At 67.3% G+C, this 111,762-nt stretch carries 109 protein-coding genes, 1 pseudogene and 1 riboswitch (1 of these 111 only partly in view); of the genes and pseudogenes, 36 read left to right on the forward strand and 74 right to left on the reverse strand.

The window, feature by feature from the left end; all coding sequences use genetic code 11:
- Positions 1–449: 449 nt before the first annotated feature.
- The 5 genes from AC3G88_RS15555 to thiC form a co-directional block, all read right to left on the reverse strand.
- Positions 450–1,580 (reverse strand): thiamine phosphate synthase, encoded by a 1,131-nt coding sequence (locus AC3G88_RS15555; RefSeq protein WP_488893474.1) that lies wholly within the window; start codon positions 1,578–1,580, stop codon positions 450–452.
- Positions 1,577–2,425 (reverse strand): thiazole synthase, encoded by an 849-nt coding sequence (locus tag AC3G88_RS15560; protein ID WP_153949888.1) that lies wholly within the window; start codon positions 2,423–2,425, stop codon positions 1,577–1,579. The genes AC3G88_RS15555 and AC3G88_RS15560 overlap by 4 nt, the downstream gene beginning before the upstream one ends.
- An 11-nt stretch (positions 2,426–2,436) precedes the next feature.
- Positions 2,437–2,634, reverse strand: coding sequence for a sulfur carrier protein ThiS (thiS, locus tag AC3G88_RS15565; protein ID WP_092602951.1), 198 nt, complete (start codon positions 2,632–2,634; stop codon positions 2,437–2,439).
- 12 nt (positions 2,635–2,646) lie between these two features.
- Positions 2,647–3,855, reverse strand: a complete 1,209-nt coding sequence (locus AC3G88_RS15570) for an FAD-dependent oxidoreductase (protein ID WP_488771482.1) — start codon at positions 3,853–3,855, stop codon at positions 2,647–2,649.
- A 163-nt stretch (positions 3,856–4,018) separates the two neighbouring features.
- Positions 4,019–5,896: a phosphomethylpyrimidine synthase ThiC gene (gene thiC, locus AC3G88_RS15575; RefSeq protein ID WP_488893475.1), complete on the reverse strand. Its 1,878-nt coding sequence runs from the start codon at positions 5,894–5,896 to the stop codon at positions 4,019–4,021.
- A gap of 126 nt (positions 5,897–6,022) precedes the next feature.
- A riboswitch (TPP riboswitch) is annotated at positions 6,023–6,125 on the reverse strand.
- A 174-nt stretch (positions 6,126–6,299) separates the two neighbouring features.
- Between thiC and AC3G88_RS15580 the strand changes: the two genes are divergently transcribed.
- Complete coding sequence (locus AC3G88_RS15580; protein ID WP_488893476.1) at positions 6,300–7,994, forward strand: acyl-CoA dehydrogenase family protein; 1,695 nt, start codon at positions 6,300–6,302, stop codon at positions 7,992–7,994.
- A gap of 177 nt (positions 7,995–8,171) precedes the next feature.
- On the forward strand, positions 8,172–9,713 hold the full coding sequence (locus tag AC3G88_RS15585) for a methyl-accepting chemotaxis protein (protein ID WP_488771484.1): 1,542 nt from the start codon (positions 8,172–8,174) through the stop codon (positions 9,711–9,713).
- A 64-nt stretch (positions 9,714–9,777) separates the two neighbouring features.
- Here AC3G88_RS15585 and AC3G88_RS15590 read toward each other — a convergent pair whose 3' ends face one another.
- Entirely contained in the window at positions 9,778–11,460 is a 1,683-nt protein-coding gene (locus AC3G88_RS15590; protein ID WP_488893477.1) for a GMC family oxidoreductase, read from the reverse strand.
- A gap of 236 nt (positions 11,461–11,696) precedes the next feature.
- On the opposite strand from AC3G88_RS15590, the gene AC3G88_RS15595 reads away from it, so the two are divergent.
- Positions 11,697–13,100, forward strand: coding sequence for a coniferyl aldehyde dehydrogenase (locus tag AC3G88_RS15595; RefSeq protein WP_488893478.1), 1,404 nt, complete (start codon positions 11,697–11,699; stop codon positions 13,098–13,100).
- A gap of 9 nt (positions 13,101–13,109) precedes the next feature.
- Here the strand turns inward: AC3G88_RS15595 and kdoO are convergent, their stop codons facing one another.
- Both kdoO and metK read right to left on the reverse strand, forming a co-directional pair.
- Positions 13,110–13,997 (reverse strand): Kdo hydroxylase KdoO, encoded by an 888-nt coding sequence (gene kdoO, locus AC3G88_RS15600; protein WP_400391743.1) that lies wholly within the window; start codon positions 13,995–13,997, stop codon positions 13,110–13,112.
- 137 nt (positions 13,998–14,134) lie between these two features.
- Positions 14,135–15,298, reverse strand: coding sequence for a methionine adenosyltransferase (gene metK, locus AC3G88_RS15605; RefSeq protein ID WP_092602939.1), 1,164 nt, complete (start codon positions 15,296–15,298; stop codon positions 14,135–14,137).
- A 285-nt stretch (positions 15,299–15,583) separates the two neighbouring features.
- Between metK and AC3G88_RS15610 the strand changes: the two genes are divergently transcribed.
- The 4 genes from AC3G88_RS15610 (at position 15,584) to AC3G88_RS15625 (ending at position 19,135) form a co-directional block, all read left to right on the forward strand.
- Positions 15,584–16,477, forward strand: a complete 894-nt coding sequence (locus AC3G88_RS15610; RefSeq protein WP_488893479.1) for a lysophospholipid acyltransferase family protein — start codon at positions 15,584–15,586, stop codon at positions 16,475–16,477.
- Positions 16,474–17,367 carry a lipid A biosynthesis lauroyl acyltransferase gene (locus tag AC3G88_RS15615; protein WP_488893480.1) on the forward strand — a complete coding sequence of 298 codons (894 nt, stop codon included), beginning with the start codon at positions 16,474–16,476 and terminating at the stop codon, positions 17,365–17,367. The genes AC3G88_RS15610 and AC3G88_RS15615 overlap by 4 nt, the downstream gene beginning before the upstream one ends.
- A gap of 14 nt (positions 17,368–17,381) precedes the next feature.
- Positions 17,382–18,248, forward strand: a complete 867-nt coding sequence (gene dapF, locus AC3G88_RS15620; RefSeq protein WP_488771489.1) for a diaminopimelate epimerase — start codon at positions 17,382–17,384, stop codon at positions 18,246–18,248.
- A gap of 77 nt (positions 18,249–18,325) precedes the next feature.
- The gene (locus tag AC3G88_RS15625; RefSeq protein ID WP_488771490.1) at positions 18,326–19,135 is read left to right on the forward strand and encodes a polyphosphate kinase 2 family protein; all 810 of its coding nucleotides are present in this window, start codon (positions 18,326–18,328) and stop codon (positions 19,133–19,135) included.
- Positions 19,136–19,197: 62 nt separating this feature from the next.
- Here the strand turns inward: AC3G88_RS15625 and AC3G88_RS15630 are convergent, their stop codons facing one another.
- Both AC3G88_RS15630 and pyrE read right to left on the reverse strand, forming a co-directional pair.
- Positions 19,198–20,529 carry a DUF3734 domain-containing protein gene (locus AC3G88_RS15630; protein WP_488893481.1) on the reverse strand — a complete coding sequence of 444 codons (1,332 nt, stop codon included), beginning with the start codon at positions 20,527–20,529 and terminating at the stop codon, positions 19,198–19,200.
- A 58-nt stretch (positions 20,530–20,587) separates the two neighbouring features.
- Positions 20,588–21,265, reverse strand: coding sequence for an orotate phosphoribosyltransferase (gene pyrE, locus AC3G88_RS15635; protein ID WP_066730642.1), 678 nt, complete (start codon positions 21,263–21,265; stop codon positions 20,588–20,590).
- Positions 21,266–21,295: 30 nt separating this feature from the next.
- Here pyrE and AC3G88_RS15640 point away from each other — a divergent pair, with 30 nt between their 5' ends.
- Positions 21,296–22,072, forward strand: coding sequence for an exodeoxyribonuclease III (locus tag AC3G88_RS15640; RefSeq protein WP_488893482.1), 777 nt, complete (start codon positions 21,296–21,298; stop codon positions 22,070–22,072).
- Positions 22,073–22,118: 46 nt separating this feature from the next.
- Here AC3G88_RS15640 and AC3G88_RS15645 read toward each other — a convergent pair.
- A pseudogene (locus tag AC3G88_RS15645) lies at positions 22,119–22,283 on the reverse strand (type II TA system antitoxin MqsA family protein); the annotation flags it as partial.
- Positions 22,284–22,435: 152 nt separating this feature from the next.
- Here AC3G88_RS15645 and argC point away from each other — a divergent pair.
- Positions 22,436–23,383, forward strand: coding sequence for an N-acetyl-gamma-glutamyl-phosphate reductase (argC, locus tag AC3G88_RS15650; protein ID WP_488771494.1), 948 nt, complete (start codon positions 22,436–22,438; stop codon positions 23,381–23,383).
- A 104-nt stretch (positions 23,384–23,487) separates the two neighbouring features.
- On the opposite strand, the gene AC3G88_RS15655 is transcribed toward argC, so the two are convergent.
- Positions 23,488–23,952 (reverse strand): excinuclease ATPase, encoded by a 465-nt coding sequence (locus tag AC3G88_RS15655; RefSeq protein ID WP_487523334.1) that lies wholly within the window; start codon positions 23,950–23,952, stop codon positions 23,488–23,490.
- Positions 23,953–24,062: 110 nt separating this feature from the next.
- Positions 24,063–24,998, reverse strand: coding sequence for a M48 family metallopeptidase (locus AC3G88_RS15660; protein ID WP_488893676.1), 936 nt, complete (start codon positions 24,996–24,998; stop codon positions 24,063–24,065).
- Between the two features lie 117 nt (positions 24,999–25,115).
- Between AC3G88_RS15660 and AC3G88_RS15665 the strand changes: the two genes are divergently transcribed.
- Positions 25,116–26,396: a muropeptide transporter gene (locus AC3G88_RS15665; protein WP_153949905.1), complete on the forward strand. Its 1,281-nt coding sequence runs from the start codon at positions 25,116–25,118 to the stop codon at positions 26,394–26,396.
- Positions 26,397–26,447: 51 nt separating this feature from the next.
- Here AC3G88_RS15665 and AC3G88_RS15670 read toward each other — a convergent pair whose 3' ends face one another.
- The 6 genes from AC3G88_RS15670 to argB all read right to left on the reverse strand — a co-directional run bounded on the left by AC3G88_RS15670 (position 26,448) and on the right by argB (position 32,139).
- Positions 26,448–27,266 carry an acyl-CoA thioesterase gene (locus AC3G88_RS15670; RefSeq protein ID WP_488893483.1) on the reverse strand — a complete coding sequence of 273 codons (819 nt, stop codon included), beginning with the start codon at positions 27,264–27,266 and terminating at the stop codon, positions 26,448–26,450.
- Positions 27,267–27,398: 132 nt separating this feature from the next.
- The gene (gene metW / locus AC3G88_RS15675) at positions 27,399–28,007 is read right to left on the reverse strand and encodes a methionine biosynthesis protein MetW (RefSeq protein ID WP_488893484.1); all 609 of its coding nucleotides are present in this window, start codon (positions 28,005–28,007) and stop codon (positions 27,399–27,401) included.
- Entirely contained in the window at positions 28,004–29,176 is a 1,173-nt protein-coding gene (metX, locus tag AC3G88_RS15680) for a homoserine O-succinyltransferase MetX (RefSeq protein ID WP_400392877.1), read from the reverse strand. The genes metW and metX overlap by 4 nt, the downstream gene beginning before the upstream one ends.
- 286 nt (positions 29,177–29,462) lie before the next feature.
- Positions 29,463–30,119, reverse strand: coding sequence for a nucleoid occlusion factor SlmA (gene slmA / locus AC3G88_RS15685; protein ID WP_153949909.1), 657 nt, complete (start codon positions 30,117–30,119; stop codon positions 29,463–29,465).
- Complete coding sequence (locus tag AC3G88_RS15690; protein ID WP_488771501.1) at positions 30,116–31,150, reverse strand: pyrimidine 5'-nucleotidase; 1,035 nt, start codon at positions 31,148–31,150, stop codon at positions 30,116–30,118. Before AC3G88_RS15690 ends, slmA begins: the two co-directional genes overlap by 4 nt.
- A 71-nt stretch (positions 31,151–31,221) precedes the next feature.
- Positions 31,222–32,139 (reverse strand): acetylglutamate kinase, encoded by a 918-nt coding sequence (argB, locus tag AC3G88_RS15695; RefSeq protein ID WP_066735077.1) that lies wholly within the window; start codon positions 32,137–32,139, stop codon positions 31,222–31,224.
- Between the two features lie 157 nt (positions 32,140–32,296).
- Here argB and AC3G88_RS15700 point away from each other — a divergent pair, with 157 nt between their 5' ends.
- Positions 32,297–32,518, forward strand: a complete 222-nt coding sequence (locus AC3G88_RS15700; RefSeq protein ID WP_400392873.1) for a cysteine-rich CWC family protein — start codon at positions 32,297–32,299, stop codon at positions 32,516–32,518.
- Positions 32,519–32,581: 63 nt separating this feature from the next.
- Positions 32,582–33,523: a LysR family transcriptional regulator gene (locus AC3G88_RS15705; RefSeq protein ID WP_153949911.1), complete on the forward strand. Its 942-nt coding sequence runs from the start codon at positions 32,582–32,584 to the stop codon at positions 33,521–33,523.
- Between the two features lie 57 nt (positions 33,524–33,580).
- Here AC3G88_RS15705 and AC3G88_RS15710 read toward each other — a convergent pair whose 3' ends face one another.
- Positions 33,581–34,078, reverse strand: coding sequence for a copper chaperone PCu(A)C (locus AC3G88_RS15710; RefSeq protein WP_400392871.1), 498 nt, complete (start codon positions 34,076–34,078; stop codon positions 33,581–33,583).
- A 192-nt stretch (positions 34,079–34,270) separates the two neighbouring features.
- Between AC3G88_RS15710 and AC3G88_RS15715 the strand changes: the two genes are divergently transcribed.
- Together AC3G88_RS15715 and AC3G88_RS15720 are read left to right on the forward strand one after the other, a co-directional pair.
- Positions 34,271–35,644, forward strand: a complete 1,374-nt coding sequence (locus AC3G88_RS15715) for an ATP-binding protein (RefSeq protein ID WP_488893485.1) — start codon at positions 34,271–34,273, stop codon at positions 35,642–35,644.
- Complete coding sequence (locus tag AC3G88_RS15720) at positions 35,644–36,258, forward strand: response regulator transcription factor (protein ID WP_092602904.1); 615 nt, start codon at positions 35,644–35,646, stop codon at positions 36,256–36,258. Before AC3G88_RS15715 ends, AC3G88_RS15720 begins: the two co-directional genes overlap by 1 nt.
- Before the next feature lie 37 nt (positions 36,259–36,295).
- On the opposite strand, the gene AC3G88_RS15725 is transcribed toward AC3G88_RS15720, so the two are convergent.
- Positions 36,296–36,622: a hypothetical protein gene (locus tag AC3G88_RS15725; protein ID WP_488771508.1), complete on the reverse strand. Its 327-nt coding sequence runs from the start codon at positions 36,620–36,622 to the stop codon at positions 36,296–36,298.
- Between the two features lie 303 nt (positions 36,623–36,925).
- Between AC3G88_RS15725 and AC3G88_RS15730 the strand changes: the two genes are divergently transcribed.
- Positions 36,926–37,483, forward strand: coding sequence for a YcnI family copper-binding membrane protein (locus tag AC3G88_RS15730; protein WP_488893486.1), 558 nt, complete (start codon positions 36,926–36,928; stop codon positions 37,481–37,483).
- Between the two features lie 88 nt (positions 37,484–37,571).
- Here AC3G88_RS15730 and hslU read toward each other — a convergent pair whose 3' ends face one another.
- From hslU to AC3G88_RS15750, 4 genes are all read right to left on the reverse strand, one after another.
- Positions 37,572–38,903 (reverse strand): ATP-dependent protease ATPase subunit HslU, encoded by a 1,332-nt coding sequence (hslU, locus tag AC3G88_RS15735; RefSeq protein ID WP_153949916.1) that lies wholly within the window; start codon positions 38,901–38,903, stop codon positions 37,572–37,574.
- 19 nt (positions 38,904–38,922) lie between these two features.
- The gene (gene hslV, locus AC3G88_RS15740; RefSeq protein ID WP_092602898.1) at positions 38,923–39,459 is read right to left on the reverse strand and encodes an ATP-dependent protease subunit HslV; all 537 of its coding nucleotides are present in this window, start codon (positions 39,457–39,459) and stop codon (positions 38,923–38,925) included.
- A gap of 250 nt (positions 39,460–39,709) precedes the next feature.
- Positions 39,710–40,696, reverse strand: a complete 987-nt coding sequence (locus AC3G88_RS15745) for a tripartite tricarboxylate transporter substrate-binding protein (protein ID WP_488771513.1) — start codon at positions 40,694–40,696, stop codon at positions 39,710–39,712.
- A 240-nt stretch (positions 40,697–40,936) separates the two neighbouring features.
- A complete protein-coding gene (locus AC3G88_RS15750) occupies positions 40,937–41,848 on the reverse strand; it encodes an alpha/beta fold hydrolase (protein ID WP_488893487.1) in 912 nt (303 codons plus the stop codon).
- Positions 41,849–42,044: 196 nt separating this feature from the next.
- Between AC3G88_RS15750 and AC3G88_RS15755 the strand changes: the two genes are divergently transcribed.
- From AC3G88_RS15755 to AC3G88_RS15780, 6 genes are all read left to right on the forward strand, one after another.
- Positions 42,045–42,578 (forward strand): Fur family transcriptional regulator, encoded by a 534-nt coding sequence (locus tag AC3G88_RS15755; RefSeq protein ID WP_488893488.1) that lies wholly within the window; start codon positions 42,045–42,047, stop codon positions 42,576–42,578.
- 56 nt (positions 42,579–42,634) lie between these two features.
- Positions 42,635–43,750: a CobW family GTP-binding protein gene (locus tag AC3G88_RS15760; protein ID WP_488893489.1), complete on the forward strand. Its 1,116-nt coding sequence runs from the start codon at positions 42,635–42,637 to the stop codon at positions 43,748–43,750.
- 354 nt (positions 43,751–44,104) lie between these two features.
- Positions 44,105–44,791 carry an RNA polymerase-binding protein DksA gene (gene dksA, locus AC3G88_RS15765; protein WP_228771094.1) on the forward strand — a complete coding sequence of 229 codons (687 nt, stop codon included), beginning with the start codon at positions 44,105–44,107 and terminating at the stop codon, positions 44,789–44,791.
- Positions 44,792–45,008: 217 nt separating this feature from the next.
- Positions 45,009–46,199, forward strand: a complete 1,191-nt coding sequence (locus AC3G88_RS15770; RefSeq protein WP_488893490.1) for a GTP-binding protein — start codon at positions 45,009–45,011, stop codon at positions 46,197–46,199.
- Positions 46,189–46,617 (forward strand): hypothetical protein, encoded by a 429-nt coding sequence (locus AC3G88_RS15775; RefSeq protein ID WP_488893491.1) that lies wholly within the window; start codon positions 46,189–46,191, stop codon positions 46,615–46,617. The genes AC3G88_RS15770 and AC3G88_RS15775 overlap by 11 nt, the downstream gene beginning before the upstream one ends.
- Positions 46,618–46,725: 108 nt before the next feature.
- The gene (locus AC3G88_RS15780) at positions 46,726–48,909 is read left to right on the forward strand and encodes a TonB-dependent receptor (RefSeq protein WP_488893492.1); all 2,184 of its coding nucleotides are present in this window, start codon (positions 46,726–46,728) and stop codon (positions 48,907–48,909) included.
- Between the two features lie 561 nt (positions 48,910–49,470).
- Here AC3G88_RS15780 and AC3G88_RS15785 read toward each other — a convergent pair.
- The 24 genes from AC3G88_RS15785 to AC3G88_RS15900 form a co-directional block, all read right to left on the reverse strand.
- Positions 49,471–50,022 carry a GNAT family N-acetyltransferase gene (locus AC3G88_RS15785; RefSeq protein ID WP_488893493.1) on the reverse strand — a complete coding sequence of 184 codons (552 nt, stop codon included), beginning with the start codon at positions 50,020–50,022 and terminating at the stop codon, positions 49,471–49,473.
- A gap of 2 nt (positions 50,023–50,024) precedes the next feature.
- Positions 50,025–50,969, reverse strand: coding sequence for an MBL fold metallo-hydrolase (locus tag AC3G88_RS15790; RefSeq protein WP_488893494.1), 945 nt, complete (start codon positions 50,967–50,969; stop codon positions 50,025–50,027).
- The gene (locus AC3G88_RS15795) at positions 50,966–51,217 is read right to left on the reverse strand and encodes a DUF1289 domain-containing protein (protein ID WP_153946126.1); all 252 of its coding nucleotides are present in this window, start codon (positions 51,215–51,217) and stop codon (positions 50,966–50,968) included. The genes AC3G88_RS15790 and AC3G88_RS15795 overlap by 4 nt, the downstream gene beginning before the upstream one ends.
- A complete protein-coding gene (locus AC3G88_RS15800; protein ID WP_488771526.1) occupies positions 51,214–51,717 on the reverse strand; it encodes a YbaK/EbsC family protein in 504 nt (167 codons plus the stop codon). The genes AC3G88_RS15795 and AC3G88_RS15800 overlap by 4 nt, the downstream gene beginning before the upstream one ends.
- A gap of 18 nt (positions 51,718–51,735) precedes the next feature.
- The gene (locus AC3G88_RS15805) at positions 51,736–52,668 is read right to left on the reverse strand and encodes a hydroxymethylglutaryl-CoA lyase (protein ID WP_488893495.1); all 933 of its coding nucleotides are present in this window, start codon (positions 52,666–52,668) and stop codon (positions 51,736–51,738) included.
- 65 nt (positions 52,669–52,733) lie between these two features.
- The gene (locus AC3G88_RS15810) at positions 52,734–53,675 is read right to left on the reverse strand and encodes a 2-hydroxyacid dehydrogenase (RefSeq protein ID WP_488893496.1); all 942 of its coding nucleotides are present in this window, start codon (positions 53,673–53,675) and stop codon (positions 52,734–52,736) included.
- Positions 53,676–53,988: 313 nt separating this feature from the next.
- Positions 53,989–56,040, reverse strand: a complete 2,052-nt coding sequence (locus tag AC3G88_RS15815) for an acetyl/propionyl/methylcrotonyl-CoA carboxylase subunit alpha (protein ID WP_488893497.1) — start codon at positions 56,038–56,040, stop codon at positions 53,989–53,991.
- A 66-nt stretch (positions 56,041–56,106) separates the two neighbouring features.
- Entirely contained in the window at positions 56,107–57,147 is a 1,041-nt protein-coding gene (bioB, locus tag AC3G88_RS15820; protein ID WP_488893498.1) for a biotin synthase BioB, read from the reverse strand.
- Between the two features lie 37 nt (positions 57,148–57,184).
- Positions 57,185–57,934, reverse strand: coding sequence for a dethiobiotin synthase (bioD, locus tag AC3G88_RS15825; protein ID WP_488771529.1), 750 nt, complete (start codon positions 57,932–57,934; stop codon positions 57,185–57,187).
- The gene (gene bioF / locus AC3G88_RS15830; RefSeq protein ID WP_488893499.1) at positions 57,931–59,151 is read right to left on the reverse strand and encodes an 8-amino-7-oxononanoate synthase; all 1,221 of its coding nucleotides are present in this window, start codon (positions 59,149–59,151) and stop codon (positions 57,931–57,933) included. The genes bioD and bioF overlap by 4 nt, the downstream gene beginning before the upstream one ends.
- A complete protein-coding gene (gene bioA / locus AC3G88_RS15835; RefSeq protein ID WP_488893677.1) occupies positions 59,141–60,511 on the reverse strand; it encodes an adenosylmethionine--8-amino-7-oxononanoate transaminase in 1,371 nt (456 codons plus the stop codon). The genes bioF and bioA overlap by 11 nt, the downstream gene beginning before the upstream one ends.
- Positions 60,512–60,976: 465 nt before the next feature.
- Positions 60,977–61,765: an enoyl-CoA hydratase/isomerase family protein gene (locus AC3G88_RS15840; RefSeq protein ID WP_488893500.1), complete on the reverse strand. Its 789-nt coding sequence runs from the start codon at positions 61,763–61,765 to the stop codon at positions 60,977–60,979.
- Between the two features lie 23 nt (positions 61,766–61,788).
- Positions 61,789–62,715 (reverse strand): dienelactone hydrolase family protein, encoded by a 927-nt coding sequence (locus AC3G88_RS15845; protein ID WP_488893501.1) that lies wholly within the window; start codon positions 62,713–62,715, stop codon positions 61,789–61,791.
- 45 nt (positions 62,716–62,760) lie between these two features.
- Positions 62,761–64,368 carry a carboxyl transferase domain-containing protein gene (locus tag AC3G88_RS15850; RefSeq protein ID WP_400392452.1) on the reverse strand — a complete coding sequence of 536 codons (1,608 nt, stop codon included), beginning with the start codon at positions 64,366–64,368 and terminating at the stop codon, positions 62,761–62,763.
- 70 nt (positions 64,369–64,438) lie between these two features.
- Entirely contained in the window at positions 64,439–64,873 is a 435-nt protein-coding gene (locus AC3G88_RS15855) for a YchJ family protein (RefSeq protein ID WP_488893502.1), read from the reverse strand.
- A complete protein-coding gene (locus AC3G88_RS15860; protein WP_488893503.1) occupies positions 64,870–65,556 on the reverse strand; it encodes an HAD family hydrolase in 687 nt (228 codons plus the stop codon). The genes AC3G88_RS15855 and AC3G88_RS15860 overlap by 4 nt, the downstream gene beginning before the upstream one ends.
- On the reverse strand, positions 65,553–66,212 hold the full coding sequence (locus AC3G88_RS15865; protein ID WP_488893504.1) for a 2-hydroxychromene-2-carboxylate isomerase: 660 nt from the start codon (positions 66,210–66,212) through the stop codon (positions 65,553–65,555). Before AC3G88_RS15865 ends, AC3G88_RS15860 begins: the two co-directional genes overlap by 4 nt.
- Before the next feature lie 51 nt (positions 66,213–66,263).
- Positions 66,264–67,394 carry an acyl-CoA dehydrogenase family protein gene (locus tag AC3G88_RS15870; protein WP_488771534.1) on the reverse strand — a complete coding sequence of 377 codons (1,131 nt, stop codon included), beginning with the start codon at positions 67,392–67,394 and terminating at the stop codon, positions 66,264–66,266.
- A 12-nt stretch (positions 67,395–67,406) separates the two neighbouring features.
- On the reverse strand, positions 67,407–68,087 hold the full coding sequence (locus AC3G88_RS15875; RefSeq protein ID WP_488893505.1) for an SDR family oxidoreductase: 681 nt from the start codon (positions 68,085–68,087) through the stop codon (positions 67,407–67,409).
- A gap of 43 nt (positions 68,088–68,130) precedes the next feature.
- Entirely contained in the window at positions 68,131–69,321 is a 1,191-nt protein-coding gene (locus AC3G88_RS15880) for an acetyl-CoA C-acetyltransferase (RefSeq protein WP_488893506.1), read from the reverse strand.
- A gap of 42 nt (positions 69,322–69,363) precedes the next feature.
- On the reverse strand, positions 69,364–70,035 hold the full coding sequence (gene can / locus AC3G88_RS15885; protein WP_092600310.1) for a carbonate dehydratase: 672 nt from the start codon (positions 70,033–70,035) through the stop codon (positions 69,364–69,366).
- Positions 70,032–71,843 (reverse strand): bifunctional isocitrate dehydrogenase kinase/phosphatase, encoded by a 1,812-nt coding sequence (gene aceK, locus AC3G88_RS15890; protein WP_488893507.1) that lies wholly within the window; start codon positions 71,841–71,843, stop codon positions 70,032–70,034. The genes can and aceK overlap by 4 nt, the downstream gene beginning before the upstream one ends.
- Before the next feature lie 125 nt (positions 71,844–71,968).
- The gene (locus AC3G88_RS15895) at positions 71,969–73,150 is read right to left on the reverse strand and encodes an isovaleryl-CoA dehydrogenase (protein ID WP_153946144.1); all 1,182 of its coding nucleotides are present in this window, start codon (positions 73,148–73,150) and stop codon (positions 71,969–71,971) included.
- Between the two features lie 167 nt (positions 73,151–73,317).
- Positions 73,318–73,743 (reverse strand): MerR family transcriptional regulator, encoded by a 426-nt coding sequence (locus AC3G88_RS15900; protein WP_153946445.1) that lies wholly within the window; start codon positions 73,741–73,743, stop codon positions 73,318–73,320.
- Positions 73,744–73,919: 176 nt separating this feature from the next.
- On the opposite strand from AC3G88_RS15900, the gene AC3G88_RS15905 reads away from it, so the two are divergent.
- Complete coding sequence (locus tag AC3G88_RS15905) at positions 73,920–74,996, forward strand: MBL fold metallo-hydrolase (protein WP_488893508.1); 1,077 nt, start codon at positions 73,920–73,922, stop codon at positions 74,994–74,996.
- Here the strand turns inward: AC3G88_RS15905 and AC3G88_RS15910 are convergent.
- From AC3G88_RS15910 to argS, 5 genes are all read right to left on the reverse strand, one after another.
- Positions 74,993–75,820 carry a helical backbone metal receptor gene (locus AC3G88_RS15910; RefSeq protein ID WP_488893678.1) on the reverse strand — a complete coding sequence of 276 codons (828 nt, stop codon included), beginning with the start codon at positions 75,818–75,820 and terminating at the stop codon, positions 74,993–74,995. The two genes, AC3G88_RS15905 and AC3G88_RS15910, sit on opposite strands and share 4 nt — an antisense overlap.
- A complete protein-coding gene (locus tag AC3G88_RS15915; protein WP_488893509.1) occupies positions 75,820–76,617 on the reverse strand; it encodes an SDR family oxidoreductase in 798 nt (265 codons plus the stop codon). The genes AC3G88_RS15910 and AC3G88_RS15915 overlap by 1 nt, the downstream gene beginning before the upstream one ends.
- A 131-nt stretch (positions 76,618–76,748) precedes the next feature.
- A complete protein-coding gene (locus AC3G88_RS15920) occupies positions 76,749–77,387 on the reverse strand; it encodes a thiol:disulfide interchange protein DsbA/DsbL (RefSeq protein WP_488771539.1) in 639 nt (212 codons plus the stop codon).
- A 114-nt stretch (positions 77,388–77,501) separates the two neighbouring features.
- The gene (locus AC3G88_RS15925; RefSeq protein WP_488893510.1) at positions 77,502–78,239 is read right to left on the reverse strand and encodes an SPOR domain-containing protein; all 738 of its coding nucleotides are present in this window, start codon (positions 78,237–78,239) and stop codon (positions 77,502–77,504) included.
- Between the two features lie 54 nt (positions 78,240–78,293).
- Positions 78,294–80,114, reverse strand: coding sequence for an arginine--tRNA ligase (argS, locus tag AC3G88_RS15930; protein WP_488893511.1), 1,821 nt, complete (start codon positions 80,112–80,114; stop codon positions 78,294–78,296).
- A gap of 186 nt (positions 80,115–80,300) precedes the next feature.
- Between argS and AC3G88_RS15935 the strand changes: the two genes are divergently transcribed.
- Positions 80,301–80,621, forward strand: a complete 321-nt coding sequence (locus AC3G88_RS15935) for a DUF1840 domain-containing protein (protein ID WP_153946150.1) — start codon at positions 80,301–80,303, stop codon at positions 80,619–80,621.
- A 322-nt stretch (positions 80,622–80,943) separates the two neighbouring features.
- Here the strand turns inward: AC3G88_RS15935 and AC3G88_RS15940 are convergent, their stop codons facing one another.
- Positions 80,944–81,363, reverse strand: coding sequence for a hypothetical protein (locus AC3G88_RS15940; protein WP_488771542.1), 420 nt, complete (start codon positions 81,361–81,363; stop codon positions 80,944–80,946).
- A gap of 72 nt (positions 81,364–81,435) precedes the next feature.
- The gene (locus AC3G88_RS15945) at positions 81,436–81,600 is read right to left on the reverse strand and encodes a DUF1328 domain-containing protein (protein ID WP_153946447.1); all 165 of its coding nucleotides are present in this window, start codon (positions 81,598–81,600) and stop codon (positions 81,436–81,438) included.
- 281 nt (positions 81,601–81,881) lie between these two features.
- Between AC3G88_RS15945 and AC3G88_RS15950 the strand changes: the two genes are divergently transcribed.
- Positions 81,882–83,273, forward strand: coding sequence for a sensor histidine kinase (locus AC3G88_RS15950; protein WP_488893512.1), 1,392 nt, complete (start codon positions 81,882–81,884; stop codon positions 83,271–83,273).
- Between the two features lie 72 nt (positions 83,274–83,345).
- Here AC3G88_RS15950 and AC3G88_RS15955 read toward each other — a convergent pair whose 3' ends face one another.
- The 5 genes from AC3G88_RS15955 to AC3G88_RS15975 form a co-directional block, all read right to left on the reverse strand.
- Positions 83,346–83,753, reverse strand: coding sequence for a response regulator (locus AC3G88_RS15955; protein ID WP_488893513.1), 408 nt, complete (start codon positions 83,751–83,753; stop codon positions 83,346–83,348).
- Between the two features lie 70 nt (positions 83,754–83,823).
- Positions 83,824–84,456 carry a response regulator gene (locus tag AC3G88_RS15960; RefSeq protein ID WP_061956399.1) on the reverse strand — a complete coding sequence of 211 codons (633 nt, stop codon included), beginning with the start codon at positions 84,454–84,456 and terminating at the stop codon, positions 83,824–83,826.
- Between the two features lie 310 nt (positions 84,457–84,766).
- Positions 84,767–85,156 (reverse strand): hypothetical protein, encoded by a 390-nt coding sequence (locus AC3G88_RS15965; RefSeq protein WP_488771544.1) that lies wholly within the window; start codon positions 85,154–85,156, stop codon positions 84,767–84,769.
- Positions 85,157–85,484: 328 nt separating this feature from the next.
- Positions 85,485–88,232 carry a methionine synthase gene (metH, locus tag AC3G88_RS15970; RefSeq protein ID WP_488893514.1) on the reverse strand — a complete coding sequence of 916 codons (2,748 nt, stop codon included), beginning with the start codon at positions 88,230–88,232 and terminating at the stop codon, positions 85,485–85,487.
- Between the two features lie 37 nt (positions 88,233–88,269).
- Positions 88,270–89,334, reverse strand: coding sequence for a homocysteine S-methyltransferase family protein (locus AC3G88_RS15975; protein WP_153946156.1), 1,065 nt, complete (start codon positions 89,332–89,334; stop codon positions 88,270–88,272).
- Between the two features lie 240 nt (positions 89,335–89,574).
- Between AC3G88_RS15975 and AC3G88_RS15980 the strand changes: the two genes are divergently transcribed.
- Positions 89,575–89,967, forward strand: coding sequence for a rhodanese-like domain-containing protein (locus tag AC3G88_RS15980; RefSeq protein WP_488771547.1), 393 nt, complete (start codon positions 89,575–89,577; stop codon positions 89,965–89,967).
- Positions 89,968–90,049: 82 nt separating this feature from the next.
- Here AC3G88_RS15980 and AC3G88_RS15985 read toward each other — a convergent pair whose 3' ends face one another.
- From AC3G88_RS15985 to AC3G88_RS16000, 4 genes are all read right to left on the reverse strand, one after another.
- Entirely contained in the window at positions 90,050–90,307 is a 258-nt protein-coding gene (locus AC3G88_RS15985; RefSeq protein WP_061956410.1) for a BTH_I0359 family protein, read from the reverse strand.
- A gap of 214 nt (positions 90,308–90,521) precedes the next feature.
- Complete coding sequence (pcaD, locus tag AC3G88_RS15990; RefSeq protein WP_488771548.1) at positions 90,522–91,352, reverse strand: 3-oxoadipate enol-lactonase; 831 nt, start codon at positions 91,350–91,352, stop codon at positions 90,522–90,524.
- Positions 91,353–91,398: 46 nt separating this feature from the next.
- Positions 91,399–92,406, reverse strand: coding sequence for a DUF3108 domain-containing protein (locus AC3G88_RS15995; protein WP_488893515.1), 1,008 nt, complete (start codon positions 92,404–92,406; stop codon positions 91,399–91,401).
- Positions 92,407–92,431: 25 nt separating this feature from the next.
- Positions 92,432–93,304 (reverse strand): IclR family transcriptional regulator, encoded by an 873-nt coding sequence (locus AC3G88_RS16000; protein ID WP_488893679.1) that lies wholly within the window; start codon positions 93,302–93,304, stop codon positions 92,432–92,434.
- Between the two features lie 114 nt (positions 93,305–93,418).
- Between AC3G88_RS16000 and AC3G88_RS16005 the strand changes: the two genes are divergently transcribed.
- The 6 genes from AC3G88_RS16005 (at position 93,419) to rfaE2 (ending at position 99,156) form a co-directional block, all read left to right on the forward strand.
- Entirely contained in the window at positions 93,419–94,399 is a 981-nt protein-coding gene (locus tag AC3G88_RS16005; RefSeq protein ID WP_488771550.1) for a fumarylacetoacetate hydrolase family protein, read from the forward strand.
- A 165-nt stretch (positions 94,400–94,564) separates the two neighbouring features.
- Positions 94,565–95,389 carry an enoyl-CoA hydratase/isomerase family protein gene (locus tag AC3G88_RS16010; protein WP_153946161.1) on the forward strand — a complete coding sequence of 275 codons (825 nt, stop codon included), beginning with the start codon at positions 94,565–94,567 and terminating at the stop codon, positions 95,387–95,389.
- A gap of 51 nt (positions 95,390–95,440) precedes the next feature.
- On the forward strand, positions 95,441–96,349 hold the full coding sequence (locus AC3G88_RS16015; protein WP_488893516.1) for a PhaM family polyhydroxyalkanoate granule multifunctional regulatory protein: 909 nt from the start codon (positions 95,441–95,443) through the stop codon (positions 96,347–96,349).
- 62 nt (positions 96,350–96,411) lie between these two features.
- Positions 96,412–97,590: a patatin-like phospholipase family protein gene (locus tag AC3G88_RS16020; protein ID WP_488771852.1), complete on the forward strand. Its 1,179-nt coding sequence runs from the start codon at positions 96,412–96,414 to the stop codon at positions 97,588–97,590.
- Positions 97,591–97,722: 132 nt separating this feature from the next.
- On the forward strand, positions 97,723–98,568 hold the full coding sequence (locus tag AC3G88_RS16025) for a ferritin family protein (protein ID WP_153946162.1): 846 nt from the start codon (positions 97,723–97,725) through the stop codon (positions 98,566–98,568).
- Between the two features lie 93 nt (positions 98,569–98,661).
- A complete protein-coding gene (gene rfaE2, locus AC3G88_RS16030) occupies positions 98,662–99,156 on the forward strand; it encodes a D-glycero-beta-D-manno-heptose 1-phosphate adenylyltransferase (RefSeq protein ID WP_488893517.1) in 495 nt (164 codons plus the stop codon).
- A 48-nt stretch (positions 99,157–99,204) separates the two neighbouring features.
- Here rfaE2 and AC3G88_RS16035 read toward each other — a convergent pair whose 3' ends face one another.
- The 3 genes from AC3G88_RS16035 to AC3G88_RS16045 form a co-directional block, all read right to left on the reverse strand.
- Positions 99,205–99,996, reverse strand: a complete 792-nt coding sequence (locus tag AC3G88_RS16035) for an SPOR domain-containing protein (protein WP_488893518.1) — start codon at positions 99,994–99,996, stop codon at positions 99,205–99,207.
- A gap of 62 nt (positions 99,997–100,058) precedes the next feature.
- Complete coding sequence (locus AC3G88_RS16040) at positions 100,059–100,886, reverse strand: type III pantothenate kinase (protein ID WP_488893519.1); 828 nt, start codon at positions 100,884–100,886, stop codon at positions 100,059–100,061.
- Positions 100,883–101,761 carry a biotin--[acetyl-CoA-carboxylase] ligase gene (locus AC3G88_RS16045; RefSeq protein WP_488893680.1) on the reverse strand — a complete coding sequence of 293 codons (879 nt, stop codon included), beginning with the start codon at positions 101,759–101,761 and terminating at the stop codon, positions 100,883–100,885. The genes AC3G88_RS16040 and AC3G88_RS16045 overlap by 4 nt, the downstream gene beginning before the upstream one ends.
- A gap of 153 nt (positions 101,762–101,914) precedes the next feature.
- Here AC3G88_RS16045 and AC3G88_RS16050 point away from each other — a divergent pair, with 153 nt between their 5' ends.
- Genes AC3G88_RS16050 through AC3G88_RS16070 form a run of 5 tightly spaced genes read left to right on the forward strand, consistent with a single transcriptional unit; the run spans position 101,915 to position 106,938 of the window.
- Complete coding sequence (locus tag AC3G88_RS16050) at positions 101,915–103,045, forward strand: MlaE family ABC transporter permease (RefSeq protein ID WP_488771555.1); 1,131 nt, start codon at positions 101,915–101,917, stop codon at positions 103,043–103,045.
- Positions 103,042–103,902, forward strand: coding sequence for an ABC transporter ATP-binding protein (locus AC3G88_RS16055; protein ID WP_488893520.1), 861 nt, complete (start codon positions 103,042–103,044; stop codon positions 103,900–103,902). The genes AC3G88_RS16050 and AC3G88_RS16055 overlap by 4 nt, the downstream gene beginning before the upstream one ends.
- Entirely contained in the window at positions 103,902–104,843 is a 942-nt protein-coding gene (locus AC3G88_RS16060; protein WP_488893521.1) for an MlaD family protein, read from the forward strand. Before AC3G88_RS16055 ends, AC3G88_RS16060 begins: the two co-directional genes overlap by 1 nt.
- Before the next feature lie 44 nt (positions 104,844–104,887).
- The gene (locus tag AC3G88_RS16065) at positions 104,888–105,604 is read left to right on the forward strand and encodes an ABC-type transport auxiliary lipoprotein family protein (RefSeq protein WP_488893522.1); all 717 of its coding nucleotides are present in this window, start codon (positions 104,888–104,890) and stop codon (positions 105,602–105,604) included.
- 50 nt (positions 105,605–105,654) lie between these two features.
- A complete protein-coding gene (locus AC3G88_RS16070; protein ID WP_488893523.1) occupies positions 105,655–106,938 on the forward strand; it encodes a VanZ family protein in 1,284 nt (427 codons plus the stop codon).
- Positions 106,939–106,969: 31 nt separating this feature from the next.
- Here AC3G88_RS16070 and pcp read toward each other — a convergent pair whose 3' ends face one another.
- The 6 genes in view from pcp to pxpB are tightly spaced (at most 51 nt apart) and all read right to left on the reverse strand, a layout consistent with a single transcriptional unit that may run on beyond the window.
- Entirely contained in the window at positions 106,970–107,632 is a 663-nt protein-coding gene (gene pcp, locus AC3G88_RS16075; RefSeq protein WP_488893524.1) for a pyroglutamyl-peptidase I, read from the reverse strand.
- Between the two features lie 10 nt (positions 107,633–107,642).
- Positions 107,643–108,593: a DUF979 domain-containing protein gene (locus AC3G88_RS16080; protein ID WP_400394402.1), complete on the reverse strand. Its 951-nt coding sequence runs from the start codon at positions 108,591–108,593 to the stop codon at positions 107,643–107,645.
- A 3-nt stretch (positions 108,594–108,596) separates the two neighbouring features.
- Entirely contained in the window at positions 108,597–109,337 is a 741-nt protein-coding gene (locus AC3G88_RS16085) for a DUF969 domain-containing protein (protein WP_153946172.1), read from the reverse strand.
- Positions 109,338–109,388: 51 nt separating this feature from the next.
- Positions 109,389–110,129: a 5-oxoprolinase subunit PxpA gene (gene pxpA, locus AC3G88_RS16090; protein ID WP_092600375.1), complete on the reverse strand. Its 741-nt coding sequence runs from the start codon at positions 110,127–110,129 to the stop codon at positions 109,389–109,391.
- A gap of 34 nt (positions 110,130–110,163) precedes the next feature.
- On the reverse strand, positions 110,164–111,183 hold the full coding sequence (locus AC3G88_RS16095) for a 5-oxoprolinase subunit C family protein (RefSeq protein WP_400394404.1): 1,020 nt from the start codon (positions 111,181–111,183) through the stop codon (positions 110,164–110,166).
- Positions 111,180–111,762, reverse strand: the 3' portion of a protein-coding gene (gene pxpB, locus AC3G88_RS16100) for a 5-oxoprolinase subunit PxpB (protein ID WP_153946174.1). It continues 68 nt past the right edge of the window; only the last 583 of its 651 coding nucleotides appear in the window; the start codon falls outside the window, past its right edge — the gene reads right to left on this strand; it ends in the stop codon at positions 111,180–111,182. The genes AC3G88_RS16095 and pxpB overlap by 4 nt, the downstream gene beginning before the upstream one ends.

The raw sequence follows: 111,762 nt of genomic DNA on the forward strand, positions 1-111,762 counted from the left end.
TGCTTGCACCGGAGGGCGCCGCTCCCCTCTCCCGCCTGCGGGAGAGGGGTTGGGGGAGAGGGCTAGCGTGTCCGCACTTGCCGAGCCGGGTTAGCACCCCATGCGCCTGCCCTCTCCCCCGCCCCTCTCCCGCGCGCGGGAGAGGGGAGCAAACCGTCGCGGCAGCGCAGGGGTGACGGATTTGCCTTGCTTTCAGGGCGCTTGAAGATGGCGGCCCTTGCTTGCACCGGAGGGCGCCGCTCCCCTCTCCCGCCTGCGGGAGAGGGGTTGGGGGAGAGGGCTAGCGTGTCCGCACTTGCCGAGCCGGGTTAGCACCCCATGCGCCTGCCCTCTCGCCCGCCCCTCTCCCGCGCGCGGGAGAGGGGAGCACACCGAAGGGGTATCAAGCGCCGGCGGTTCGCTCCCTCAAAGCGGCTTGGGGGGCGGGTAAACCGTTCAACCAGCGACCATCAGGCAAACAAGGCATTAAGCCCCGCCACCGCCGCCGGCACATCGCTGGCTTCCGTGATCGCCCGCACCACGGCGGCGCTGCCCACGCCGACGTCGAGCACTTCGCGCATATTGCCGGCGTTCACCCCGCCGATGCCCACCAGCGACGGCATCACCGGCTTCATCAGCGTCACATACGACTGGAAGCGGCCCATGCCTTGCGGCTGGGTCGGCATGACCTTGGTCGTGGTCGGGAAAATCGCGCCCAGCGCCAGGTAGCTGGGCCGGATCGCCGCCACGCGCAGCATCTCGGCGTAGCCGTGCGTCGACACGCCCAGGCGCAGGCCCGAGGCGCGGATGGCATCGAGATCCGCCTCGTCCAGGTCTTCCTGGCCCAGGTGGATGCCATAGATGCCGCTGTCGCCGCCGCAGGCCGCGTGATGGTCGACCGCCACGCGCCAGTGGTCATTGATGAACAGGCGCGATGTCGAACCCTTGGCGGCGTTGGCCGCCCGCACCACTTCGGCCTTCACCTCGGCGGCGTCGGCCGACTTGAAGCGCAGCTGCACGGTTGGCACCTGCAGCGGCACGAGCTGCTCGATCCAGGCGGCGGTCGGCATGACCGCATACAGGCCCAGATCGGGCGGGCACGGCGCGAAGGCCGGCGCCGGCTGGTCGGGCGAGACCAGCGCGGCATGGCGCACGCGCGGGAAGCGCCCGAAATCGGCGGGCCACGCGGTGCTGCCCGGCTCCCAGGCGCGGGCGATGCACAGCGCGTCGTGCGCGGGAAAATGCAGCGACAGCGCCGCCGCCAGCACCGCCACGAAGCCCGGCGAGTGCGCGGTGTCATCGTCGGCGTGCGAATCGAACACCCAGGTACCCATCCACGAGCGCACCGTGTCGATCCAGCGGCCGCCTTCGCGCTCCGACACGATCAGCACGGCATTGGCCGCCGCCACACGGTCGATGAGGTCGGCGGCAGCCTCGCCGTCCGCCAGCACCACGTCGTGACGGCCCAGCGTGGCCGGGGCATTGGCCAGCGGCCATACCTGCCACGGCGATTCGTCGCGACCGAACATCGCGGCAAAGCGCCGCATCACGTCTTCAAACAGTGCGGCATCGATGGCCGCGGCAACCCCCTGGCGCGTCATGCGCGATCCTCCGCGCCTTCGGCGTGCCAGAACGGCATGCCGACCACCGGCGTGCTGGCCTGCGCCACCTCGCGCTCGGGCATCGGCCCGGCCAGGTAGGCGGTGCGGCCGGCTTCCACGGCCAGCGCAAACGCGCGCGCCATGTTCACCGGGTACGCGGCCTGCGCCACGGCGGTGTTCAGCAGCACGCCGTCGTAGCCCCACTCCAGCACCTGCGCCGCGTGCGACGGCAGGCCCAGGCCGGCATCGACGATCAGCGGCGTGTCGGGCAGGCGGTCGCGCAGCGTGCGCATGGCGTGTGGATTCACGGCGCCCCGGCCGGTGCCGATCGGGGCCGCCCAGGGCATCAGCGCCTGGCAGCCCACGTCGAGCAGGCGGCGGCACAGCACGAGGTCCTCGGTGCAGTACGGCAGCACCTTGAAGCCTTCCTTGATCAGCGTCTCGGCAACGGCCGGCAGGTTCAGCGTGTCGGGCTGCAGCGTGTAGTCGTCGCCGATCAGTTCCAGCTTGATCCAGTCGGTCTCGAAGACCTCGCGCGCCATCATCGCCGTGGTGATGACTTCCTGCGCGGTAAAGCAGCCGGCGGTGTTGGGCAGCACGGGCACGCCCAGCGAGCGCAGCATCTGCCAGAAGGTGTCGCCGCCCAGCGTCTGGCCGTCGCCACTGCCCACGGCGGTCTGGCGGCGCAGGGCCACGGTGATCATGGCCGGGCGCGAGGCTTCCACCGCGGCCTGCAGCGTGGCCGGCGACGGATAGCGCGCGGTGCCCAGCAGCAGGCGCGAATCGAAGGATTCGCCGTACAGCACGAACGGGTCGCGCAGGGTTTCAGCAGGTTCGAATGTCATGGAGGGTCCCTTTAGCCGCCCGTTACCGGTTGCACGAGGTCGATCTGGTCGCCCGCATTGAGCGATGTGGCCGCATGCGCGGCGCGCGGCACGAACTGGCCGTTCACCGCAGCGGCGAACGGCGGCGCGATGGCTGCCGCCGTCACGGCGTCGGCCAGCGTGGCGGCGTCCGGCACGTCGAGCGGTTGGCCATTGAGCAGGATTTGCATGATGGTTATCGGTTAATGCAGCGTGCCGCCGCCGGGGTTGACGACCACGCTCGGCGCGGGGCAGACCACCTCGCGCACCTGCTGGATCATGCCGGGCCAGCGCAGCGCGGACGGCACGGCATAGGCGGCGGGGTCGTCGTTGAGCAGGGCACGTACCACATGGCAGGCCGCTTCCGTCACGGCCGGCGCGATCAGCCAGCCATGGCGATACAGTCCGTTGATGCGCACCACGCGCGCACGCTGGTCCACGCGGATGGACGGCAGGTGGTCGGGGCGCGTCGGGCGGCGCTGCACGTTCAGTTCCAGCACCCGCGCCTCGCCAAAGGCGGGATGCAGCGAGTGCGCGGCCGACAGCAGTTCCAGCGCGGAGCGCACGCTCATCGGCGAATCGTCCTCGCTTTCGATTTCGGTGGCGCCGATCACGTACAGGTCGTTCGGCTTCGGTGCGATGTAGATCGGGTAGCGCGGATGCAGCAGGCGCACCGGCCGGTGCAGCTTCACGTCGGGCGCATGCACGCGCACCACTTCGCCGCGCAGGCCACGCAGGCCCGGCACGGGGTTGCCCTGCGCGTCCTGGTCCATCCAGGCGCCCCGGGCGCCCAGGCCGCGGCAATCGAGCACCACGTCGGCCTTGATGCCCAGCGATGGCAGCGATTCGGCGTCGATCTCGCCGGCCTCCCACACGCAATGCAGCCCTTCGTCGATGGCACAGTGGAGCAGGGCCCGCAGCGCGCCACGATTGTCGAGCTGGCCTTCGCCCTGCAGCAGCAGGCCTTGCGCGAAGCGCCCGGCCAGCTCGGGTTCCACATCGGCCACGCCCTTGCCGTCCAGCGCCCGCAGGCGCGCCTGCACCAGTTCCGGCGGGGCGACGGCGCGCATGCGGCTGGTGAACAGCGACACCTCGCTGCGGTCCCGCGCATGCCAGACCACCAGCGTGCCGTCCTCCTGGAAGAACACGGGCTCGGGCAATTCCTGGATCCAGGTGCGCCAGAGGTCGACGCTGGCAATGCCGAGGTCGACAATGCGCCGTTCGGCGATGGCCGATTCGGCCAGCGGCGCCAGCATGGCCGCGGCCACGTGCGCGGCCGAGCCGCTGCCGTCGGGGCCGCCACGCTCCACCAGCGCCACACGGGCGCCGGCACGCACCAGCAGCCAGGCGGAAATCCGCCCGGCCAGGCCGGCGCCGAGAATGGCGACATCGAAGGACTGTACTGCTGTCATGGGCTTGTATGCCGGCGGCATTGGCCAGGTAAGTGGCGCCGACCGGCCTCCGGTTGGGTGAATACCGCCGCGCTGCGTGGGGGCGCCGCGCGCGGAACTCTCAGGTGCTACGGTACTGCCGGGCGGCGCCGCGTGGGCGGCCGCCCGTCCTGCAAGACAACGCTTACGAGTAGATCTTCGAGCCCGACTTCACGAACTCGATCGACTTCTCTTCCATTCCCTTCTGGGCAGCCGGCAGCGATGCCGCGTAGTCGCGCACTTCCTGCGTGATCTTCATCGAGCAGAACTTCGGCCCGCACATCGAGCAGAAGTGGGCGATCTTGGCGCCTTCGGCCGGCAGCGTGGCGTCGTGGAACGACCGTGCGCGCTCCGGATCGAGGCCCAGGTTGAACTGGTCTTCCCAGCGGAACTCGAAACGTGCCTTGGACAGCGCATTATCGCGCAGCTGCGCGCCGGGCCAGCCCTTGGCCAGGTCCGCGGCATGGGCGGCGATCTTGTACGTGATGATGCCTTCGCGCACGTCTTCCTTGTCCGGCAGGCCCAGGTGCTCCTTCGGCGTGACGTAGCACAGCATGGCCGTGCCCATCCAGCCGATGTTGGCGGCGCCAATGCCGCTGGTGATGTGGTCGTAGCCCGGCGCGATGTCGGTCACCAGCGGTCCCAGCGTGTAGAACGGGGCTTCGTAGCAGTGCTTCAGTTCCTCGTCCATATTGGCCTGGATGCGCTGCAGCGGCACGTGGCCCGGGCCTTCGATCATCACCTGCACGTCGTGCTCCCACGCCTTGGCGGTCAGTTCGCCCAGCGTGCGCAGTTCACCGAACTGGGCGTCGTCGTTCGAATCGGCGATGCATCCCGGACGCAGGCCGTCGCCGAGGCTGAACGACACGTCGTACGCCTTCATGATTTCGCAGATCTCGTCGAAGTGCGTGTACAGGAAGTTTTCCTTGTGGTGCGCCAGGCACCACTTGGCCATGATCGAGCCGCCGCGCGACACGATGCCGGTCACGCGGTCGGCCGTCAGCGGCACGTAGCGCAGCAGCACGCCGGCGTGGATCGTGAAGTAGTCCACGCCCTGTTCGGCCTGCTCGATCAGCGTGTCGCGGAACATTTCCCAGGTCAGGTCCTCGGCGATGCCGCCGGTCTTGTCCAGCGCCTGGTAGATCGGCACCGTGCCGATGGGCACCGGCGAGTTGCGCAGGATCCATTCGCGCGTTTCGTGGATGTACTTGCCCGTGGACAGGTCCATGATGGTGTCGGCGCCCCAGCGGATCGACCACACCATCTTTTCCACTTCCTCGGCCAGCGACGACGTCACCGCCGAATTGCCCAGGTTGCCGTTGATCTTCACGCGGAAGTTGCGGCCGATAGCCATCGGCTCCAGTTCCGTGTGGTTGATGTTGGCCGGGATGATCGCACGGCCAGCAGCCACTTCACGGCGCACGAATTCCGGCGTCATGTCTTCCGGACGCAGCGGCAGCGCAGCCCCCAGCGCGTTGCCGGGATGCTGGCGCAGCAGCGCCTTGTATTCGGGCTTGTCGTACAGCGCCTGCAGGTTCAGCGATTCGCGCAGCGCCACGTATTCCATCTCGGGCGTGATGATGCCCTTGCGCGCATAGTGCATCTGCGACACGTTGGCACCGGCCTTGGCGCGGCGCGGGTTAGTCAGCGGTGCAAAGCGCAGGTGGGCCGTGGCGGGGTCGTTGGCGCGCGCCAGGCCATATTCCGACGACAGGCCGGACAGCACTTCGGTATCGTTGCGCTCTTCGATCCACTTGGCGCGCACGGGCGGCAGGCCGGCCTTCAGGTCGATATGCACGTCGGGGTCGCTGTACGGGCCCGACGTGTCGTAGACGGGAATTGGCGGATTTGCCATCTCGCCCTTTTCGGTGCGGGTGGCGGTCTGCAGGATCGTGCGCAGCGGCACGCGGATATCGGGGCGGCTGCCCGTCAGGTAGGTCTTGGTCGATGCCGGATAGGCAAATTTCTGGTCGAGATCGCTTTCCAGCGACTCAAACGATGCAGCGGGGGCAGTACGGGCCATGGGTGTCGTCCTCTCTCTTGCGGGGATATGGACGAAACCAGGAGCCCTGTGAGCCGGCCTGCGCGGCATGGCCGGCGGCGGCGTCCCGGTGCGGCAAAGGCGGCTTTCCCGCGGGACAAGAGGCAAATCGGTTTTTGTGAAACTTCCCACGCCGGTACTAGCCGGATCGGGTTCGAAGGGACTCTCTCAGCGCGCCCGGCCCATCCGGACGGCACCCCTGTTTCATCCAACGGGGTGAATTTAAGCACAAGCCCCGGCCCCGCGCCACCCGAAATTCGGTTCCAGCTGTCGTGCTTCACGGTATCGGAATCATGGTGCCTTGCAGCATTGCGAACGGGCGAGTTGCCGTACCATGGCCGCAGCCCGCCGAAGTGCCGACAAGCATTGCCGCCCAGGAGATGCCATGACCGCCACACCCGCCGCCGACGTCGATCACGCCCGCATCGCAGATACCCACAGCGTGTTCAACCAGGTGCCCGACCTTGCCCACTACAACCTGTTCGACACCGACCCCGGCCTGCGTGCCGCGCTGGACCGGCTAGGCGGGACGTGGCATGCCGACGCGCTGTCCGGCTACGGCGCCCGGCTTGGCGACCCCGAAGTGCAGGCATGGGCCGCCGAGGCCAACCGCCTGACCCCCACGCTGCACACCCACAGCCGCACCGGCGAACGGATCGACCAGGTGCAGTTCCACCCCGCCTGGCATCACCTGCTGGCCCTGCTGCGCAGCCAGCAACTGCAGGCGCTGCCTTTCGCGCAACCGCGCGAAGGCGCCTGGGTGGCACGCACGGCCGGCTATTTCCTGCAGGCCCAGGTGGAATCGGGCTCGCTCTGCCCCACCACGATGACATTTGCCAGCATCCCGGTGCTCAGCAAGGAACCGGCGCTCTATCGGGATCTGCAGGCCCGGCTGTTCTCGACCGGGCACGATCCGCGCGACCTGCCCTGGCGCGACAAGACCGCCGTGATGATCGGCATGGGCATGACCGAAAAACAGGGCGGCTCGGACGTCCGCGCCAATACCACCGTGGCCATGCCGGTGCGCGGCGAAGGCCGTGGCGCCGAGTACGCGCTGACCGGCCACAAGTGGTTTTTCTCGGCGCCGATGTGCGATGCCCACCTGGTGGTGGCGCGCATGGGGGCGGCCGACGGTCCGCTGTCGTGCTTCTTCGTGCCGCGCTTCCGGGACGACGGCAGCAAGAATCCGATCCTGATCCAGCGGCTCAAGGACAAGCTCGGGAACAAGTCCAATGCCAGCAGCGAGGTGGAATTCCGGGGCGCCACCGGCATCCTGATCGGCCCGGAAGGCCGCGGCATCCCCACCATCATCGAGATGGCCACCAACACCCGGCTCGACTGCGTGATCGGCAGCGCCGCGCTGCTGCGTGCGGCGCTGGTGCAGGCGCTGCATCACGCGCGACACCGTATGGCGTTCGGCCGGCTGCTGGCCGACCAGCCGCTGATGCGCAACGTGCTGGCCGATCTGGCGCTGGAATCCGAGGCCGCCACGCAGATCATGATGGCGCTGGCCCACGCGTTCGAGCATGCCGGTCAGGACCCGCTGGCCGCCGCGTGGAAGCGCGTGATGACGCCGGCCGCCAAGTTCTGGATCTGCAAACGTGCGTTGGAAGCCACCGGCGAGGCGATGGAGGTCTGGGGCGGCAATGGCTATGTCGAAGAAGGCCCGATGGCCCGGCTGTACCGCGAGGCGCCGGTCAATTCGATCTGGGAAGGTTCGGGCAACATCATGTGCCTGGACGTGCTGCGTGCGCTGCAGCGCAATCCCGACGATGGTGTCCGCATCCTGCACGACCTGGCGCGCCTGTCGAACGGCCACGCTCTTGTGCGCGCGGAGCTTGCATCACTTCAGGCAATGCTTCACGGTCCGGCGGAGGCGCTCGAAGCCAGTGCCCGGCGGTTTGCGCAGGGCCTCGTGCTGACCGCGCAGGCCGCGCTGATGATCGCCCACGCGCATCGGGAATCGGCCGAACAGTTCGTGGCCAGCCGCCTGGGCCGCCAGCATGGCCGCGTGTTCGGCACGCTGGATGCCGATATCGCCACTTTGGCCCGTATTTCCAATCGCGCCTGGCCCGCCTGACACTTATAGTGTGCGGACATCGCACATTGCATGCTGCACGGCAGTATCCCCACCTTCAGGGGATATGGCACCTGCCGTAAACGTTGTGGCGACGGGCCCCGGCCCGCCTGCGAAACCTTCCAAGTCGTCGTCACAACGGACGGTCCACGCCAAGTAACGTGGCCGCCAAGCCACCCCATGAATATCAGCAAACGTCTGCTTCTTACGCTGTCCCTTGCATTGCTCGCGCTACTCTTCGTTGGCCTGGGCGGCATCTGGCAACTGTCCAGGGCCGAGGACCGGTTCGAGTACTTCAACGACAACACGCTGACGAGCGTGCGCGATCTCAACAATGTCAGCGGCGCGTTGGCCAATATCCGCGTCTCGCTTTACCGGCATGCCATGACCACCGATGCCGGCGCCAAGACCGAAGCCGAGGGCATGCTCGACAGGTCCAACAAGCGTTTCGACGATCTGCTGGCCAAGTACGAGCGCGAGGACATCTCGGACGAGACCGACCGCAAGTTGCTGGAAGCCGATCGCGCGGCCATCAAGGCCTATCGCGAGACCCTGGGCGCGTTCCTGGAAAAATCCCGCGGCAATGATTTCGACGCCACGCGGGAAATGATCACGTCGGGTCCGGTGCACCTTGCATCGACCGCCGTGCGCAAGGCCCTGGACGAGCATCTGGACTACAACACCAGGCTCGGCGAAGAGGCAGTGGCCTTCAACAAGGCCCAGTACCACACGTCGGTGCGCGTGTTCGTGATCGTCATCGTGGTCGCCGTGGCACTGACCGCGTTCCTGGCCTTCGGCCTGTACCGGCGCATCCGCACCAGCCTCGATGAAATTCAGGGCACACTCGCGCACGTCAGCAACACGCTCGACCTCGACCACCGCGCCCCGGTGGACCGCCTCGACGAGATCGGCCTGACGGCCCAGTCGTTCAACGCGCTGATCGAGCGTGTGGCGGGCACGCTGCGCGAAGTGCGCCGTTCCACCGATTCGGTGAGCGTGGCCGCCGCGCAGATCGCCGCCGGCAACGTCGACCTGTCGTCGCGCACCGAAGAGCAGGCCGCGTCGCTGGAAGAAACGGCGTCGAGCATGGAACAGCTCACCGCCACCGTGCGCCAGAACGCCGAAAACGCCCGCCAGGCATCGTCGCTGGCGTCAAGCGCCGCGCTGGTGGCCGACGAAGGCAACCAGTCGGTACAGCAGATGGTGGGCACCATGGGCGCCATCAGCAGCAGCTCCGAGCGTATCGCCGAGATCACCAACCTGATCGAGGGCATCGCCTTCCAGACCAACATCCTGGCGCTGAACGCCGCCGTGGAAGCGGCGCGTGCCGGCGAACAGGGCCGCGGCTTTGCCGTGGTGGCCGGCGAGGTGCGCAGCCTGGCGCAGCGCTCGTCGAGCGCCGCCAAGGAAATCAAGGAACTGATCGAGGCATCGGTCGATACGGTACGGACGGGTTCCGGCCAGGCCGAGGAAGTCGGCAAGACCATGACCGACATCCGCCAGGCCGTGAAGCGCGTGTCCGACATCATCGCCGAGATCTCGGCCGCGTCGCAGGAACAGAGCGCCGGCATCGAGCAGGTGGGCCACGCCGTGGGCCAGATGGATCAGGTCACGCAGCAGAACGCCGCGCTGGTGGAAGAAGCCGCCGCCGCCGCGCAATCGCTGGACGAGCAAGCCGGCCGCCTGCGCGACATGGTGGGCCAGTTCCAGATGCGCGGGTAAGGCCGGCATCTGTGTTGTGCCGTTCTCCGCTCCCCCACTGGTGGGAGAGCGGAGAACCTACATCTCAGTCCGCTACGGCCGCCTCGCGGAACCGCAGCGTCACATGGGGGGCGAAGCGGATCAGGTCGTGGGCGCGCTCGCCGATCATGATGGCCGGCGCGTTGGTATTGCCGCCCACCAGCGTCGGCATGATCGACGCATCGACCACGCGCAGCCCCTCCACGCCTCGCACCCGCAATTGCGGGTCCACCACGGCCAGGGCGTCCATGCCCATGCGGCAGGTGCCCACCGGGTGGTAGATCGTGTCCGCGTGCCGGCGGATCAGCGCGCGCACCGCCTCGTCGTCGCTGCCATCGAGCCGCAAGGCCTCCGAATACAGTTCGCGGCCGCCGAAAACCGCCAGCGGCGCCTGCATGAAGATGCGCCGCACGATGCGCAGGCCTTCCAGCATCGTTGCCATGTCTTGCGGATCCGTCAGGTAACGGGGGTCGATGCGCGGCGCCTGCCGCATGTCGGCCGATGCCAGCCTGACCTCGCCCCGGCTGCGCGGACGCAGCACGCAGACATGGCAGGAATAGCCATGACCCAGGTTGACACGCCGCATGTGGTCGTCGGCCATGCCGACCACGAAGTGCAGTTGCAGGTCGGGCTCGGCCAGGTCCGGACGGCTGCGCACGAACGCGCCGGCTTCGGCAAAATTCGATGTCATCATGCCGGTCCGCTCGCGCCGATAGCGCAGGAATTCGGCCACCAGGCGCCTGGCCCCGCCCAGCGAGATGCCGAACAGGTCGCGCGCCGGCACGCGCTTGTGCAGGATGATGTCCAGATGATCCTGAAGGTTGCCGCCGACGCCGGGCAGATCATGCAACACGTCGATACCGTGCTCGCGCAGATGGGCGGCCGGCCCTACGCCTGACGCCATCAGCAGCTGCGGCGACCCGAACGCTCCGGCCGACACGATCACCTCGCGGCGCGCGCGCAGCACGATTTCCTGGCCGTCGCGCCACGCCAGCACGCCCACGGCGCGCCGTTTATCGAACAGGATACGCAGCACCTGCGTGCCGGTCATTACATGCAGATGGCTGCGCCCGCCGTTGCAGTGGCGGTCGCGGACATTGCCGCCGTGCAGGTAAGCGCGCGCAGCGTTCCACCGTTCGCCGTTGTGCTGCGTGACCTGGTACCAGCCCACGCCCTCCTGCTCCTCGCCGTTGAAATCGTCGTTGCGCACGATGCCCGCATGCTGCGCGGCATCGATGAAATGCTGGCCGAACGGATTGGGCGAGCGCAGGTCGCTGACATGCAGCGGGCCGGTGCCGCCGTGCAGCGGATCGTCGTCATGGCCGGCCACGCGTTCATTGCATTCGGCGCGGCGGAAGTACGGCAGCACATCGTCCCACGACCAGCCGTCGCAGCCCGCCGCGGCCCATCCGTCGTAGTCGGCGGGCCGGCCACGCATATAGATCATGGCGTTGATCGAAGACGACCCGCCTAGCCCGCGCCCGCGTGGCTGATAGCCACACCGCCCGTCCAGACCAGGCTGGGGCGCGGTCAGGTAGCCGTAGTTGCGCGCGCCGGCGCGCGGCAGCATGGCCGCGCAGCCGGCAGGTGTGCGTACCAGCACATGATGGTCGTGGGCGCCGGTTTCGAGCAGCGCGATGGTGTCATTGCCGCTGTCGGCCAGCCGTCCAGCCAGCGCACAGCCTGCCGAGCCCGCACCCACGACGAGATAGTCAAAGGTCGTTTCCATCTGTCTCCCCGCGTGTCCGGCGCCGGTCCAGTCTCCCCGCGGACGCCCGCCGCGAAAGTCCAGTGTAGGCGTTGCCGCCGGCGTGGTGAAGCGGGGCGGCCCCGGAATCCGGGCGGCCAGCGCGCGGTGCCGCACGCCCCGCGTTTGGGAGCCGTCCTCCATTGATATAACCGACGCTCTGCCTTATGGTGCGCGATGGCCCACGCAAAACAGATCGCGCCTCAAGGAGACCGCCGATGAGAGAAGTGCCCGCCATGTCCACGGTGTTCAACGCCATGCATGCCGCGTCGCGCCACGACCAATCGCCGGCGTGGCCGGTCCGGGCCGACCGGCTGCGGCGCCTCAAGGCGCTGGTGCGCGACAACCACGACGCCATCGCGGCCGCGATCAACGCCGATTTCACGAACCGCCCGCGCCAGGAAACCGCGCTGCTGGAAGTATTCCCGAGCATTTCGGGCATCGATGACGCACTGCGGCATGGCAAGCGGTGGATGCGCGTGCGCCGGGTAAAGACCGGGCTCTGGTTCAAGCCGGGCAAGTCGCGCCTGATGCCGCAGCCGCTGGGCGTGGTCGGCATCGTGGTGCCCTGGAACTACCCGCTGTACCTGGCCATCGGGCCGCTGACCGGCGCGCTGGCGGCCGGCAACCGCGCGATGGTCAAGCTGTCCGAATTCACGCCGAAGTTTTCCGACCTGTTCGCGCGGCTGGTGCAGGCCACGTTCGCGCCGGACGAGGTGGCGGTCATCAACGGCGACGCCGAGGTGGCCGCCGCTTTCAGCGCGCTGCCGTTCGACCACCTGCTGTTCACCGGCTCCACCAGTGTCGGCCATCACGTGATGAAGGCCGCCGCCGCGAACCTGACGCCAGTGACGCTGGAACTGGGCGGCAAGTCGCCGGCCATCATCGGCCCCGGCGCCGATTTCGAGCGCGCCGTGGAGCGCATCCTGGTGGGCAAGCTGCTCAATGCGGGGCAGACCTGCATTGCGCCGGACTATGTGCTGGTGCCGGCCGATCAGCGCGACCGGCTGGTCGACACCGCACGGCGCGTGGTGAGCCGGCTCTATCCCGACATCGCGCGCAACCCGGACTACACGAGCATCATCAGCCCGCGCCATTTCGACCGGCTGGTATCGTTGATCGACGCCGCCCAGTCGGCCGGCGCCCGCGTGGTGCCGCTGACCGATGCCGGCCCCAACGCCGCCGTCCGGCAGCTGCCGCCCGTGCTGCTGACCGACGTTCCGGACGACGTGCGCGCGATGCAGGAAGAGATTTTCGGGCCCGTGCTGCCCGTGGTGACCTACCGCAACCTCGACGACGCGATCGGCTTCGTCAATGCGCGCCCCCGGCCGCTGGCGCTGTACGTGTTCGACAAGGGCGGCGACGTGGTGGATCGGGTGATGCGCCAGACCGTGGCCGGCGGCGTGACCGTCAACGACACCCTGTTCCATATCGCCCAGGACGATCTGCCCTTCGGCGGCGTGGGGCCCAGCGGGATGGGCGACTATCACGGCGCGGCCGGCTTCGAGACGTTCTCGAAACTCAAGCCCGTGTTCTATCAGGCCGGCCTGAACGGGGCCGGGCTGCTCAAGCCGCCCTATGGCAAGCGGTTCGCGTCGATGCTGAAGATGCTGATGCGCTAGCTGGCGAACTCAGGCAGCCAGCATCGGCTTGCCCAGCATGCGCGACAGCACGGCCTCGGGCGAATGGGTCCGGTCGCCGATGGCGGCCGGGTCCAGGTAGATCGTCTGTTCCATCATCGCCTTGCCGCGCATGGCGGCATGCAGCAGCTGGTCGCTGAACACGATCCAGGTGGCGCCCGGCGGGAAATGGAATTCCTGCTGCGGCACCGACTTCTGGTAGTCCAGGTCGGCCTTGGCCAGGTCGTGCAATTGCAGCATGCGGTGATCGTATTCGCTGCGCTCGCGCTTGGTGATGTGCAGCGTCTTCATCAGCCAGGCTTGGCCCGGCCACATGCCGTGCGTCTTTGGCACGAATCGCGCAGCAAAATCGCCAAATGGCTCGCCCACCCGCCACACACGCGGCGCTTCGGGGTCGATGTTGTGGAACACGCGCAGCAGGCGCTTGCCCAGCATCGGGTTCGACGGGAACGAATCCACGTGCAGCCGCGTATCGTCCTTGCGCCAGCTGACCGGGCGGCCGGCGATTTCGCTCGGACGCAGCGACGTGCCCGCACGCGTCATGTGCCCCTCGTACTCGGGAAACAGCGTGCGGATCAGCGTCTCGCTCGACGTGGCATAGCGATGGATCAGATTGTAGAGATCGGTCAGGTCCTGCTCGGTGCCGGCCGCCCCACGCACGGCGCGGTCGTTGGCGCGCAGGTTGATGTTCTTCGACTTGCCGTCAGAATAGCGCGGGTCCAGGAACCGTTCCTCGCCCGGCTGCAAGCGGAACGCCAGGTTCGGAAAGTACAGCACGGCGCCCTGCTCCAGTTCGCGGCGCAGCGTGGCGCGCGTCTCGGGCGTTACCTCGGGCGACCAGTCGGTATAGGGCTGGGTGCGGATCAGGTCCAGGGACATGGCAATTCCGATAATTTCAGGTTGACCGGATTCTACCTCCATGCGGGCGCCGCCCCAGGTGCCGCCCGCGCAACAAAAAACCCCGCGGGTCCGTGAGGACCGGCGGGGTCTTGCAGCCGTGAAGGCGCCTTGGGCGCTTACAGGCCGGCGGCGGCGCGCAGCACGGCGGCCTTGTCGGTGGCTTCCCACGAGAATTCCGGCTCCTCGCGGCCAAAGTGGCCGTAGGCGGCGGTCTTTTCGTAGATCGGGCGCAGCAGGTCCAGCATCGCCACGATGCCCTTCGGGCGCAGGTCGAAGTGTTCCTGCACCAGCTGGGCGATCTTCTCGTCGGAGATCTTGCCGGTGCCTTCCGTGTAGACGGTCACGTTGATCGGACGCGCCACGCCGATGGCGTAGCTGACCTGCACCTGGCACTGGCGCGCCAGGCCGGCGGCCACCACGTTCTTGGCCACGTAGCGGGCGGCGTAGGCAGCCGAGCGGTCCACCTTCGACGGGTCCTTGCCCGAGAACGCGCCACCACCGTGCGGCGAAGCACCGCCGTAGGTATCGACGATGATCTTGCGGCCGGTCAGGCCGCAGTCGCCCTGCGGACCACCGATCACGAAACGGCCGGTCGGGTTCACCAGGTACTTCGTTTCCTTGAGCATGTCGGCCGGCAGCACGGGCTTGATGATCTCCTCGATCACCGCCTCGCGGATCTGTGCCTGCGAAATGTCCGGCGAATGCTGGGTCGACAGCACCACGGTGTCCACGCTGTGCGGACGGCCGTCCACGTAGCGCACGGTCACCTGCGACTTCGCATCGGGGCGCAGCCAGGGCAGGCGGCCATCGCGGCGCAGTTGCGACTGGCGCTCCACCAGGCGGTGCGAGTAGTAGATCGGGAACGGCATCAGTTCCGGCGTCTCGTCGCAGGCGTAGCCGAACATCAGGCCCTGGTCGCCGGCGCCCTGGTTCAGGTAGTCGTCCGACGCGCGGTCCACGCCCTGGGCGATGTCCGGCGACTGCTTGTCATAGGCAACCAGCACGGCACAACCCTTGTAGTCGATGCCGTAGTCGGTGTTGTCGTAGCCAATGCGCTTGATGGTGTCGCGTGCGACCTGAATGTAGTCGACGTTGGCGGTCGTGGTGATTTCGCCAGCCAGCACCACCAGACCGGTGTTGCAAAGGGTTTCCGCGGCCACGCGGGCGTACTTGTCCTGGGCAAGGATGGCGTCCAGGACGGCGTCCGAAATCTGGTCAGCGACTTTGTCGGGATGGCCTTCGGAGACGGATTCCGAAGTAAAGAGGAAATCGTTCGACACGATCTAGTTTCTCCAGGTTGGCTTTTCGGCTATTGCGTGCCACCTTCGGAAACGATGCGGCGACGCTTTAGCGGTATTTAGGCTGCTCCGGTAGAGCGGCATCGCCCCGCAAGTTGTCAGTTAACTCGGCGATGGCAGGTATTATACCGCCCTGCCGCTTCCGTTGCAGGCCGCTAATTCTTCAAATAACGGCAGGAAACGGGCGTATCTCAGAAATCCCTGACTGCTTTTGCGGTTATTACGCTTTACTTTCGGCTTTACCGGCTTCGTCTCGCCCGCACCGACATGACCTTTCTGTTCTGGCTCATCTCCCGCCTGCCACTGCGCGTGCTGCACGCCGCCGGCGGTGCATTGGGGCTGCTCGTGGCGCGTCTGCCCGGCCGCTATGGGCGGCGTCTGGCCGAGAATTTTCGCCATGCCTACCCGCAGGCCACCGACGCCATGATTGCTGAGTCGGCGCGCCACACGGGGCGCCTGATCATGGAGATGCCGTACTTCTGGAGCCGCAAGGCGATCACCGTACGCACGGACGATTTCGCTACGTTATGGTCGGAAACGGCCCGGCTCGGCGCGGCCGGCAACGGCGTGATCGTGCTGACCCCTCACCTGGGCTGCTTCGAGGTATTGCCGCAGGCCTACGCCCGGCAACAGCGCGTGACCTGCCTGTTCAAGCCGCCCCACCAGCCCTGGCTGCGCGATTTCGTCGAGCACATGCGCACCCGCCCCAACATGGCCATGGCGCCTGCCACGCCGCGCGGGGTGCGTATGCTGGTCAAGGCACTCAAGCGCGGCGAGACCATCGGCATCCTGCCCGACCAGGTTCCAAGCGGCGGAGAGGGCACCTGGGCGCCGTTCTATGGCAAGCCCGCCTATTCGATGACACTGGTGCATCGGCTGCAGCAACTGACGGGGGCACCGATCGTGATGGTCTTTGCCGAACGCCTGCCGCGCGGCGCCGGCTACCGCGGGCACCTGCGCGTCCTGTGCGGCGGCGGCATGCTGCCGGAAGACCCGGCCGCAGCGTCGGCTGTCATCAATGCAACGATCGAAGAGTTGATCCACATCGACCCGACGCAATATTTGTGGGGATATAACCGCTACAAACATCCGGCCGGGGCCGGGCTGCCACCGGATATGGCCCCCGCCATGCCGGCGGTCACCAACAACGAGAATCAATGAGCCGCATCCTTACCTGGCTCGGCATCGGCTTGCTGACGGTGCTGGGCAAACTCCCCTACGCCTTTGTGGCGCGCTTTGGCGAGGCCCTGGGCAGCATCCTCTATCTTGTGCCAAACCCGCGCCGCGAGGTGGTGCGCGCCAACCTGCGCCTGTGCTTTCCGGAGCGGTCCGACGCCGAGATCGAGGCCATGGCGCGCGAGACCTATCGGAAGGTGTTCCGCAGCTTTGCCGAAGGCGGCATCTTCTGGACCTGCGGCGAAGCCAAGATGCGCCGCCTGGTGCAGATCAAGGACCATGGCAACCTGCCGGCGCTGGACGGCACGCCGCATATCCTGGTGACGCTGCACCTGTCGGGCCTGGAAGCGGGTGCCATCCGCCTGACCATGCACCTGCGCGACACCGTGGGCCGCTCTGGCGCGTCGCTGTACACCGTGCAGAAGAACAGGCTGTTCGACGATTTCCTGAAGGTGGCGCGCGGCCGTTTTGGCGCCAACATGATCTCGCGCAACGACAGCGTGCGTAACATTCTGCGGGTTTTGAAGAAGGGCGAGGCACTGCAGCTGATTTCCGACATGGATTTCGGCGAGCGCGACTCGGAATTCGTGCCGTTCTTCGGCGTGCAGGCGCTGACGCTGACGTCGGTGTCGCGCCTGGCGCGGCTTGCCGGCGCCCGCGTGGTGCCGATCTACACCGAGCAGTTGCCCGACTACCAGGGCTACGTGCTGCACCTGCTGCCGCCGTGGGAGGATTACCCCGGAGAAAGTGTCACGGACGACACCCGGCGCATGAACGCGTTCTTCGAAGAGGCGATCCGTCCGCGCATCGCCGACTATTACTGGGTGCACAAACGCTTCAAGCACCGGCCGCCCGGCGAACCGGACATCTACTGATTACAATCGGCACCATGAAACTCCAGTTCACCAAGATGCACGGCGCCGGCAACGATTTCATCGTGCTGGACGGCATTCACCAGAAGCTCGACCTGACCGACGCGCAATGGCGCGCCCTGGCCAGCCGCCATTTCGGCATCGGCGCCGACCAGATCCTGATCGTCGAGAAATCGGCACGCGATGACGTCGACTTCCGCTATCGCATCTTCAATGCGGACGGCGGCGAGGTGGAGCACTGCGGCAACGGCGCCCGCTGCTTCGTGCGCTTTGTCACCGACAAGGGCATGACCGACAAGCGGTCCGTGCGCGTGGAAGTCATGAACGGTGTCATCACCCTGACGCTGCAGGACGACGGCCAGGTCACGGTGGACATGGGCGCGCCCGAATTGACGCCGGCCCGCGTGCCCTTCATCGCCGACGGCCTGCCCACGCGCACCGAGGGCGACGACACGCTGTACGGCCTGGAAGTCAACGGCCGCACCGAGTGGATTTCGGCCGTATCGATGGGCAACCCGCACGCGGTGCAGGTGGTGGACGATGTCGAGCAGTTTCCGGTGCTGCAGGACGGCCCCGTGATCGAGCATCACAAGTCGTTCCCGAACCGCGTCAATGCCGGCTTCATGGCCATCGCCGATCGCCACACGATCCACCTGCGCGTCTTCGAGCGTGGCGCGGGCGAGACCCTGGCCTGCGGCACCGGCGCCTGCGCCGCCGTGGTGGCCGGCATTCGCCGTGGCCTGCTCGATTCGCCTGTCAAGGTGCATACGCACGGCGGCGACCTCAGCATTGCCTGGCAGGGTGTGGGTCAGCCGGTGCAGATGACCGGTCCGGCGACGACCGTGTTCGAAGGGTCTATTGACCTGGCGACGCTCCCTGCCTGACCATAAGGGCTCGCCCCCGCGCCTGGCGGGGGCCGTGTGGAACGCGGGACGACACCGGTCCCGCCACCGGAGAGCCCATGAGCCTGGACGATTTCCGCATCACCACGGGCAAGCAGTTCAAACTTGCCGCCTTCGACGCCGCCAGCAAGCCGCTGTCCACCGGCAACAAGACTTCCGATAACGCCCATCTGGCCGAACTGAGCGGCCAGCTCGATGCCGTGCAGGACATCTTCTACGCCGAGCACAAGCACAAGCTGCTGATCGTGCTGCAGGGCATGGACACCAGCGGCAAGGACGGCACTGTCCGATCGGTCTTCCGCAGCTTCGATCCGCTGGGCGTGCGCGTCGCCAGCTTCAAGGCGCCCACCCCCGAGGAACTGGCGCGCGACTACCTGTGGCGCGTGCATGCCCAGGTGCCGCGCAAGGGCGAAATCGTGATCTTCAACCGCAGCCACTACGAAGACGTGCTTATTACGCGCGTGCACGGCTGGATCGACGAAGCCGAATGCAAACGGCGCTACCGGCAGATCCGCGAATTCGAACAGATGCTGGTGGAGACGGGCACGACCATCGTCAAGTGCTTCCTGCATATATCCAAGGGCGAGCAGAAGCAGCGGCTCGAGGAACGGATCGCCGATCCGCAGAAGCACTGGAAGTTCGACATGCAGGACCTGGCCGAACGCAAGTTCTGGAAGGAATACCAGCAGGCCTACGAAGACGCCATCGCGGCCACGGCGGCGCCCGAGGCGCCCTGGTATATCGTGCCGGCCGACTCGAAGAGCCATCGCAACCTGATGGTGGCGGAGATCCTGCGGGCCACCTTCGACAAGCTGCGGCCCGATTACCCGCCTCCCAAGCCGGAGCTGGCCAAGGTCGTGGTCGAGTAAGCGGAAGGGCCCGCGTCATTGCGGCCCCGCCGTCAGCCGCGGTCAGCCCCCGTCAGCCGCCATCAGCCGTCCCCGTTGCCGCGATGCACGTCGTGCGTGACGAACGGGCGTTCGGGTCCGGGCATGGCCAGCCAGTGCGGATGCTTGAGCGTGTCACGGATATCGTCGAGCCCACTGGACCAGTGCTCGTGCATCGTCAAAACGCCAAACTGGTAATCCTTGGCGCTGCCTTCGAAGCTCTTGTCGCGATAGATCAGCTGGATCACGTTGCGGCGCGCGTCGCAGGCGTGCTCGGCGGCACGCTTGTACCACGCGTCTTGGCGCTTTGATGGCGGCACCAGCGCCATCAGTTCGCTCAGCATGCGGCGATAGTTCTGCTGTTCGCGCATGGCGTCGGTGATGGCGCGCGTGCGGCTCGAATACTGGATGTCCTTCTGGCGCTCGGCCACGTCCAGCAGGTTATGCGGCAGCTTGCCGCGCGCGCTCCACAGGTCCACCTGGAAGATCAGTGCGTCGCGCCGTGGCTGGGCCGTCAGCACTTCCTGCAGCGGGGTGTTCGATACCAGCCCGCCATCCCAGTAATACTCGCCATCGATTTCGATGGCCGGAAAGCCGGGCGGCAGCGCGCCCGATGCCATGAAATGCTCCGCGCGCAGCGTCATGCGAGTGTTGTCGAAGTACGCGAAATTGCCGGTGCGCACATTGACCGCCCCCACCGACACGCGCATTTCCTTCGGCCTGTTGATCCGGTCGAAGTCGACAAACCGCTCCAACGTGGCCTTGAGTGGCGCAGTGTCGTAATAGCTGGCGCTGCCCGGATCGTCGAAGCGCGACCAGAGATCGGCGATATTGCGCGGCGAGAAAAAGCCGCGCTGGCCTTCCAGCAGTGCGCGCGTGGCGTTGATCCCGTCGAACCAGATGCGCATGGGCTCCGGCCACATCGGCGCGGCCTCCGTCAGCAGGTCCAGCGGCAGGCCGGGCAGCCACGGCTGGGCGCAGATGTATTCCCAGAACGCCCGCAGTTGCGCGACCCGCGTTTCGGGCGGGTTGCCGGCGATGACCGCTGCGTTCAGGGCGCCAATCGAAATCCCGGCGATCCAGTTCGGATGAATGCCGCCTTCGGCCAGCCCCTGGTAGACGCCGGCCTGGTAGGAACCAAGCGCCCCGCCCCCCTGCAGCACCAGCGCGCGGATGGCGTAGGCTTCATGGGCCGGGCCCGCGTGCGGCGGCGCGTCCGGCGCGCAATGTTCGCGCGGCAGCGCCTTGCGGCGGTTTGCGGGCCGTTTGGCCTTGGACGGTGTGGCGGCATCGGCCGCCGAATCCTGGGGCGGCGCGCCCTGTTCGCCAATCTCGCGCTGGATCGCTTCCTGGTTCTGCCGCCGCTTTTCCGCCACGCCCCTGCTCCCCTGAAAATGAAAACGGCCCCAGGCGGGGCCGTGTGCAACACAACTGTCAGACGCCGTACTTCTGACGATAGGCAGCAACCGCGTCGCGAGAGTTCCCGAGCGCCGGATCCTGCGAGGCATCCAGATAGGCCAGCAAGTCCTTCAGCGACGCGATGGCGATCACCGGCACGCCGTATTCGCGCTGCACGTCCTGCACGGCCGAATGGGTGCCGATGTTGTCGGCGGTGCCGCTCTTTTCCATGCGGTCCAGCGCGATCAGCACGGCGGCCGGCTCGGCGCCGGCGGCGCGGATCATCTGCATCGACTCGCGCACCGAGGTACCGGCGGAGATCACGTCATCGACGATCACCACCTTGCCCTGCAGCTTGGCGCCCACCAGCGTGCCGCCTTCGCCATGGTCCTTGGCTTCCTTGCGGTTGTACGCAAACCCGACATCGCGGCCCATGCCGGCCAGCGCGACGGCCGTCGCCGACGCCAGCGTGATGCCCTTGTAGGCTGGCCCGAACAGCACGTCGAACTGCAGACCCGAGTTGATCAGGGTCTTCGCGTAGAATTGCGCCACCTGGCCCAGCATCGCACCCTGGTTGAACAGGCCTGCGTTGAAGAAATACGGCGACTTGCGGCCAGCCTTGGTCACGAACTCGCCAAAAGACAGCACGCCTGCATCCAGTGCAAAGCGGATAAAGGTCTGGCTCAGGTCGGCCGGCGTCGTCTGCTGCGTCATCTTTTCTCTCTGAATTCAAAATTTCCCGAGATGTTACGGATTATCAGCGCCAACCTCAACGGCATCCGTTCGGCCCACAAGAAGGGCTTCTTCGAGTGGATGGGCAAGCAGAACGCCGACATGGTCTGCGTCCAGGAACTCAAGGCGCAGCAAGCCGACATGACCGAGGCGTTTCTGGCGCCACACGGCTATCACGGTTTTTTCCACTACGCCGAAAAGAAGGGCTATAGCGGCGTGGGCCTGTACACACGCCACCAGCCCGAACGCGTGGTCACGGGGTTCGGCTGTGCCGAATTCGACGCCGAGGGGCGTTACGTGGAAGTGCAGTATCCGCACCTTGCTGTCATTTCGGTCTATGTGCCGTCCGGATCGAGCGGCGAAGAGCGCCAGGCGGCCAAGTTCCGCTTCATGGAAGCGTTCCTGCCCCACCTGCTGCAACTGAAGGCCACCGGCCGCGAAATCGTCCTGTGCGGTGACGTGAACATCGCCCACAAGGAAATCGACATCAAGAACTGGAAGGGCAACCTCAAGAACTCCGGTTTCCTGCCCGAGGAACGCGCGTGGATCGGCGCCCTGTTCGACACCCACGGCTACGTCGACGTGTTCCGCCAGCTCGACCGGCGCCCCGAGCAGTACACCTGGTGGAGCAACCGCGGCCAGGCCTACGCCAAGAACGTCGGGTGGCGCATCGATTACCACCTGACCACCGCCAGGATTGCCGCCACGGCCAAAGCCTGCGCCATCTACAAGGACGAGAAGTTCAGCGACCACGCGCCGCTGTCGATCGACTACGACTTTCCGTTGTGATGGGGCGCCCTGGCGCCAAGGCTGGGGCGGCTGACAGTTTCCGATCTCAGATGGATCGGATTTCGTCGAGCAGGTTCGGGTGGCGGTCGAGCAGTTTCAGAAGCTTGACCAGGGCCAGCGGCGGCTTGGTGCGGCCGGTCTCGTAACGCGAAAACGCGTTCACACCGCCGCCGAAGATTTCGCCGGCCTCCTTCTGGTCCAGATGCAGCTTCTAGTTGGTTATTTTTCACCAGCCCGGAACGCTGCCCCGCCAACACGCCTCTTTTGGCGTAAACCCTGCGTCCGGCAGTCAATCTCGCTACAATGCAGGTTCTCCGCCCCCAAGGACAGGAGACTCTTCGCATTTTTCATAGTGAGTCCGCCATGGTTTTCAAAGTGTTCGTCGATGGTCAGGAAGGCACCACCGGTCTCCGGTTGCTTGACTATCTCTCGGGTCGCTCCGATGTGGAGCTGTTGCGCATTGCCGATGACAAGCGCAAGGACCCGCAGGAGCGAGCACGCTTCCTGAATGCCTCGGACGTCTCTTTCCTGTGCCTGCCCGATGTGGCTTCGCGCGAAGCCGTGTCGCTGGTCACCAATCCGAACACGTGCGTGATCGACGCCAGCACGGCGTTCCGCACCACCGACAGCTGGGCCTATGGCCTGCCCGAACTGACCCGGGGCCAGCGCGAGAAGATTCGCGCCAGCAACCGCATCGCCGTGCCGGGCTGCCACGCCAGCGCCTTCGTGCTGGCCGTGCGTCCGCTGGTGGAAGCGGGGCTGATGCCGGCCGATTACCCGATCTCGGCGTTCTCGCTGACCGGCTACAGCGGCGGTGGCAAGTCGATGATTGCCGAGTTCGAAGCCGGCGGTAACCCGAAGCTGAACAGCCCGCGTCCGTACGCGCTGGGACTGGCGCACAAGCACCTGCCGGAAATGCGCGTGCAGGCCGGCCTGGCCCAGGCGCCGATTTTCAACCCGATCGTCGGCAACTTCCTGAAGGGCCTGTCGGTGACGGTGCCGGTGTATCCGTCGCTGCTGCGCACGCAGGCCAATGCCGAAGCCATCCTCGACATCTACCGCAAGCACTACGAGGGCGAGCAGTTTGTCCGCGTGCATCCGTACAACAGCGACGACAACCTGGACCACGGTTTCTTCGACGTCCAGGCCAGCAACGACACCAACCGGGTGGACCTGTTCGTGTTCGGTAACGAAGAGCGCCTGAACCTGGTGGCCCGTCTGGACAACCTGGGCAAGGGTGCGGCGGGCGCGGCGGTACAGTGCATGAACGTGCGAATCGGCGCGGACGAAGCCAGCGGCCTGAAGGCCTGAAGGCTTGAAGGCTTGAAGGCCGCACGCGAGCGCGTGAGGCACAAAAAAACCGGCTCCGTGGAGCCGGTTTTTTCATGGGGCGCCTGGCTGGCGGCAGGCTTGGATCAGCCCCCCACCTTGACCAGCGTGGCCTTGAGCGCGACGCCGATATAGGCCGCGCCCTTGGCGCACACATAAGTTTTGTCGCTCGACGTCTCGTCGTCCTTCCAGTTGCTGCGGATCTCCATCAAGGCGTTGTTGCCCGTGCTGCTGGCCCGTTGCTGCAATTCCTGCAGCGCCTCGACGAACACGGTCTGGCACAGTTCGGCATCGGTCGGCACAGGCGTGTCCTGCACCCGGCTCACAGGCCGGCGCACGCGCTTCACCGTCTTGAACAACACCGGATTCTGTGCGCCGTCGAGCCTGTTGAAGCCCCACGACATCTGGATGCCCGGGTCGATCCGGGTCGCCGCCGTGGGCGACTTCAAGGCGGCATCGATTGGCATGTTCATGAGTTGGTCGGCCGCGCTGGCGGCGCCCGATGCCAGTAAGGCGGTTGCGACGAGGGCACTGCGCAATGTCTTGTTCATGGGGCCTCTCCCTGGTTGAGTCGATCCTCGGCATCGGCGGCGCCACGCGCCTCGAACGCCACCCGGATGATGCTACCCGATCCGCCGCTGCACGAATCAGATTGAAGTGTTTACTTTTTTAGTGGCCGCCGCTGGTCTTCGTCGCCAGCGTCCACCGGCGCGCCGGCCAGGCCAGCCATGTTGGCCTGATGCGGCGCCAGCTTGTCCATCGGCATGTTCATGGTCTTCGCGTAGATCGGCAGCACCTCTTGCATGTGCGCCTCCAGCACCGCGATGCGGCTGCGGCCCGACGGATGGGTCGACGAGAATTCGTCGCCCGCCTGCAGGAACTTGCCCATCTTCTGCCACAGCGTGATGGCCGCGCGCGGGTCGTAGCCGGCGCGGGCGGCGATGTCCATGCCGATCAGGTCGGCCTCGGTCTCTTCCAGCCGCGAGAACCGCAGCGACAACATCTTGGCGTTGGACCCGATGTCCATGTTGCCCAGGTTGCCGAAGCCGGTCAGCTGCGACACCACGTTGGCCCCCAGATTCGAGATTTCAGCCTGCGCCGCGCGCTGGCGCGCGTGCTCTTCCAGCGCATGGGCAATCTCGTGGCCCATCACCACGGCCACTTCGTCGTCGGTCAGCTTCAGTTCGTCGAGCAGCCCCGTATAGACGGCCATCTTGCCGCCGGGCATGCAGAAGGCATTGATCTGCCTGGCGCGGATGACGTTGATTTCCCACGGCCAGCGGCCTGCGCGCGGGTTCCAGAGCACGGTCTGCGGCAGCAGCCGGATGCCGATCTCGCGCAGGCGCTGCACCTCCGGATCGGCGTCGTCCAGCAGCGTATGTTTGGCGATGGCTTCCTGCTTGACCTGTTCATACTCGCGGGCGGCCTGCTGGTCGATGACTTCCATCGGCACGATCTCGCGCACCTTCGAATAGCGCCGCTCCACGCGCACGCCATCGTCGGGGGCTGCCACCAGCGCCACCTCCTGGGCCACCACGGGCAGCGCCGGTGCCAGCGCCACGGCGGCCAGGATGACGCGCAGGCAGGACTGACGCATGGTCTCGGGCATGATGGGATTCACGGCGGGGCTCGATGCGAAATAAGTCGTGACGGGTTCGGGGGCAGCGCGAACGGGTGATGCAATAATACACGCCAGCCTTGGCGCCACCCCATCATGAATTTCCAGACCTATCTCGACATCTTCCGCAACCGCCGCATCGGCGCCATGCTGACGCTCGGCTTTGCCTCCGGCCTGCCGCTGGCACTGACTTCGGGCACGCTGCAGGCCTGGATGACCGTGGAAGGGCTCGACATCAAGACGATCGGCTTCTTCTCGCTGGTGGGCCAGGCCTATATCTTCAAGTTCCTGTGGGCCCCGCTGATGGACCGCTACACGCCGCCGATGCTGGGACGGCGGCGCGGCTGGCTGCTGGTGACCCAGCTGGCGCTGGTGGGCAGCATCGCGGCGATGGCCTTCTGCCCGCCGCACCAGGCGCTGTGGGCGCTGGCGGCACTGGCCACGCTGGTGGCCTTCCTGTCCGCGTCCCAGGACATCGTGTTCGATGCCTACAGTACCGACGTGCTGCGGCCCGCCGAACGCGGGGCGGGCGCGGCAGTCAAGGTGCTGGGCTATCGGCTGGCCATGCTGGTGTCGGGCGGCCTGGCGCTCTACCTGGCCGACCGCGTGCTGGGCTGGTCGAACATGTACCTGCTGATGGCCGCGCTGATGAGCGTGGGCCTGCTTACGCTGATGTGGGCGCCCGAACCGGACACCCCGGCGCGCGCGCCCAGATCGCTGGAAGAGGCGGTACTCGGCCCGCTGCGCGACTTCTTCGGCCGCCAGGGCGCCTGGTGGCTGCTGCTGCTGATCGTGCTGTACAAGCTCGGCGATGCTTTCGCGGGCAGCCTGTCGACCACCTTCCTGATCCGGGGGCTGGGCTTCGACCCCGGCGAGGTCGGCATCGTCAACAAGACGCTGGGCCTGGCGGCCACGATCATCGGCGCGCTGTTCGGCGGATCGCTGATGGTGCGGCTGGGGCTGTATCGGTCGCTGATGCTGTTCGGCGTGCTGCAGGGGGTGTCGAACCTGGGCTACTGGGTCCTGGCGGTGACGCCGCCGCACCTGTGGACCATGGCCGCGACCATCGCGGTGGAGAACATCTGCGGCGGCATGGGCACCGCGGCCTTCGTGGCGCTGCTGATGACGCTGTGCAACCGCTCGTTCTCGGCCACGCAGTACGCGCTGCTGTCGGCGCTGGCGTCGATCGGCCGCGTCTACGTGGGCCCGACCTCGGGCTACATGGTCGAGGCGTGGGGCTGGGCGCCGTTCTACCTCGGTACCGTCATCGCGGCCGTGCCCGGCGTGGCGCTGCTCTGGGGCATGCGCAACACCGTCCACCGCTACGAAGCCCAGGCGCGCGAGCCGGCAGAGGCGGCGGCGGCCCGGCCCGCATAGTTCAAGGCGCCGGGCCCGTCCGGCCATGGCGCACAGGGGCAGGCCCCGGACTTACTCCTTGTAGTAGACGATCTGGTGCGAGGTGGCGAGCAACGCGCCATCGGGGCTCCAGATCTCGGCGGTCTGGTCGAAGAAGCCCTGCCGGAACACGCGCGCCTGGGCGCTGCCCAGCACGTGGCGGTCGCCCAGCGCGGCCAGCGTGGCCGCATCGGCGTGGAAATACGTGGTCAGCGATACCGTGCCGGCCGGTACAAAGCCCGCGCGCTTGAGGAAGATGCGCGGATAGAACGCGTCGCACCAGGCCGCCACGGAAGCATAGTCGGGCGTGCGCGCCGGTTCGTCGCGGATCCAGAATTGCGTCAGGCTGTCGGGATTCTCCGTGCCCGGCGCGGCCGCGGGCTTGGCGCCCCGCACCGCGCGCATGTCATAGCTGTTAATCCATTTCACGGGTGCGAAGCCACCCATTTTCGGCAATGTCTGGGCGGCGGGCACGTCCGGCATCGCCGCTTCGCCACAATTCCATGTTTCGCGGCGCACCGCGAACACGGCGCTGCCGGTGGTGGTGACTTCGCCGTTCTGCAGCACTTCCAGATGCCAGTGCTGGGTCGACCGGTTGGTCCGCGCCGGGCGGGCGACGATCTCGAACGCCCCTTCCGCGATCGGGCCGGCAAAATTGACGGTCAGCGCGCTGGGGTCGCCCAGCCGCTCGGGATGGATCAGCGCCGCCTGCAGCATCGCTGCCGCCGTGGCGCCGCCGAACGGCCCGATCATGTTCCAGTAGGCCTGGCTGGTATGTCCCCGGAAGCGGTGTTCGCCGGCCGGTTCCAGTTGCAGGGCGTGATCGAGCGGATGCAGGGGCGATTGCGTCATGGCGGTGGATGCAGAAAAAAAGTACGGTCGTTCGGTAACGACGTACGGTATGCCCGCCGGAAGCTTGCGTCAAGCTAGGGACGCTTCAATTCCGCCCTGCAGCGCGCTGGGCGGAATCGGGGAAGGCCCATGTCAGGTGGCCGCCACCCGGTACACCGCCAGGCTGCCGCGCCAGTTGACGCCCCAGTTCACGGTCACGCCTTCGTGCATCACCACGCGGTCCAGCACGCGCAGGCCCACCTTGGGCGCCAGTTCCTCGAAATCGCGGATCGTCAGCACGCGCACGTTCGGCGTGTTGTACCACTGGTACGGCAGGGCCTCCGACACCGGCATGCGGCCCTGGAACACCGACAGCCGGTGCGGCCAGTAGCCGAAGTTCGGGAACGACACGATGCACTCGCGGCCCACGCGCAGCGTGTCGCGCAGCACCTGCGCCGTGTTGTGGATGGTCTGCAGCGTCTGCGACAGGATCACCGTGTCGAAGCTCTTGTCCTCGAACAGCGCCAGGCCGCCCTCCAGGTTCTGCTGGATCACGTTGACACCCTTCTGGGCGCAGGCCAGCACCTCTTCGTCACGGATCTCGATGCCGTAGGCCTTCACGTCCAGCTCGTCCTGCAGCACGCGCAGCAGGCTGCCATCGCCGCAGCCGGCGTCGAGCACGGTGGAGTTCGGCTCCACCCAGCGGGCAATCGCGCGAAAGTCGGGGCGCAGCGCGAGGATATTGGGATTGGCGGCGTTCATGCACCGATCTCCTCGGCAATGCGTTCGTAGTAGGCGCGCATCAGGTTGTGATAGCGCGGATCTTCCAGCAGGAAGGCGTCGTGGCCATGCGGCGCGTCGATCTCGGCGTACGACACCTGCCGCTTGTTGTCGAGCAGCGCCTTGACGATCTCGCGGCTGCGGTTCGGCGCGAAACGCCAGTCCGTGCTGAAGCTGACCACCAGGAACTTGGAGTGCGTCTGGGCCATGGTCTTGGTCAGGTCGCCCTGGAAGGCCAGCGCCGGGTCGAAATAGTCCAGCGCGCGCGTGATCAGCAGGTAGGTATTCGCGTCGAAGTACTCGGCGAACTTGTCGCCCTGGTAGCGCAGGTAGCTTTCCACCTGGAATTCGACGTCGAACGAGAACTGGATGTCCTCGGCCTTCAGCGTCCGGCCGAATTTCTCGGCCATGTCCTCGTCGGACAGGTACGTGATATGGCCGATCATGCGCGCCACGCGCAGCCCGCGCTTGGGCTTCACGTTGTGCGCGTAGTAGTTGCCGCCGTGGAAATCGGGGTCGGACAGGATGGCGCTGCGCGCCACCTCGTTGAACGCGATGTTCTGCGCCGACAGCTTCGGCGTGGAGGCCACCACGATGCAGTGGCGCAGGCGGTCCGGGTACATCAGGCTCCAGGCCAGCGCCTGCATGCCCCCCAGGCTGCCGCCCATCACCGCCGCGAACTGATCGATGCCGAAGTGGTCGGCCACGCGCGCCTGCGCGTTGACCCAGTCCTCGACCGTCACCACCGGGAACAGCGCGCCGTAGGGGGCGCCGGTGGCCGGGTTGGCGCTCATCGGCCCCGTCGAGCCGAAGCACGACCCGAGGTTGTTCACGCCGATGACGAAGAAGCGGTTGGTATCGAGCGGCTTGCCGGGGCCCACCATGTTGTCCCACCAGCCGATATCGCGCGGGTTGTCGGCGGCGATGCCGGCCACGTGGTGCGAGGCGTTCAGGGCGTGGCACACCAGCACGGCATTGCTGCGCGAGGCGTTGAGCGTGCCGTAGGTCTCGACCATCAGGTCATAGCCGGCGATCTGGCTGCCGTTGCGCAGCTTCAGCGGTTCGGCGAAATGCAGGCGCTGGGGCGTGACGACGCCGACGGAATCGGTCGGCACATCGAGCACACCAGCGGGAGGAGCGACATCGGTCATGGAGCAGGCCCGCGTCAAGTCAGCAGGCGAAAAAAAACCCGACCGGCCAATGCGTAGGGTTCGCAGCCAAGTCGGGCTTTTCGCGGGATTCCGCGTGTCGGTGCTGGAGCGTGGATGATCCATCCGCGAGGCACCGACCCAACCTCTTTAGCCGCATTTATATTGGCAACCGGAGCATTTTCCCCGGGTGCCGCGCGCCCGCAAGCCAGTCATCAAATCGGCGCGACCCGCACATTATAGTGCAAAGCGCCGGCCGCACGCATGACCGCTTGCCGGCGCGCGGCATTTACCCCAGCAGCACGCGCAGCTGCGCGTCGATGTTGTCGCTCGGCAGCTTGCGGAACCCGCTGCGGGCGTAGCGGTGCCAGTGGCCCTGCACCGTGGCGGTAATCAGCGCCACGCGCCCCGGAATATCGGCGTCGGCCGGAAACGCGGCCTGCGTGACTGCCACCTTCAGGCACTGGCGCAGCGATGCCTCGATGCGGTCCACCATCTGGTTGATGCGTTCCTGCAGGCGCTCGTGCTCGCCCACCAGAGCCTCGCCGGTCAGCACGCGCGTCATGCCCGGGTTCTTTTCGGCAAACGTCAGCAGCATGCGCACGATGGCCTGCACTTGGCGCAGGCCGTGTTCTTCCTGCGTGGTGATCTGGTTGATCAGGCCGAACACCGTCTGCTCGATAAAGCCGATCAGGCCTTCGAACATCTGCGCCTTGCTGGCGAAGTGGCGATACAGGGCCGCCTCGGACACCGACAGCCTGGCGGCCAGCGCGGCCGTCGTGATCTTTTCCCCGCGCGGGTGCTCGAGCATGCCGGCCAGCGTCTGCAGGATCTGGATGCGGCGTTCGCCCGGGCGTGGTCGCTTGCGCGCCGGGGTCTCCGGCTCGATAGCCGATGGGGCGACTGGCATGAGAGCCTCTGCCTCGCGAGCGATGGTTTGCGTCATGACCCGATTCTCCGCTTTTGTCGTAGGAGTTGATGCATCAATTGTACTTTTATGTCCACATATCCCGGGCGATTCACCACGCGGGCACGCATTCTGGGGGCGTGATCGGCCTGCATCTGTGGCGCCGTTGCCGCAGTCCGGGCACTTGACTCGCCGTCCAGGCCGGCCGACGGGTCCTGGCTCTCGGCCGCGACCAGCGTCACCGAACGCTCCTGGGCCGTGTGGCCCACATGCTGGCGATCCTCGGCCGACAGCATCGAGCGCGTGGCGGCATCGCGCGCGGCGCCAGCCTGGGCCGGCACCCCATGGGGCCGCGACGGCGCCAGCGTGCGCAGGAAGCCGGTGACCCACGCCGTGCGGATGCCCATGGCCGCATAGTGCTTCAGGTGCGACACGGTGTCCTCCACCAGCACCACGCGGCGCGGCGCCACGCCAATCTGCGTCAGCAGCCGGCGCAGCATGCGCCGGTCGGGCTTGGGCCGCAGATGGCCATGCACCCACATGTCCTCGATCGCCACCACGCGCTCGAAGCAGCGGTCGATCCCGGCCACCGCCATCACCGCCATCGCGTAGTCGCGCGGCGCGTTGGTCACCAGGATCTTGCGGCCCGGCAACCGGCGCAGCGCGGCCACCAGCCCGCGGCGCACGCGCACCATGTCCGCCAGTTCGGGGAAGTCATGCGCGGCACGCAGGAAATCCGCCGGGTCCACCTGGTGATGGCGGATCATGCCGAGCAGGGTGGCGCCGTAACGCTGCCAGTAGTCCACGCGCACGCGGCTGGCCGTGGCCTCGTCGCTGCCCAGTACCCGTGCCACGTAGGCGGTCATCAACCGGTTGATGGCCGGAAAGATCGCATGCGAGGCATCGTGCAGCGTGTTGTCGAGGTCGAACAGCCACACCGTATCGCCGGAGGCATTTCCTGCCGGGTCGCGCAGCAGATGCCGGCGCGGACGGTGGACGGAAGCCTGTCCGGACGTAAGACGGCGTGCGCGATCCCTGCCGCGACGCTGGGTGGGCTGACGGATAAACACGCCTGGATTGTGAACCTGAATGGAGAGGAAGACCGGGAACCCGCACCGGGCGGGCTCCCTGACGGACGCGCTCAGTGCGAGCGGATCATCGTGCCGAAGGCCTGTTCGGTCAGGATTTCCAGCAGCAGCGAATGTTCGATGCGGCCGTCGATGATGTGGACCGAATGCACGCCGCTCTTGGCGGCATCCAGCGCCGACGAGATCTTCGGCAGCATGCCGCCCGAAATCGTGCCGTCGGCGAACAGTTCCTCGATCTCGCGCGCCGACAGGTCGGTCAGCAGGTTGCCCTTCTTGTCCATCACGCCCGGGATGTTCGTCATCATGACGAGCTTCTCGGCCTTCAGGATCTCGGCCATCTTGCCAGCCACCACGTCGGCGTTGATGTTGTACGCCTGGCCATCGTCGGAAAAGCCGATCGGCGAGATCACCGGGATGAACGCGTCGTCCTGCAGCGCCTTGACCACGGCCGGGTTGATCGCCTCGATATCGCCAACGTAGCCGATATCGATGAAGGTGCCCGGGTTCTCGCGGTCGGGCATCTGCAGGCGCTTGGCGCGGATCAGGCCGCCGTCCTTGCCGGTCAGGCCCACGGCCTGGCCACCGTACTGGTTGATCAGCATGACGATGTCCTGCTGCACTTCGCCGCCGAGCACCCATTCCACCACTTCCATGGTTTCCTCGTCGGTGACGCGCATGCCCTGGATGAATGTGCCGACCTTGCCGACCTTCTTCAGCGCCTCGTCGATCTGCGGACCGCCGCCGTGCACCACCACCGGGTTCATGCCCACGAGCTTCAGCAGGATCACGTCGCGCGCAAAGCCGTGCTTGAGCTTTTCCTCGGTCATCGCATTGCCGCCGTACTTGACCACAATGGTCTTGCCGTGGAACTTGCGGATGTAGGGGAGCGCCTCGGCAAGGATTTCGGCCTTGAGAGAGGGGGCGATGGCCGCTACCGACGTGGTGGCAGGCCCAGGATTGTCAGCGTTCATGGCTTCGGACATTCCGTGTGATCTGGAGCAGGTATCATGACGAACCGTCCGCCTGACAAGGCGGTACGGGGCGGGCCGGCATTGCGGGCAGGCGCCGATTCTACAAGAAACCGGCGGCGGCATTGCAATCGCGGCAATGCAACAAGGATACAACGCCATGACCGACCCCTCGACGATACAGACCGGCCGGCTGCGCCCCGTGGAACATTGCAGCGCCTGCGGGGCGGCCTTCGTCTGCGGGTATGCCGCGGGGCTGCCGGAATGCTGGTGCGCCAGCCTGCCGCTGCTGCCGGCGCGCCAGATCGTGCCGGGCCGGCATTGCCTGTGTCCCGACTGCCTGAAACGTCGTCAGGCCGAGACACCGCCCGCTTCATCATGAAAATTTTCGCTCCTGCGTTCGGCGAATGACAAAACGGACGCGGTCCGGTTTAACATTCGCGACATGAATAGCCTACGCGGAATCGATCTCAACCTGCTGGTGGTGCTGGAAGCACTGCTGGCCGAACGCCATATCTCGCGCGCCGCGCTGCGGCTGCAGCTGAGCCAGCCGGCCGTGAGCCATTCGCTGGCGCGGCTGCGGCAGTTGCTGGACGACCCGCTGCTGGTGCGAGGCCAGGGCGGACTGGTGTTGACGCCGCGCGCCCACGAGCTGACCGGCCCGCTGGCCGAGGCGCTGGCGCAGGTGCGCATCCTGCTGGGGCCGGGCGGCTTCCAGCCGGCCACGGCCCGGCGCACGTTCCGCCTGGCGATGTCCGACTATGGCGCCCTGGTGGTGTTGCCCCGCCTGCTGCGCGCCCTGCGCCGGGCGGCGCCCAATATCGACCTGGTGGTGACGCAGTCCAGCCGCGAGACCATGACCGCGCAGATCGCCGACGGCGAGCTGGACGTGGCGCTGGCCGCGTTCTCGTTCGAGCCCGAGGGCGTGCGTACGGCGGTGCTGTTCGATGACGATTTCGCCTGCGCGGTGGATGCAGCCACGGTGCGCGACACCGGCCGGCTCGACCACGTGGCCTACCTGGCGCGCTCGCATGTGCTGGTGACGGCCGCCACCGAGCGCGGCGAGGCCATCGACGCCGCCGTGACGCGGCTGGGCGGCCGGCGCAAGATTGCCTGCGCGGTGCCGCACTGGAGCGTGGCGCCGGGGCTGATCGTCGGCACCAACATGGTCCTGACCACGGCCCGGCGCAGCCTGGAAGCCCTGGCCGACCCGCGCCTGGCCATCTTCGAGGCGCCGTTTACGATCCCGGGCTTCAGCTACAGCATGATCTGGCCCGAAAAGGCCGAGGCCGATCCCGGCCATACCTGGCTGCGCGAACGCGTGCGCGAGGCCGCCACGTCAGCCGACGCGGACGCCGAAGCCGCCGCCATCAGCCTGCGCGGCTGACCCGGCGGGCCAGACCCGGCGCCGCCGGCCCGGGCCGGTCAGTGCTCGGGGTCCCGGTCAGTGCTTGTGGTCCATGTGGCCGGCGTGGCCACCCGACTGGGCCGACGCGGTCACGTCGCGCACCTCGGCCTTGACGGTCTGTTCCGTCACCTTGCCGTTCTGCTCGATCTTCAGCGTGATGGGCACCGTATCGCCGGCCTTGAGCTGCTGCTTCAGGCCCATCAGCATCACGTGGTAGCCACCCGGCTTGAGCTGCACGTCCTGCATCTTCGGCAGGTCCAGCGCCTGGATCTGGCGCATCCGCATCACGTTGTTGTCCATCTTCATTTCGTGCAGCTCGGCCGTGGCCACCGGCGACGACACGCCCACCAGCTTTGCCGCGTCGTGCGCGTGCAGCGTCATGAACGCGCCGGAAGCGGTCTGGGCTGGCACCGTGCCGCGCACCCAGGCGTCGCTGACGTCGACCTGCGCCATGGCGTGGGCGCTGGCCAGCAGGCCGGCCAGGCCAAGGGTGACGATGGAAGCGGCACGCGCCGCACGGATTTTGGCTTGCATGGGAAACATCTCCACGATTCGGATCGAAGACGACGATATTGGGGGCGACCATTAGACCATGGCTGGGCGGACCCTGCCGTCGCCCGGTCCGCCGCCCGGTAACCCGACAGTCTGGCAGCCCCGCCCACGGCCCAGAATGCGGCACGGTGTCGCATGACGGGCAACCCGCCGCAGCATTGCTACACTCGCGCCATGCACGCCTCGATCGACCTGTCCCCCACGCCGCTGCCGGCCATCTTCGGCATGCCGGCGCAACGCCATAGCCTGGTCAGCCTGCGCCGCCTGTGCTGGCTGCGCTGGGCCCTGCTGGCCGGCCAGGCCATGCTGCTGGTGTCGTGCGAATCGGTGGCCGGCATCATGCTGCCGTACAAGCCGCTGCTGTTCCTGTTCACGGTCCAGGCCGCGTTCAACCTGTATTCGGTGGCGCGGCTGCGCTGGCACGCCACACGCGGCTCCATGCCCGGCGACGGCGAGCTGATGGTGCAGATGATGGTGGACCTGACCGCGCTGTCGGCCATCCTGTTCTATACGGGGGGCGCCACCAACCCATTCGTGTCGTTCTACCTGCCCGGGCTGGCCATTGCGGCGGCCATCCTGCCGTGGCGGCTGGTGGTGGTGCTGGCGGTCTACGCGCTGTCCTGCTATTCGCTGCTGCTGCTCGAATACCTGCCGCTGCACCTGCACAACCCCGACAACGCGGTGAACTATCACCTGGCCGGGATGTGGCTGAACTTCGTGGCCAGTGCCGTGATGATCGCGTTCTTCGTGGCGCGGCTGTCGAACGTGCTGCGCCAGCGCGACGCCCAGCTCAACCATGCGCGCGAACTGCTGCTGCGCGAGGCGCGCGTCGAGGCGCTCAACGACCAGGCCGCCGCCGTGGCGCATGAAATCGGCACGCCGCTGGCCACGCTGGCCGTGATCGCCGGCGAATTGCGCGCCGATGCCGAGGATGCCCGGCGCGGCGCTACCGCCGTGGCCGGCTACCTGCCCGATTTGCGCACGATGGAGCAGCAGCTCGAACTGTGCCGATCGATCCTGGCGCGGCTGCGCGAGGACCACGAGACGCTGGCCCCGCAGCGCATCGACGCCTGGATCGCTTCGTTTGTGGAACGCTGGCAGTTGCGCCATCCGCAGGCCAGCCTGCAGGCCGACGTGCTGCCCGATGCCGCGGCGCAGGCCGTGGATACGGCGCGCGTGAGCCAGATCCTGACCATCGTGCTGGACAACGCCGCGCGCAGCCAGTACGGCGAGGGCGGCGGCACCCGTCAGGCCCCGCCGCTGGCGCTGACCGTATCGGTGGACGACGACGCGCTGGTCTGGCGCGTGACCGACCACGGCAGCGGCATTGCGCCCGCGCTGCGCGCGCAGCTGGGCGAAGCGCCGGTGGCCAGCAGTCACGGCGGCCAGGGCATCGGCCTGTATCTGGCGCAAAGCGCCGCCCGCCAGCTTGGGGGCGGGCTGGCATGGCTCGACAACCCCGCGGGCGGCACGGTGACAGAGCTGCGCCTGCCGCTGGCCGGCGCGGCCGCAAACCCGCTCTCCCTGCAATCCGATTTCCAACCGTAATGACCGACGCACCTGCCGACGCACTGGCCGCCGTACCTGCACCCGACGCCACGCCCTTCCTCGTGATCGATGACGACGAGGTGTTTTCCGGCACGCTGGCCCGTGCGCTGACGCGCCGCGGCTATGCCGTGCAGGTGGCGCACAACGGCGGCAGCGCGCTGGCCCTGGCCGCGAAAACGCCGTTCGCCTATGTCACGCTGGATCTGCATCTGGGTCCGCCGCCGGAGGCCAGCGGCACCGCGCCGGCCGAATCGGGGCTGCATCTGGTGGCGCCGCTGCGCCAGGCGCTGCCCGACGCGCGCATCCTGGTGCTGACGGGCTACGCGAGCATTGCCACGGCCGTGGCAGCGGTCAAACAGGGGGCCGACGAATACCTGGCCAAGCCGGCCAACGTCGATTCGATCCTGACCGCGCTGATGGCGGGCGTGTCGGAAGAGGCGGCCGAGGCCGCGCTGGAAGAACCGGTGCCGCTGTCGGTGGCCCGGCTCGAATGGGAGCACATCCAGCGGGTGCTGACCGAGCATGGCGGCAATATCTCCGCCACGGCGCGGGCGCTGAACATGCATCGACGCACGCTGCAGCGCAAGCTGGGCAAGCGGCCGGTGTCGCGCTGATTCCGGCTGAACTGACTTCCCGGCCTGGCGCGCGGTGTTACAGGCGCAGTTGCACGTAGTCCCAGCCCAGGTCGTCGTCCGACGCATCGGCCATGCGCACGGCATCGCTGGCGTGGCGGTCGGCCAGCGTCACCAGCGCGCCCGAGGCCATGGCCGTGGCGGCCACGACCGCACTGCGCTCGGTCTGGTCCGCGGCCCTGGCCACGTTGGCGGCAGGCACCGCCGCCGCATGGGCGTTGGTCATCACGCCGGGGCGGATGCAGAGGAATACGGTGGCGGCGGTAATGGCAGCCACGACGCCCGTGGCGGCCATGGCCACCCGGCGCTTGCGCACGCGGTTGCGCTTGAAGAAGGTGGTACGCATGGCTGACTCCCTTTTAGGTGTTTGCGCAGGATGCGGTGGCTCCCGCATCGGTCCCATCGACCAGGACGGTGACAGACAAGGTGCGCAAGGGTCGCATTTTCTTCAGGATCGGCGCCAGTGTGCTTACCAATGCTTACGCGGGTTACGGGTGCGACAACGGGCGGGCCGCCGTTGAAACACCGCTGACTTGAAACGGGCCACGCGCGACCGCCTGCCGCGCTGCGGCACCACGTCGCACGCCGGCGCCCGGTGCGCAAAGTTAGACTGATGCACTTTGTCACATTCTCGGACGACTCCCGCTCCATGACCCCGCGCCTCCTCGCTGCCGCCCTGCCCTCCGCCCTGTCCCTGGCCCTGCTTGTCGCCGCGCCGCTGGCCTCTGCCCATATCGTCTTCGAACAGAAGCAGGCGCCCGCCGGCAGCTACTTCAAGGGCGTGCTGATGGTGGGCCATGGCTGCAATGGCAGCGCCACGAAGTCGGTCACGGTGACCATCCCCGAAGGCGTGCAGGGTGCGCATCCGCAGCCGAAGCCGGGCTGGCAACTCGACGTCCAGCGCGCGAAGCTGACCAGGCCCTATGCCTCGCATGGCAAGACGGTCGAGGACGATGTGCGCACCATCCGCTGGTATGGCAACACGCTGGCCGACCAGCATTTCGACGAGTTCCGCCTGCTGATGAAGCTGCCCGAGCAAGGCGGCAAGCTGTACTTCCCGGTGGTGCAGGAGTGCGAGAACGGCAAGTCGGAATGGACCCAGGTTCCGGCCGAAGGCCAGAACCCGCGCGAGCTGAAGTCGCCCGCGCCGGCGCTTGAGGTGATCCCGGTCGATGCCCATGCCGGGCACGCCGGCCACGCGCACTGAGCGGGGCGGCTCGGCCTTGCGCAGGCAAAAAAAGAGCCGGACGGTGCAGACTGTCCGGCTCTTCTGTTTTGCGGCGAAGCGCCGCGCGTTACAGCACGTAGCGCGACAGGTCCTCGTTGCCCGCCAGGTCGCCCAGGCGTTCATCCACATACGCGGCGTCGATCGTCACGGTGTTGCCCGACGACTTCGTGGCGTGGAACGACAGGTCTTCGAGCAGACGCTCCATCACCGTGTAGAGGCGGCGCGCGCCAATATTCTCGACCTTCTCGTTGACCGAGAACGCGATCTCGGCCAGGCGGCGGATGCCGTCCGGCGCGAACTGCAGGTCGACCTCCTCGGTCTTCAGCAGCGCCTGGTACTGCTTGGTCAGGCTGGCGTCGGTCTGCGTCAGGATGGCCTCGAAGTCCTGCACCGACAGTGATTCCAGTTCCACGCGGATCGGGAAGCGGCCCTGCAGTTCGGGGATCAGGTCGCTCGGCTTGGACAGATGGAACGCGCCCGACGCGATGAACAGGATGTGGTCGGTCTTGATCATCCCGTACTTCGTGTTGACGGTGGTGCCTTCCACCAGCGGCAGCAGGTCGCGCTGCACGCCCTGGCGCGACACCTCGCCGCCGCCCACGTCGCTGCGGCTGGCGATCTTGTCGATCTCGTCCAGGAACACGATGCCGTTCTGCTCGACGTTGGCGATGGCCTTGTGCTTGAGCTCTTCCTCGTTCAGCAGCTTGGCGGCCTCTTCGTCGATCAGCAGCCTGAATGCTTCCCTGACCTTCATCTTGCGGCGCGCCTTCTTGCCCTGGCCCAGCCCGGCAAACATCGTGCGGATCTGCTCGGTCATGTCTTCCATGCCCGGCGGCCCCATGATGTCCATGTTCGGCATGCCGGCGGCCACTTCCAGCTCGATGTCCTTGTCGTCGAGTTCGCCCTGGCGCAGCTTCTTGCGGAATACCTGGCGCGTGTTGGAGTCCTTGTCCTCCTGCTGCTGGAAGCCGATGTCGCGCGGCGGCGGCAGCAGCACGTCCAGCAGGCGGTCCTCGGCGGCGTCCTCGGCCTTGGTGCGCACCTTCTTCATTTCCGATTCGCGCGTCTGCTTGACGGCCATTTCGGCCAGGTCGCGCACGATCGTATCGACGTCGCGGCCCACATAGCCCACCTCGGTGAACTTGGTGGCCTCGATCTTGATGAATGGCGCGTCGGCCAGCTTGGCCAGGCGGCGCGCGATCTCGGTCTTGCCCACGCCCGTGGGTCCGATCATCAGGATGTTCTTGGGCGTGATTTCCTGGCGCAGCGGCTCTTCCACCTGCTGGCGGCGCCAGCGGTTGCGCAGCGCCACGGCCACGGCCTTCTTGGCCTTGTTCTGGCCGATGATGTGCTTGTCGAGTTCGGAAACGATTTCCGACGGGGTCATGGTTTGCGACATGGGAATCCGTTGGGGCGCGTCAGTCGATGGTCTCGATGACGAAGTTGGTGTTCGTATAGATGCAGAGTTCGCCGGCGATGGTCAGGGCCTTTTCGACCACGTCCTTCGGCGACAGCTCGGTGTTCTCGACCAGCGCCTTGGCGGCCGATTGCGCATACGCGCCGCCCGAACCGATGGCCGCGATGCCGCCTTCGGGGTCGAGCACGTCGCCGTTGCCGGTGATGACCAGCGTGGTGTCGCGGTCCGCCGTGATCAGCATGGCCTCCAGGCGGCGCAGCGCGCGGTCCGAACGCCAGTCCTTGGCCAGGTCCACTGCCGCGCGGGTCAGGTTGCCCTGGTATTTCTCCAGCTTCGCCTCGAAGCGGTCGAGCAGCGAGAAGGCATCGGCCGTGCTGCCGGCAAACCCGACCAGCACCTTGCCGTTATAAATGCGCCGGACCTTGCGGGCCGTTCCCTTCATCACGATATTGCCGAGCGTGACCTGGCCGTCACCGCCCAGTGCGACCTGATTGCCGCGGCGGACGCTGACGATGGTGGTGCCGTGATACTGTTCCATGGTGCCTTTGCGTGAGAGGTGTTCTGCGGCTAGGTGGCGCCACATGACCGTCTTTCAAGAGGCGGCTATGCCGGCAACGATCTTCCAATATAGGAAATCGCCGATCCGGACGTCGGATCGGACCCGACCGGCGCCGGCAGCACATCGCGCCGCGGCAGGTACCCGCAAATGGAAAAAAGGCCACGCATGGCGTGGCCTTTTCGGCACCGGGAGGAATTCCCCGGGGGCAATCGGCTGATCGGTCAGCAGATCAGTCAGCGTACACGCCGGCCTTCTTGATCACCGGCGTCCACTTGTTGATTTCCGACGTCAGGAACGTGCGCAGCGAATCCGGCGTGGCGCGCTGGGCCGGTACGGCCTCGGCACCCAGTTCCGCCATCTTGGCGCGGAAGGTCGGGTCTTGCACCGACTTCTGCAGCGCGGCGGACAGCTTGTCGATGATCGGCTTCGGCGTGCCCTTCGGCGCGTACATGGCGTGCCAGATCTTCACTTCCACGCCCGGCATGCCCTGTTCGGCGGCGGTCGGGATGTCCTTGAACGCTTCCACGCGGCGCGACTGCATCGCGGCGTACGGCTTCAGCGCGCCCGCCTTCAGCTGGCCGGCGATGTTGGTGGTCTGGTCGCACATCAGGTTGACCTGGCCGCCGAGGATATCGGTCAGCGCCGGGGCGGTACCCTTGTACGGCACGGTGGTCAGTTCTGTCTGGAGCGCGCTCTGGAACAGCAGGCCGCACAGGTGCGAGGCCGAGCCGATGCCGGCGTTGGCCAGCGACAGCTTGCTGGCATTGGCCTTGATGTACGGCACCAGGTCCTTGAATGTGGCAGGCGGCAGTTGCTTGTTGCCCACCATCACCATCGGCACGTCGGCCACTTCACCGACCATCTCGAAATCCTTCAGCGGATCGAAGCCCAGGTTGCGGTACAGCGCCGGCGCCGTGGACATGCCGATATGGTGGATCAGGATCGTGTAGCCATCGCCCTTGGCCTGCGCCACCTTCTTGGCGCCGATGGTGCCGCCGGCACCGCCCAGGTTTTCGATCACGATGGTCGTGCCCAGATGCTTGGACATGATCATCGTCAGTTCGCGCGCCACCTTGTCGGTCGGGCCGCCCGCGGCAAACGGCACCACCGCCTGCACCGGCTTGCCGCCCGGGTATTCCTGCGCCTGCGCTCCCGTGAAGGCACCCACGCCGGCAACGGCCAGCGCGGCTGCAATATTCAATGCAACTCGTTTCATTACGTCTCTCCTGTTCCCTCTTGGATTCCCCGTTCCAACGCTGTGGGTGCCGCCGGGCTTCGTCGTGGTTCGCGACCCCCGCACGCGTCGATCCATATCGGAAAAACGCGCTGACCATCGGCACGATGTATGGATTCCATGCAGCGTCCAGCCCCGCCGACAGGCGGAGCCGGAGGTGGATGTTAGCAATCGCGAACAAGCACCAGATATAGGGGCTAACCCGCGAGAAAGTGGCGTTTCTTACGAGAATGTAATGAAACTGAGGATGTCTTCGCGCAGCGGCTCGGGCGCTTCTTCGGGCAGGTAGTGACCGCACGGCAGCGTGCCGCCCGTGACGTTTGTGCCCACTTCCTGCCAGAGTTGCAACGGCTCGAAGCAGCGGGCCACCACACCGTGCTCGCCCCACAGCACGCGCACCGGCATCTGCAGCTTGCGGCCGGCGTCGCGGTCCGCGCGATCGTGATCGAGGTCGATGGTGGCGGCGGCGCGATAGTCCTCGCACATGGCATGCACGCGCGCCGGTTCGCGCATCGCGGCAACGTAGGCGGCCATGGCATCGGGCACGAACGGGCTCGGCCCCGCGCCCGGATGCCGCAGCCCCAGCAGCCGTTCGATCAGGAACGCGGGCTCGGCATTGATCAGCGTTTCGGGAAACGGCGCCGGCTGGATCAGGAAGAACCAGTGCCAGTAGGCGACGGCGAATGCCATGTCGGTGGCCTCGTACATGGCCAGCGTCGGCGCGATGTCCAGCAGCATCAACTGGCTGACCGCGTCGGGATGATCCATGCAGAGCCGATGCGCCACGCGGGCACCGCGATCATGGGCGCACAGCGCAAAGCGCCGGTAGCCAAGCTGGCGCATCACCTCGACCTGGTCCTGCGCCATCGCGCGCTTGCTGTAGACATCGTGGGTGGCGCTGCCCGGCGGCGCGCTGCTGCTGCCGTAGCCGCGCAGGTCGGTGGCGATGACGGTGAAGCGGTCGGCCAGCGCCGGCGCCACCTTGTGCCAGATCAGATGGCTCTGCGGGAATCCGTGCAACAGCAGCAGTGGCGGCCCCGACCCGCCCCGGACGCCCCCTATCTCGACGTCGCCCACCTTCAGGCGAAACCACTCGAAATTGGGAAACAGCAACGCGCTGGCGTCGTTCTGCATGACAAGGTCTCCGGGTTGTGGTCTGGCCTGCCTGCCGATCATAGGCTTTTTTCCGCGGACCAGAGGTTGCCCGGACACCGCCCAAAGACTTCCGATGCGCCCCCCGGACGCCGCCCGGCTGCCTCCCGCCCTGGCCAAAAACCCTGTTTGTGCAACTGAATTGCAACTCGCCGGGGCCTATGGTTAAATCGTCGGCATGAACCGCCCCACCCCTCATCCGCCCGCCACGCCCGCGCCCGCGCCCGACGACGCCAGCGCAGGCGCCGGCCGCCTTGACGCGGCGCAAGCGCGCCTGCGCCAACTTGGCGCACGTGTGACGCAACCGCGCGTGGCCATCCTGGCGTGCCTGATCGACGCCCAGGCGGCGCTGACGCACCAGGAAGTGATCGACCGCCTGCCGGCCGATGGCGACGTGGACCGAGTGACGGTGTACCGGGTGCTGGACTGGCTGGTGGACCAGGGCCTGGCGCAGAAGCGCGCCGGCAACGACCGCGTCTTCCGTTTCACGCTGCTGGAGCACGAGGCGGCGCGCGCCGAAGTGCATCGCCAGCACAGCCACTTCCATTGCACGCGCTGCGACCGCACGTTCTGCCTGGAATCGGCCGGAAAGTCCGTGGCGCCGAAGGTCCCCAGCGGATTCGCGGTCGATCACGTGGAACTGACGGTCAATGGGGTCTGCGCGGAATGCGGCAAGGTTCGCGCGGAGCCCGGCGGCCATGCCGATCACTGAATAGATATTAGATACGGGCGACCTCTCGATCCCGGCTTTCCTCGGAGCAGAACAATATGTCCAAACTGATTCCGGTCACGATCCTGACCGGCTTCCTAGGCAGCGGCAAGACCACGCTGCTCAAGCGCATCCTCAACGAGCAGCACGGCATGAAGATCGCCGTGATCGAAAACGAATTCGGCGAGGAGAACATCGACAACGAGATCCTGGTGCAGGACGGCCGCGAGCAGATCGTGCAGATGAGCAATGGCTGCATCTGCTGCACGATCCGGGGCGACCTGGTGCAGGCGCTGTCCGACCTGGTCACCCAGCGCGACGAAGGCAAGCTCGACTTTGACCGCGTGGTGATCGAGACCACCGGCGTGGCCAATCCGGGCCCGGTGGCGCAGACCTTCTTCATGGACGAGGAAATCGCCTCGCGCTACCTGCTGGACGCCGTGATCACGCTGGTCGATGCCAAGCACGGCAACCTGCAGCTGGACAAGCAGGAAGAGGCCCAGCGCCAGGTGGGCTTTGCCGACGCGATCTTCATCACGAAGTCCGACCTGGTCGACGCGGCCGCCATCGACGACCTGCGCCACCGCCTGAAGCACATGAACCCGCGCGCGCCGATCCGCACGGCCAATTTTGGCGAAACGCCGATCGACACGATTTTCGACCTGCGCGGCTTCAATCTGAACGAGAAGCTGGAGATCGACCCGGAATTCCTGCACGCCGACGCGCACGACCATGACCACGAGCATGGCGAGCACTGCGGCACCGACTGCGGCCACGACCACGATCACGGCCACGACCACGATCACGGCCACGACCACGATCACGGCCATGGCCATGGCCATGGCCCCGCGCACGACCACCATCATCACCATCACCACACCGACCGCATCGCGTCGTTCGTCTTCCGCAGCGACAAGCCGTTCCACTACGGCAAGCTGGAGGAATTCCTGTCGGCCATCCTGTCGGTCTACGGCGAGAAGCTGCTGCGCTACAAGGGCGTGCTCTATATGGAAGGCGTGGACCGCAAGGTGGTGTTCCAGGGCGTGCACCAGCTGATGGGCAGTGACGTGGGCGCCAAGTGGGAAGACGAAACCCCGGGCACCAAGATGGTGTTCATCGGCGTGGACCTGCCGCGCGACGCCATCCTGAAGGGCCTGGCCGCCTGCCTGGCCTGACTTTCCCCCGGGCGCGCCGCCAGGTGCGCCCGCCGCCGCTTGGGCGGCCGGGCGCCGGGCCATCCCCGGCAGCGCCCGCTACCCTCCCCTTGGGTGGGAATATCGGGAAAACTCCTGTCTCTTGTCGGTCTTTCTCCCATATCTCCGAAAAATTTGTTCAAGTACAATAGGCCGGATTTGATACGGGCGGCGCACCTCTGGGCGTAGCCGGTATTTGCAGGGCGGCGGTCGTCGTCAGCATGAGGCACAGCCGCCAGCAGGCGCGGTCGTTGGCTTCGTGCGGAGACCGCCCTCCGCGTGGGGACCAACGATCGATGCGCCGTCACTCTTCGACGCGTTGAGAGAGGTGTCCCCATGACAGCCGCAACAAAGACCAAGGAAAGCCGCAGCAAGACAGGTACCGCTGCGGCGGAGACGCTCAAGGCGCCGCCCGAAAAGGCGACGCCAGCTCCCCGCGGCAGTACGGCGCACGCCGATGCGGGCGAGGCCAAGGGAGGCACGCGAAGCAGCAAGACTGCAGCCAGCCAGAGTGAAACAGCCGCTCCGCGCAAGCGGGCGGCCACTGCACCCGAGCGGACGAAGACGCCGCCGGTCGCATCAACAAGAGAATCAGCAGGAACCATGAGCAGCAACAAACTTCTGACTGAAGCTGAAATCCTGAAGATGAGCGACAAGGATTACATGAACGAGGCGCAGCTCGCCTTCTTCAAGAATCGCCTTGAGCAGCTTCGCGACGAGATCCTCAAGAATGCGGACCAGACCACGGAACACCTGCGCGAGACGGTCATCGTGCCGGATCCGGCGGACCGCGCGACGATCGAAGAAGAACACGCACTCGAACTGCGCACGCGCGACCGTGAGCGCAAGCTGCTGAAGAAGGTGGAGCAGTCGCTGCAGCGCATCGAGTCCGGCGACTACGGCTGGTGCGAGGAAACCGGCGAGCCGATCGGCGTGCCGCGCCTGCTGGCCCGCCCGACCGCCACGCTGTCGCTGGAAGCCCAGCAGCGCCGCGAACTGCGCCAGAAGCTGTTCGGCGACTGATCGTCTCCGGCGGTCACCCGCGCGGCTGACCCGCTCCGACGCCCAACGGCCCGGTCTTCCGGGCCGTTTTGCTTTGCGCGCCCGCATCGTGCCGATTGCAATTGCCTTTGTGGCGTCACGGCTACGGCACTACCATTGCGGAATACCACCAGCCTGTTGCCGCAGCCGGCTTTCTGCTACAGTCGCAACTTTGTTGCAATAACAACGTCCTTTCGTCATGGCCGCTCGCCTGCCCGTCACCGTGTTGTCCGGATTTACCGGCGCCGGCAAGACCACCGTGCTGCATCAACTGATGTCGCAGCCCGGGGTACGCCTGGCCGTGGTCGACAGCCGTGCCGACCTGCTGGCCGAAGTGGACCGGCTGGCCCACACGGGCCAGTACGATTTCGCCGTGATCGAGGCCGATCCGACCGACGAACCGCTCGGTATCGCCGAAGGCTTCGCGTTCGAGGACGCCCACGGCGAGCAGTCGCCCGGCGTGGCGCACCTGGACACGCTGGTGACCGTGGTCGATGCCAGCCGCTTCCTGACCGACTATCACGACGCCGACTTCCTGTCGGCGCGCGGGCTGGCCGCCCACGATGACGACGACCGCACGGTGGTGGACGTACTGATCGACCAGATCGAAGTCTGCGACGTCATCGTCATCAACAAGATCGATCTGGTCGACGCCGGCCAGCTGGGCCGCCTGCACGTGGTGCTGCGCGCGCTGAACCCTCGCGCCAGCATTGTCGATGCCAGCCATGGCAACGTGCCAGCCGCCCAGGTCCTGGGCACCGGCCGCTTCGACATGGAAGCCACGCCCAACGCGGCCGGATGGCAGGCGGCGCTGCAGAACGATGCGGTGCCCGATGCCGCCGGCATTGCCACGCTGGTGTACCGCCGCCGGCGCCCGTTCCATCCGCAGCGGTTTGCCGACCTGATCCACACCGAATGGATGCGTGAGCACGGCGACGTGCTGCGTTCCAAGGGCCTGTTCTGGCTGGCCAGCCGCATGGACATTGCCGGCGACTGGAGCCAGGCCGGCGGTGTCTGCCGCCCTGGCGCGGCCGGTGCGTGGTGGGCCGCGATCGATGCCGAGGAATGGCCGGCCGAGGGCCTGGCCCGCGCCGCCATCGAGGCCGATCTGCTCGAAGACGGCCTGCCCGCCGCCTATGGCGATCGCCGCCAGGAACTGGTGCTGATCGGCGCCGACCTGGACGCGCCCGCGCTGGAAGCTCGCCTGGACACCTGCCTGCTGACCGACGACGAAATGGCGGCCGGCCCCGAGGCCTGGGCGGCGTATCCCGATCCGTTCCCGGATTGGGGCGATGCGTTCGACGACGATCACGATCATGGCCACGACCACGGTCACGATCATGACCATGAGCATGGCGACGGGCCGTGCGACTGCGGGCATGCGCACTGAGTTCCCGCTCCTCTCTCGCTGGCGCGCGCGTGGCATCGGCTTCTGGCCGGCGCTGTGCCTGGTTGCGTGCCTGCTGCTGGCGCAGCACGTGGGCCTGGTCCACCGCGTGGTGCACGGCGGGCTGCTGAACGCCCCGCAGGCCGCCGCACAGCTGCAATCCACCGATTCCACCGATGCCATGGATGGCGCCGCCGACGCGGGCCATGCCGAACCGTTTTCGCTGAAAATCGGCCTCCACTCGTGCGTGCTGTTCGACGGCGCCACGCTGGCCGACACCCACTTTGGCAGCTTCGTGCTGCCGTCGCTCGCCTTCGGCAAGCCGGTCAAGCCGGCCAACCTGGCCTACCGCTGGCCTGATCTGCCCGCGGCCCACGCCTTCCAGTCCCGCGCCCCGCCGGCCGCGTTCGCATTCGCCTGACTTGCAGCCGCGTGTGCGGGGTGACACCCCGCGCCCGCGCACGCCTGACCGGGCGCGCCCCGCATTGCCGTGGCCGCGCCCGCCCATACCGAATTCGAATCGCGAGCCATGTACTCGAACTCCAACCGTACTCTGGCGGTGCGCCGCACCCCGCTGGCGGCACTTGCCGCATTGATCACCGCGGGCCTGTCCTCGCACGCCATCGCCCAGGCCGCCGCTCCGGCCGGCCCCGAGGCCGCACCGGCCGCACCGGCCGCTGCCGCACAACAACCTGCCGCGCAGCCCGCCACCCCGACACTGAAGGAAGTGGTGGTCACCGCCAACCCGCTCGGCAGCGACCTGAACGACATGGTCGCCCCGGTGTCCACGCTGGGCGGCGACGCGCTGGCCGTGCGCCAGGCCAGCACGCTCGGCGAAACGCTGAACAGCATGCCGGGTGTCACATCGAGCTACTTCGGCCCGAACGCCAGCCGGCCGATCATCCGGGGCCTGGACGGCGACCGCATCAAGGTGCTGCAGAACGGCGGCTCGACGCTGGACGCCTCCACGCTGTCCTATGACCACGCGGTGCCCATCGACCCGCTCGTGGCCGAGAAGATCGAAGTGGTGCGTGGCCCGGCCGCGCTGATGTACGGCGGCAACGCCGTGGGAGGCGTGGTCAACGTGATCGACAACCGCATTCCGCGCGATCCGATTACCGGCGTCGGCGGCGCGGCCGACGTCAGCGGCACCATTGGCGGCGACAAGGGCCGCAATGCCAGCGGCCTGCTGGAAGCCGGCAACGGCAAGTTCGCGGTGCACGCCGATGCCTTCGTGCGCCAGACCAGCGACCTGCGGATTCCGGGCTACGCCCGCAGCGGCACGCAGCGCGCCAACCAGCCGCTGCCCGAAGGCGAGAGCGAAGCCTACGGCAAGATCCCGAACACCAACGCCCACCAGGAAGGCGGCTCGATGGGCGGCTCTTACACGTGGGCGGACGGCTTCGTGGGCGCCAACTGGTCGACCTATCGCAACGACTACGGCACGCCGGCCGAAGAACACGCGCGCATCAAGATGCGCCAGGACCGCTTTGCGCTGGAGGGCGAGTCGCGCAACCTGGCCAGTGCCACCAACGGCATCTTCGAATCGGTCAAGGGCAAGTTCAGCTACACCGACTACGAGCACCGCGAGATCGAGGGCGGCGAAACCGGCACGACCTTCAAGAACCACGGCTGGGACGCCCGCCTGGAAGCCACGCACGGCAAGATCGGCAACATGACCGGCGTGATCGGCACGCAGTTCGGCCATACCGACTTCTCTGCCCTGGGCGAAGAGGCGTTCGTGCCGAGCACGACCACCGACAACGCCGCGTTCTTCGTGTTCGAGGAACTGCCGCTGATCCCGTCGGGCGACCTGAAGCTGAACTTCGGTGGCCGCCTGGACCACAGCAAGGTGAAGTCCAGCGCCAACGGCAACGACCGCTTCAGCGATGCCGAGCGCAGCTTCAACGCCGGCAGCGCATCGGCCGGCCTGCTTTACAAGCTCAACCCGGTCTGGACGGTCACCTCGAACCTGTCGTACACCGAACGCGCGCCCACGTTCTACGAGCTGTACGCCAACGGCCCGCACCTGGCCACGGGATCGTTCGAAGTGGGCGACCCGAACGCCGCCAAGGAACGCGCCACGTCGATCGACCTTGGCATGCGCTTCAAGCAGGGCAACCATAGCGGCAGCCTGTCGGGCTACTACAGCCGCTTCCAGAACTACCTGGCGCTGCTGAACACGGGCGGCTATCGCGACGCCGAAGGCAACGTGGTGGCCGCCGGCAGCGACGGCGCGCTGCCCGAACTCCAGTACGCGGGGGTACCCGCCACGCTGTACGGCTTCGAGGCCGAAGGCAAGACGCGCCTGCTGCAGAAGATGCTCACCACCAGCGATTCGCTCGACTTCGAAGCGCGCGCCGACTACGTCCATGGCGAGAACCGCAGCAACGGCCAGCCGCTGCCGCGCCTGTCTCCACTGCGTCTGGGCGGGTCGCTGGTCTACGCCGCCGGCCCGTGGGGCGCCCGCGTCAACGTGGACTGGAATGCGCGCCAGAGCCGTGTGCCGACCGGCGATACGCCGACCGACGCGTACACGATGCTGGGCGTGGCGCTGACCTACAAGATGAAGCTGTCGGGCACGCAGACGCTGTTCTATGTCCGCGGCGACAACCTGACCAACACCGAGGCACGCAGCGCCACGTCGATCCTGCGCGATATCGCGCCACTACCCGGCCGCAGCGTGCGGATCGGGATGCGGACGCAGTTCTGACGGCTGCATTGCGGCGGCTTGGTTTGCGCCCTCTCCCGCATCGCGGGAGAGGGCGCGGCGCTTCACTTGACGGCATGTCGGCAAGCAGGGCCTCGATGCCCTCTCCCCCAACCCCTCTCCCATTGCATGGGAGAGGGGAGCAAACCGGGCAGCTTGCGGATCGGGGTGCGGACGCAATTGCCGCGGCTTGGTTTGCTCCCCTCTCCCGCATCGCGGGAGAGGGGCCGGGGGAGAGGGCGCGGCGCTTCCATTAACGACATGTCGGCAAGCAGAGCCTCGATGCCCTCTCCCCCAACCCCTCTCCCATTACATGGGAGAGGGGAGCAAACCGGCAGTGCGCGAACGCGCCGCTGCCCGGTCGCAGCGTGCGGATCGGGATGCGGGCGCAGTTCTGACGGCGCAATTGCGGCGGCCTGGTTTGCTCCCCTCTCCCGCCAGGCGGGAGAGGGGCCGGGGGAGAGGGCACGGCGCTTCGATTAACGACATGTCGGCAAGCAGGGCCTCGATCCCATTGCATGGGAGAGGGGAGCAAACCGTCAGTGTGCGAACGCCCTACTGGCGCTATCGCCCCATCGAAAATGACTCGGGTACCAGCGAATACACCGCCGCCGGCACGGGCCGCCCGCGCAGGATCAGGCGATTACGGGCGATGCACTCAAACGCGGCACCGATCTTCTCGGCGACGGCGCGGCTTGCGAGGTTGGTCTCGACTGCCACGATCTCCAGCCGCGTGAGCCCTAGCGTGTGAAAGCCGTAGCAGGCCATCATGGACGCCGCGCCCGAAGCCAGCCCCTTGTGCTGCTGGCTTTGGCGGATCCAGTAGCCCAGGTTGCCCGTGTTGTCCTCGCGGCGGATCTGATTGATGGCCACGCCGCCGTAAAGTTCGCGGCCATCGGGCGAGAACACGCCGATGTCGTACGCCGCGCCCTCATCCATCATCATTGCGCACCGATCGAACCACTCGCGCGCATCGTAGATGCTGTAGTCGGCCCGCGCCCACGGCATCCACAGCCCCACCGTCGGCATCGACTCGCGCACCGCCATCACGAACTGGGCCTCGTCGCTGGCCCGGAACGGCCTGAGCTGGAACGCCTGGCTGCGCAGCGGCTGCATGGTCAGTCCCGGTTGGCCACCAGGTTGCCGTCACGCTGCAGCGCGCCCACTTTTTCCAGCGCCAGCAGGGTCTGGTCGAACACCGCTTCCAGCGACTGGCCAGGCGTAAAGCGCGCATGCATGCGCTGCATCAGCGGCGTGGCGGCGAACCAGGCGAACAGCGCGTCGCGCGGCAGTGCCTGGGCTTCCAGCAGCTTGAACTTGGCCAGCACGCGCATCGCGTGCGTGGCGTTGCGCAGCGGATCGGCCCGCAGATAGTCGAGCCGGCTTCGCGCACGGGCCACGGCGCCGGCCACATCGTCGAACAGGCGGCCATGGCCGGGAATCACCAGCCGGACGTCCAGCGTGTCGATCCGCGACAGGACCGCTGCCTGCTCGGCAAACCCACTTTCGCCGTCAAGCTCGGGAAAGATCACGCCAAAGCCGTTTTCCCACAGCGCGTCGCCCGAAATCAGGATGCGCTCGGCCGGCGCGAACAGCATCACCGCGTGCGGGTCGTGCCCCGGTGCGGCGACCACGTGCCAGTCGATGCCGCCCAGCCGCAGCGTGTCGCCGTCGTGCAGCACGTCGTCGAACGTGAAGCGCGCGCACTGCTGGCCCGTGGCGTCGAAGGTCAGCGCATCGGCATCCCAGGCCGAGACCGCCGCGGCCTCGGCGGCAGGGATGGCCGTGCGCGGTTGCCAGCGTTGCTGCAGCGCCGCGTTGCCGCCGCAGTGGTCGGAATGCAGATGGGTGTTGATCACGCGCCGCAGTGGCCTGCCATCGAGCGCGGCTTCCACCAGCGCCACGGTCTGGGCGGCATGGGTGACGTAGCCGCTATCGACCAGCGTGGTGTCCTGCGTGGCATCGTCGATCCACAGCACGTTGTTCGCGGACAGCCAGCCGCGTTCGAAGACGCGCATCGTGGCGGGCAGCCCCAACCGCACCCCCGCGCTTGCCGCGCTCATGCCGCGCTGCCTTCGCAAAGCTGCGGCACGCGCGCCGGCAACAAGGCCCACACGCGGCGGCGTTCTTCGTCATCGGCACCTGACCAGGCGGCGATCTCGGCGATGGTCCGCAGGCAGCCCTCGCAGTAACCGCTGTCGCGGTCCATCTTGCAGATGCTGCGGCACGGTGACGGCACCGGCGACACGATCTGCGCCGCCGCCGCACCGCGCACCAGGTCAGCCAGCAGCCGGCGACGGGCGGGCGTCATGCCTGGGCCTGCGGGCCTTGCGCCACGTCGGCCACTTCGGCGCCGGTCATGGCCTGCAGCTGTTGCGGCGTCAGGTTGAACACCGCATGGGGATGGCCGGCAGCGGCCCACACGCTGTCGTACCGGAACAGGTCGGCGTCCAGCAGCATCACCGGCTTCACCGCATGGCCGATCGGGCAGACGCCGCCAATGGCGTAGCCGGTCTTCTCGCGCACGAACTTCGCGTCGGCCTTGCCCAGCTTGCCCACGCGGGCTTCCACCTTCGATTCGTCCACGCGATTGCTGCCGCTGGCGATCACCAGCACCGGCACATCGTCCTCCACGCGGCGGAAGATAATCGACTTGGCGATCTCCGCCACGGTGCAGCCCAGACCGGCAGCGGCCTCGGCCGAGGTCTTGCCGGTGGCCGGCAGCATCACCACCGGCCGGTCGTGGCCGATGCCGGCCAGCAGGTCCGCCACGCGCTGCGCGGATTCGGGAAGCGTCGGATTTTCGCTCATGCTTGTTGTTCTCCTGGTTCAGACACAGACCGTGGCGTCGGCCGCCGCCGCCCACTTGGTCAGCAGCGCCTTGCCCACGCGCGAGCTGTTGGCCCGGCCGATGGCCTGCGAGATATAGTCGCCGGCCCGCACCACGGCCTCCAGATCGATGCCGGTGTGCAAGCCCATGCCTTGCAGCATGTACAGCACGTCTTCGGTGGCCACGTTGCCGGTGGCGCCCTTGGCATAGGGGCAGCCGCCCAGGCCCGCCACCGATGCGTGGAAGATGGCGATGCCCACTTCCAGGCTGGCCAGGATGTTCGACAGCGCCTGCCCGTAGGTGTCATGGAAATGCCCGGACAGCCGGTCGATCGCGAATTCGGCCGACGCCGCGCGCATCACTTCCTGCACCTTCAGCGGCGTGCCCACGCCGATGGTGTCGGCAATGTCGATCTCGTCGCAGCCCAGCTCGCGCATGCGGCGCACCACATCGACCACGGCATGCACCGGCACCTCGCCCTGGTATGGGCAGCCCAGCGCGCAAGAGATGCTGCCGCGCAGGCGGATGCCCGCCTCCTTGGCGGCGACTGCCACCGGCTCGAAACGCGCGATCGACTCGGCGATCGAGCAGTTGATGTTCTTCTGCGAGAACGCCTCGCTGGCCGCGCCGAAGATCACCACCTCGTCGGCATTGGCCGCTACCGCGCCCTCGAAGCCCTTCATGTTCGGCGTCAGCACCGAATACAGCGTGCCGGGCCGGCGTTCGATGCGGGCCATCACCTCGGCCCCGTCGGCCATCTGCGGCACCCATTTGGGCGACACGAACGACGCGGCCTCGATATTGACGAAGCCGGCGTCGGTCAGCTTGTTGATCAGCGCCACCTTGACGTCGGCTGGCACCATCGCTTTCTCGTTCTGCAGGCCGTCGCGCGGCCCCACTTCGACGATCTTCACGTATTGGGGGATGGTCATGCTTGTCTCCTCGGTCCCTCTGTCCTCTTGTCCTGCCGCCGTGGCGTTCCTGGGCCGGCCGTGGTCTAGTAGCCGCGCTGCAGGTCCACTACGCCGGCAATCGGCTTGCCTTGCGCCAGCAGGCGGATCTTGCCGGCGATCTGCGCGATGCTGTCCTCGCGCAGCGTCAGCGCGGAAATATGCGGCGTGATCGTGATGCGCGGCTCCTGCCAGTACGGATGGTCGGCCGGTAGTGGCTCGGTGCGGAACACATCCAGCGTGGCGCCTGCGATCTGCCCGTCCTGCACCGCCGCCAGCAGGTCGGCTTCCACCAGGTGCTGGCCACGCGCCACGTTGATCACGTAGGCGCCCCTGGCCAGCTTGTACAGCAGGCCGGTGTCGATGATGTTCTCGGTGTCGGGCGTCAGCGGCAGCACGTTGACCAGCACCTTCAGGCCGTTCAGGAACGCCGCCTGGCCGTCCGCGCCATGGAACGACTGCACGCCCTCGACCGTCCTGGCCGACCGGCTCCAGCCGCGCACCGGGAAGCCGAAGCCGGCCAGCGTGCGCGCGATGTGCGAGCCCAGCGTGCCGATGCCCATCACGCCGATCGCGAAATCGGCGCGGCGGTGCGGCTTCAGGAATTTCCACGTGCCGGCCTGTTCCTGCGCGGCGTAGGCGTCGAGCTTGCGGAAGTAGCGCAGCACGGCGGCGGCCACGTATTCGCTCATCTGGGCGGCCATGCCGGCGTCGTCCAGGCGCACGATCGGCACGCCAGCGGGCAGCGCCGCGGGGTCGTTGTCGCGCAGGCGCAGGATGCCGTCCACGCCGGCGCCGAGATTGAAGACGGCCTTCAGGTCCGTGCGGCCGCGCAGCATTTCCAGCGGCGGGCGCCACACCACGGCGTAGTCCGCGCGCTGGCCCTGGCTTTCCTCCCAGGTCACGCATTGCGCTTCGGGCAACACTTCGGCAAAGCCCTCGATCCACGGCGCGTAGCGGCCATCCGGCACGTACAGCTGCAACTTCATCTCGACTCCATCGTTATACGGGTTAGGCCAACGATTATGCGCGCTTTCGGTTTCGCCGTCGGGCGGGTGTGCGATTACCGGCAGGAGGATGCGCGTCCCGGTTCTGCTCCCCTCTCCGATGCGCACGAGACCGGCGGTTTTGCTCCCCTCTCCCATGCAATGGGAGAGGGGTGGGGGGAGAGGGCATCGAGGGTCTGCTTGCCGACTTGTCGACTTTTGCACCGCCGCGCCCTCTCCCCTGGCCCCTCTCCCGCCTGGCGGGAGAGGGGAGCAAGGCAGTCGTGTCTTCCGCCTGCGCGAGGGCAGCAAACCGTCAGGCAGTCGCGTCTTCCGCCTGCGCGAACGCCAGCAGCTGCGCGCCCTCGGTCACCTGTTCGCCCACGCCGTAGAGCACCTCGCTGACCACGCCGTCGGCCGGGGCGGCGATGGTGTGCTCCATCTTCATGGCCTCCATCACCAGCAGCGGTGTGCCGCGCGTGACCTTGCTACCGGGCTCCACCATCACGGCGATGACCTTGCCCGGCATTGGCGCGGTCAGCTTGCCGCCCTCGCCCTCGGCTTCCCCGGCGTGGGACAGCGGATCGAGCCACTCCAGCACCGTATGGCGGCCCGCGTGGAACACGTGGAAGGTGTCGCCCTCCAGGTGCACCTGGCCGTGCGTGCGGCGCGTGCCCAGATCCACGCGGATGTCGTCGGCGTTGAAGGTGTAGGCGAACGGTGCGGCCTGGTCGGCGTAGATCAGCGTGTTGCGGCGCTGATCCGGTATCGCGCGCGCATCGCCCTTGAGTACCACCTCCAGCTTGTGGCCGGCGCCCTCGAAGTACAGCGTGCGCACGTCGCGCGCGTTCAGGCGCCAGCCGCCGGCGTGGGTCCATGGCGAGTGGCGGTCGGCCTCGTCCACGCGGCGCTCGCGCGTCTCGCGTTCGAGCAGCGCCGCCACGGCCAGTGCAATGGCCTCGATGCCGACCGACTTCTGCGGCGGGAACAGCACGGTCTGGTTGCGCTCGATCAGGCCCGTATCGAGATCGGCGGTACGGAAGGCCTCGGACTTGACCAGCCGCTGCAGGAACGCCACGTTGGTGGACAGGCCCACCACGTGATATTGGGCCAGCGCCTGCGCCATGCGCGACAGCGCCTCGTCGCGATCGCGGCCCCAGACGATCAGCTTGGCGATCATCGGGTCGTAGAACGGGCTGATGGTGTCGCCCTCGCGCACGCCGGCGTCGATCCGCACGCCGGCCGGGCCATGGGCGTCGCCGCCGCGCATGAACTGCACGGCCGGCGGTGTGCGCAGGAAGCGCAGCGTGCCCGTCGAAGGCAGGAAGCCCTTGTCCGGGTTCTCGGCGTAGATACGCGCCTCCAGCGCATGGCCGTCGATCTTCAGTTGGTCCTGCGACAGCGGCAGCGGCTCGCCGGCCGCCACGCGCAACTGCCATTCGACGAGATCCTGGCCGGTGATCATCTCGGTAACCGGGTGTTCCACCTGCAGGCGCGTGTTCATCTCCATGAAGTAGAACGAACCGTCCTGGTTGGCGATGAACTCCACGGTGCCGGCGCCCACGTAGCCCACGGCGCGCGCGGCGGCCACGGCGGCATCGCCCATCGCGCGGCGGCGTTCTTCGGTCATGCCGGGGGCCGGCGCTTCTTCGAGCACCTTCTGATGGCGGCGCTGCACCGAGCAGTCGCGCTCGAACAGGTAGACGCAGTTGCCGTGCGTGTCGGCGAACACCTGGATTTCGATATGGCGCGGGCGCGTCAGGTATTTCTCGACCAGCACCTTGTCGTCGCCAAAGCTGGCCGACGCCTCGCGCTTGACCGACGCCAGCGCGGCCTCGAAGCCGTCACCCGCCTCCACCACGCGCATGCCCTTGCCACCGCCGCCGGCGCTGGCCTTGAGCAGCACCGGATAGCCGATGCGGTCGGCCTCGCGCCGCAGCAGCGCCGCATCCTGGTCTTCGCCGTGATAGCCGGGCACCAGCGGCACCGCGGCCTTTTCCATCAGCTGCTTGGCCGCGCTCTTGCTGCCCATCGCATGGATGGCATCCGCTGGCGGGCCGATGAACACCAGCCCGGCCTCGGCGCAGGCGCGCGCGAAGTCCTCGTTCTCCGACAGGAAGCCATAGCCCGGGTGGATGGCCTGGGCGCCGGTCTCCTTCGCCATCTCGATGATGTGGTCCGCGCGCAGGTAGCTGTCGCGCGCGGCCGCACCGCCGATATGCACGGCTTCGTCGCAGAACGCGACGTGACGCGCGTCGGCATCGGCGTCGGAATAGACGGCCACCGTACGAATGCCGAGCCGGCGGCACGTGGCCGCCACACGGCAGGCAATCTCGCCACGGTTGGCGATCAGGATCTTGTTGAACATGGCTCCTCCCTTTGTCTCCGGGTCAAGGCGAGCCAGGCTCCTTCGGATCGGCAGGTTGTACGTCGCTTACCCCGCGTAACCTTCGGTGCGGATATCGAGACGTGCCAGCAGGGCGCGGTCGCGCTCGGCTTGCGGATTGCCGGTCGTCAGCAGCTTCTCGCCATAGAAAATGGAATTGGCGCCGGCCATGAAGCACAGCGCCTGCAACGCTTCGTCCATGGCCTCGCGGCCGGCGGACAGGCGCACCATCGCGCGCGGCATCGTGATGCGTGCCACGGCGATCGTGCGTACGAACTCGAACGGGTCCAGGGCTTCGGTGGCCGCCAGCGGGGTGCCCTCCACCTGCACCAGGTTGTTGATGGGCACCGACTCGGGGTACGGGTCCATGTTGGCCAGCTGCGCGATCAGGCCGGCCCGCGCCTCGCGCGCTTCGCCCATGCCCACGATGCCGCCGCAGCAGACGTTGATGCCCGCATCGCGCACATGGCCGATGGTGTCCAGGCGGTCCTGGTACGTGCGCGTGGTGATGATCTTGCCGTAGAACTCGGGCGACGTATCGAGGTTGTGGTTGTAGTAGTCCAGGCCCGCGTCCTTCAGGCGCTGCGCCTGTTCGGCCTTGAGCATGCCCAGCGTCACGCAGGTTTCCAGGCCCATTGCCTTCACCTCGCGCACCATGTCGATCACGGGCTCCAGATGGCGGTCCTTCGGGCTGCGCCAGGCGGCGCCCATGCAGAACCGCGTGGCGCCGTTGGCCTTGGCTGCCTTGGCAGCATCGAGCACGGCCTCCAGGTCCATCAGCTTCTCGGCCGTCACGCCGGCGTCATGGTGCGCGCTCTGCGGGCAGTAGCCGCAATCTTCCTCGCAGCCGCCGGTCTTGATTGACAGCAGCGTGGACAGCTGGACCGTGTTGGCGTCGAAGTTCTCGCGATGCACCTGCTGCGCACGGAACAGCAGGTCGTTGAACGGCAGCGCAAACAGCGCGGCCACGTCGTCCACGCGCCAGGCGTCGCCCGCCCGGGGCGCGGCGGCGGCGATGTTGCGGGCCGACTGGCGCAGTGCTTCGGCGGAGATGGTGGCGACGGTTTGGGTTTCAGCGATTTGGGTCATGTTCTGGGAATACGTATTCGGTTTCACGATGCGCGGGTCAGGCGTGACGCGGCGCGGCGAGGCTGGACGGTGCAACCGGCGGCATGCTGGCCAGCAGCGGCGCAAGGTCCAGGTGTTGGGCGGCGACGGCCGGCGCCACCTGCCAGGGCAGCTCGCCCAGCATCGGTGCGTCCAGCGCGTCCTGCAGCGTGACGATGTTCTCGGTGAGCAGCAGCATGTCGGGGTCGATGCGGTTGGCGATCCAGCCGGCCAGCTTCAGCCCACGTGCGCGCACCGCCTCGGCGGTCAGCATGGCGTGGCTGAGGCAGCCCAGCCGCACCCCCACCACCAGGATCACGGGCAGGTCCAGCATCACGGCCAGGTCGGCGGTATTCCACCGCACCGCGCCCACGTCCAGCGGCACGACAAAGCCGCCCACGCCCTCCACCACCACCGCATCGGCCTTGGTGCACAGCGAATCGAACGCGGCGCGGATCGGCCCGCGCGTGATGCGCTCGCCTTCCAGCGCGGCGGCCAGGTGCGGCGATGCCGGCGTGCGGAAGAAGAACGGGCACATCTCTTCCTGCGGCACGATTACCGAGCCCGCCGCGCGCAGCTGATCGACATCGTCGTTCTGCCAGCGGTCGTCGAGCCACTCGCCGCCGGCCGCCACAGGCTTCATGCCCACCGTGCTGTAGCCGGCCCCGTACAGGGCGTGCAGCAGCGTGGCGGTGGCGTGGGTCTTGCCCACGCCGGTATCGGTGCCGGTGACGAAGCAGGCAAAGCGTTCAGGCTTGTTGGCGATCATGCGGCCTCCTTGTGCCGGCGCGGCATGGCGCGCGCGATGGCGTCGAGCAGGCGCGTCACGTCGGCGGCCGTATGCGAGGCCGACAGCGTGATGCGCAGCCGTGCCGTGCCGGCCGGCACCGTGGGCGGCCGGATCGCGCCCACGCGGATGCCATCGGCTTCCAGCGCCGCCGACAGCGCCAAGGATGCGGCGTTGTCGCCGACGATCAGCGGCTGGATCGCGGTATCGCTGTGGCCCAGCGTCCAGCCGGCCTGCGCGGCCAGCGTCGCCAGCCCCTGGCGCAATTGCGCGATCAGTCCGGCCAGGTGCGCCCGGCGGCTGCGCCCTTCGTCGCCGGCGATGATTTCCAGGCTGGTCAGCAGCGCGTGCGCCACGGCCGGTGGCGCGGCCGTCGTATAGATGTACGGGCGCGCCGTGTTGACCAGGTGTTCGATGACGGTCTCGTGCGCCGCCACGAAGGCACCGGCCACCCCGGCGGCCTTGCCCAGCGTGCCGATATAGATCAGCCGTTCCGAGCGCAGGCCCAGATGCTCCAGCACGCCGTGGCCGTTGTCGCCCAGCACGCCGAAGCCGTGCGCATCGTCGACGATGATCCAGGCGTCGTGGCGCTCGGCCAGTGCCAGCAGCGCGGCCAGCGGCGCGAGGTCGCCGTCCATGCTGAACACGCTGTCGGTGACGATCAGCTTCAGCTTGCTCTGGCTTGCCTGCAGCAGCGCATCGAGTGCCTGGGTGTCGCCGTGCGGATATCGCTGCACGTCGGCACGGGCCAGCCGCGCGCCATCGATCAGCGACGCATGGTTGAGCGTCTCGCAGAACAGCGTGGCCTCGGCCGTGCCCAGCGACGTCAGCACCGCCAGGTTGGCCATGTAGCCGGTGCAGAAGTACAGCGCCTGCGCCTGCGGGATATAGGGCGCCAGCCAGCGCGCCAGCACGTGTTCCAGCGCGGCGTGCGCCAGCGAGTGGCCGCTGACCAGGTGCGAGGCGCCGCTGCCGGCGCCGTAGCGGTGCGCGCCCTCGGCCAACGCGTGGGCGATGGACGCGTGATTGGCCAGGCCCAGGTAGTCGTTGCTGCAGAAGGTCAGCAGCGGCGTGGGCGTGGCGCCGACGGCCCCGACCGACTGGTGCGGGGCGCAGGCCGTATGCGCGATGCGGCGGCGGCGCGTCAGCGACTGCGCTTCGCGGTCGGCGGCGGCGCGTTTCAGGTGCTCAAGCAGCATGGCGGGCCTCCTCGGCGGGTGCCAGCACTGCCTGCAGCGTGTCCAGCAGTTGCGTGCCGAGCCAGTTGGCCAGCGCGGCGTCGAACACGTAGGGCGGCATCACGTACAGCGTATTGCCGATGGGCCGCGCCAGCACGCCGCGTTCGCGCGCGGCCAGGTGGAAGCGCGCGGCAAAGTCGGTGCCGGCCGCCTCCGGTTCGATATCGGCGGCCCAGATCATGCCGCGCTGCCGCACATGGGACACGCGGGGATCGGCGGCAATGCCTGCCATCGCGTCAGCCAGCCATTGCGCGCGCTCGCGGTTGCGGGCCAGCACGTCGTCGGCATCGAACAGGTCCAGCGTGGCCAGCGCGGCGCGGCAGGCCAGCGGATTGCCCGTGTACGAGTGCGAATGCAGGAAGCTGCGCGCGATGTCGTCGGCCACGAAGGCCCGCTGGATTTCCGGGCGCGACAGCACCAGCGACAGCGGCAGGTAGCCGCCCGTGATGCCCTTGGACAGGCACAGGAAGTCGGGCCAGGCATGCGCCGGAACCGGATCGCCGTCGCGGGCCTGCTCCCAGGCGAAGAACGTGCCGGTGCGGCCGCAACCTACAGCGATCTCGTCGGCGATCAGGTGCACGCGGTAGCGGTCGCACAGCGCGCGGGCGCCTTCCAGGTACGACGGGTCGTACATCGCCATGCCGGCGGCGCCCTGCACCAGCGGCTCGACGATCAGCGCGGCAATCTGGCCGGCACGCTCGCGCAGCAGGGTTTCCAGTTCGGCCAGTGCGCGCCGGGCCACGTCGGCGGCCGATTCGCCACGACCGGCCTGCCGCGCATCGGGCGACATCACCACATGGGCGCGGCGCGTGAGCGGGTCGTAGGCGTCGCGGAAGATCTCCACGTCGGTCACGGCCAGCGCGCCCACGGTTTCGCCGTGGTAGCCATGGCGCAGGCACACGAATTCGCGCTTGGCCGACAGGCCCGTGTTGCGCCAGTAGTGGAAGCTCATCTTGAGCGCGATTTCCACTGCGGAGGCGCCATCGGACGCATAGAACGCGTTGCCCAGCACGCCGCCGGTCAATGCTTCGAGCCGTTCGGCCAGTTCCACGGCCGGCGCGTGGGTGCAGCCGGCCAGCATCACGTGTTCGAGCGTGTTCAGCTGCGCGACCAGCGCGGCGTTGATCGCCGGGTTGGCGTGGCCGAACAGGTTGACCCACCACGAGCTGATGGCGTCGAAATAACGGCGGCCATTGGCATCGATCAGCCACGGGCCTTCGCCACGGGCGATGGCCAGCGGCGGCTCGTTGGCGGCCGCATCGGGGCGCAGGCGCGTACACGGATGCCAGACAGCCCGCTGGCTGCGTGCCGCGAGCGTCATGTCATCGGCTGCTACGCCGGCGGGATTGGGGACAGGATGTGTCAAGGGGACCCTCCTTTGATTGCCAGGTCCGCCCATGCCGGCGCCGGTCACGGCAAGGCCGGGACGCGCTGGGGCTGCGGGCGGATTGGGGAGGCTCATGTTAGGAAGGTCCGTCTTGTCTTGGCAAACCAGGCGCTGTCAGCGCGTTGGCGTCAGGTTGAGCGAAATAGCGCGATGTTGCTGGCTGCCGTGCCGCGCATGGCACCTGGAATCCTGCTTCTCGCGGGTAACGTCTGGTAAATGGGGGTTAAAAAAATGTGACGATGAAACGCTGCTGGTGTTCTCCCCTCTCCCGCACAGCGGGAGAGGGGCGGGGGAGAGGGCATTGCGGTTCAAATTGCCACCGTCGAATCTTGCGCGGCTCACCCTCTCCCCCAACCCCTCTCCCACAAGTGGGAGAGGGGAGCAGATCCGCCATCCCCCCTACTGCGGCTTCCACGATGGGGCGCGCTTTTCCAGGAACGACCGTACGCCTTCGCGCCCTTCTTCCGACGCGCGGATGGCGGCGATGCGGTTGGCGGTGTCGGCCAGCAGGTCGCTGTCGATCTCGCGCCCCGCCACTTCCTGCACCAGTCGTTTGCTTTCGCGCACGGCGTTGGGGCTGTTGCTGGCAAGCGTGGCGGCAATCTCGGCCACTTTTTCGTCCAGGTCCTGCGGCGGCACCACCGCGTGCAGGAAGCCCAGGCGCAGCGCCTCGGCGGCATCGAACCGCTCGGCCGTGATGAAGTAGCGGCGCGCGGCCTGCTCGCCCATCGCGCGGACCACATACGGGCTGATCGTGGCCGGCAGCAGGCCCAGCTTCGCCTCGGACAGGCAGAAGTTGGCCGTGGCCGACGCCACCGCGATGTCGCAGGCGGCCACCAGGCCCATGCCGCCGGCGTAGGTGTCACCCTGCACGCGCGCGATCACCGGCTTGGGGCAGACCCAGACCGTGTGGAGCATCTGCGCCAGCGTCAGCGCATCGGCACGGTTCTCGTCGTCCGAGTAGCCGGCCATCTTCTTCATCCAGTTCAGATCGGCGCCGGCGCAGAAGGCCGGGCCGTTGCCGGTCAGCACGATCGCGCGCACCTCGGGGGTGTCGCCCAGCGCCCGGAAGGCGCCGGTCAGTTCGGCGATGACCGTCTCGTTGAACGCATTGCGGACATCGGGCCGGTTCAGCGTGACCGTGGCGATATGGCGCTCGGCGGTCACTGAAAGCGTCGTGAATTGCATGTCTCCTCCGGGTTCTTCGATTGTCAGGATGTCTGGCCGGCGGTCTTCGATCTGGCGGGCTGGGTCCGTTCGGGTATTTCGTCGAACGGCAAACCCAGCTGCCGGAAGAACGCGTCCACCTCGGGCAGCCACACCGCCACGCCCGCGCGGTTGCTGAACAGGCGGTGCGAATCGCCGTCGAACTCGCCCACATCGACGAAGCGCGCATCCTTTGCCGCCCCGCTCGCGTTGGCCTTGTAGCTGTTGAACATGCGCTCGGGCAGCGGCCACGGCCAGTAGCTGTCGTTGTCGCCGTAGATCCACAGCGACGGATAGCGCGCCCCGCGCCCGTAATCCCCAAACGCGTCGATCAGGTTGTTCTCCCAGCCCACGCAGTTGTCGTTGCGCAGGCCGCCCGCGAAATTGACCACGCCCACCACGCCGGGGTAGCCGATGGCCGACAGCGCCATGGTCGACAGCCCGCCATGCGACTGCCCGATGACGACGATGCGCGTGGCATCGACATAGGGCTGCTGCACCAGGTAGTCCAGCGCGGCCACCACATCCTCGGCCTGCATCATGCCGTTGCGGCGCACGTCGCAACTGCCGCCCACGTACTGGCCGCCCGACTTGGAAAACCCCTGCCGCATCGGCAGCGCCACCACATAGCCGCGCCGTACGAACTCGGCGGTCTGCGCCGCAAAGCGCGCACGGCCCTGGAACGCGGGCTTGCCCGGCGCCTTGCCGTGGTTGATCACCACCATCGGAAACGGACCTTCGCCGGCCGGGCGGAAGATCGTGGTCTCCAGGTCGACGGTGGCGTCCATTCCCACCTTCGGCACCATCACCACCTGCTCGACCGACTGCGCCGGCATCGCCACCTGCGCGATGGCCGGGCCGCACCCGACGGTGAAGGCCAGCGCGACCAGCGCAACCACTGCGCGGCAGGTGGTGGGGACAACTCGGGACATGACAACAACCAACCTTCCAGAAAAAACCGATCAGCCAATAAAAAACTACATGCGGAACACGCCGAACTTCATGTCGCCGATCGGCGCATTGAGGCTGGCGGAAAGACCAAGGCCCAGCACGGTGCGCGTCTGCGCCGGGTCGATGACGCCATCGTCCCAGAGCCGCGCGCTGGCGTAGTACGGATGCCCCTGGCGCTCGTACTGGTCGCGGATCGGCGCCTTGAACGCTTCTTCGTCGTCGGCGCTCCACTGGCCGCCCTTCGCTTCGATACCGTCGCGGCGCACCGTGGCCAGCACGCTGGCCGCCTGCTCGCCGCCCATCACCGAGATGCGCGCGTTCGGCCACATCCACAGGAAGCGCGGCGAATAGGCGCGGCCGCACATGCCGTAGTTGCCGGCGCCGAACGAGCCGCCGATGATGACCGTGAACTTGGGCACCTGGGCGGTGGCCACGGCGGTCACCATCTTGGCGCCGTTGCGGGCGATGCCTTCGTTCTCGTACTTGCGGCCTACCATGAAGCCGGTGATGTTCTGCAGGAACACCAGCGGGATCTTGCGCTGGCAGCACAGTTCGATGAAGTGCGCGCCCTTGAGCGCCGACTCCGAGAACAGGATGCCGTTGTTGGCGATGATGCCCACCGGGTAGCCCCAGATCCGTGCGAAGCCGCAGACCAGCGTGGTGCCGTAGCGCGCCTTGAATTCGTCGAATTCCGATGCGTCGACGATGCGCGCGATGACCTCGCGCACGTCGTACGGCTTGCGCGTGTCGGTGGGGATCACGCCATAGAGTTCCTCCACCGGGTACAGCGGCTCCTGGGGTTCGTGCAGGCGGATCTGGTCCGGCTTGCGGCGGTTCAGGTGCTGCACGATATTGCGGGCCAGGCTCAGCGCATGGTGGTCATTCTGCGCAAAGTAGTCGGCCACGCCGGACAGCCGCGTATGCACGTCGGCGCCGCCCAGGTCTTCGGCGCTGACTTCCTCGCCCGTGGCGGCCTTCACCAGCGGCGGGCCGCCCAGGAAGATCGTGCCCTGGTTCTTGACGATGATCGATTCGTCGCTCATCGCCGGCACGTAGGCGCCGCCGGCCGTGCACGAGCCCATCACCACGGCGATCTGCGGGATGCCCTTGGCCGACAGGTTCGCCTGGTTGTAAAAGATGCGGCCGAAGTGGTCGCGGTCGGGGAACACGTCGTCCTGGTTCGGCAGGTTCGCGCCGCCGGAGTCCACCAGGTAGATGCACGGCAGGTTGTTCTGCTCGGCGATCTCCTGCGCCCGCACGTGCTTCTTGACCGTCATCGGGTAGTAGGTGCCGCCCTTGACCGTGGCGTCGTTGCAGACGATCACGCACTCCTGCCCGGCCACGCGGCCGATGCCGGTGATGACGCCCGCGCCCGGGGCGGCATTGTCGTACATGTCGTACGCGGCCAGTTGCGACAGCTCCAGGAACGGCGTGCCCGGATCGAGCAGTTGCTGCACGCGGTCGCGCGGCAGCAGCTTGCCACGGCCCAGGTGCTTGGCGCGGGCATCCTCGCCGCCGCCTTCGGCCAGCCTGGCGATCTTCTGCCTGAGGTCGGCCACCAGCGCCTGCATGGCCTCGGCATTGGCCTTGAACGATTCCGAGCGTGCGTTCAGTTTGGTTTCCAGCGTGGGCATGTCTCTTCCTGTGTTCTCTTGCTTGTCGTGCCAGTTCAGCCGGTAACGTGCGCCGCGCGGGCGTCGCACGTCATTCCTTTCCTTCCTGTTCCTTCAGGTCGCCATCCACGTAGAGCCAGCGGGCCGGGGTGCCGGGCTCGCGCGGCTCGAAGACGAAGCGGCTCAGCTCTTCCAGCCGGTGCGCGCGCCCGCCCACCTTGTAGCGCGCCACGAAGGCCACCGTGGCATGCGTGTCGTCCTGCTGCGCGTGGGACTTCACCGTCAGCCCAAGCCAGCGCGTGCCGGCATCGGCGGACAGGTCCTGCGGACATGTCGACACATGCCAGGTCTGGCGCAGCCAGCTTTCGTCGCCCAGCACATAGGCGCTGTAGCGCGAGCGCATCAGCGCCTCGGCCGTGGGCGGCACCGCCTCGCCGCGATGAAAACGGCCGCAGCATGTGGCGTAGGCGCCATTGCCGCAGGGGCAAGGCTCCACGCCGGCACCGGACTGGCGCTTCCTTGTCATGCGATCAGCTCCGGCAGGTCGCGCATGTCGGTGAAGATGGTCTTTACGCCCGCTGCCCGGAGTTCGTCGGCGTCGGTGCGCGCGGCATAGCCGAACACGGTCATGCCCGCGGCCACGCCGGCGGTGGCGCCGGTGGGGCTGTCTTCCACCACGGCGCAGCGCGACGGCTCCACGCCCATCGTCCGTGCGGCCAGCAGGTAGACGTCCGGCGCGGGCTTGCTGTGCTCGACTTCGGTGGCCGAGAAGATGTGCTCGCGCTGGTCCTGCGGATCGACGAACAGCCCCAGCAGGTCGGTATGCGTCAGCTGGAGCTTGACCTTGATGCGGTCCGCGCCCGATGCCACGCACACCGGCAGGCCGCTTGCCTTGATCGCCTCGATCGTCTGGCGGATATGCGGCACCGCTTCCAGTTCCTCGATCAGCGCGGCATCGCGCCGCACGAACCATTCGGACAGGAAGTTGCGCGGCAGCGGCTTGCCGAGCCGCGCCTCGATATTGCCAAGCTCGTCGCGCACCGCGCGGCCGAGGAACCACTTCATCGATTCCTCCAGCGTGATCTCGATGCCAAGCTCGTTGAGCACGCGGTTCAGCACGCGATGGACGATCGGCTCGCTGTCGACGAGCACGCCGTCACAGTCGAAGATCACGCAATCGAAGCGTGCGGCCTGGTTTGCTGCGGTCATGCGGGTTTCTTTTCCTTGTTGAGTTCGTTGCCGCCAACGGCGCGCAGTTCGGTCTGCCGCCGGCTTTTCAGGTGGGCCTCGATCTGATCGAAACGGTCGAAGCCCCAGAACGGTTCGCCGTCGATGATCACGAACGGCGAGCCAAACACGCCCTTGGCCATCGCCACGTCGATCTCGGCCTTGAGCTGGTCCTTGATCGGGTAGCTCGTGGCGCCTTCGTTCATCGCCACCGGATCGACGCCCAGCGCCTCGACCAGCTTTGCCAGTTCGGCCGGCTCCGCGATGTTCAGGTCGTCGACGAACAGCGCGCGGTACACCGCCTTGGCAAACGCGGCCGCCAGGTCGGCGCCGTGGTGGTTCTGCAGCCACAGCATGGCGCGGGCGGCGTGCTGCGTCGGCAGCGGGAAGTGCGTCGGGCGCTTGTACTCGATGCCGTGGAACTGCGCGGTGCGCTCGAAATCGCGCCAGCAGTACTCGCCCTTGAGCGGAATCGAAGGCAGCGGCGACGAGCCGGTGGTCTTGAACACCACGCCCAGCAGCACCGGATGCCACATCACGCCCCGGCCATACTTCTGGGCCAGTTCGTCGATGCGGGTGCTGGCGAAATAGCCGTAGGGCGAGGAAAAGTCGAAGTAGAAATCGATCGGTGCGGTCATCGCGGGTGGCTCCGGTTCAGGGGGCGACGGTTTGGGGGAACGGCTGGTCTGTCATCCAAGCGCGCGGGCGATCAGAATCTTCTGGATGTCGCTGGTGCCTTCGTAGATCTGGCACACCCGCACATCCCGATAGATCCGTTCGACCGGGAAATCGTTCACATAGCCGTAGCCGCCGAACACCTGGATGGCATCCGAGCAGACGCGCTCGGCCATTTCACTGGCGAACAGCTTGGCCATGGCGGCCTCCTTCAGGCACGGCCGGCCGGCGTCCTTGAGCGATGCCGCGTGCCACACCATCTGCCGTGCCACGTCGATCCGGGTGGCCATGTCGGCCAGGCGGAACTGCACGGCCTGGTGCTGGAACAGCGGCTGGCCGAAGCTCTCGCGCTCCTTGGCATAGGCCAGTGCCGCGTCGAACGCGGCGCGCGCCATGCCGATGCTCTGCGACGCGATGCCGATACGGCCGCCTTCCAGCCCCGACAGCGCCATCTTGTAGCCGGCGCCTTCCTCGCCCAGCAGGCAGTCGGCCGGAATGCGGCAGTCCTCGAACACGATCTGCGCCGTATCGGACGAATGTTGCCCGAGCTTGTCTTCCAGACGGGCGACGATGTAGCCCGGCGTGCTGGTCGGCACCAGGAAGGCGCTGATGCCGCGCTTGCCGGCCGCCTTGTCGGTCACGGCCATCACGATCGCCACGTCGGCATGCTTGCCGCTGGTGATGAACTGCTTCACGCCGTTCAGCACGTAGTGATCGCCATCGCGCGTGGCCGTGGTGCGCAGCGCCGAGGCATCGGAGCCCACATGCGGCTCGGTCAGGCAGAACGCGCCCAGCATCTCGCCACGGGCCAGCGGCACCAGCCAACGCTGCTTCTGCGCGTCGTTGGCGAAGGCCATCAGCATGCTGCAGACCGGGCAGTTGTTGACGCTGATGACGGTGGACGTGCCGCCGTCGCCGGCCGCGATCTCTTCCAGGATCAGCGCCAGCGACAGGTAGTCGAGCCCCGCGCCGCCCAGTTCCTCGGGCACCGCCACGCCGTAGGCGCCCAGGCGGGCCAGTTCCTTGTGCACGTCCTTGGGGAAGGTCTTGTCGCGGTCCCACTGGGCCGCCTGCGGCGCAATGACTTCCTGCGCGAACTGCCGCACGGCGTCGCGGATCATTTCCTGCTCGGGGGTCAGCAGCATGAGCGTCGGTCCTTACCAGGGGATGGTCGTGCCATCGTAGTTGTGGAAGCTGCCGTTGTCGTTGTGCGTCAGGCCAGCCAGCGTGCGGCGCATGCCGGCCACGCTCTGCTGCGGGGTCAGGTCGGCGTTCGGGCCGCCCATGTCGGTCTGCACCCAGCCCGGATGCAACGCCACGCAGATCGCATGGCGGGCGTCCAGCGACACGCCCTTGAGCACCGCGTTGGCCGCCGCCTTGCTGACGCGGTACATCCACGCGCCGTTGCTGTCCATGCCGCCGATACTGCCCATCTTCGACGACAGGACGGCCAGCACGCCGCCCCGGCCGTGGTTGCCGGCCTCGACGAACGGCAGCAGCAGCGGCAGCGCCATCATCGGTCCCAGCACGTTGGTGTGCATCACGGCATCGAACTCCGGCTGCGCGATGGGCTGCGCGCCCTCGGTGCGCGGGCCGATCACGCCGGCGTTGTAGATCGCCACGTCGAACGACTCGCCATCGAGCTTCCAGCCCAGCCCCGCCACCGCACCGGCGTCGGTCAGGTCAAGCTGGTGGGCTTCGGCGCCCAGCGCCTTGAGCGCCGCCACGCCGTCGGCACTGCGCGCGGCAGCCACCACGCGCCAGCCATCGGCACGGTACTGCCGGACGAATTCAAGGCCGAGACCCCGGGAAGCACCAAGGATGAGCGCGGCAGGCATGGCGAGACTCCTTCTCGTTGTCGTTTGCTGTGGCGTGTGTCGATCAGACGATTTCGATGCCGACCGCCGTGGCCTCGCCCCCGCCGATGCACAGGCTGGCCACGCCGCGCTTGCCGCCGGTCTTGCGCAGCGCGCCGATCAGCGTGGTCATGATGCGCGCGCCCGAGGCGCCGATCGGATGGCCCAATGCGCAGGCCCCGCCATGGATATTGACCTTGTCATGCGGAATCTTGAGGTCATGCATGGCAGCCATCGGTACGACGGCGAACGCTTCGTTGATCTCGAACAGGTCCACGCTGTCGGTGGTCCAGTCCAGCTTGCGGTACAGCTTGGCGATGGCCTCCACCGGCGCGGTCGTGAACCAGCCCGGCGCCTGTGCGTGCGAGGTATGGCCCAGCATGCGCGCGACCGGCACCAGGCCCAGCTGCTTCGCGGTGGATTCGCGCATCATCACCAGCGCGGCGGCGCCATCGTTGATCGACGAAGACGAGGCGGCGGTGATCGTGCCGTCCCTGGCAAAGGCCGGCTTCAGCGACGGAATCTTGTCCACCTTGATGCGGCGCGGGCCTTCGTCTGTATCGACGACCGTGTCGCCGCCCTTGCCCGACACCGTGACAGGGGTGATCTCCCAGCGGAAATCGCCGCCCTCGGTGGCACGCTGGGCGCGGCGCACCGATTCCATCGCGAAGGCATCCTGCTGCTCGCGCGTGAACTGGTACTTGGCGGCACAGTCCTCGCCAAACGTGCCCATGGCGCGGCCCTTGTCGTAGGCGTCTTCGAGCCCGTCCAGCATCATGTGGTCGTAGATCATGCCGTGGCCGATGCGATAACCGCCCCGGCCCTTCGGAATCAGGTACGGCGCGTTGGTCATGCTTTCCATGCCGCCGGCCACGGCGATGTCGAACGAGCCGGCCAGCAGGCCGTCGTAGACCGACATGGCCGCGCGCATGCCCGAGCCGCACATCTTGTTGACCGTGGTACAGGCGACGTCCAGCGGCAGACCCGCGCCCAGCGCGGCCTGGCGGGCCGGCGCCTGCCCCTGCCCGGCCGGCAGCACGCAGCCGAACACCACTTCCTGCACCTGCTCCGGCTTGATACCGGCCCGCTCCACCGCCGCGCGGATGGCGGCGGCGCCAAGCTGCGGCGCGGTCAGACTGCTCAGTTCGCTCTGGAACGCACCCATCGGGGTGCGCGCCGCGGAAACGATGACGGTCGGGTCGTTCGGGTGTTGCATGTCTGTGTCTCCTCGAAGCAGGTAGGCTTCAGTCGTAGTAATTCAGCGAATCGATGCTTGTGGCGGATCGCCGTATTGCTGCAGGGCCGCGGCAATCTGCGTCTGCAGTTCCTCGTTGCTGCTGGCGGCCATGCCCAGGTCGCGCAGCAGGCCGTCGGACACGCCGTAGATCCAGCCGTGCACGGTCACCTGCTGGCCCCGGTCCCAGGCGTCCTGCAGCACGGTGGTCTGGCAGATGTTGTTGACCTGCTCGATCACGTTGAGCTCGCACAGGCGCGTGTGGGCGTCGTCCTCGCGCAGCACGGTGCCCAGGTAGGCCGAATGCTTGTCGGCCACGTCCTGCACGTGGCGCAGCCAGTTGTCGCACAGGCCTACGCGCTCGCGCTTGAGCGCCACCTTCACGCCGCCGCAGCCATAGTGGCCCACCACGGTGATGTGGCGCACCTTCAGCACTTCCACGGCGAACTGGATCACCGACAGCGCATTCAGGTCGCTGTGCGAGATCACATTGGCGATATTGCGATGTACGAACACCTCGCCCGGTGCCAGGCCCAGGATCTGGTTGGCGGGCACGCGTGAATCGGAGCAGCCGATCCACAGGTATTCGGGCGCCTGCTGGTTGGCCAGGCGCGTGAAGAATGTGGGGTCTTCCGCGTTGACGCGATCTACCCACTCGCGATTGTTGCGGAACAATTGGGCGATGGCATCACTCATGCTGCCCTCCTTGCGTCGTCGGTTGTTGCTGCGCCGTAGCGATGGATGAAGCGTTCTTGTTGTGGATAGGCAAAGAAGTCATGTACATGGCCGGCCAGCAGCCGGTCCTTGTGTTGCTGCCACATGGCAGCGTCAAAGAAGTCGGAATGGTGCCGCAGGAACGCGGCCCGCACGCGCGGGTCCCCCAGCAGGAACGTGCGATAGGTCTCCGGGAAGATGTCGTGCGGATGTACGGTGTACCACACCTCGCCGGACATTTCCTCTTCCTCGTTGCGCGGCTCGGGCACGCGGCGGATATTGCAGTCGGTCAGGTACTCGATTTCGTCGTAGTCGTAGAACACCACGCGGCCGTGCCGGGTGACGCCGAAGTTCTTGTAGAGCATGTCGCCCGGGAAGATGTTCGCGGCGATCAACTCCTTGATGGCGTCGCCATACTCGCGGATGCCGTGGTCCACCTGGGCGTCGGTGCCTTCCTGCAGCCAGATGTTGAGCGGGGTCATGCGCCGTTCGATATACAGGTGGCGCACCACGATTTCGTCGCTGCCGTCGCTGCTGCGCTGGTATTCGAGCATCGACGGCACGTGCCGGGTCAGCTCGCGCAGCAGCGCATCGTCAAAGCGCGATAGCGGGAACGCCACGTTCGAGTATTCGAGCGTATCGGCCATGCGGCCCACGCGGTCGTGCTGCTTCACGAGCTGGTACTTCGATTTCACGAGCGCGCGCGTGGTTTCCTTGGGCGGCGGAAATGCATCGCGGATCACCTTGAACACATAGGGGAACGACGGCAGCGTGAACACCAGCATCACCAGCCCCTGGATGCCGGGCGCCACGACGAACTTGTCCGACGAATGCTGCAGATGGTGCAGGAAGTCGCGGTAGAACAGGTTCTTGCCTTGCTTCTGCAGGCCCAGCGACGTGTAGATCTCGGCGCGCGACTTGCGCGGCAGCAGGTCGGCCAGGAAGGTCACGTAGGCCGACGGGATTTCCATGTCGACCAGGAAATAGGCATGCGCGAACGAGAATAGCACCAGCAGCTGTTCCGGGCGCAGCAGCACGGTGTCGAGGACCAGCTTGCCGGACGGCCCGTGGATCACCGGAATTGCCATCGGATAGGTCTGGTCGCCATTCAGCACCCGGCCGATGATGAACGCAGTCTTGTTGCGGAAGAACAGCGACGACAGCGTATGCACCTGGAAATTCGGCGCCACGCGGAATTCGCCGGCATGCTCGTCGAGCGCGCGCAGGACATAGCCGACGTCGCGCTTCAGGTCCTCGAACGGCGTATCGAGCTGGAAATTGTGGACGATCCGCTCGAAGCAAACGGCCATGCCCTCGCGGCTGCCCGGGTAGTAGGCCCGGTAGGTCGGCCGGGTGGGCGACTCCTCGTTCTCGATGTATTCCGTGGAGACGGCCGGACGCACGAAGATGAAGTCGTTGTTGAAGTACGACCGGTGCAGGATGCGCGTGCAGACCGAGTTGAAAAACGTCTCGGCCAGTTCGGGCTGGTGGTGGTTGGTCAGCAGGCCGATGTAGTGCAGCTTGACCTGCTGCCAGATGTCGTCGTCGAGTTGCTCGGCGTCGTATTCGTCCTGCAGCGTCACCACGGCCTCGTGCACCCGGTCGTTGTAGAACGCGATGCGGTCGCGCTGCAGCGACTGCAGGCCGTGCCAGTCGCGGGCCTCGAAACGCGCCTTGGCCGTGACGCCGGCCTCGCGGAACAGCCGGTAGTGCTTGTCGAATCCGTCGAGCAGGGTCCGCGCCACATCGTAGGCAATCTGCGAGGCGAGCAGCTTGGGGAAGTGGGACATGACGCGAAGGTTCCGGACGGGCGCGAGAGACGGCTGGCAGTCGAAATTGTAACGGCGTTCGGGTGGGTCCCCCGTGGGGGCATCCACGAACGCCTTATGAAGCACTTTCTGCGTTCTACCGCGGTTTACATCGTCTCCGCGAACAGTTCGCGCCCAATCAGCATGCGGCGGATTTCCGATGTACCCGCGCCGATCTCGTACAGCTTGGCATCGCGCCACAGGCGGCCCACCGGATATTCGTTGATATAGCCGTTGCCGCCCAGGATCTGCACCGATTCGCCGGCCATCCAGGTCGCCTTCTCGGCCGTGTACAGGATGACGGCCGCGCAGTCCTTGCGCACCTGGCGCACGTGGTCGGTGCCCAGGGCGTCCAGGTTCTTGCCCACCGTGTACAGGTAGCTGCGGGCGGCCTGCAGCGTCGTGTACATGTCGGCCACCTTGCCCTGGATCAGCTGGAATTCGCCGATGCTCTGGCCGAACTGCTTGCGGTCGTGGATATACGGCGTGACCACGTCCATGCAGGCCTGCATGATGCCGACCGGCCCGCCCGACAGCACGGCGCGCTCGTAGTCCAGCCCGCTCATCAGCACCTTGGCGCCGCCGTTTTCAGCCCCGAGGATGTTCTCCACCGGCACCTCCACGTCCTGGAACACCAGTTCGCCGGTGTGCGACCCGCGCATGCCGAGCTTGTCGAGCTTCTGCGCCACCGAGAACCCCTTCATGCCCTTTTCGACGATGAAGGCGGTCATGCCGCGCGCGCCCAGGTCGGGCTCCGTCTTGGCGTAGACCACCAGCACGTCGCAGTCCGGGCCGTTGGTGATCCACATCTTGGTGCCGTTCAGCACGAAGCGGTCGCCCTTGAAGTCGGCGCGCAGCTTCATGCTGACCACGTCGGACCCGGCGTTCGGCTCGCTCATGGCCAGCGCGCCAATCCATTCGCCCGACACCAGCCTGGGCAGGTACTTTGCCTTCTGCGCGGCCGTGCCATTGCGGTGGATCTGGTTCACGCACAGGTTCGAGTGGGCGCCGTACGACAGGCCCACCGATGCCGACGCGCGGCTGATTTCCTCCATCGCGATCATATGGGCCAGGTAGCCCATGTTGGCGCCGCCGTACTCCTCGGCCACGGTGATGCCCAGCACGCCCAGGTCGCCCATCTTCTTCCAGGCATCCATGGGAAACTGGTCGGTCCGGTCGATCTCGCCAGCGCGCGGCGCCAGTTCGGCCTGGGCCCAGCTACGCACCGATTCGCGCAGCATTTCGATGTCTTCGCCAAGGTCGAATTTGAGGCCGGGAAGTTCGGTCATGGTGTTGTCTCCTGGTTCTGTCGCTGGGTCTGTCTCTGTCGCCGGTTCTGTCGCCAGTACGGTCGCGGTCGGCGCAGGGTTCGGTATCGGGATGTCGGGAGCTATTTTATTGACGTTTACGTAAACGTCAATTGGCGTTGCCACGAAGTGTCGGCTTCGCGGCGGGATCACGCCGTATGGGTGTGGCCCGCGTCATGGTGTGCCGCCAGCAGCGCCTTGCACTGGCGTTCGTGCTGGTCGATCTCGGCCAGCTGGGCCTGGAGGTCGTCGAGCTGCCGCTCCAGCGTGCCGCGATGCTGGGCCAGCAGGTGCAGGAAGCGTTCAAGCTGCGGGGCGGTGTCACGCGGCGACTCGTAGAGGTCCAGAATTTCGCGGATTTCATTGAGAGTAAGCCCTAACCTCTTGCCGCGCAGCGTGAGCTTCAGGCGCGTGCGTTCGCGGCCGTTGTAGACGCGTTTGCGGCCGCTGGGGCCTTCCCGGTCCGGCGACAGCAGGCCCTGGTCCTCGTAGAAGCGGATCGCGCGCGGCGTCACTTCGAATTCGCGCGCAAGATCGGTAATCGTGTAGGTGGCGGAAGATGGCTGAGCCGACATATGGCGTCCTGCAAAAATGAACGGTCGTTCGCGGATTCGTTGCATCATCAACTTTTTCGTCTAAGATGACGTGCATGGCTTGCGAATTGACGTTAACGTTAGCGTCAACTGTCGCGCATGACAATCCGAACAAGAGCGTGCCCGCCGAGCACGCCGCTATCGACGAGACAAACCCCATGAACGCACTCGAACATCAGCTCCAATATCCGTTTGGCGACACCATGCCCGAACCCGGCACGCGCCAGGAAGTCGCGCCGGGCGTGTACTGGCTGCGCATGCCGCTGCCCTTCGCGCTGGATCACATCAACCTGTGGCTGCTGCGGGACCGCATCGACGGCCGCGACGGCTGGACCATCGTCGATTGCGGGATCACCAACGACACCATCCAGGCGCACTGGGAAACCATCTTCGCCAATGAGCTGGAAGGCCTGCCGGTGCTGCGGGTGCTGGTCACGCACTGCCACCCCGACCACGTCGGCCTGGCGCACTGGATCTGCAAGCGGTGGGATGTGCGGCTGTGGATGAGCCTGGGCGACTACATGTCGGCCCGCGTGATGGCAGGCGGCTCGGGCGTCGGTTCCAATGCCGGCGGCGACTTCGCGGCCAGCCACTTCGCGCGCCACGGACTGACCGACCCCGACAATCTCGAAAAGCTGCGTGGCCGCAAGAGCTACTACCCGTCGCTGGTGCCGGACCTGCCGACCCAGTACCGCCGACTGATGGATGGCGACACCGTCCAGATCGGCGCCGATCCGGCCAGTGCGTCGTGGCGCGTGATCACCGGCTACGGCCACGCCCCTGAACATGTGGCGCTGTACAACGCAGCCACCCACGTGCTGATCTCGGGCGATATGGTGCTGCCTCGTATTTCGACGAATGTCAGCGTGTTCGACATGGAGCCCGAGGCCAATCCGCTGCAGCTCTATGTCGATTCACTGGGCAAGTACCTTGACCTGCCCGAAGACGTGCTGATCCTGCCGTCGCATGGCCGGCCGTTCCGCAATCTCCACACGCGCATCCAGCAACTGCGCGAACACCATGTCGACCGCCTGGCCGAGACGCTGGCCGCCTGCGCCGAGAAACCGTGCAACGCGCACGACATCGTCGGCGTGATCTTCCGCCGCCAGTTCGACATCCACCAGCTGACATTCGCGATGGGCGAGGCGCTGGCGCACCTGCACGCGCTGTGGCATCGCGGCGAACTGGTGCGGCAGGTGGGCGACGACGGCGTCGTCCGCTTTACGAAGGCCTAGAACCCTTCCGCCAGCGTCTTCAGGTAGCGCGCGCCGGCCACGGCGCGGCTGCCGTACCACGACAGCATCTCGCCATCCACCAGCAGCACCGGCTTGCCGATCTGCCGCTCCAGCGCATCGGCGTGGTCCTCGGTGAAGCGGTACGGCTCGGTGGACAGCAGCACGGCGTCCAGGTCGCGCACCAGCGCATCGCTCCAGCGGAAGGTCGGATACCGGTCGCCAGCCGCGTTGGGCCGGCTGCAATCGCCATCGACACACACCTGCGGCGTGGCGTCCGGCCAGGTGGCCCAGTTCACCAGCGCCAGCATCTGGCTGATATAGGTATCGCGCGACACCGTCATCCACGGGTCCTGCCAGACTGCGTAGAGCACCCGCCGCGCGGGCCATGGCCGGCTGCGCAATGCATCGAGCCCGGCCCGCAGGTCGGCCGCCAGCCGGTCCGCCTCGGCCTGCCGCCCGAAGATGCCGCCCAGCAGCGCGTAAAGCGCGAAGTTGTCCGCCGGCAGGCACGGATGGGTGACGATCACGTGCGGCACGAAGCTTCGGATATCGTCCACGGTCTCGCGCCGGTTCTCGTCGATATTGACGATCACATGCGTCGGCGCCAGCGCGCGCAGGCGGTCGAGCTTGACGTCCTTGGTGCCGCCCACCTTCGCCACCGCGCGGACTGCCGGTTCCGGATGGACGCAGAACCCGGTGCGCGCCACGATCTGGTCAGCCAGCCCCAGGTCGAACAGCAATTCGGTGATGGACGGCACCAGCGACGCGATGCGCACGGCGCCTTCGGCCGGGCCATGAGACTGGCCAACCGCATCGGTCCACATCATGCGCGCCTGGACTGCCGCGGCTTGCGCGGCGCGCGCCGAAACAGCGCGTCGTAGAGCCAGCGCGGCATCACGTGCAGCAGCGACGCCACCACGCCCATCTGCCACGGAATCACCGCAAATCGCGTACCGGCGCCGATCTTGCGCAGGGCCTTGCGCGCAAACACGTCGGCGTCCATCAGGAACGGCATCTTGTACGGGTTATGCGCGGTCATCGGCGTACGGATATAGCCCGGCGCGATCGTTACCACGCGAATCCGCTCGCGCGACTGTTCCAGCCGCAAGCTTTCCAGCAGCTTGATCACGGCCGACTTCGATGCGCTGTACGCGCCGCCCCCCGGCAGGCCACGCACGCCCGCCACGCTGGCAATGCCGACCAGCGTGCCGCGCCAGCCGTCCGGCCCGACCGGCTGCGCGCGCATCGGCGCCAGAAATGGCTGAAATGTGGTCAGTGTGCCAAACCAGTTGGTATCCATCACCGTGCGGAAGACTTCCAGGTCTTCGCGCTCGCTGGCGACGGTGCCCACCGAGACACCGGCGTTGGCGACGACCACGTCGGGGCATCCGACATTGGCCAGGAAGTCGGACGCCGCCGCGTTCATGGCGTCGGCGTCGCGGACATCGACGGCGTAGATGCGCACGGCGGCGGGATCGGGCAGGCTGGCGGCAAAGGCGCGAAGCGCGTCCTCACGTCGGCCCACCAGGCCAAGCGTCGCGCCCTGTTCGGCATAGGCGCGCGCAAGGGCCTGGCCAATGCCGCTGGACGCGCCGGTCAGGAAGATTTTCTGGGGGTTCATGGGTGGGAATATAGCGCGGGTGGCCGTCGAGAGGCCGGCGCGTCAAGGTGCCGGAAGCGCCAGAAGCAAAACAGCCCGGTGCATCGGCTGCACCGGGCTGTTGGTGTCGATCCGGCCGGGACGGCGGTCGATCAGAGCTTCTTGTCGCGCACGCCGGTGACCAGGAAGTCCATGGCCTGGACGGCCGCGGACTTGGTGCCGGCGATCGACGGCGAGGTCTCGTACTTGCCCTGCACCACCACGGTCGGCACGCCATCGATCTTGTAGGCGTCGGCGATCTTGTTGGCGCGCTGCGCGTTGGTGGTCACCGAGAACGAGTTGTAGGTGTCCAGCCACTGCTTGCGGTCGATGCCGTTGGCGGCCATGAAATCGGCGATTTCATCGGCGGTCAGCAGGCGCTTGCGCTGCTTGTGGATGGCGTCGAACACCTTGGTGTGCATGGCATCGACCTTGCCCAGCGACTCCAGCGCATAGAAGATCTTCGTATGCGGCAACAGGTCGTCGCGGAAGGCCACCGGCACGCGCTTGAACACCACGTCCTTGCCCTGCTTCTTGACCCAGGCTTCCAGCTCGGGCTCGAAATCGTAGCAGTGCGGGCAGCCGTACCAGAAGAACTCGGTCACCTCGATCTTGCCAGCCGGCACCGGCTGCGGGGCTTTCAGAACCGTGTAGTCCTTGCCTTCGGTCGGCGCGGCCATGGCGGCGGGCGCGGACATCAGCAGGCCGCCTACGGCGGCAGCGGTGGCGATCAGTGCGGCGATTTTCTTCATGTCAGAAGGGCCTTACGGGTTGAACGTGCTCGACGAGCGATGGGATAGCGTCTAAGACCGGAGCGGCGGCACATGGTTCGCGCCAGCCCGCCCCGGACAGAATATTTCGCCGGATTACTGCTTCGTGAAACGGATCACCGAAGCGTCGAAGCCGGCCGACTGCAGGCGGTCGCGCGCACGGTTCATGTCTTCGATCCGGTTGAACGGCCCCAGGCGGACGCGGTACATCTTGACGCCGTTAACGTCGCGGTCGGTCACCTTGGCCTCGAAGCCCTGCATGGCCAGGTTGGCCTTCTGGCGGTCGGCGTCGTCCTGGGACCGGAACGCGCCCACCTGCAGCAGGTAGCCCACCTTGTTGGCATCGGCCTGGGCAATCTCGGCGATGGGGTCGGCCACCGGCTTTTCGGCCGGACGCGCGGCGGGCTTTTCCGCCGGCTTCTCGGCCGGCTTGCTGGCCACCGCGCCATTGCTGGCCGGCGCCTCGGGCGGACGGCTGGGGGCCACGGGCGCCTGTGCGGCCGGCTGTTCGGGCTGGCCCACCGGCTTGGCGGGCGTCTTGCTCCACAGCGGCTTGTTCGGATCGGCCGGCTCGGCGCCCGGCTGGGCCTGTTGCGCCTGCTGGGTCGGGTTGGGCAGCGTGCTGGCCACGTTGCCGGGCTCGGTTGGACGCGGCGCCGGGCCGCTGTTGCCGTTGCCCTTGAACGGCGCGGGCGACTTGGTGATGTACAGCGCGATGACCACGGCAATGGCCAGGCCGACGATCAGCCCGAGCACCAGGCCCAGGAACGTGCCGCCACGCTGCGTCTGGCGATGGCGGACGGCGCGCGGGGCGCGCTTTGCATTGTGTTGCATGGAGTCCTCTTCGGTGTTGCCGGGGATTATAGAGCCAGTCCGATGACGCGCAGTTCAGGCCGCGGGCGTTTCCTGCTCGGGGGCACGGTCCATCCGTTGCGGCGCCGATACGCCGATGACGGCCAGGCCGTTCTTGAGCACCTGCCGGGTGGCAGCCAGCAGCGCCAGGCGGGCGCGCTTGACCGTTTCATCGTCCACCAGCACGCGGTCGGCGTTGTAGAACGCGTGGAAGTCGCCCGCCAGGTCGCGCAGGTAGAACGCCACGGCGTGCGGCGCCAGTTCGCTGGCGGCGGCGGCCAGCATGTCCGGGAACTCGGCCAGGCGGCGGCCCAGCGCGATGGCCTGCGGGCTCACGTCGGAGGCGGTAACGGCGGCCAGGTCCACGCTGGCCAATTCCGGCAGGCGCGCCTGCCAGTCGGCGCCGCCCCAGGCCTCGAAGATCGAGCAGATGCGCGCGTGGGCGTACTGCACGTAGTACACCGGGTTCTCGTCGTTCTGCTTCAGCGCCAGGTCCACGTCGAACACGAATTCGGTGTCGGCCTTGCGCGACAGCAGGAAGAAGCGCACGGCGTCGCGCCCGCGCGTGAAGTGTGCCGGCCAGTCGGCCACGCCGGCTTCCAGGCAGCCGCGGATGGTCTCGTCACCGCCGTTGCTCCACTCGATCAGGTCGCGCACGGTCACGTACGAGCCGGCGCGCTTGGAGATCTTCACCTCCTCGCCGTTCTTCATCACGGTGACCATCTTGTGCAGCACGTAGTCGGGGTAGCCCTGCGGGATGCCGATATCCAGGCCCTGCAGGCCGGCGCGCACGCGGGCGATGGTGCCGTGGTGGTCGCTGCCCTGCACGTTGATGACCTTGGCGAAGCCGCGCTCCCACTTGGTGGTGTGGTAGGCCACGTCCGGCACGAAGTACGTATAGGTGCCGTCGCTCTTCTTCATGACGCGGTCCTTGTCGTCGCCATCGTCGGTCGTGCGCAGCCACAGCGCGCCTTCGCTCTCGTACGTCTTGCCGCGGCCGATCAGCGACTGCACGGCGGCTTCCACGCGGCCGTCGCTATACAGCGACGATTCCAGGTAGTAGCGGTCGAACTTCACGCCGAACGCCTGCAGGTCGATGTCCTGCTCGTTGCGCAGGTAGGTCACGGCAAACTTGCGGATCGACTCCAGATCCTCGACGTTGCCCGACGCCGTCACCGGCTCGCCGTCCGATGCCGAGACCGTCTTGCCGGCCAGGAAGTCGGCGGCGATGTCGGCGATGTAGTCGCCGTTGTAGGCCGATTCGGGCCAGCCGGCGTCGCCCGGCTTCAGGCCGCGCGCCCGTGCCTGGACCGACACCGCCAGGGTGTGGATCTGCACGCCGGCGTCGTTGTAATAGAACTCGCGATGGACCTTCCAGCCCTGCCAGGCCAGCAGGTTGGCCAGCGCGTCGCCCAGCGCGGCCTGGCGGCCGTGGCCGACATGCAGCGGGCCGGTCGGGTTGGCCGACACGAACTCCACCAGCACCTGGCCATGCTCGCCGGACGGACGGGCCCCGTAGCGGTCACCGTCGCTCAGCACCGCGCGCAGCACCTCCGCGCGGGCCGCCGGGCTCAGGCGCAGGTTGATGAAGCCGGGACCGGCGATCTCAAGCCCCGCCACCAGCGCCGATGCGCGCGGATCGGCGGCAACCGCGTCCACCACCTTCTGCGCCAGTTCGCGCGGGTTGGTCTTCAGCGCCTTGGCCACCTGCATGGCGATGTTGCACGCCAGATCGCCGTGAGCCGCCTGCTTGGGGCGCTCGAACGTGACCGCGGGCAGGGCGGCGTCGGCCGGGGCGAGCGCGCGTACGGCATCGGTGAATGCGGCGGCGAGTTGGGAGGTCTGAACAGGCAGCATGGATGTCTGGGCCTTCGAAAGCGGAAATGCCGCCGGGGCTCGGGCGGGCCAAAAAGTGAAGGCCCCGCCCCGCGCGCCGGCAGTGGAAATCGGGAAACGCGGAATTTTATCAGGTGCTATGCTGACATCATGCGACGACCTCTGCGCCCCGCGCCACCCATGTCGCCACTCGTGAAAGGAAACATCATGCTGATCACCTTCAAATCCCACGCGGCGCAAGACCTGATCATGATGAAGGATCTTGCCATCACGCTGCTTGGCATCATTGGCAAGCATCTGGGCGAACGTGGGGTGATCACGACCGAGGAACTGCCGGCGGCGATCCGCAAGCTGGAAGCCGCCGTCCAGGACGCCAGGAAGGTCCACCCGGCCGACACCACGATACACCCTGGCCCGGAAGACGACCGGGAAGAAGAGCCCCTGCACCTGGGGCAGCGCGCCTACCCGTTCCTGGACATGCTGCGCCTGTCGCAGAAGGAAGGCTCCGACGTGATGTGGGGCGTCTGAGCCCGCATCGCCTGCCTTCGGGCTGATCGTTACCCCACCGGCGCGCCATGCGCGACGCCGGTGCGCGCCTCCGAACGGCGGCCCGTCCGCGCCGCCCGCCCCGATTCGCCGCCCCGCAGAAAGCAAACTGAAAGGTTGTCGCCATCGATGCGTGGCGCGCAAAAAAAGAACCCGGACACCGCTTGGTGCCCGGGCGCCCCGGATCAGGGATATATCCGGAAAGGGGGTTGCTGCAGGGGTAAGGGGGAGAGACCCTTGAACGTCTTGTTCTACCTGCGTATCCCTGGGGCGCCGGCGACCTGGGCCGCCAGCCGCCGGTGATCTATTCGCCGTTGCGCCGGCCGGCCAGCAGCAGGCCGATACAGGCGCCGACCAGCGCGGCCACGCCGACCGCCTTCAGTGGCGAATCCACCACGCGCTGCCGGCCGTGGTCGACGGCCACATCCACCTGATCGCGTGCCCAGTGCATGCCGTCGAGGCTGCGATCGCGAACGCGACCGCTCAGCTCCTGCGCGCGGGCCCGCAGGCGACGGCCAGCGGCCATGCCTTCGGCGGAGCCTTCGTGCGCCAGCACGTCGATCGTTTGCTGCAGTTGCGCGATCAGCGCCTTGACCTCGCCCGACACCGGCCCAACCGCATCGCGGGTATCACGCGCGGCACTCCGGATCTGGCGCACAGCCGAATCGGCGCTGTCCTGCAAATGATTGATTTCCTTGCGGATCTTTGGATTCTGCGTGAGCATGGGTCCTCCTATGTCCAGTCCCTGGCGGAGTTGCCCGCCGGTCCCCCGGTCAGGCAACGCGTGCTGCTGCGCTTACCGTCGACGCACCAGCCCCATTACCGCGGCGACCAGCGCCACGACCAGGAAGATAAAGAACAGGATCTTCGCGATTTCCACCGCGCCGGCAGCAATACCACCAAAGCCGAAAAGCGCCGCCACCAGGGCGACAATGAAAAAGACGAGTGCGTAGTACAGCATGACCAGTCTCCCGAGGTTAGCGAGCACACCCGCCTGGCGGCCGGTGCTGCGTTCGGCTTGCGCCACGGTGCGCAAGCTCATAGCCTCATCGTAGGGTTCCACCCTTGGACCGCACACCGATTCGAGACCGATTCAGATGTCAGCCAAGTCCTACAGCGCGCGCCGCTTCGCGCCGGATGCGGTACGCCAGCCGCCCCGGTACGATTGACCGCACCATGGCGATGTGATTCCATGGCCGCTCTTCCGCCCCGGCGCGGCGGCGCATCCACCAGCAACCTCCGATGGCCAAGCATTCCCTACTCCTGAGAAACACCCTGCTGCTCGCCGGCGGCATCGTGCTGACACTGGCCGTGCTGATTGCGTCGGAGACCGGCAACCTGCGCCTGCGCGAGGGCTACACCGAAGCCATCCGCTCGCAGCAGCTGCAAAGCGACCTGGGCGAGCTGATCGCCGAACTGGTCAACGCCGAGGCCGGCCAGCGCGGATACCTGCTGACCGGCAAGGAAAGCTACCTGGACCCGTACTACAAGGCGCTGCCCCATATCAGCGAACTGATGTCGCGCATCCGCCAGCACTACGCCAATGATCCCGAAGGGCTGCGCCAGTTCGGCGAGGCGTCGCAGTTTGTCACGCGCAAGCTCAACGAGATGGCGCTGACGCTGGTCTACGGCAAGCGCGACGTCGATGTGGCGCTGGACATGATTCGCACCGACTTCGGCAAGCAAACCATGGAAAGCGCGCGGCGCGGCCTGGAACACCTGCAGGTGCGCGAATCGGGCACGGTCACCCACAACCTCGAAGCCGCCGAGCACGACCTGCAATTGTCGCGCTACGGCATCGGGCTGCTGACGGCCATCAACATCCTGCTGCTGGTGGCCGTGGGCATGGGCCATCAGCGCCGCATGACGATGGCCGAGGCGGCCCGCGAACAACTGGAAGAGGAAAGCGCGCGACTGGATCGCAAGGTGCGCGCGCGCACGCGCCAGCTGTCGGCGCTGGCGGCCCACCTGCAGCGCGTGACCGAGGAAGAAAAGACGCGGCTGTCGCGCGAACTGCACGACGAACTGGGCGCCATCCTGACCGCCATCAAGCTCGACCTGCACTGGGTGAAGATGCGGGTGCAGCAGACACACCCCGAGGCGCGCGACAAGATCACGCGCGTGATGCAGCATGCCGACCAGGCCATCCAGATCAAGCGCCGGCTGATCGAGGACCTGCGGCCCACGGTGCTGCTGAACCTGGGGCTGCGCGAGGCCATCGTGCAGCAGGTGGAAGACGTGGGCACCCGCAACCAGTGGGAAACCCAGGTCGACCTGCCCGAGTCGCTGCCACCGCTGCGCGACAACGCGGCCATCGCGCTGTACCGGATCGTGCAGGAATCGCTGAACAACGCCAGCAAGTACGCCGAGGCGCGGCATATCTCCGTGTCGCTGGCCTGCACGCCGCAGCAACTGACGCTGACGATCCGCGACGACGGCCGCGGCCTGCCGCCCGATTTCGACGCGGGCAGTACCGCCGGCCATCATGGGCTACTGGGGATGGAACAGCGGGTGCTGGCGCTCGGCGGCACGATGCATATCGATTCGGCGCCTGGCCAGGGGGTATCGATCCGCGTCGAGGTGCCGCTGACCACGTCGGTCCTGGCGCCGCCGGAAGAGACCACCGAAATCTGAGCGCCCGGCCAGGGCGGATCACAAGCCGTGGGCGTGGGCCCGCTTCGTCAAACGGCCATCCACAAGTGCAAGCTAGGAGGCGGAGGTCGCGTAGTCCTCGATCACGCGGAACACCTGCTCCAGTTCGAGCGACTTGTCGAAGAAATAGTCGGCGCCGGCCTCGGTGCATTGACGGCGGTACATCGACACCTGCGCATGGTTGGTGTAGACGATGCGGATGCCGGACAGGCCGGCCTTCTGCATTTCGCGCAGCACGTTGATGCCATTGCCCTGGCGCAGTTGCAGGTCGACGATCGACACATCGTACCGGCCATGGGTGGCCAGCTTCACCGCCCCGCTTTCGGTATCGGCCCAGTCCACCGACTCGACGAACGGAAAGGCCGTCAGATATTCCAGCAGCATGCCCCGCAAGACTTCGGAGTCCTCGATCAGGAGGACCCGCAGCGAACGGTTCGAGGAGGCCGTGGCTTGCTCCGGCATGGCGCTTGGCACCTGTCAGGCGAAGAAATGGACGATCAACGGTTCTGGCACGAGAAATCCAAGGTCCGCCCTATTCCACGAGCCCGTTCTTGATGGCGTAGTAGGTCAGGTCGGCATTGGTCTTCATGCCCATCTTCTCCAGGATGCGGGAGCGGTAGGTGCTCACGGTTTTCACGCTCAGGAACAGTTCGTCGGCGATCACCGAGACCGACTGGCCGCGTGACAGCTTGCAGAAGATCTGGAATTCGCGCTCGGAAAGCGTCTGGTGCACCGGCTGTTCGGTCGGCTTGTCGAGCCCGCCGATCAGCAGGTCCGCCACGGTGGGGCTCACGTAGCGGCGGCCCTGGGCCACCGTGCGGATGGCCTTCACCAGGTCGTCCGGCGCCGATTCCTTGGTCAGGTAGCCCGACGCGCCGGCACGGATCAGGTTGATCGCGTACTGGTCTTCGGGATAGGTGGACAGGATCAGCACAGGCAGGTTGGGCAACCGCTGCCGGATCAGCTTCAGCACATCGATGCCGTTTCGGTCCGGCATGGAAATATCGAGTACGAGTACGTCGAACTCGCTGTCGCGCAACTGCGCCATCACTTCGTCGCCGCTGGCGGCTTCGCCCGTCACCTTGATGTCGGGTTCCTCTGAAATGAACTGGCGCAGACCGGCACGCACGATCTCATGATCGTCGGCGATCAAGACGCGGATCATCGGTGTCTCCACGGTGAGGGGGGCGGCCCGCCTGCCGAAGCACGGCCCGGGCCGGTTTCCTGCATTGTAGTGCCGGCGCGACGCCGAATATGTCGGTGTCAGGCTGACATGACGCGCCACGGCGACATCCGCAACCCGGGCGGCGCCGCGCCGCGCGCCGGCGCAGGCGGCCGGAAAATGCTGCAGTGCGACGCTTGCCACGTGACGCTCCACCAAATGCAAGACGGACGCCCGAAGGCGTCCGTCAGTCCATTTGCATACTGCCGGGATGGGGCGGTCTGGAGGGGCCCGCCCGCATCCCGTCCGGCGCTTACTGGATCTTGGTGCCGGCGTCCGCGCCGGCTCCGGCATTGGCGCCCAGGTCACCCTTCTTCGACTTGGCCTTGGCGTGGCCGGTGTGCTTGCCCTTGTTTTCCTTGTCGGTCGGGGTCGACGACAGCGAGGTGTCGGCGCCCGACTTCGCACCCAGGCCGGCCTTGCTGCCCGGGTCCGCCGAACTCGGGCTGGCCGGGGTCACCGCGCCACCGGCCGCGCCGCCGGCATTCAGCCCGGCATTCGGGCTGGCATTCTGCGAGGGGGCGTTCACGGAGGCGCCGACGCCCGCTTGGGTGCCAACCGAGGCACCAGTGCCTTGGGCCATCGCAAACGACGAGGCGGCAGCAATCGACAGGGCGGACAGGGAGATCAGCAGCTTCTTCATGGGAGAGACTCCTTTACTGAATGCTCCGCAGCGAAACATTCGCTGCGGCATTCACGCGGTGTCACGTGAACTGGGTTCCAGTCTATGGAGCCGGCCCGGGCCGGGTGTGAGCACTTGTCAGCTTCTGTAAGCAGTCGTGAAGACATTGCAAACATTGCCTGCCGATCGCCATGCACGCCGGCCGGCCAACGATTTCATCGTATTTTCCTTATGTTTCAACGGCCATCGCAGTGTTATCGGCAGCGGGCGCGGGCCATAAAAAAACCGGGGCGCCGCTGTTACGCGGCGCCCCGGTCATTGCAACTGCTTACAGCTGCAGCGAAGCGGCTTACAGGTTCGGCGCGAGCGCGCGTTCCAGCGTCGTACGGTCTTCGCCGCGACGCGCCACCATGTCGTCCAGCTGGTCCTGGCCAATCTTGCCGACGCTGAAGTACGTCGAGTCCGGGTGCGACAGGTAGAAACCGCTCACCGACGCGGCCGGCGTCATGGCCAGCGACTCGGTAATGCCCATGCCGATCTCGGCGGCGTCCAGCAATTCGAACATCGGCGCCTTGACAGTGTGCTCCGGGCAGGCCGGATAGCCGGGCGCCGGGCGGATGCCGCGATACGCCTCGGCGATCAGCTGGTCGTTGTTCAGCGTCTCGGCGGCGTCGTAGCCCCAGAGGTCGGTCCGCACGCGCTGGTGCAGGCATTCGGCAAAGGCCTCGGCCAGCCGGTCGGCCAGCGCCTTGAGCATGATCGCGCTGTAGTCGTCGTGGTCGGCTTCGAACTGCGCCTCCTTCTTGTCCACGCCAATGCCCGCCGTGACCGCGAACACGCCGATGTAGTCCGCCACGCCGCTCGACTTCGGCGCGACGAAGTCGGCCAGGCAGCGGTTCGGACGGCGCACGCCGTCCACCACCGGGCGTTCGCTCTGCTGGCGCAGGTTGTGCCAGGTCAGTGCCACCTTGCTGCGCGACTCGTCCGTGTAGATCTCGATGTCGTCGTCATTGACGGTGTTGGCCGGCAGCAGCGCCATCACGCCGTTGGCGGTCAGCCAGCGGCCCTGGATCAGGCGGGCCAGCATGCTCTTGCCGTCCGAATACACGCGGCGAGCCGACTCCCCGACGATCTCGTCATTGAGGATGTCCGGGAATTTGCCGGCCAGGTCCCATGTCTGGAAGAACGGGCCCCAGTCGATGAAATTGGCCAGCTCGGACAGGTCGTAGTTGCGGAATACCCGCCGGCCGATGAATTTCGGCTTCGGCGGCACGTAGCTGCTCCAGTCCAGCGGCGTCTTGTTGGCGCGCGCCTCGGCCAGCGACACCATCGGCGTAGCCTTTCTGTTGGCGTGCTGGGCGCGGATGCGGTCGTAGTCGGACTTCAGGTCGTCCAGGTACTTCGCCGCGCCCTCGTCGGACAGCAGGCTCGACGCCACGCTGACCGAGCGCGAGGCATCCGGCACGTAGACCACCGGGCCCTCGTAGTTCGGCGCGATCTTGACCGCCGTGTGCACGCGCGACGTGGTGGCGCCGCCGATCAGCAGCGGAATCTTCTTCACGCGGAAGTAGTCGTCGCGCTGCATCTCCGAGGCCACGTAGGCCATTTCCTCGAGCGACGGCGTGATCAGCCCTGACAGGCCGACGATGTCCGCACCCTCGACCTTGGCCCGCGCCAGGATCTCGTTGCACGGCACCATCACGCCCATGTTCACCACTTCGAAGTTGTTGCACTGGAGCACCACCGACACGATGTTCTTGCCGATGTCGTGCACGTCGCCCTTCACGGTGGCGATCACGATCTTGCCGCGTGCGCGCACGTCGCCGCCGGCCTCGGCCAGCAGGCGCTTTTCTTCCTCGATGAACGGCAGCAGGTGCGCCACGGCCTGCTTCATCACGCGGGCGCTCTTGACCACCTGCGGCAGGAACATCTTGCCCGCGCCGAACAGGTCGCCGACGATGTTCATGCCGTCCATCAGCGGGCCCTCGATCACCTCGATCGGCCGGCCGCCGCGCGCCGCCACCTGCTGGCGCACTTCCTCGGTGTCCTCGACGATGAACGTGGTGATGCCGTGCACCAGCGCATGGGCCAGACGCTCGCCCACGGGCACCGGCGCCTCGGGCGTGCCGCGCCAGGCCAGGTTCTCTTCCTTCTTCTGGCCGCCGCCCTTGAAGCGGTCGGCAATCTCCAGCAGACGGTCGGTGGCGTCGTCGCGGCGGTTCAGCACCACGTCTTCCACGCGCTCGCGCAGTTCCGGGTCCAGCTGGTCGTACACGCCAAGCTGGCCGGCGTTGACGATGCCCATGTCCATGCCCGCTTCGATCGCGTGGTACAGGAACACGGTGTGGATGGCCTCGCGCACCGTGTCATTGCCGCGGAACGAGAACGACACGTTCGACACGCCGCCGCTCACCTTGGCATAGGGCAGGTTCTGCTTGATCCAGCGCGTGGCTTCGATGAAGTCCACCGCGTAGTTGTTGTGTTCCTCGATACCCGTGGCCACCGCGAAGATGTTCGGGTCGAAGATGATGTCCTCGGGCGGGAATCCCACCTCGTTCACCAGCACGTCGTAGCTGCGCTTGCAGATCTCGGTCTTGCGTTCGAAGGTGTCGGCCTGGCCCTTTTCGTCGAAGGCCATCACCACGCTGGCGGCGCCATAGCGACGGATCAGCGTGGCGTGGTGGCGGAACTGCTCCTCGCCTTCCTTGAGCGAGATCGAGTTCACCACGGCCTTGCCCTGCACGCACTGCAGGCCGGCCTCGATCACGTCCCACTTCGACGAATCGATCATGATCGGGACGCGCGCGATGTCCGGCTCCGACGCGATCAGGTTCAGGAACCGGACCATCGCCGCCTTGGAATCGAGCATCGCCTCGTCCATGTTGATGTCGATGATCTGCGCGCCGTTCTCGACCTGCTGGCGGGCCACGGCCAGCGCCTCGTCGAACTGGCCGTTCAGGATCATGCGGGCGAATGCCTTGGAACCGGTGACGTTGGTGCGCTCGCCGACGTTGACGAACAGCGTGTCGTCATCGATCAGGAACGGCTCCAGGCCGGACAGGCGCATCGGACGCGGGGGCAGCTTGCTCTGGCTCATGATGTGTCTTCTCTAATGCTCGGTGCGTACGATGTGTTCAGGCGGCCTGTTCGGCGTCTTCGCGATACTGGCCCGGCCAGGCACGCGGCGTCTTGTCGGCCACGCGGCGGGCGATGGCGGCGATGTGATCGGGCGTGGTGCCGCAGCAGCCGCCCACCAGGTTCACCAGGCCCGAGGCGGCGAATTCCTCCACCAGCGCGGACGTGACATCGGGCGTTTCGTCGAAGCCCGTGTCGCTCATCGGATTCGGCAGGCCGGCGTTCGGATAGCACGACACCGCGGCGTCGCACACCTTGGCCAGTTCGGCGATGTACGGGCGCATCAGCGTGGCGCCCAGCGCGCAGTTCAGGCCGAACGTGACCGGCCTGGCATGGCGCAGGCTGTTCCAGAACGCTTCCACGGTCTGGCCCGACAGGATGCGGCCCGATGCGTCGGTCACGGTGCCCGAGATCATCACGGGCACGCGCTCGCCGGTGTCCTCGAACAGCTGGTCGATCGCGAACAGCGCGGCCTTGGCATTCAGCGTGTCGAAGATCGTCTCGACCAGGAACACATCGGCGCCGCCTTCGAGCAGCGCCTTGCCCTGTTCGTAATACGAATCGCGCAGTTCCTCGAAGGTGATATTGCGCGCGCCGGGGTCGTTGACGTCGGGGCTGATGCTGGCCGTCTTCGGCGTCGGGCCGAATGCGCCGGCCACGAAGCGCGGCTTCTCGGGCGTGCTGTACTTGTCGCAGGCAGCGCGCGCCAGGCGGGCCGCCTCGACGTTCATCTCGTACGCCAGCGACGCCATCTTGTAGTCTTCCTGCGCCACGCCGGTGGCACCGAAGGTATTGGTCTCGATCAGGTCGGCGCCGGCGGCCAGGTACTGCTCGTGGATCTCGCTGATGACCTGCGGACGCGTCAGCAGCAGCAGTTCATTGTTGCCCTTCACATCGACCGGATGGTCGGCGAAACGCGTGCCACGGTACTCGGCCTCGCCCAGCTTGTAGCGCTGGATCATCGTGCCCATGGCGCCGTCGAGAATCAGGATGCGTTCACGCAGCAGCCGGGGCAGGCTGGCGGCCCGGGTATAGGGGCGGGGGGCGGAATGGACTGCGCTCATGGTGGGGCCTGGTCGTGATGCGCGCGCCCGGCCGTCGGGCCGAATGCGCAAATTTGGGCAAGAGGGCGATTTTATCAGGTAGATCAAGGGATTGCGGGCGGGCGCCCGGCCCCGGCCCGCTGCGCCCGGCGCGGTTGTCAGCCGGAGACAGCGCGCCTACACTAGGAGACGTATTCGCCACGAACCAACCTTCGGTCCGGTCGGCTATCGTTCGCTTTCGTCCGATTTTCGTCAGTTCCCATGCAACACTTGAGCCCCAACGATGCCCTGGCGCTGCTCGGCTCCGAGCCCGATGCGCTGTTTATCGACTGCCGCAGCGAGATGGAATACCTGTTCGTCGGCCATCCGCAAGGCGCGCACAACGTGCCCTGGAACGACGGCCCCGACTGGGAGGTCAATCCGCACTTCGTCCAGGCCGTGAAGAAACTGGCCGGACAGGTATCGGCGCGCCCCGTGGTGCTGATCTGCCGCAGCGGCAACCGCTCGTCGGCGGCCGCCCGCGCGCTGGAGGGGGCCGGCTTCACCACCGTCTACAACGTGCTGCACGGTTTCGAGGGCGATCTCGACGCCCATCGCCACCGCAATACCGTCAACGGCTGGCGGCACGAAGGGCTGCCGTGGGAGCAATACTGAAGCACCCCGCCGCCCTGGCGCGCCAATAAAAAACGCCCGCTTGGCAAGCGGGCGGCTTTCGTTCGGGCCGTGCCGGCAATGCTCAGTGCATCACCAGCGGATTGTTCATGACGGTGTCGAACTTGCCCAGAAACTCGTCGACTTCCTCCACGGATGGCTCGCTTTCGATCAGACGCGTCACGTCGGCGCGGAAGGTCTCGGCCATATGACCGCCGAGGAAAATTTCGCGTTTCAGGTTCTTGTCGACGATTTCGTAGCCGCCCGAGGCAAGGGTCGCATGCTCGACATCTGCGCCAAACTCGACAATGCAATAGTTGTCGCTGTTGTAGATCATTTGCATCGCACTACCTCCTGGCGTATGGTTGGCGCCGGTCCCAAGCCTGCCGGGATGACGCGATTTCCTCTCCAAGCTGAGGGTAGTCGTCCGTAATTCAAGTTTTTGCTGCCCGGACGAACCTTTGCGTGCCGTTGCTTCCCTCCTATGTTGGGCATCGGCGCCCGCCGCAAGTTTCTTGAGCGCCTGACATTACTGTGTTGCGATCTTCCCAATGGCGTTACGGAATATCACACTGCCCGCCACATGCCGCATGCCCCAGGAACGCATCGAAGATCGCATGGAAGCGTTCCGGTTGTTCGATAAACGACAGGTGCGCGGCGTCGGGTAGTACCTCCAGCTTCGCACCGTGAATTTTCCGTGCAATGGATTGGGCCATCGAAACCGGCGCGCCTTCGTCCTGATCCCCTGTCACCACCAGGGTCGGACAATGGATACGGCCGATCGCGTCCGCCAGGTCGAAGGCCACGATGGCCTGCGCCACGCCCACAAAACCCTGCACGGGCGTGGCCAGCAGCATCCGGTTGATACGTTCCACCTGGTCGGGATGCTGCGCGCGGAACGGCTGCGTCAGCCAGCGTTCCATCGTCGCCGGCGCCATGCCCGCCATGCCATGGGCCTCGGCCTGTCCGATCCGGTTGGCCCACATCGGGTGGGCTTCCATCGGCGTATGGTCGATCGTGTCCACGAGGGTCAGCGACAGCAGGCGGTCCGGATGGCGTACCCCCAGCGTCTGGGCCACCATGCCGCCAACCGATACGCCGCAGACATGGGCCTGTCCGATGTCGAGCGCGTCCATCAGCGCCACGGCGTCGTCCGCCAGCCGGGTCATGGTGTAGGCGCCCACTGGCGCGTCGCTGCCGCCGTGGCCGCGCAGGTCGAAGCGCAACACGCGATAGCGGTCAGACAAATGACGGGCGGTATCGTCCCACAGTGTCAGATTCGCACCGAGCGCATGCATCAGGACCACCCATGGCCCTTCCCGGCCATCGATGCGCGCCTGCAGCTGGACGTCGCCAGCCCGTATTCGCTGCGCCAATGTGTCAGGCATGTTTCAGTCTCCCGCGTGGTCAACACGTGTCACCGCGGCTACGGCATCACCGCCCTTCACTACTACGATAGACCAGATCGATCTGAGTGCCATCGGGCTCCGTCTGACGAAGCCGCGCAGGCATCCAGTTCAGCGACGGCGCCAGCCAGATTTCCACGCGCCGCTTGTCATTGGGGTGACGCGCAAGCCTCACGAAGTGTCGCGCGCGCACCACGTCGGTGCCGATGTCGATATCTTCTTCGCCCACGTACTGGACCTGCATCGGCTCGACTTCGCGGGTGTCCGCCACGTTGAACGACTCCACCACACCCGGCGTGGCATAACGCTGCGGGTCGCCGCGCGCCCAGCCCACCAGCTGCAGGAAAATGCTGAAGCGGTCCTGGAAGGCGGTGGGCATCGGCACCTGGCCGCCCCGCGTTTCAAACACCACGGTATTGGCCGTGCGGTCGAAGCGTGCCACTTCCACCTTGCTCCGGCGCGCTTCCTCGTAGCGCGTGGGTGCCAGTCCGCGATCGGTTATGTCGCCGCTGCTCTGGAATGCAAAGCGGAACCACAGCACGCGCGTTTCAACGGCCAGCCTGTAGTGCTTGCCGTCCTGTTCCCATCGGATGATGCCGTCGGGGTTTTGCACGCCGTTGACGAAGCTGGCGTAGCGCAGGGTGACCGAAGGGGGGGCCATATAGCGCGGCCCGGGGGGCGCGGGGGGCGCGGGGGGTGCCGGCGTCTCGGCCGGCGCCGGCTGGGCGCTGGGGCTGGCGGTGCCGGTGCCGCCGGCGCCCGTGCTGGCCGAGGTATCGCCGCTCTCGGCCGTGGCCAGCGCGGGCGCGGCAGGCTCCCTGGCAGGTTCGGGGGCTGGAACGGGCGTTTGGGTCTTCGGCGCGGGCTTTGGCGCCGGACGCGGCGGGGCGGGCGGCGCCGGGGGCTTGGGCGGAGGCAGCAGCACCGCCTCGACCGGCGGCGTCTCGCGCGGATCGGGCAATGCCGGGATCGGCACGCGCACCAGGCTGAACAGCAACAGCGCGTGCACGATCGCCACCAGTGCGATCACCGCCATCCATCGGCGCAGGCGCCGTGGACGCTTATGAGGGGTCTCCGTCCCTTGCGGACGGCTGGCTGTCGCCAAGATAACCAAGTTCCGACGAAATCTGCCGCGCGATATCGCGCACACGGCGGTCTACCGCGCCGCCCCATTCTGCATCGAATACGCTCTGCGCGCCCAGCACGATCAGCGCCATCGCCAAATGACCGTTGGCGTCGAACACCGGCGTCGAGATGGCATTGATGCCCGGCAGCACGCCGCCACGCGTACGCGCCGCGCCGCGCTTGCGCACGTCGGCGCAGATGGCATCGTAGTCGGCCAGCGACGCGGGCATGTCGGGCAGGGCGGCATCGCCGCGCGTGGCCAGTTCGCGCTCGATCAGCGGCAGCGTCTGGCGCCGGGAAAGGTACGCCCCATAGAGCCGGCCCGTGGCGGAATTGAGCAGCGGCATCACATCGCCCAGCCGCAGGCTCACGCTGACCGGATGACTCGATTCTTCCCAGTGGACGATGGTGGGTCCATGGTTGCCCCACACGGCAATGCCGGCGGTCTGGTCGATCTCGTCGCGCAGTTGCGACAGGATGGGCCGCGCCTTGCGCACCGGGTCCAGCCGGTTCAGCCCGGCAAGGCCAAGCTGCAGCGCGAACGGCCCCAGGTCGTAGCGCTGGCTCACGGCGTCCTGCGTGACGGCACCCAGGCGCTGGAAACTGACGAGGTAGCGATGCGCCTTGGCCGGGCTCATGCCGGCGGCGGCGGCCAGGTCGCGCAGCATCATCGCGCGCGGCGATGCGGCCAGCGCCTGCAGCAGCCGGAATCCCACCTCGATGGACTGGATGCCGGCGCGTTTGGCGTCGTCGCGGCCATCCTCTTGTGCCAGGTCGTCGCGGGAATCGTCATCGTCCACAGCGGTCATGCGCAGCTCGGGAAACAGGAATGTGATGCCGGCCATTCTATACGCGGCCCGCGGCCAGCCCGGGCCGCTCCGGTAGACTACCGGCCATTCATTCCCGCCAATGTTCGATTTCGCATGAAACTCGCCACCCTGAAGGACGGTACGCGCGACGGCCAGCTGGTCGTTGTCTCGCGTGACCTGAAGACCGCGCACTTTGCCACCGAAATCGCCGGCAAGCTGCAGACCGCGCTGGACGACTGGCCCTTTTACGCGCCGCAGCTGCAGGACCTGTACGACGCGCTGAACGCAGGCCGGGCGCGCCATCCGTTCCCGTTCCAGCCGAAGGACTGCATGGCCCCGCTGCCGCGCGCCTACCAGTGGGCGGACGGCTCCGCCTACGTGAACCACGTGGAACTGGTACGCCGCGCGCGCGGCGCCGAGATGCCGCCCGAATTCTGGACCGATCCGCTGATGTACCAGGGCGGGTCCGACGACTTCATCGGTCCGCAGGACGACATCGTCTGCCCGAACGAGGCGTTCGGCATCGACTTCGAGGCCGAAGTGGCCGTGATCACCGGCGACGTGCGCATGGGCGCCACGCCCGAGCGGGCCGCCGAGGCCATCCGCCTGGTGATGCTGGCCAACGACGTGTCGCTGCGCAACCTGATTCCGGCCGAACTGGGCAAGGGCTTCGGCTTCTTCCAGAGCAAGCCGGCCACCGCGTTCTCGCCCGTGGCGGTCACGCCCGACGAACTCGGCGACGCCTGGCGCGACCGCAAGGTCCATCGGCCCATGATCGTGCACTGGAACAGCAAGAAGGTGGGCGCGCCCGACTGCGGCACCGACATGGTGTTCGACTTCGGCCAGCTGATCGCCCACATCTGCAAGACCCGCAATGTGCGCGCCGGCAGCATCGTCGGCTCGGGCACCATCTCGAACGTCGACCGCAGCAAGGGGTACGCCTGCATCGCCGAAAAGCGCATGATCGAGACCATCGAACATGGCAAGCCCGAGACCGAATTCATGAAGTTCGGCGACGCCGTGCGCATCGAGATGTTCGATGCCGACGGCAAGTCGATTTTCGGCGCCATCGACCAGGTGGTGGCGGCCCGCTGACCGGGGCGGCCAGCCGGCGCCGCGGGCGGGCGCATCGGGCCAAACCCGGCTTGCGGCACACCGCACGGTTGCGCCTATAATTTCCCGACCGCCCGGTCGGGAAATCGACCGGATCATCGCCTTGCCCCGCGCCCTTGCCGGCGCCTTCTTTCCGGAATTCGCCCCATGACCGCCGACGCCAACACGCTCTCCCCCCGCCTGGCCCGCTACCAGGCCCTGACGCTGCGCCGCCACGGCCCGGTCCTGGAAGTGATCATGGGCGCGGCGCAGTCGGCCAACCAGAAGCTGGCCACGGCCGACGCCAACATGCACCGCGAGCTGGCCGAGATCTGGCGCGACGTCTCGGCCGATCCCGACATCCGGGTGGCCCTGATCCGTGGCGAAGGCAAGGGATTTTCGGCCGGCGGGGACCTGGCGCTGGTCGAGGACATGGCCAACGATTTCGAAACCCGCACGCGGGTCTGGCACGAGGCCCGCGATCTGGTCTACAACGTCATCAACTGCGACAAGCCGATCGTCTCCGCCATGCACGGCCCGGCGGTGGGCGCGGGGCTGGTGGCGGGGCTGCTGGCCGATATCTCGATCGCGTCGAAGACCGCACGCATCGTCGACGGCCATACCCGCCTGGGCGTGGCCGCCGGCGATCATGCCGCCATCGTGTGGCCCCTGCTGTGCGGAATGGCCAAGGCCAAGTACTATCTGATGCTGTGCGAGTCGGTCAGCGGCGAGGAAGCCGAGCGGATCGGCCTGGTATCGCTGGCGGTGGAGGAAGACGAACTGGTGGCCAAGGCGTTCGAGGTGGCCAACCGTCTCGCGGCGGGGTCGCAAACCGCCATCCGCTGGACCAAGTACGCGCTCAACAACTGGCTGCGCATGGCCGGTCCCGCGTTCGATACCTCGCTGGCGCTCGAATTCATGGGCTTTGCCGGCCCCGACGTGCACGAAGGCATGGCGAGCCTGCGTCAGAAGCGGCCGCCCGAATTCCAGTAACCGGCCGTCGCCCTTGCGCGCGGATGGCCCACACGACAGGGGTGCCGCACCATGTTTGGACAGATTCCCGATTTCGGCAACAGCTTCGAGTTCCTGCGCAAGCTCTGGGCCACCGGCAGCGGCATGCCCGGCGGCCTGATGCCAGGCCTGGGCGCCATGACGCCGCCGATGGATCTCGACGAGGTGGACAAGCGCATCCACGACCTCAAGGCCGTGGAAAGCTGGCTGCAGTTGAACGCGAACCTGCTGCGCACGACCATCCAGGGCCTGGAGGTACAGCGGGCCACGCTGGTCGCCCTGCAGACGTTCGGCAACGCGCTGTCGCCCGAGGCCATGCAGAACGCGATGGAAAACGTCGCCCGCGCCGCCAACGCGCCCAGCGCGCATCCCCCGCAGCATCACCACCCGTTCAGCACGGGCCAGACCGTGTCCGAGGCACAGGCCGACGCCGAAAACGACGAGCCGGACGACGATGACGCGCCGCCCGACGGCGCGGAAGCCGCCGAGGCCGCGGCCCCGGCCCCGGCTGACGGCGACGCGGCATCGGCCCAGCCCGGCGCGGCCCCGCTGCCGCCCAACGCGTCGCTGTGGTGGAACCTGCTGCAGCAGCAGTTCTCGCAGATCGCCAGCAGCGCAGCGGCCGCCAGTGCCGCGGCAGCCGGCGCCACGCCATTTGCCGGCATGGCTGGCTTCGGCGCGGGGGCAGCCCCCGGTGCCGAGGGCGTGGAGCCCGGCGTGAAAGGCGATCCGCCCGCGCAGCGCAAGCCGGACGCCAATGGCAAGGCCCGGCCTGCAGCGGGCAAGGCCGCGGCGAAGAAGCCAGCGGCAAGGAAACCTGCATCGAAGAAGGCCGCTGCAACGGGTACGGCCAAGGGCGCCGCAGGCAAGGCGCCGGCCAAGGGTGCCGCCACCCGATCCCACACCGGCACGCCGGACGCGCCCGAGGACGGCTCCGAGTGACCACGGCCTCGCCCGCCAGCGCCTTCGCACGTGCCAGCCAGCGCCAGAGCACGGCGCTGGTGATGATGGGCGGCGGCGCCCGCGCCGCATATCAGGCCGGCGTGCTGTCAGGCATCGCAAAGATCGCCGCGCGCCATGGGCTGGACCACTGCCCGCTGCCGTTCGGCATCATTGCCGGCACGTCGGCCGGGGCCATCAATGGCGCCGGGCTGGCTACCGGCGCGGCCGATTTCCGCACCGCGGCCGACACGCTGGCGGCGCTCTGGCACAGCCTGCATGCCGACGACGTGTACCGGACCGATGCGGTCCAGATGGGTGTGTCGGGCGCGCGCTGGCTGTCCTCGCTGGCCTTCGGCTGGATCACCCGCCGCGCACCGCGCGCGCTGTTCGACAACGCGCCCCTGGGCAGCTTCCTGACCGAACTGTTCGAACCGGGGCGGGTACAGGCCAGCCTCGACAGCGGCGCGCTGCACGCGTTCGCCGTGACGGCGCTGTCGTACAGCACCGGGCGCCACATCACGTTTTACCAGTCGCACCGACGCATCCATCCGTGGCAGCGCAGCCAGCGGCTGGCCGTGGAGGCCGCCATTGGCGTGGATCACCTGCTGGCCTCGTCGTCGATCCCGTTCCTGTTCCCGGCCATGCCGCTGGAAATCGAAGGCCATCACGAATGGTTCGGCGATGGCACGATGCGGCAGATGTCGCCGCTGTCGCCGGCCATCCACCTGGGCGCCTCGCGCATCCTGGCCATCGGCGCGGCGTCGCGCCAGCGCGCGGGCTGGTTCGATACGGTGCCCTCAGGCGGTTACCCGTCGCTGGCGCAAGTGGGTGGCCAGGCGCTGGCCAGCATCTTCCTCGATGGCCTGCAGGCCGATATCGAACGGCTCATGCATATCAACCGGCTGCTGTCGCGCATGCCCGAGATGGCCAACGATGCCGAAGGCTGGCGCCCCGTGCAGGTGATGACCGTCTCGCCCAGCGAACCCATCGAGGCCATTGCCGCCGAGCACCTGCACCGGCTGCCGCGCACCGTGCGCGCGCTGCTGTCGCCGCTGGGCGGCACCGAGGCACGCGGCGCCGCGTTCGCCAGCTACCTGCTGTTCGAGCCCGAATTCACGCAGGCGCTGCTGGCGCTGGGCGAACGCGACGCGGCCGCGCAGGCCGACGAGATTGCCGCCTTCCTGTACGGCGTGGTGCCGGAAACCAGGCCCACGGCACAGGAAATGTCGGAAGTGTCGTAGCCGCTACATTTTCAACGCCTGCCAGGCGCTCCGCCTATGCAATCCATCGCATCAGGGCTAAAACGGAGTAGAGAAAACATTCGAGAATGATTCTTGTCTGGTAGAATCCGCCCGTAATTTCAAAGGCTTAGCATGCTCTACCCCGAACTGTTCAAATCGTTGGAAGCGGTCCGCTGGCACATGGACAAGGACATCCCCTGGGATACCTTCGACCCGAGCCTGCTGACTGACGACCAGGCGAAGACCATCCGCATGAATGCGATCACCGAGTGGTCGGCCCTGCCCGCCACGGAGATGTTCCTGCGCGACAACCGCCACGACTCCGACTTTTCGGCCTTCATGAGCATCTGGTTCTTCGAAGAGCAGAAGCATTCGCTGGTGCTGATGGAGTACCTGCGCCGCTTCCGCCCGGACCTGGTGCCGACCGAAGAGGAACTGCACGCCGTGCGCTTCGAGTTCGACCCGGCCCCGCCGCTGGAAACGCTGATGCTGCACTTCTGCGGCGAGATCCGCCTGAATCACTGGTACCGCCGCGCCGCCGAATGGCACTCGGAACCGGTCATCAAGCACATCTACCGCACGCTGTCGCAGGACGAAGCGCGCCATGGCGGCGCCTACCTGCGCTACATGAAGAAGTACCTGCACCAGTTCGGCGACAACGCCCGCGCAGCTTTCGCCAAGATCGGCGTGCTGATGGCATCGGCCCGCCGCACGGAAAAGCCGCTGCACCCGACCAACCTGCACGTGAACAAGGCGCTGTTCCCGAACGACACCGTGCAGTCGCGCCTGCCGGACCCGGACTGGCTGGAACACTGGCTCGACGAGCAGATCCGCTTCGACGAGGTCTGGGAAAAGAAGGTGATCGAGCGGATTCTGCACAATATGTCGCTGCTGTTCGAGCGCACGTTCGAATCGGTGCAGGACCTGAACCGCTACCGCAAGGAACTGAACGCAAACCTGCAGGCCGCCCAGGCCTGACGGATTTTCCGGTTCCAGCCGCTGCAACGAGACCCCGTCGGCTACGATGGGGTTTTTCATTTTGGGCGCCGCCGCCCTCTTCCGACCCGATCCATGACCGCACCCGCCTTCGAATCCAAGCTGGTACCCGCCGACGACATCGCCGCGCTGCACGCCGCCGTGGCCGCGCTGCCGCGTCCGCTGGTCTTTACCAATGGCGTGTTCGACATCCTCCATCGCGGCCACGCCACGTACCTGGCCCAGGCGCGCGAACTGGGCGCCAGCATGGTGGTGGGCGTAAACAGCGACGCGTCGGTGAAGATGCTGGGCAAGGGCGACGACCGTCCGCTCAATCACGAAGCGGACCGCATGGCCCTGCTGGCCGCGCTGGAATCGGTGGACCTGGTGGCGATGTTCCGCGAGCAGACCCCGGTGGAACTGATCCGCCTGGTGCGTCCGGACATCTACGTGAAGGGCGGCGACTACGACATCGACACGCTGGAAGAAACCCGCCTGGTGCGCAGCTGGAGCGGCCAGGCCTATGCCATCCCGTTCCTGCACGACCGCTCGACGACCAAGCTGCTGACGAAGGTGCGGGCGCACGGCTGACACCTTGGCCGCCGCCATGGTGATGCGGCCCTGGTGACGCGGCTCCCCCTACCCCGCCCGCGCGGCGCTCCCTTCGCCGCGCGCCTGCGTCATCCCCTTGCAGGACTGCAGCAACTCCGCGCCGTAGCGCAGGCGGACTTCATCCATGCGGGTCCGCACGGCCTCGTCGGCGTGCGCCACGCGCAGCCACTGGCGCGACACGGCACGCGGCGCGTCGCTGACCAGCGCGGTGCGCACCCCCAACCCGCGTAGCGTTTCCAGGAATCGGTCGGCCCGTTCGCGCTCGCGGAACAGGCCCAGCGATACCGTGTACGACTCGGGGTCATCGGCGCTCACGACCGACACATCGGTCACCTTGCGGCGGCGCAGCTCGGCCAGCTTGCGGTCGGCGTTCTCGCGCGTGGGCTGGGGCGGCAGATGGACCCACCAGCGCACCTGCTCGCTGCGTTCGAACTGTTCCACCGTCAGCGGCGAACCCGCCGCGATGGCTGCCAGGTCTTCCTTCGCGCGCTGCACGGTCTGCGACGTGAAGCCGCCCATCTCCAGGCAGGCATCGGCCGGTGTGGCGGCCAGCGTCACGCTGCCCGGCGCCGCCTTGCCCGCGGGCGCTGCGCTGGCGGGCATCTCGCTGCGTGGCGCAGGCGCCGACGCCTCGGCGGGCTGGGGCAGCATCTCCATGCGCTCGCGGCGCACCTGCTGATCCACACGTTGCGGCTCGCGTGGGCTCTCCAGCGTGCCGCCAAGCGGATGCGGCCCGAAAACGCCCAGCACGGCCGCCAGCATCAGCAGGTTGGCGATCAGCAGGATCAGCAGCAGGACAGTCAGGCCTCTCCGGGACATTTGGCGCGAGTCGGTCGAGTGATGGGCACCGGCAAAGGCTGGCCGGCGATGATGACAGGGGCTCAGGCGGGCAGCGCCATCGCATGCAGCCCAAGCAGCACAAGATTATCGTGCATCTCGAACGGCATCGCGAGCGCTCCGGCCACCGCGTGCCGCGCGCCGCCCGACAGCAGGCAGCGTACCGGGCCGCGTTCGGCCAGCGCCCGCCATGTCCGCTCGACGGCGCCGGCCTGCGCGGCCAGGCAGCCCGCCGCAATCGCATCGTGAGTGTTGTCTGAGCCCAACGCCCGCACCGCGCGCGTGGCGCCGGCGCCGGTATCGCGCACATCGAGTTCGGGCAGCTGCGCGGTATTGCGCGCCAGCGTGCCCAGCATCAGTTGCAGGCCAGGCAGGATCAGGCCGCCCTCGAACCGGGCGCCATCGGGCGTGGGGGTCACGATGTCGAGTGTCGTGGCCGTGCCCGCCGTGACGATCAGCAATGTCTGATCCGGCAGCCAGCGATGCGCGCCGATGCTGCCCACCCAGCGGTCCACCCCCAGCTGCGTCGGCTCCCGATAGCCGTTGGCCAGCCCGCCATGCGCGGCCGTGGTGCGTACCCATGTCAGCGCGGCCGCGCTGCCGAAGGCCTCCACCAGCAACGCATCGACCTTGCCCGCCAGCGTCGGGCCGGCCACGTTGGCGATCCACACCGCCGGCACGCGGCCGCCAGCCAGTTGCTGCCACGTGCCAAGCAGCGCGGCCCGCTCGGCGGGCGCGGCATGTGCGGTCGCGCCGGCGTGCTGCCAGGGCGTGGGCAGTGCGCCGGCCGCAGGGGCCTGAGCGGGCACGTCATCGTCGCACCAGGCCCATTTGAGCCGGGTATTGCCGATGTCGATCAGCAGCGTACTCATGCGGTGGCTCCGCGCAGCGACACCTCGCCGCTGGCAATGCGTTGCAATCCATCGGCGGTTTCCAGCAGCAGGTGGCCGTCGCTGTCCACGCCACGCGCCAGGCCTTCGGCCAGCACCTGCCCGTCATGCAGCAGGCGCACAGGCTCGTTGCGGAAGGCATCGCGCGCCGACCACGCCGGCGCCAGCGGCGCAAAGCCCTGGGCCAGAAACGTGGCACGCATGGCCGCCAGCCGGTTCAGCACGGCGGCCAGGATGCGCGTGGGGTCGCGCTGCGGATCGAACGACGCCATGGCCTCGGACACACCTGCCAGTTCGCGGCCCAGCGCCGCTTCCATGCCGGCGTCGCGTATCAGGTTCAGCCCGATGCCGATCACCGCCCACAGCCGCTGCGGCCCGGCCGGCACCGATTCGATCAGGATGCCGGCCAGCTTGCGACCGTCGATCTGCAGGTCGTTGGGCCACTTCAGGCCCACGCGCGCGCCGCAGGCGGCGTCGCAGTCTTCCAGCCCCTGAGCCACGGCCAACCCCACGGCCAGGCTCAGGCCGCTGAGCCGCGCCGGTGCCAGCGCCAGCGGCATCGACACCGAAAACATCAGCCCGGCGCCCTGCCAGGGCCGCCCCTGCCGGCCACGACCGGCGGTCTGGCGGTAGGCCACGCGCACGCGCGCGGCGTCGTCGGCCCATGGCGCGCTGCGGCTGGCCTGGGTCAGGTCGGCATTGGTCGAGCCGGTTTCCGCCACGACCTCGACCTGCCATGACCGGGCGGGGCCGCCAGCGAGCGCCTGGCGCAGGGTGTCGGTGTCGATCCGCCATGCCGGCAGGGTGGCGGCATCGGCGGCACGGTGGTTGGCGGCGGCATCGGGAAAGTCTGGCATGGGGACGGCAGGCATCTGGAATTCATCCGGCGGGGCGAAGCATGGCGCGGAGTCTGGCGAGATTGTAGCCGTGGCCGTGTCAGCGGATGTCCGGTCGCGTGTCCCCGGTTGGTAGCATAGAATCGAGACTCCGCCATCACATCATCGCCGCTTTTGGATCGCCAGCCGACGCCCGCCATTGATATCTCGCGCCAGGACGGAGCCTGCAGCATACAGCTGCAAGGGGACTGGACGGCTCTTGCACTTGCCGGCTGCCATGAGGCCCGCGGCCTGCGCGCCCAGCTGCATGAACTGACCGAGGCGCCGCAGCATGCCGAATGGTCGCTGGCCGGCGTGACGCGGCTCGACCATATCGGCGCGCAACTGATCTGGCAGGCCTGGAACGGCCGCATGCCCGAGCGCGTGGCACTGAACGACGGCCAGCGCCGGGTGTTCGAGCGCATTGAAAACCTGCGCACCGACGGCTGGCGCAAGACGATGGTCGACCGTTTCAATCCGGTGACCTTGCTGGGTGCCAAACTTCTGTCGTTCTTCGCCCAGCTGGCCAACGGCATCACCATGCTGGGCCAGCTGGCATTCGACCTGCTGCGGTTTGCGCGCGCGCCGCATCGCGGCCCGTGGCGCGAGATCTCCGCGAATGTCTACAACGTCGGCTATAAGGCACTCGGGATCACGGCGCTGGTCGGGTTCCTGATCGGCATCGTGCTGTCCTACCTGTCGGCCAACCAGTTGCGCACGTTCGGCGCCAGCACCTTTATCGTCAACATCCTGGGCATGGCGGTGATCCGGGAACTGGGGCCCGTGCTGGCCGCCATCCTGATTGCCGGCCGCTCAGGCTCCGCCATTACCGCCCAGATCGGCGTGATGCGCGTGACCGAGGAACTCGACGCGATGAGCGTGATGGGTATCTCGCACGGCTTCCGGCTGATCATGCCGCGCGTGATCGCGCTGTCCATCTCGATGCCGCTGCTGGTGGCGTGGACCGACGTGATGGCGCTGGCCGGCGGCATGGTGGCCGCTCGCTACCAGCTCGACATCAGCTACGCGTTCTTCCTGCGCCAGCTGCCCGATGCGGTGCCGGTGGCCAACCTGTGGCTGGGCCTGGGCAAGGGCGTGGCGTTCGGCATGCTGATTGCGCTGACCGCCTGCCACTTCGGGCTGCGCATCAAGCCCAACACGCAGAGCCTGGGCCAGGGCACCACGGCATCGGTGGTGACGTCGATCACCGTGGTCATCCTGGCCGATGCGGTCTTTGCCATCCTGTTCAAGAACGTGGGGCTATGAATACCATCGCCACGCCGCAAGTCGGCCCCGACACCCCGCGCGAGAAGATCATCGAGGTGCGCGACCTCGTCAAACGCTATGGGGACAACGTCGTGCACGACGGCCTGAACCTCGACGTCTATCGCGGCGAGGTGCTGTCGATCGTGGGCGGCTCGGGCACGGGCAAGACCGTGCTGCTGCGCCAGATCGTGGGGCTGGAGCGGCCGACGTCGGGCACCATCAAGGTGTTCGGCGAGAACCCGGCCAGCCTGAACGCCGCGCAGCTGCAGACGCTGCGCAACCGCTGGGGCCTGCAGTTTCAGCGCGGCGCGCTGTTTTCGGCGCTGTCGGTCATCGACAATATCGCGCTGCCGCTGCGCGAGATGCGCGCGCTGCCCGACAACCTGATCTGCCAGGCATCGCTGCTGAAACTGCAGCTGGTGGGCCTGTCGGCCAAGGACGCCGACAAGATGCCGTCGGACCTGTCGGGCGGCATGATCAAGCGCGTGGCGCTGGCGCGTGCGCTGGCACTGGAACCCGAGCTGGTTTTCCTGGACGAACCCACGGCGGGCCTCGATCCGATGGCATCCGACGACTATGTGGCCCTGATCCGCGAATTGCGCCGCGAACTGGGCTTGACGGTGGTCATGATCACGCACGACCTGGACACGCTGGTGGCGCTGTCCGACCGCGTGGCCGTGCTGGCCGACCGCAAGGTACTGGCCGCCGCGCCCATTGCCGAGGTGATCAAGGTCGATCACCCGTTCATCCGCGAATATTTTCTGGGCGACCGCGCCCAGCGCGCGCTGCAGGCGCTGCCCGCCCTCAAGGGCCCCGGCAGCCCGGCCGCGCCCACTGGAAACACTGGAGAGACCTGATGGAAAACAAGTCAAACGCCTTCCTGGCAGGCGTGTTCACCATCGGACTGGCGATCCTGGTGCTGTTCTCGCTGTTCTGGTTCAGCAGTGACCACGCCGTGCGCGTGCCGTACGACCTGATCACGCGTTCGACGGTCAACGGGCTGGGACCGCAGGCCGACGTGAAGTATCGGGGCCTGGATGTCGGCAAGGTGCTGTCGATCAAGTTCGATCCGCAGGTGCCGGGCCAGATCATCGTGCGCATCAGCGTCAACCAGGACACGCCGATCACGCGCACCACCTATGCCACGCTGGGCTTCCAGGGCGTGACCGGCATCGCCTATGTGCAGCTGGACGACACCGCGCGCGAGGATGGCGCTGCCGCCAGTTCGCCGCCGCTGCATACGTCGGCACGCGAACCGGCGCGCATCGTGATGCGGCCCGGCTTCTTCGAGGAACTGGAAAAGCGCGGCGACTCGCTGCTGACCCAGACCGAGACGCTGATGTCGTCGCTCAACGAGATGTTCCAGACCACCAACCGCGACGAGCTGATGGCCGCCATCAAGTCGGTCCACAAGACCGCCGACGACTATTCGAAGCTGGCCGCGTCGCTGCAGCCCGCCGCCGCCCGCCTGCCGCAGGCCGTGGACAACCTGAACGCCACGCTCGCTTCCACGCGCCGGCTGGCCGATGACCTGGCCAGCCCGCATGGCACGGTGATGAGCACCGTGAACCGCGTGGGCGAGAACATGCAGGGCGCCGCCGATTCGGTGCAGCAGGCGGCCGGCATCTTCACCCAGGAAACGCTGCCGCAGATCAACGGGCTGGCGCGCGATGCCCGCCAAGCCACGCGCAGCATCGACCGTGCGGCCGGCCAGTTCAACGACCAGCCAAGCAGCGTGCTGTTCGGCGGCTCGGCCGTGGCCCCCGGACCCGGCGAGCCGGGCTTCCACGCCCCCTGAACCGCCGCCACGCCATGCGTCAGACCCACCGTCGGGAATCCACCATGAAAACCCGTTCCGCCCTTGCCTCGCTGGTCATGCTGATGGCGCTGTCCGCGCTGACCGCCCTGGCCGGCTGCAGCGTGCTGTCGCCCGCCAAGCCAAGCACCACCTACGACCTGGGCCCGCTTGCCGCCGCACCGTCCCAGCCGCCCGCCCGCCTGCCCAAGCTGCGCGTGGCCGATACCGGCGGGCCGACGTGGATGGACGGCCGGGGCATCTACTACCGGCTGCAATACACCCAGGCCCAGCGGCTGCAGGCCTACGCCACGCAGCGCTGGGTGGACGCCCCGACGCGGCTCTTCGACGACCGCCTGCGCGACGCGGTGTCCGGGCGCGGCGAACTCACGTGGTACGGCGACACCAGCGTGCCGGCCGTCAAGGTGGACCTGCTGGGCTTCGAGCAGGTCTTCGACTCGCCCACCAGCAGCCGCGGCGTGGTGCGCGCGCGGGCCACGGTATTCCACAAGGGGCTGATCGGACAGAAGACCTTCGTCGCCGAGCTGCCGGCGCCCAGCCCCGACGGCGCCGGCGGGGTGAAGGCGCTGTCGGCCAGCAGCGATGCGGTGATCGCCGCCATCCTCGACTGGGCCGCCACGCTGCCGCTGGAAGCCGCCGCCGCAGCCGGTCCGGCGCCGCTGCCGCGCGCGAACCCGCCCGGGCGCAACGCGGTGCCGCTGCCGACCGACGAAACGCCCACGCCCACGCCCCCGCGCCAATGAGGCGCGGAAAGCCTATAGTGCGAATCAGGCCGTAAGGTTTCACGCAGTCAATGGCACCGGATACGCCCCTGCCTCCTTCGCCCCCGACGCCCCCAGAGGCCCCGCCGCAGCCGGAGCTGGAGGGCTGGTTGCCACGTCATTCGCCGCTGGCGCGTGTGGGGCTGATCTGCTTCACGCTGCTGGTGGTCTACGCCAGCCTGTATCCGTTTTCGGGATGGTTGAACAACGGCATCTCGCCGTTCGCCTTCCTGACCGCGCCCAAGCCGCGCTACATCACCGAATTCGACCTGCTGACCAATGTGCTGGGCTACTGCCCGTTCGGCGCGCTCGTGGTGCTGTCGCTGCATCCGCGCGTATCGGGCGCGCGCGCCACGCTGATCGCACTGGTGGCCGGCGCGCTGCTGTCGTCGGTCATGGAAGCCCTGCAGACGTGGCTGCCCACCCGGATCCCGTCGAACATCGACCTGATCACCAACGCGCTGGGCGCGCTGCTGGGGGCCGCCGTGGTGGCGCCGTTCACCAGCGCGCTGATCGACCGGGGCAACCTGACCCGCCTGCGCATGGCGTGGTTCGAACCGCATGCCAGCTTTGCGATCGTGCTGATCGTGCTGTGGCCGTTCGCGCAGGTGTTTCCGCAGGAACACCTGTTCGGCATGGGCGGCATCGTGCGGGAATGGCTGACCGATCCCGATTCCTGGCCGATGATGTGGGTGCAGGCTTACTTCCCGGCGCTGATCGCCTGGCAGGACAGCATCAACCTGCGGCCCGACGACCTGCAGAACCAGTTGCTGCTGGAAACCATGGTGACGGCATCGAGCTGGATCGGCACCGGCCTGTTTGCATCGGTGGCCATGCGGCGTACCGCGCCGATGCTGCGCATCCTGGCGGCGCTGCTGACCGCCGCGCTGATGATCAAGGCTGGCGTCGCGGAACTGCAGTTTCCCGACGACAACGCGTTCAACTGGCTGTCCGAAGGCGGGCGCTTTGCCCTGCTGACCAGCTCGCTGGTGCTGGTCCTGCTGCTGCGCCTGCCACGCTGGCTGCGCGCCGTGCTGGCCGTGGTGTCGCTGACCGGGCTGGTGATACTGACCAATATCCTGCCGCCGAACCCCTATGCGTGGATCTCGGAGCAAGGCTGGCGCATGGGCCGCCTGGTGCACTTCAACAGCCTCGCGCAATGGCTGGGCTGGGTATGGCCGTTCCTGGCCTTCTTCTACGTGGTCTGGCGCTTCGAGCAGATCACGCTGCGGCGGCGCCTGCAGAAGCGCGCCCAGCGCCGCGCGACGGCGCGGGCCGTGGCCGCCGCGACGGAAACCCGGCAGGAATCGAAGTAGGCGTCAGCGGCGCATTGCCGCCGGCGACGTGTCAGTGCAGCTGACCGCCCTGCTCTCGGATATCGGCATCGGTCGACAGCGACGTGGCCACCGCCACGCGCAGGCCGGCGACCAGCGTATCGAGCGCCAGGCTGGGCGCGCCGGGATGCCGCGCGGCCTGCTCGGGCAGGTAGGGGATGTGGATGAAGCCGCCGCGCGTGGCCGGGACCGCTGCGTGGCGTTGCGCCAGCGCATGCATCAGCCCATAGAACACATGGTTGCAGACGAAGGTGCCGGCGGTTTGCGACACCATCGCCGGCACGCCGGCTGCGCGCATGTCGCGCACGATGGCCTTGATCGGCAGCGTCGAGAAATACGCGGCCGGGCCATCGGGCGCAATGATGTGGTCGATGGGCTGCGCGCCGGCGTTGTCGGCAATGCGGGCATCGTCCACATTGATCGCCACGCGCTCGATCGACATCTCGGTGCGGCCGCCAGCCTGACCCACGGCAATCACCACATCTGGATTTAAAGATTCTACGAGTTGCGCCATCGCGTCGATGGCGTTGCCGAACACGCACGGCAACTGGCGCGCGACAATCACCGCATCGCCAACGCGCTGGCCATCGAGTGCTCGCACCGCCTCCCACGAGGGATTGATCGGCTCTTGTTCAAACGGCTCGAAGCCGGTCAGCAGGACGGTACGAACGGACATGGCAGTTTCCTTACATCAGGAAGTACAGCAGGAAGATATTGGCGATCAGGATGCCAAACGCGGTGGGCAACTGCGCGCGGATCACGGCGTTCTTGTCTTCCAGTTCCAGCAGCGCGGCGGGCACGATGTTGAAGTTGGCCGCCATGGGCGTCATCAGCGTGCCGCAGTAGCCCGAGAACATGCCGATGGCCGCCATCACGGCCGGGTTCGCGTGGAACATGCCCACCAGGATCGGCACGCCTACGCCGCCTGTCATCACCGGGAACGCGGCAAAGCCGTTGCCCATGATCACCGTGAACAGCGCCATGCCCACGCAGTAGACCGTCACCGCCACGAACTTGAAGTCCATGTTGATGTACGACGTGGTCAGGTGCGCCACGGCCTTGCCCACGCCGGCATCGGCGAACACCAGGCCCAGCATGGCCAGCATCTGCGGCAGCACCAGCGCCCAGCCCAGCGCCTCGATCAGGCGGCGGGATTCGCGCATGCTCTGCGCCGGCGTGTCGCGCGTCAGCCAGCAGACCACGAACAGCGACACCAGGCAGCCGACACCCAGCGACACGAACGTGACGTTCTTCGGATCGAGCAGCGGCAGCCCGGCAATCCTGAAGTCCTTGAACAGCACCGTGCCCAGCACCGTGATCAGCGGAATCAGCAGCGCCGGAATGAACAGCTTGTTGCCCAGGCGCTGGGCGCTGGCGCGGCGCTTGTCTTCCGGCAGCGTGCCGTGCTTGCCATGGCCCACGCCGCCAAACCCGGCGATCAGCGCCATCACCACGGCACCCACGCCGACCACGGCCGGCGGGATCTTGTCGCCGATCAGGAAGATGACCGCATAGAGCAGCCAGAACAGGCCCGTGGTCAGACGGCGCGGATGCGTCTTGTCCGCGAACGTCATCAGCGCGGTGATCAGCAGGACAAAGCCGGCCAGCCAGTAGAGGTATTCGATCGAGATAATCATCGCTTACTCCCCCTTGGCCGCGGCGGCGACGGTGGCCGACGTGCCGGCCGGTTGCTTGCCGCCGAGTTCGCGGGCCAGCCAGCCATCGAGGCGCTTCAGGCGCACGGCATGGATCAGGAAGGCGCAGATCGCGGTGGGGATGCCCCACACGGCAATGTGCAGCGGCTCGACGTCGATGTTCGACGACAGCAGGAACGTGTGCATCAGCGCGATGGCACCGAACGCCACGAAGATGTCCTCGCCAAAGAACAGGCCCACGTTGTCGGTGGCCGCGCAGAAGGCCAGCACGCGCTGGCGCACCGGCTCGGGCAGGTGGCCGAAGCGGGTCTCCGCCGCGCCTTCGGCCATCGGGGCCAGCAGCGGGCGCACCATCTGCGGATGGCCGCCCAGGCTGGTCAGGCCCACGGCGGCGGTCAGCTCGCGCACGGCCAGGTAGACGATCAGCAGGCGGCCGACGGTGGCCGATGCGATGCGCGAAATCCACGCCTGCGCATGCTCGCGCAGCCCGTGGCGTTCCAGCAGGCCGATCACGGCCAGCGGCAGCAGGATGATCAGCGGCAGGTTACGTGCCTTGACGAAGGCCGTGCCGATGGCAGTGAAGATCTGCATGACCGGCATCGACGCGGCCAATCCCGTGACAATGGCGGCTGCCGCCACCACCATCATGGGATTGAACCGCAGGACGAAGCCGAGGATGATGACGCCGACCCCGAGCAGGGGCCAAAGATTGACAGCCGATTCCATGGGAAACACCTGATAACGAGTGAAGCAAAGCCTGCGCCTGACGGGGGGCCGTCAGTTGCCGGCCCGGATGGCGATGCCTTCCGCGCCGAGCCGTTCCCGGATGCGGCGCGCAAAGGCAAGCGCGTGGGCGCCGTCGCCGTGCAGACACACGGTTTCGGCGCGAATCGGTACCCAGGTGCCGTCGATCGCGCGCACCTGCTTGTCGCGAATCATCGAGAGCGTCTGGTTGAGGGCGACGTCTTCGTCGTCATGCAGCGCGCCGGGCGTGCCGCGCTTGACCAGCGTGCCGTCGGGGTTGTAGCCGCGGTCGGCGAACACTTCTTCCTTCACGCGCAGGCCCGCGTCGCGCGCCATGGTGATCATCTGGCTATTGGCCAGACCGAAGAAGACGAGGTCGGAATCGTAGTCGCGTACGGCGCGGATGATCGCGTCGCACAGCCTGGCGTCGCGCACGGCCATGTTGTACAGCGCGCCATGCGGCTTCACGTGGGCCAGCTGGCCGCCCTGCGCGCGCACCATCGCGTCGAGCGCGCCGATCTGGTACAGCACGTCGGCATAGACCGCCTCGGGGTCGCGCTGCATTTCGGTACGGCCGAAATTCTCGCGATCCGGAAAGCTCGGATGCGCGCCAATGGCCACGTTGTTGTCCAGCGCCCACTTCACGGTCTGCAGCATCGTTGCCGCATCGCCCGCGTGCCAGCCGCACGCCACGTTGGCGGAACTGATCAGCTGGATCAGGGCTTCGTCATTGCCGCAGCCTTCGCCAAGGTCGGCATTCAGGTCGATTTGCATGGGCGTTCTCCGGATGTGTGGGGCGATTTAAGGGTTATGCGACGAACCGGGTGGTCGTGCGGCGGCGCGCGGCAATCTGCAGGCCCTGGCTCTGCCAGCGCAGCGCCTGGTCGATCTGGCGCAAGTAGCGATCCACCTCGGCCTGGGCGGCGGCGGCCTCTTCGACGGTCACCTGCCGGAAGCGCACCGTGGCGCCCAGCGGCACCTGGGCCAGGCGCCACAGGTCGGCGCCGATCACGGTGCCGATCTTCGGATAGCCGCCCGTGGTCTGCGCGTCGCTCATCAGCGCGATCGGCTGGCCATTCGGCGGCACCTGCATCACGCCCGGCACCACGCCGTGCGACAGCAGATCGCCCGAACGGTCGGCGCGTCGCGCCAGCACGGGGCCCTGCAGGCGCAGGCCCATGCGATTGCTCTGCGGCGTGATGGACCAGTCCGACGACCACAGCGCCGCCTGCGATTCGGGCTCGAAATCGGGATACTCAGGGCCGGCCAGCATGCGGATCACCAGCGCATTGCCTTCGCGGTTGACGGGCAGCGCCCAGCCCGGCGCGGCCACGCCGACCCAGTCCTGCTCGGCGTCGATGCCGGGGCGGCCCACGGGCAGATGGTCGCCTTCCTTCAGCACACGGCCTTCGAAGCCGCCGAAGCTGGACTTGAGATCGGTGCTGCGCGAATGCATCACCAGCGGCACATCGATGCCGCCCGCCACGCACAGGTAGGTGCGCGAGCCACCGCGCGGCGCGGGCAGCGTCAGCGTTTCGCCACGTCGCACATCGAACGCATGCCAGGACCAGACCGGCACGCCATCGACATTCGCGCTGCACTCGGCGCCGGTCAGCGCCACGCGCATGTCTGCCTCGAAGCGCAGCGCCGCGCGGCCCAGCGTGAATTCGATGGCCGCCGCGTTTGGGTCGTTGCCCAGCAGCCGATTGCCCACCTTCAGCGCCAGCCCGTCGGCAGCGCCCGACCGGCCCACGCCAAAGCGGCGAAATCCGGTACGGCCCAGGTCTTGCACCGACGCCTGCGCGCCAGGTCGGAGGATCTCGATCACAGCAGCACCTCCTCGGCAACGAAACGCACGGTGTCGCCGGGCGCGAACAGCGATGGCGGATCGCGATCCGCCACGAACAGCTGCGCGTCGGTGTGGCCGATCAGCTGCCAGCCGCCGGGCAGTACGGCCGGATAGATGCCGGTCTGCTCGCCGCCAATGCCCACGGCACCGGCCGGCACCGCCAGGCGCGGCTCGCGGCGGCGCGGCGTGGCCAGCTCGGGCGCCATGCCGCCCATATAGGCAAAGCCAGGCTGGAATCCCAGGAAATACACCACGTATTCACCGGCGGCGTGGCGACGCACCACTTCGTGCGGCGTCAGGCCGGTATGCGCGGCCACATCGGCAATATCGGGACCGAACTCGCCGCCGTAGCGCACCGGAATCTCCACGAGCTTGCCCGTGGTGTTGCGCGTCTCGCCCGATGCCCACGCGAGCTTCAGGTTGCGCTCCAGCGCCGCCACATCGGCGGTGTCGTCAAAGGTCAGCGTGAGGTTGTTCATGCCCGGCACCACGTCCACCACGCCACGCCAGTCGGCCGCGCGTTCGGCCATGGCCCAGATGCGGCGCTGAACTTCCAGC

The organism is Cupriavidus sp. 86D6 (assembly GCF_057815095.1).

Coding starts and splice junctions, on each gene's coding strand:
- hslV (WP_092602898.1), bottom strand. CDS start 39,459: ATGGAACAGTATCACGGCACCACCATCGTCAGCGTCCGCCGCGGCAAT.
- AC3G88_RS15985 (WP_061956410.1), bottom strand. CDS start 90,307: ATGCAAATGATCTACAACAGCGACAACTATTGCATTGTCGAGTTTGGC.
- AC3G88_RS15610 (WP_488893479.1), top strand. CDS start 15,584: ATGACCTTTCTGTTCTGGCTCATCTCCCGCCTGCCACTGCGCGTGCTG.
- AC3G88_RS15865 (WP_488893504.1), bottom strand. CDS start 66,212: ATGACCGCACCGATCGATTTCTACTTCGACTTTTCCTCGCCCTACGGC.
- AC3G88_RS15945 (WP_153946447.1), bottom strand. CDS start 81,600: ATGCTGTACTACGCACTCGTCTTTTTCATTGTCGCCCTGGTGGCGGCG.
- pcp (WP_488893524.1), bottom strand. CDS start 107,632: ATGTCCGTTCGTACCGTCCTGCTGACCGGCTTCGAGCCGTTTGAACAA.
- AC3G88_RS15935 (WP_153946150.1), top strand. CDS start 80,301: ATGCTGATCACCTTCAAATCCCACGCGGCGCAAGACCTGATCATGATG.
- dapF (WP_488771489.1), top strand. CDS start 17,382: ATGAAACTCCAGTTCACCAAGATGCACGGCGCCGGCAACGATTTCATC.
- AC3G88_RS15780 (WP_488893492.1), top strand. CDS start 46,726: ATGTACTCGAACTCCAACCGTACTCTGGCGGTGCGCCGCACCCCGCTG.
- AC3G88_RS15755 (WP_488893488.1), top strand. CDS start 42,045: ATGAACCGCCCCACCCCTCATCCGCCCGCCACGCCCGCGCCCGCGCCC.
- AC3G88_RS15580 (WP_488893476.1), top strand. CDS start 6,300: ATGACCGCCACACCCGCCGCCGACGTCGATCACGCCCGCATCGCAGAT.
- AC3G88_RS15840 (WP_488893500.1), bottom strand. CDS start 61,765: ATGCAATTCACGACGCTTTCAGTGACCGCCGAGCGCCATATCGCCACG.
- dksA (WP_228771094.1), top strand. CDS start 44,105: ATGACAGCCGCAACAAAGACCAAGGAAAGCCGCAGCAAGACAGGTACC.
- AC3G88_RS16025 (WP_153946162.1), top strand. CDS start 97,723: ATGCTCTACCCCGAACTGTTCAAATCGTTGGAAGCGGTCCGCTGGCAC.
- AC3G88_RS15555 (WP_488893474.1), bottom strand. CDS start 1,580: ATGACGCGCCAGGGGGTTGCCGCGGCCATCGATGCCGCACTGTTTGAA.
- AC3G88_RS15615 (WP_488893480.1), top strand. CDS start 16,474: ATGAGCCGCATCCTTACCTGGCTCGGCATCGGCTTGCTGACGGTGCTG.
- AC3G88_RS15855 (WP_488893502.1), bottom strand. CDS start 64,873: ATGACAAGGAAGCGCCAGTCCGGTGCCGGCGTGGAGCCTTGCCCCTGC.
- thiS (WP_092602951.1), bottom strand. CDS start 2,634: ATGCAAATCCTGCTCAATGGCCAACCGCTCGACGTGCCGGACGCCGCC.
- AC3G88_RS16045 (WP_488893680.1), bottom strand. CDS start 101,761: ATGCCAGACTTTCCCGATGCCGCCGCCAACCACCGTGCCGCCGATGCC.
- AC3G88_RS15805 (WP_488893495.1), bottom strand. CDS start 52,668: ATGACCATCCCCCAATACGTGAAGATCGTCGAAGTGGGGCCGCGCGAC.
- AC3G88_RS15960 (WP_061956399.1), bottom strand. CDS start 84,456: ATGATCCGCGTCTTGATCGCCGACGATCATGAGATCGTGCGTGCCGGT.
- AC3G88_RS16080 (WP_400394402.1), bottom strand. CDS start 108,593: ATGATTATCTCGATCGAATACCTCTACTGGCTGGCCGGCTTTGTCCTG.
- AC3G88_RS15710 (WP_400392871.1), bottom strand. CDS start 34,078: ATGCAAGCCAAAATCCGTGCGGCGCGTGCCGCTTCCATCGTCACCCTT.
- AC3G88_RS15870 (WP_488771534.1), bottom strand. CDS start 67,394: ATGCTGCTGACCCCCGAGCAGGAAATGATCCGCGACGCCGTGCGGCAG.
- AC3G88_RS15810 (WP_488893496.1), bottom strand. CDS start 53,675: ATGAAGTTGCAGCTGTACGTGCCGGATGGCCGCTACGCGCCGTGGATC.
- AC3G88_RS16010 (WP_153946161.1), top strand. CDS start 94,565: ATGACCGCCGACGCCAACACGCTCTCCCCCCGCCTGGCCCGCTACCAG.
- AC3G88_RS15585 (WP_488771484.1), top strand. CDS start 8,172: ATGAATATCAGCAAACGTCTGCTTCTTACGCTGTCCCTTGCATTGCTC.
- thiC (WP_488893475.1), bottom strand. CDS start 5,896: ATGGCCCGTACTGCCCCCGCTGCATCGTTTGAGTCGCTGGAAAGCGAT.
- AC3G88_RS15750 (WP_488893487.1), bottom strand. CDS start 41,848: ATGCAGAACGACGCCAGCGCGTTGCTGTTTCCCAATTTCGAGTGGTTT.
- AC3G88_RS16020 (WP_488771852.1), top strand. CDS start 96,412: ATGATGGGCGGCGGCGCCCGCGCCGCATATCAGGCCGGCGTGCTGTCA.
- AC3G88_RS15920 (WP_488771539.1), bottom strand. CDS start 77,387: ATGAAGAAAATCGCCGCACTGATCGCCACCGCTGCCGCCGTAGGCGGC.
- AC3G88_RS15915 (WP_488893509.1), bottom strand. CDS start 76,617: ATGAACCCCCAGAAAATCTTCCTGACCGGCGCGTCCAGCGGCATTGGC.
- AC3G88_RS15795 (WP_153946126.1), bottom strand. CDS start 51,217: ATGACGCCCGCCCGTCGCCGGCTGCTGGCTGACCTGGTGCGCGGTGCG.
- slmA (WP_153949909.1), bottom strand. CDS start 30,119: ATGACGCAAACCATCGCTCGCGAGGCAGAGGCTCTCATGCCAGTCGCC.
- AC3G88_RS15900 (WP_153946445.1), bottom strand. CDS start 73,743: ATGTCGGCTCAGCCATCTTCCGCCACCTACACGATTACCGATCTTGCG.
- can (WP_092600310.1), bottom strand. CDS start 70,035: ATGAGTGATGCCATCGCCCAATTGTTCCGCAACAATCGCGAGTGGGTA.
- AC3G88_RS16015 (WP_488893516.1), top strand. CDS start 95,441: ATGTTTGGACAGATTCCCGATTTCGGCAACAGCTTCGAGTTCCTGCGC.
- AC3G88_RS16055 (WP_488893520.1), top strand. CDS start 103,042: ATGAATACCATCGCCACGCCGCAAGTCGGCCCCGACACCCCGCGCGAG.
- AC3G88_RS15760 (WP_488893489.1), top strand. CDS start 42,635: ATGTCCAAACTGATTCCGGTCACGATCCTGACCGGCTTCCTAGGCAGC.
- AC3G88_RS15570 (WP_488771482.1), bottom strand. CDS start 3,855: ATGACAGCAGTACAGTCCTTCGATGTCGCCATTCTCGGCGCCGGCCTG.
- AC3G88_RS15725 (WP_488771508.1), bottom strand. CDS start 36,622: ATGCGTACCACCTTCTTCAAGCGCAACCGCGTGCGCAAGCGCCGGGTG.
- AC3G88_RS15995 (WP_488893515.1), bottom strand. CDS start 92,406: ATGGCGGTGATCGCACTGGTGGCGATCGTGCACGCGCTGTTGCTGTTC.
- AC3G88_RS15955 (WP_488893513.1), bottom strand. CDS start 83,753: ATGCCGGAGCAAGCCACGGCCTCCTCGAACCGTTCGCTGCGGGTCCTC.
- AC3G88_RS15980 (WP_488771547.1), top strand. CDS start 89,575: ATGCAACACTTGAGCCCCAACGATGCCCTGGCGCTGCTCGGCTCCGAG.
- AC3G88_RS15905 (WP_488893508.1), top strand. CDS start 73,920: ATGAACGCACTCGAACATCAGCTCCAATATCCGTTTGGCGACACCATG.
- argS (WP_488893511.1), bottom strand. CDS start 80,114: ATGCTGCCTGTTCAGACCTCCCAACTCGCCGCCGCATTCACCGATGCC.
- AC3G88_RS15910 (WP_488893678.1), bottom strand. CDS start 75,820: ATGTGGACCGATGCGGTTGGCCAGTCTCATGGCCCGGCCGAAGGCGCC.
- AC3G88_RS16005 (WP_488771550.1), top strand. CDS start 93,419: ATGAAACTCGCCACCCTGAAGGACGGTACGCGCGACGGCCAGCTGGTC.
- AC3G88_RS16040 (WP_488893519.1), bottom strand. CDS start 100,886: ATGAGTACGCTGCTGATCGACATCGGCAATACCCGGCTCAAATGGGCC.
- AC3G88_RS15625 (WP_488771490.1), top strand. CDS start 18,326: ATGAGCCTGGACGATTTCCGCATCACCACGGGCAAGCAGTTCAAACTT.
- AC3G88_RS15790 (WP_488893494.1), bottom strand. CDS start 50,969: ATGAGCGCGGCAAGCGCGGGGGTGCGGTTGGGGCTGCCCGCCACGATG.
- AC3G88_RS15660 (WP_488893676.1), bottom strand. CDS start 24,998: ATGCGTCAGTCCTGCCTGCGCGTCATCCTGGCCGCCGTGGCGCTGGCA.
- AC3G88_RS15560 (WP_153949888.1), bottom strand. CDS start 2,425: ATGACATTCGAACCTGCTGAAACCCTGCGCGACCCGTTCGTGCTGTAC.
- AC3G88_RS15775 (WP_488893491.1), top strand. CDS start 46,189: ATGCGCACTGAGTTCCCGCTCCTCTCTCGCTGGCGCGCGCGTGGCATC.
- AC3G88_RS15800 (WP_488771526.1), bottom strand. CDS start 51,717: ATGAGCGAAAATCCGACGCTTCCCGAATCCGCGCAGCGCGTGGCGGAC.
- kdoO (WP_400391743.1), bottom strand. CDS start 13,997: ATGTCCCTGGACCTGATCCGCACCCAGCCCTATACCGACTGGTCGCCC.
- AC3G88_RS15815 (WP_488893497.1), bottom strand. CDS start 56,040: ATGTTCAACAAGATCCTGATCGCCAACCGTGGCGAGATTGCCTGCCGT.
- AC3G88_RS15720 (WP_092602904.1), top strand. CDS start 35,644: ATGACCGACGCACCTGCCGACGCACTGGCCGCCGTACCTGCACCCGAC.
- AC3G88_RS15975 (WP_153946156.1), bottom strand. CDS start 89,334: ATGAGCGCAGTCCATTCCGCCCCCCGCCCCTATACCCGGGCCGCCAGC.
- AC3G88_RS16065 (WP_488893522.1), top strand. CDS start 104,888: ATGAAAACCCGTTCCGCCCTTGCCTCGCTGGTCATGCTGATGGCGCTG.
- AC3G88_RS15595 (WP_488893478.1), top strand. CDS start 11,697: ATGAGAGAAGTGCCCGCCATGTCCACGGTGTTCAACGCCATGCATGCC.
- AC3G88_RS16060 (WP_488893521.1), top strand. CDS start 103,902: ATGGAAAACAAGTCAAACGCCTTCCTGGCAGGCGTGTTCACCATCGGA.
- pcaD (WP_488771548.1), bottom strand. CDS start 91,352: ATGCCTGACACATTGGCGCAGCGAATACGGGCTGGCGACGTCCAGCTG.
- bioF (WP_488893499.1), bottom strand. CDS start 59,151: ATGCTGCTTGAGCACCTGAAACGCGCCGCCGCCGACCGCGAAGCGCAG.
- bioA (WP_488893677.1), bottom strand. CDS start 60,511: ATGACGCTCGCGGCACGCAGCCAGCGGGCTGTCTGGCATCCGTGTACG.
- AC3G88_RS15965 (WP_488771544.1), bottom strand. CDS start 85,156: ATGAAGAAGCTGCTGATCTCCCTGTCCGCCCTGTCGATTGCTGCCGCC.
- rfaE2 (WP_488893517.1), top strand. CDS start 98,662: ATGACCGCACCCGCCTTCGAATCCAAGCTGGTACCCGCCGACGACATC.
- AC3G88_RS15715 (WP_488893485.1), top strand. CDS start 34,271: ATGCACGCCTCGATCGACCTGTCCCCCACGCCGCTGCCGGCCATCTTC.
- AC3G88_RS15655 (WP_487523334.1), bottom strand. CDS start 23,952: ATGAACAAGACATTGCGCAGTGCCCTCGTCGCAACCGCCTTACTGGCA.
- argC (WP_488771494.1), top strand. CDS start 22,436: ATGGTTTTCAAAGTGTTCGTCGATGGTCAGGAAGGCACCACCGGTCTC.
- pxpA (WP_092600375.1), bottom strand. CDS start 110,129: ATGCAAATCGACCTGAATGCCGACCTTGGCGAAGGCTGCGGCAATGAC.
- pyrE (WP_066730642.1), bottom strand. CDS start 21,265: ATGACGCAGCAGACGACGCCGGCCGACCTGAGCCAGACCTTTATCCGC.
- metW (WP_488893484.1), bottom strand. CDS start 28,007: ATGAACGCCGCCAATCCCAATATCCTCGCGCTGCGCCCCGACTTTCGC.
- bioD (WP_488771529.1), bottom strand. CDS start 57,934: ATGATCGCCAACAAGCCTGAACGCTTTGCCTGCTTCGTCACCGGCACC.
- AC3G88_RS15850 (WP_400392452.1), bottom strand. CDS start 64,368: ATGCCCACGCTGGAAACCAAACTGAACGCACGCTCGGAATCGTTCAAG.
- AC3G88_RS15845 (WP_488893501.1), bottom strand. CDS start 62,715: ATGTCCCGAGTTGTCCCCACCACCTGCCGCGCAGTGGTTGCGCTGGTC.
- AC3G88_RS15700 (WP_400392873.1), top strand. CDS start 32,297: ATGACCGACCCCTCGACGATACAGACCGGCCGGCTGCGCCCCGTGGAA.
- AC3G88_RS15895 (WP_153946144.1), bottom strand. CDS start 73,150: ATGACCGAACTTCCCGGCCTCAAATTCGACCTTGGCGAAGACATCGAA.
- AC3G88_RS16085 (WP_153946172.1), bottom strand. CDS start 109,337: ATGGAATCGGCTGTCAATCTTTGGCCCCTGCTCGGGGTCGGCGTCATC.
- AC3G88_RS16035 (WP_488893518.1), bottom strand. CDS start 99,996: ATGTCCCGGAGAGGCCTGACTGTCCTGCTGCTGATCCTGCTGATCGCC.
- AC3G88_RS15785 (WP_488893493.1), bottom strand. CDS start 50,022: ATGCAGCCGCTGCGCAGCCAGGCGTTCCAGCTCAGGCCGTTCCGGGCC.
- AC3G88_RS15860 (WP_488893503.1), bottom strand. CDS start 65,556: ATGACCGCAGCAAACCAGGCCGCACGCTTCGATTGCGTGATCTTCGAC.
- AC3G88_RS15875 (WP_488893505.1), bottom strand. CDS start 68,087: ATGCCTGCCGCGCTCATCCTTGGTGCTTCCCGGGGTCTCGGCCTTGAA.
- aceK (WP_488893507.1), bottom strand. CDS start 71,843: ATGTCCCACTTCCCCAAGCTGCTCGCCTCGCAGATTGCCTACGATGTG.
- AC3G88_RS15730 (WP_488893486.1), top strand. CDS start 36,926: ATGACCCCGCGCCTCCTCGCTGCCGCCCTGCCCTCCGCCCTGTCCCTG.
- argB (WP_066735077.1), bottom strand. CDS start 32,139: ATGAACGCTGACAATCCTGGGCCTGCCACCACGTCGGTAGCGGCCATC.
- AC3G88_RS15940 (WP_488771542.1), bottom strand. CDS start 81,363: ATGCTCACGCAGAATCCAAAGATCCGCAAGGAAATCAATCATTTGCAG.
- AC3G88_RS15665 (WP_153949905.1), top strand. CDS start 25,116: ATGAATTTCCAGACCTATCTCGACATCTTCCGCAACCGCCGCATCGGC.
- bioB (WP_488893498.1), bottom strand. CDS start 57,147: ATGACCCAAATCGCTGAAACCCAAACCGTCGCCACCATCTCCGCCGAA.
- AC3G88_RS15770 (WP_488893490.1), top strand. CDS start 45,009: ATGGCCGCTCGCCTGCCCGTCACCGTGTTGTCCGGATTTACCGGCGCC.
- AC3G88_RS16070 (WP_488893523.1), top strand. CDS start 105,655: ATGGCACCGGATACGCCCCTGCCTCCTTCGCCCCCGACGCCCCCAGAG.
- AC3G88_RS16000 (WP_488893679.1), bottom strand. CDS start 93,304: ATGACCGCTGTGGACGATGACGATTCCCGCGACGACCTGGCACAAGAG.
- hslU (WP_153949916.1), bottom strand. CDS start 38,903: ATGTCGCAAACCATGACCCCGTCGGAAATCGTTTCCGAACTCGACAAG.
- AC3G88_RS15670 (WP_488893483.1), bottom strand. CDS start 27,266: ATGACGCAATCGCCCCTGCATCCGCTCGATCACGCCCTGCAACTGGAA.
- AC3G88_RS15880 (WP_488893506.1), bottom strand. CDS start 69,321: ATGCAACACCCGAACGACCCGACCGTCATCGTTTCCGCGGCGCGCACC.
- AC3G88_RS15590 (WP_488893477.1), bottom strand. CDS start 11,460: ATGGAAACGACCTTTGACTATCTCGTCGTGGGTGCGGGCTCGGCAGGC.
- AC3G88_RS15705 (WP_153949911.1), top strand. CDS start 32,582: ATGAATAGCCTACGCGGAATCGATCTCAACCTGCTGGTGGTGCTGGAA.
- AC3G88_RS15640 (WP_488893482.1), top strand. CDS start 21,296: ATGTTACGGATTATCAGCGCCAACCTCAACGGCATCCGTTCGGCCCAC.
- AC3G88_RS15925 (WP_488893510.1), bottom strand. CDS start 78,239: ATGCAACACAATGCAAAGCGCGCCCCGCGCGCCGTCCGCCATCGCCAG.
- metH (WP_488893514.1), bottom strand. CDS start 88,232: ATGAGCCAGAGCAAGCTGCCCCCGCGTCCGATGCGCCTGTCCGGCCTG.
- metX (WP_400392877.1), bottom strand. CDS start 29,176: ATGACCGATGTCGCTCCTCCCGCTGGTGTGCTCGATGTGCCGACCGAT.
- AC3G88_RS15745 (WP_488771513.1), bottom strand. CDS start 40,696: ATGAAACGAGTTGCATTGAATATTGCAGCCGCGCTGGCCGTTGCCGGC.
- AC3G88_RS15950 (WP_488893512.1), top strand. CDS start 81,882: ATGGCCAAGCATTCCCTACTCCTGAGAAACACCCTGCTGCTCGCCGGC.